General features: G+C 67.9%; 109 protein-coding genes and 1 pseudogene (2 of these 110 only partly in view). 35 read left to right on the forward strand and 75 right to left on the reverse strand.

All coding sequences use genetic code 11. The features are described 5' to 3' along the window. Window positions 1-2,246: the 3' portion of a prealbumin-like fold domain-containing protein gene (locus tag CLU95_RS24735; protein ID WP_143606060.1), read on the forward strand. The gene continues 4,981 nt to the left of window position 1, outside the view; the window shows 2,246 of its 7,227 coding nt (coding positions 4,982-7,227); its start codon lies beyond the left edge, outside the window; the stop codon is at window positions 2,244-2,246. Window positions 2,247-2,262: 16 nt separating this feature from the next. On the opposite strand, the gene CLU95_RS24740 is transcribed toward CLU95_RS24735, so the two are convergent. Then, window positions 2,263-3,045, reverse strand: a complete 783-nt coding sequence (locus CLU95_RS24740; protein ID WP_099796036.1) for an IclR family transcriptional regulator — start codon at window positions 3,043-3,045, stop codon at window positions 2,263-2,265. Between the two features lie 141 nt (window positions 3,046-3,186). On the opposite strand from CLU95_RS24740, the gene CLU95_RS24745 reads away from it, so the two are divergent. From CLU95_RS24745 to CLU95_RS24785, 9 genes are all read left to right on the forward strand, one after another. After that, window positions 3,187-4,194: a TRAP transporter substrate-binding protein gene (locus tag CLU95_RS24745; RefSeq protein WP_099796037.1), complete on the forward strand. Its 1,008-nt coding sequence runs from the start codon at window positions 3,187-3,189 to the stop codon at window positions 4,192-4,194. A 155-nt stretch (window positions 4,195-4,349) separates the two neighbouring features. Further along, a complete protein-coding gene (locus CLU95_RS24750) occupies window positions 4,350-5,411 on the forward strand; it encodes a ThuA domain-containing protein (protein ID WP_099796038.1) in 1,062 nt (353 codons plus the stop codon). A 91-nt stretch (window positions 5,412-5,502) separates the two neighbouring features. Further along, on the forward strand, window positions 5,503-7,728 hold the full coding sequence (locus tag CLU95_RS24755) for an outer membrane protein assembly factor BamB family protein (RefSeq protein ID WP_099796039.1): 2,226 nt from the start codon (window positions 5,503-5,505) through the stop codon (window positions 7,726-7,728). 36 nt (window positions 7,729-7,764) lie between these two features. Further along, window positions 7,765-7,839 (forward strand): pyrroloquinoline quinone precursor peptide PqqA, encoded by a 75-nt coding sequence (pqqA, locus tag CLU95_RS31380; protein ID WP_013539171.1) that lies wholly within the window; start codon window positions 7,765-7,767, stop codon window positions 7,837-7,839. A gap of 57 nt (window positions 7,840-7,896) precedes the next feature. Then, window positions 7,897-8,817, forward strand: a complete 921-nt coding sequence (pqqB, locus tag CLU95_RS24765; protein ID WP_099796040.1) for a pyrroloquinoline quinone biosynthesis protein PqqB — start codon at window positions 7,897-7,899, stop codon at window positions 8,815-8,817. Window positions 8,818-8,821: 4 nt separating this feature from the next. Continuing rightward, window positions 8,822-9,559, forward strand: a complete 738-nt coding sequence (pqqC, locus tag CLU95_RS24770; protein ID WP_099796041.1) for a pyrroloquinoline-quinone synthase PqqC — start codon at window positions 8,822-8,824, stop codon at window positions 9,557-9,559. Further along, a complete protein-coding gene (gene pqqD / locus CLU95_RS24775) occupies window positions 9,556-9,825 on the forward strand; it encodes a pyrroloquinoline quinone biosynthesis peptide chaperone PqqD (protein WP_099796042.1) in 270 nt (89 codons plus the stop codon). The genes pqqC and pqqD overlap by 4 nt, the downstream gene beginning before the upstream one ends. Then, on the forward strand, window positions 9,803-10,972 hold the full coding sequence (gene pqqE / locus CLU95_RS24780; protein WP_099796043.1) for a pyrroloquinoline quinone biosynthesis protein PqqE: 1,170 nt from the start codon (window positions 9,803-9,805) through the stop codon (window positions 10,970-10,972). The genes pqqD and pqqE overlap by 23 nt, the downstream gene beginning before the upstream one ends. Before the next feature lie 12 nt (window positions 10,973-10,984). After that, window positions 10,985-11,917 (forward strand): alpha/beta fold hydrolase, encoded by a 933-nt coding sequence (locus CLU95_RS24785; RefSeq protein WP_099796044.1) that lies wholly within the window; start codon window positions 10,985-10,987, stop codon window positions 11,915-11,917. Here CLU95_RS24785 and CLU95_RS24790 read toward each other — a convergent pair. From CLU95_RS24790 to CLU95_RS24810, 5 genes are read right to left on the reverse strand one after another with little or no spacing between them, the layout of a single operon-like run. Continuing rightward, entirely contained in the window at window positions 11,898-13,295 is a 1,398-nt protein-coding gene (locus tag CLU95_RS24790; RefSeq protein WP_257214722.1) for an ELWxxDGT repeat protein, read from the reverse strand. The two genes, CLU95_RS24785 and CLU95_RS24790, sit on opposite strands and share 20 nt — an antisense overlap. A 25-nt stretch (window positions 13,296-13,320) precedes the next feature. After that, window positions 13,321-14,601 carry a TRAP transporter large permease gene (locus CLU95_RS24795; RefSeq protein ID WP_099796046.1) on the reverse strand — a complete coding sequence of 427 codons (1,281 nt, stop codon included), beginning with the start codon at window positions 14,599-14,601 and terminating at the stop codon, window positions 13,321-13,323. Next, window positions 14,598-15,164, reverse strand: coding sequence for a TRAP transporter small permease (locus CLU95_RS24800; protein WP_099796047.1), 567 nt, complete (start codon window positions 15,162-15,164; stop codon window positions 14,598-14,600). Before CLU95_RS24800 ends, CLU95_RS24795 begins: the two co-directional genes overlap by 4 nt. After that, entirely contained in the window at window positions 15,161-15,622 is a 462-nt protein-coding gene (locus CLU95_RS24805) for a type II 3-dehydroquinate dehydratase (RefSeq protein ID WP_099796048.1), read from the reverse strand. Before CLU95_RS24805 ends, CLU95_RS24800 begins: the two co-directional genes overlap by 4 nt. 40 nt (window positions 15,623-15,662) lie before the next feature. Further along, window positions 15,663-16,646, reverse strand: a complete 984-nt coding sequence (locus CLU95_RS24810) for a TRAP transporter substrate-binding protein (RefSeq protein ID WP_099796049.1) — start codon at window positions 16,644-16,646, stop codon at window positions 15,663-15,665. 217 nt (window positions 16,647-16,863) lie between these two features. Here CLU95_RS24810 and CLU95_RS24815 point away from each other — a divergent pair, with 217 nt between their 5' ends. Both CLU95_RS24815 and CLU95_RS24820 read left to right on the forward strand, forming a co-directional pair. Continuing rightward, on the forward strand, window positions 16,864-17,646 hold the full coding sequence (locus tag CLU95_RS24815) for an IclR family transcriptional regulator (RefSeq protein WP_099796050.1): 783 nt from the start codon (window positions 16,864-16,866) through the stop codon (window positions 17,644-17,646). Window positions 17,647-17,691: 45 nt separating this feature from the next. Next, window positions 17,692-18,711 (forward strand): TRAP transporter substrate-binding protein, encoded by a 1,020-nt coding sequence (locus CLU95_RS24820; RefSeq protein WP_099796051.1) that lies wholly within the window; start codon window positions 17,692-17,694, stop codon window positions 18,709-18,711. A gap of 50 nt (window positions 18,712-18,761) precedes the next feature. Here the strand turns inward: CLU95_RS24820 and CLU95_RS24825 are convergent, their stop codons facing one another. From CLU95_RS24825 to CLU95_RS24840, 4 genes are read right to left on the reverse strand one after another with little or no spacing between them, the layout of a single operon-like run. Beyond that, window positions 18,762-19,868 carry an S-(hydroxymethyl)glutathione dehydrogenase/class III alcohol dehydrogenase gene (locus CLU95_RS24825; protein ID WP_099796052.1) on the reverse strand — a complete coding sequence of 369 codons (1,107 nt, stop codon included), beginning with the start codon at window positions 19,866-19,868 and terminating at the stop codon, window positions 18,762-18,764. 37 nt (window positions 19,869-19,905) lie between these two features. Continuing rightward, on the reverse strand, window positions 19,906-20,943 hold the full coding sequence (locus CLU95_RS24830; RefSeq protein WP_099796053.1) for a xylose isomerase: 1,038 nt from the start codon (window positions 20,941-20,943) through the stop codon (window positions 19,906-19,908). A gap of 10 nt (window positions 20,944-20,953) precedes the next feature. Beyond that, a complete protein-coding gene (locus CLU95_RS24835) occupies window positions 20,954-22,009 on the reverse strand; it encodes an aromatic ring-hydroxylating dioxygenase subunit alpha (protein WP_099796054.1) in 1,056 nt (351 codons plus the stop codon). Window positions 22,010-22,036: 27 nt separating this feature from the next. Then, window positions 22,037-23,005 (reverse strand): PDR/VanB family oxidoreductase, encoded by a 969-nt coding sequence (locus tag CLU95_RS24840; protein WP_099796055.1) that lies wholly within the window; start codon window positions 23,003-23,005, stop codon window positions 22,037-22,039. A 435-nt stretch (window positions 23,006-23,440) separates the two neighbouring features. Between CLU95_RS24840 and CLU95_RS24845 the strand changes: the two genes are divergently transcribed. The 4 genes from CLU95_RS24845 (at window position 23,441) to CLU95_RS24860 (ending at window position 27,694) form a co-directional block, all read left to right on the forward strand. Beyond that, on the forward strand, window positions 23,441-24,784 hold the full coding sequence (locus CLU95_RS24845; protein ID WP_099796056.1) for a nucleobase:cation symporter-2 family protein: 1,344 nt from the start codon (window positions 23,441-23,443) through the stop codon (window positions 24,782-24,784). A 26-nt stretch (window positions 24,785-24,810) separates the two neighbouring features. Beyond that, window positions 24,811-25,776, forward strand: a complete 966-nt coding sequence (locus tag CLU95_RS24850) for a LysR family transcriptional regulator (protein ID WP_099796057.1) — start codon at window positions 24,811-24,813, stop codon at window positions 25,774-25,776. Between the two features lie 193 nt (window positions 25,777-25,969). Then, complete coding sequence (gene gdhA, locus CLU95_RS24855) at window positions 25,970-27,313, forward strand: NADP-specific glutamate dehydrogenase (RefSeq protein ID WP_099796058.1); 1,344 nt, start codon at window positions 25,970-25,972, stop codon at window positions 27,311-27,313. Between the two features lie 33 nt (window positions 27,314-27,346). Then, window positions 27,347-27,694 carry a hypothetical protein gene (locus tag CLU95_RS24860; RefSeq protein ID WP_257214723.1) on the forward strand — a complete coding sequence of 116 codons (348 nt, stop codon included), beginning with the start codon at window positions 27,347-27,349 and terminating at the stop codon, window positions 27,692-27,694. Here the strand turns inward: CLU95_RS24860 and CLU95_RS24865 are convergent. From CLU95_RS24865 to CLU95_RS24880, 4 genes are all read right to left on the reverse strand, one after another. Next, on the reverse strand, window positions 27,681-27,920 hold the full coding sequence (locus tag CLU95_RS24865; protein WP_099796060.1) for a hypothetical protein: 240 nt from the start codon (window positions 27,918-27,920) through the stop codon (window positions 27,681-27,683). The two genes, CLU95_RS24860 and CLU95_RS24865, sit on opposite strands and share 14 nt — an antisense overlap. Window positions 27,921-28,084: 164 nt before the next feature. Then, a complete protein-coding gene (locus tag CLU95_RS24870) occupies window positions 28,085-29,212 on the reverse strand; it encodes a phosphatidate phosphatase App1 family protein (protein WP_099796061.1) in 1,128 nt (375 codons plus the stop codon). Next, window positions 29,209-29,727 (reverse strand): dihydrofolate reductase, encoded by a 519-nt coding sequence (locus CLU95_RS24875; protein ID WP_099796062.1) that lies wholly within the window; start codon window positions 29,725-29,727, stop codon window positions 29,209-29,211. Before CLU95_RS24875 ends, CLU95_RS24870 begins: the two co-directional genes overlap by 4 nt. A 5-nt stretch (window positions 29,728-29,732) precedes the next feature. Further along, a complete protein-coding gene (locus CLU95_RS24880; RefSeq protein WP_099796063.1) occupies window positions 29,733-30,572 on the reverse strand; it encodes a thymidylate synthase in 840 nt (279 codons plus the stop codon). Between the two features lie 36 nt (window positions 30,573-30,608). Here CLU95_RS24880 and nthA point away from each other — a divergent pair, with 36 nt between their 5' ends. Genes nthA through CLU95_RS24895 form a run of 3 tightly spaced genes read left to right on the forward strand, consistent with a single transcriptional unit; the run spans window position 30,609 to window position 32,283 of the window. Next, on the forward strand, window positions 30,609-31,247 hold the full coding sequence (gene nthA, locus CLU95_RS24885) for a nitrile hydratase subunit alpha (RefSeq protein ID WP_099796064.1): 639 nt from the start codon (window positions 30,609-30,611) through the stop codon (window positions 31,245-31,247). Continuing rightward, entirely contained in the window at window positions 31,244-31,909 is a 666-nt protein-coding gene (nthB, locus tag CLU95_RS24890; protein WP_099796065.1) for a nitrile hydratase subunit beta, read from the forward strand. The genes nthA and nthB overlap by 4 nt, the downstream gene beginning before the upstream one ends. Next, the gene (locus CLU95_RS24895) at window positions 31,906-32,283 is read left to right on the forward strand and encodes a nitrile hydratase accessory protein (protein WP_099796066.1); all 378 of its coding nucleotides are present in this window, start codon (window positions 31,906-31,908) and stop codon (window positions 32,281-32,283) included. Before nthB ends, CLU95_RS24895 begins: the two co-directional genes overlap by 4 nt. Before the next feature lie 139 nt (window positions 32,284-32,422). On the opposite strand, the gene CLU95_RS24900 is transcribed toward CLU95_RS24895, so the two are convergent. Beyond that, window positions 32,423-33,847, reverse strand: coding sequence for an FAD-binding oxidoreductase (locus CLU95_RS24900; protein ID WP_099796067.1), 1,425 nt, complete (start codon window positions 33,845-33,847; stop codon window positions 32,423-32,425). Continuing rightward, on the reverse strand, window positions 33,844-34,263 hold the full coding sequence (locus tag CLU95_RS24905) for a DUF2069 domain-containing protein (protein ID WP_099796068.1): 420 nt from the start codon (window positions 34,261-34,263) through the stop codon (window positions 33,844-33,846). Before CLU95_RS24905 ends, CLU95_RS24900 begins: the two co-directional genes overlap by 4 nt. Window positions 34,264-34,372: 109 nt before the next feature. Between CLU95_RS24905 and CLU95_RS24915 the strand changes: the two genes are divergently transcribed. Further along, window positions 34,373-35,584: a YihY family inner membrane protein gene (locus tag CLU95_RS24915; protein ID WP_099796069.1), complete on the forward strand. Its 1,212-nt coding sequence runs from the start codon at window positions 34,373-34,375 to the stop codon at window positions 35,582-35,584. 22 nt (window positions 35,585-35,606) lie between these two features. Here CLU95_RS24915 and CLU95_RS24920 read toward each other — a convergent pair whose 3' ends face one another. Beyond that, entirely contained in the window at window positions 35,607-35,957 is a 351-nt protein-coding gene (locus tag CLU95_RS24920; RefSeq protein WP_099796070.1) for an Mpo1-like protein, read from the reverse strand. A gap of 98 nt (window positions 35,958-36,055) precedes the next feature. On the opposite strand from CLU95_RS24920, the gene CLU95_RS24925 reads away from it, so the two are divergent. Both CLU95_RS24925 and CLU95_RS24930 read left to right on the forward strand, forming a co-directional pair. Continuing rightward, the gene (locus CLU95_RS24925; RefSeq protein WP_099796071.1) at window positions 36,056-36,439 is read left to right on the forward strand and encodes a thioredoxin family protein; all 384 of its coding nucleotides are present in this window, start codon (window positions 36,056-36,058) and stop codon (window positions 36,437-36,439) included. A 25-nt stretch (window positions 36,440-36,464) separates the two neighbouring features. After that, window positions 36,465-37,130 (forward strand): NAD-dependent epimerase/dehydratase family protein, encoded by a 666-nt coding sequence (locus tag CLU95_RS24930; RefSeq protein WP_099796072.1) that lies wholly within the window; start codon window positions 36,465-36,467, stop codon window positions 37,128-37,130. 25 nt (window positions 37,131-37,155) lie between these two features. Here CLU95_RS24930 and CLU95_RS24935 read toward each other — a convergent pair whose 3' ends face one another. Further along, complete coding sequence (locus CLU95_RS24935; RefSeq protein WP_099796073.1) at window positions 37,156-37,962, reverse strand: alpha/beta fold hydrolase; 807 nt, start codon at window positions 37,960-37,962, stop codon at window positions 37,156-37,158. A gap of 1 nt (window position 37,963) precedes the next feature. Then, on the reverse strand, window positions 37,964-39,274 hold the full coding sequence (locus CLU95_RS24940; RefSeq protein WP_099796074.1) for an O-acetylhomoserine aminocarboxypropyltransferase: 1,311 nt from the start codon (window positions 39,272-39,274) through the stop codon (window positions 37,964-37,966). Window positions 39,275-39,422: 148 nt separating this feature from the next. On the opposite strand from CLU95_RS24940, the gene CLU95_RS24945 reads away from it, so the two are divergent. Further along, window positions 39,423-39,881 (forward strand): CBS domain-containing protein, encoded by a 459-nt coding sequence (locus CLU95_RS24945; protein WP_099796075.1) that lies wholly within the window; start codon window positions 39,423-39,425, stop codon window positions 39,879-39,881. Between the two features lie 31 nt (window positions 39,882-39,912). Here the strand turns inward: CLU95_RS24945 and CLU95_RS24950 are convergent, their stop codons facing one another. Further along, window positions 39,913-40,893: a Bug family tripartite tricarboxylate transporter substrate binding protein gene (locus CLU95_RS24950; protein WP_099796076.1), complete on the reverse strand. Its 981-nt coding sequence runs from the start codon at window positions 40,891-40,893 to the stop codon at window positions 39,913-39,915. An 8-nt stretch (window positions 40,894-40,901) separates the two neighbouring features. Continuing rightward, entirely contained in the window at window positions 40,902-42,014 is a 1,113-nt protein-coding gene (locus tag CLU95_RS24955; protein WP_257214724.1) for an adenosine deaminase family protein, read from the reverse strand. 85 nt (window positions 42,015-42,099) lie between these two features. Here CLU95_RS24955 and CLU95_RS24960 point away from each other — a divergent pair, with 85 nt between their 5' ends. Then, window positions 42,100-43,002 carry a LysR family transcriptional regulator gene (locus tag CLU95_RS24960; RefSeq protein ID WP_099796078.1) on the forward strand — a complete coding sequence of 301 codons (903 nt, stop codon included), beginning with the start codon at window positions 42,100-42,102 and terminating at the stop codon, window positions 43,000-43,002. Here the strand turns inward: CLU95_RS24960 and CLU95_RS24965 are convergent. From CLU95_RS24965 to CLU95_RS24970, 3 genes are all read right to left on the reverse strand, one after another. Next, the gene (locus tag CLU95_RS24965; RefSeq protein WP_257214725.1) at window positions 42,999-43,697 is read right to left on the reverse strand and encodes a GNAT family N-acetyltransferase; all 699 of its coding nucleotides are present in this window, start codon (window positions 43,695-43,697) and stop codon (window positions 42,999-43,001) included. The genes CLU95_RS24960 and CLU95_RS24965 overlap by 4 nt on opposite strands. Before the next feature lie 211 nt (window positions 43,698-43,908). Continuing rightward, entirely contained in the window at window positions 43,909-44,034 is a 126-nt protein-coding gene (locus CLU95_RS31215) for a hypothetical protein (RefSeq protein WP_257214726.1), read from the reverse strand. 89 nt (window positions 44,035-44,123) lie between these two features. Then, window positions 44,124-45,344 (reverse strand): polyhydroxyalkanoate depolymerase, encoded by a 1,221-nt coding sequence (locus tag CLU95_RS24970; protein WP_099796079.1) that lies wholly within the window; start codon window positions 45,342-45,344, stop codon window positions 44,124-44,126. A 91-nt stretch (window positions 45,345-45,435) separates the two neighbouring features. On the opposite strand from CLU95_RS24970, the gene CLU95_RS24975 reads away from it, so the two are divergent. After that, window positions 45,436-46,092 (forward strand): glutathione S-transferase family protein, encoded by a 657-nt coding sequence (locus CLU95_RS24975; RefSeq protein ID WP_099796080.1) that lies wholly within the window; start codon window positions 45,436-45,438, stop codon window positions 46,090-46,092. A gap of 7 nt (window positions 46,093-46,099) precedes the next feature. On the opposite strand, the gene CLU95_RS24980 is transcribed toward CLU95_RS24975, so the two are convergent. After that, complete coding sequence (locus tag CLU95_RS24980; protein ID WP_099796081.1) at window positions 46,100-46,927, reverse strand: helix-turn-helix domain-containing protein; 828 nt, start codon at window positions 46,925-46,927, stop codon at window positions 46,100-46,102. Window positions 46,928-47,042: 115 nt separating this feature from the next. Between CLU95_RS24980 and CLU95_RS24985 the strand changes: the two genes are divergently transcribed. The 3 genes from CLU95_RS24985 (at window position 47,043) to CLU95_RS24995 (ending at window position 50,121) form a co-directional block, all read left to right on the forward strand. Beyond that, on the forward strand, window positions 47,043-48,026 hold the full coding sequence (locus CLU95_RS24985) for a Bug family tripartite tricarboxylate transporter substrate binding protein (RefSeq protein ID WP_099796082.1): 984 nt from the start codon (window positions 47,043-47,045) through the stop codon (window positions 48,024-48,026). A gap of 29 nt (window positions 48,027-48,055) precedes the next feature. Continuing rightward, complete coding sequence (locus CLU95_RS24990) at window positions 48,056-49,390, forward strand: aromatic ring-hydroxylating dioxygenase subunit alpha (RefSeq protein WP_099796083.1); 1,335 nt, start codon at window positions 48,056-48,058, stop codon at window positions 49,388-49,390. 83 nt (window positions 49,391-49,473) lie between these two features. Continuing rightward, on the forward strand, window positions 49,474-50,121 hold the full coding sequence (locus tag CLU95_RS24995) for a phosphoribosyltransferase (RefSeq protein WP_099796084.1): 648 nt from the start codon (window positions 49,474-49,476) through the stop codon (window positions 50,119-50,121). Here the strand turns inward: CLU95_RS24995 and CLU95_RS25000 are convergent. The 6 genes from CLU95_RS25000 to CLU95_RS25025 all read right to left on the reverse strand — a co-directional run bounded on the left by CLU95_RS25000 (window position 50,118) and on the right by CLU95_RS25025 (window position 54,222). After that, entirely contained in the window at window positions 50,118-50,465 is a 348-nt protein-coding gene (locus tag CLU95_RS25000; RefSeq protein WP_099796085.1) for a DOPA 4,5-dioxygenase family protein, read from the reverse strand. The genes CLU95_RS24995 and CLU95_RS25000 overlap by 4 nt on opposite strands. A gap of 7 nt (window positions 50,466-50,472) precedes the next feature. After that, entirely contained in the window at window positions 50,473-51,090 is a 618-nt protein-coding gene (locus CLU95_RS25005) for a DUF4166 domain-containing protein (protein WP_099796086.1), read from the reverse strand. Continuing rightward, entirely contained in the window at window positions 51,087-52,127 is a 1,041-nt protein-coding gene (locus tag CLU95_RS25010; RefSeq protein ID WP_099796087.1) for a polyketide cyclase, read from the reverse strand. The genes CLU95_RS25005 and CLU95_RS25010 overlap by 4 nt, the downstream gene beginning before the upstream one ends. A gap of 30 nt (window positions 52,128-52,157) precedes the next feature. After that, a complete protein-coding gene (locus CLU95_RS25015; RefSeq protein ID WP_099796088.1) occupies window positions 52,158-53,099 on the reverse strand; it encodes an SAM-dependent methyltransferase in 942 nt (313 codons plus the stop codon). A 29-nt stretch (window positions 53,100-53,128) separates the two neighbouring features. Continuing rightward, window positions 53,129-53,560 (reverse strand): thiol-disulfide oxidoreductase DCC family protein, encoded by a 432-nt coding sequence (locus CLU95_RS25020; protein ID WP_099796089.1) that lies wholly within the window; start codon window positions 53,558-53,560, stop codon window positions 53,129-53,131. A 68-nt stretch (window positions 53,561-53,628) separates the two neighbouring features. Then, window positions 53,629-54,222 carry a GbsR/MarR family transcriptional regulator gene (locus CLU95_RS25025; protein WP_099796090.1) on the reverse strand — a complete coding sequence of 198 codons (594 nt, stop codon included), beginning with the start codon at window positions 54,220-54,222 and terminating at the stop codon, window positions 53,629-53,631. Between the two features lie 134 nt (window positions 54,223-54,356). On the opposite strand from CLU95_RS25025, the gene CLU95_RS25030 reads away from it, so the two are divergent. Further along, window positions 54,357-55,451, forward strand: coding sequence for a PA0069 family radical SAM protein (locus CLU95_RS25030; RefSeq protein WP_099796091.1), 1,095 nt, complete (start codon window positions 54,357-54,359; stop codon window positions 55,449-55,451). A gap of 9 nt (window positions 55,452-55,460) precedes the next feature. On the opposite strand, the gene CLU95_RS25035 is transcribed toward CLU95_RS25030, so the two are convergent. From CLU95_RS25035 to CLU95_RS25055, 5 genes are all read right to left on the reverse strand, one after another. Continuing rightward, window positions 55,461-56,384, reverse strand: coding sequence for an alpha/beta fold hydrolase (locus CLU95_RS25035; protein ID WP_099796092.1), 924 nt, complete (start codon window positions 56,382-56,384; stop codon window positions 55,461-55,463). A 59-nt stretch (window positions 56,385-56,443) separates the two neighbouring features. Beyond that, window positions 56,444-57,949, reverse strand: a complete 1,506-nt coding sequence (locus CLU95_RS25040) for an efflux transporter outer membrane subunit (RefSeq protein ID WP_099796093.1) — start codon at window positions 57,947-57,949, stop codon at window positions 56,444-56,446. Next, the gene (locus CLU95_RS25045) at window positions 57,946-59,202 is read right to left on the reverse strand and encodes an efflux RND transporter periplasmic adaptor subunit (RefSeq protein ID WP_099796094.1); all 1,257 of its coding nucleotides are present in this window, start codon (window positions 59,200-59,202) and stop codon (window positions 57,946-57,948) included. The genes CLU95_RS25040 and CLU95_RS25045 overlap by 4 nt, the downstream gene beginning before the upstream one ends. Before the next feature lie 92 nt (window positions 59,203-59,294). Beyond that, window positions 59,295-62,504: an efflux RND transporter permease subunit gene (locus CLU95_RS25050; RefSeq protein WP_099796095.1), complete on the reverse strand. Its 3,210-nt coding sequence runs from the start codon at window positions 62,502-62,504 to the stop codon at window positions 59,295-59,297. A 200-nt stretch (window positions 62,505-62,704) separates the two neighbouring features. Beyond that, window positions 62,705-63,196: a MarR family winged helix-turn-helix transcriptional regulator gene (locus CLU95_RS25055; RefSeq protein WP_099796096.1), complete on the reverse strand. Its 492-nt coding sequence runs from the start codon at window positions 63,194-63,196 to the stop codon at window positions 62,705-62,707. Window positions 63,197-63,254: 58 nt separating this feature from the next. On the opposite strand from CLU95_RS25055, the gene CLU95_RS25060 reads away from it, so the two are divergent. Then, window positions 63,255-63,782, forward strand: coding sequence for a thioesterase family protein (locus tag CLU95_RS25060; RefSeq protein ID WP_099796097.1), 528 nt, complete (start codon window positions 63,255-63,257; stop codon window positions 63,780-63,782). Window positions 63,783-63,791: 9 nt separating this feature from the next. Here CLU95_RS25060 and CLU95_RS25065 read toward each other — a convergent pair whose 3' ends face one another. The 7 genes from CLU95_RS25065 to gnd all read right to left on the reverse strand — a co-directional run bounded on the left by CLU95_RS25065 (window position 63,792) and on the right by gnd (window position 75,574). Beyond that, window positions 63,792-64,361: a GNAT family N-acetyltransferase gene (locus CLU95_RS25065; protein WP_099796098.1), complete on the reverse strand. Its 570-nt coding sequence runs from the start codon at window positions 64,359-64,361 to the stop codon at window positions 63,792-63,794. A 68-nt stretch (window positions 64,362-64,429) separates the two neighbouring features. Next, window positions 64,430-65,236 carry a YfaP family protein gene (locus tag CLU95_RS25070; protein WP_099796099.1) on the reverse strand — a complete coding sequence of 269 codons (807 nt, stop codon included), beginning with the start codon at window positions 65,234-65,236 and terminating at the stop codon, window positions 64,430-64,432. Continuing rightward, window positions 65,233-66,951 carry a DUF2300 domain-containing protein gene (locus tag CLU95_RS25075; RefSeq protein ID WP_099796100.1) on the reverse strand — a complete coding sequence of 573 codons (1,719 nt, stop codon included), beginning with the start codon at window positions 66,949-66,951 and terminating at the stop codon, window positions 65,233-65,235. The genes CLU95_RS25070 and CLU95_RS25075 overlap by 4 nt, the downstream gene beginning before the upstream one ends. A gap of 22 nt (window positions 66,952-66,973) precedes the next feature. Next, window positions 66,974-71,686: an MG2 domain-containing protein gene (locus tag CLU95_RS25080; protein WP_218967444.1), complete on the reverse strand. Its 4,713-nt coding sequence runs from the start codon at window positions 71,684-71,686 to the stop codon at window positions 66,974-66,976. 2 nt (window positions 71,687-71,688) lie between these two features. After that, window positions 71,689-72,366, reverse strand: coding sequence for a DUF1175 family protein (locus tag CLU95_RS25085; protein ID WP_257214727.1), 678 nt, complete (start codon window positions 72,364-72,366; stop codon window positions 71,689-71,691). Next, the gene (locus CLU95_RS25090; protein ID WP_099796102.1) at window positions 72,363-74,012 is read right to left on the reverse strand and encodes a DUF2138 family protein; all 1,650 of its coding nucleotides are present in this window, start codon (window positions 74,010-74,012) and stop codon (window positions 72,363-72,365) included. Before CLU95_RS25090 ends, CLU95_RS25085 begins: the two co-directional genes overlap by 4 nt. Before the next feature lie 137 nt (window positions 74,013-74,149). After that, window positions 74,150-75,574 carry a decarboxylating NADP(+)-dependent phosphogluconate dehydrogenase gene (gnd, locus tag CLU95_RS25095; RefSeq protein ID WP_099797472.1) on the reverse strand — a complete coding sequence of 475 codons (1,425 nt, stop codon included), beginning with the start codon at window positions 75,572-75,574 and terminating at the stop codon, window positions 74,150-74,152. Window positions 75,575-75,719: 145 nt separating this feature from the next. Here gnd and CLU95_RS25100 point away from each other — a divergent pair, with 145 nt between their 5' ends. Beyond that, window positions 75,720-76,688, forward strand: a complete 969-nt coding sequence (locus tag CLU95_RS25100) for a helix-turn-helix domain-containing protein (RefSeq protein ID WP_099797473.1) — start codon at window positions 75,720-75,722, stop codon at window positions 76,686-76,688. A gap of 7 nt (window positions 76,689-76,695) precedes the next feature. Here CLU95_RS25100 and CLU95_RS25105 read toward each other — a convergent pair whose 3' ends face one another. The 6 genes from CLU95_RS25105 to CLU95_RS25130 are packed head-to-tail and all read right to left on the reverse strand — an operon-like array spanning window position 76,696 to window position 82,162. Continuing rightward, window positions 76,696-77,481 (reverse strand): SDR family oxidoreductase, encoded by a 786-nt coding sequence (locus CLU95_RS25105; protein ID WP_099796103.1) that lies wholly within the window; start codon window positions 77,479-77,481, stop codon window positions 76,696-76,698. After that, window positions 77,478-78,071 (reverse strand): cysteine hydrolase family protein, encoded by a 594-nt coding sequence (locus CLU95_RS25110; protein ID WP_099796104.1) that lies wholly within the window; start codon window positions 78,069-78,071, stop codon window positions 77,478-77,480. Before CLU95_RS25110 ends, CLU95_RS25105 begins: the two co-directional genes overlap by 4 nt. Further along, window positions 78,068-78,556: an aromatic-ring-hydroxylating dioxygenase subunit beta gene (locus tag CLU95_RS25115; RefSeq protein WP_099796105.1), complete on the reverse strand. Its 489-nt coding sequence runs from the start codon at window positions 78,554-78,556 to the stop codon at window positions 78,068-78,070. Before CLU95_RS25115 ends, CLU95_RS25110 begins: the two co-directional genes overlap by 4 nt. Then, window positions 78,553-79,908: an aromatic ring-hydroxylating dioxygenase subunit alpha gene (locus tag CLU95_RS25120; RefSeq protein ID WP_099796106.1), complete on the reverse strand. Its 1,356-nt coding sequence runs from the start codon at window positions 79,906-79,908 to the stop codon at window positions 78,553-78,555. The genes CLU95_RS25115 and CLU95_RS25120 overlap by 4 nt, the downstream gene beginning before the upstream one ends. 23 nt (window positions 79,909-79,931) lie before the next feature. Continuing rightward, window positions 79,932-80,903 carry a PDR/VanB family oxidoreductase gene (locus tag CLU95_RS25125; protein ID WP_099796107.1) on the reverse strand — a complete coding sequence of 324 codons (972 nt, stop codon included), beginning with the start codon at window positions 80,901-80,903 and terminating at the stop codon, window positions 79,932-79,934. Beyond that, a complete protein-coding gene (locus tag CLU95_RS25130) occupies window positions 80,900-82,162 on the reverse strand; it encodes a dienelactone hydrolase family protein (protein ID WP_099796108.1) in 1,263 nt (420 codons plus the stop codon). The genes CLU95_RS25125 and CLU95_RS25130 overlap by 4 nt, the downstream gene beginning before the upstream one ends. Before the next feature lie 188 nt (window positions 82,163-82,350). On the opposite strand from CLU95_RS25130, the gene CLU95_RS25135 reads away from it, so the two are divergent. After that, window positions 82,351-83,547, forward strand: a complete 1,197-nt coding sequence (locus CLU95_RS25135; protein ID WP_099796109.1) for an ABC transporter substrate-binding protein — start codon at window positions 82,351-82,353, stop codon at window positions 83,545-83,547. Window positions 83,548-83,554: 7 nt separating this feature from the next. Here the strand turns inward: CLU95_RS25135 and CLU95_RS25140 are convergent, their stop codons facing one another. From CLU95_RS25140 to CLU95_RS25160, 5 genes are all read right to left on the reverse strand, one after another. After that, entirely contained in the window at window positions 83,555-84,592 is a 1,038-nt protein-coding gene (locus tag CLU95_RS25140; RefSeq protein WP_099796110.1) for an AraC family transcriptional regulator, read from the reverse strand. 148 nt (window positions 84,593-84,740) lie between these two features. Further along, the gene (gene arsH, locus CLU95_RS25145; protein ID WP_099796111.1) at window positions 84,741-85,460 is read right to left on the reverse strand and encodes an arsenical resistance protein ArsH; all 720 of its coding nucleotides are present in this window, start codon (window positions 85,458-85,460) and stop codon (window positions 84,741-84,743) included. Beyond that, a complete protein-coding gene (arsC, locus tag CLU95_RS25150; RefSeq protein ID WP_099796112.1) occupies window positions 85,444-85,875 on the reverse strand; it encodes an arsenate reductase (glutaredoxin) in 432 nt (143 codons plus the stop codon). The genes arsH and arsC overlap by 17 nt, the downstream gene beginning before the upstream one ends. A 35-nt stretch (window positions 85,876-85,910) precedes the next feature. After that, entirely contained in the window at window positions 85,911-87,197 is a 1,287-nt protein-coding gene (locus tag CLU95_RS25155; protein WP_099796113.1) for an arsenic transporter, read from the reverse strand. Window positions 87,198-87,274: 77 nt separating this feature from the next. Beyond that, the gene (locus tag CLU95_RS25160; protein ID WP_099796114.1) at window positions 87,275-87,592 is read right to left on the reverse strand and encodes an ArsR/SmtB family transcription factor; all 318 of its coding nucleotides are present in this window, start codon (window positions 87,590-87,592) and stop codon (window positions 87,275-87,277) included. Between the two features lie 167 nt (window positions 87,593-87,759). On the opposite strand from CLU95_RS25160, the gene CLU95_RS25165 reads away from it, so the two are divergent. Further along, on the forward strand, window positions 87,760-88,488 hold the full coding sequence (locus tag CLU95_RS25165; protein ID WP_099796115.1) for an alpha/beta fold hydrolase: 729 nt from the start codon (window positions 87,760-87,762) through the stop codon (window positions 88,486-88,488). Window positions 88,489-88,498: 10 nt separating this feature from the next. Here the strand turns inward: CLU95_RS25165 and CLU95_RS25170 are convergent, their stop codons facing one another. Genes CLU95_RS25170 through CLU95_RS25215 form a run of 10 tightly spaced genes read right to left on the reverse strand, consistent with a single transcriptional unit; the run spans window position 88,499 to window position 95,661 of the window. Continuing rightward, window positions 88,499-89,128, reverse strand: coding sequence for a 3'-5' exonuclease (locus CLU95_RS25170; RefSeq protein ID WP_099796116.1), 630 nt, complete (start codon window positions 89,126-89,128; stop codon window positions 88,499-88,501). Then, window positions 89,125-89,517, reverse strand: a complete 393-nt coding sequence (locus CLU95_RS25175) for a TfoX/Sxy family protein (protein ID WP_099796117.1) — start codon at window positions 89,515-89,517, stop codon at window positions 89,125-89,127. The genes CLU95_RS25170 and CLU95_RS25175 overlap by 4 nt, the downstream gene beginning before the upstream one ends. Continuing rightward, complete coding sequence (locus CLU95_RS25180) at window positions 89,514-89,909, reverse strand: VOC family protein (RefSeq protein WP_257214728.1); 396 nt, start codon at window positions 89,907-89,909, stop codon at window positions 89,514-89,516. Before CLU95_RS25180 ends, CLU95_RS25175 begins: the two co-directional genes overlap by 4 nt. A gap of 27 nt (window positions 89,910-89,936) precedes the next feature. Beyond that, entirely contained in the window at window positions 89,937-90,431 is a 495-nt protein-coding gene (locus CLU95_RS25185; protein WP_257214729.1) for a GNAT family N-acetyltransferase, read from the reverse strand. A gap of 45 nt (window positions 90,432-90,476) precedes the next feature. Continuing rightward, window positions 90,477-91,361, reverse strand: coding sequence for an S-formylglutathione hydrolase (gene fghA / locus CLU95_RS25190; protein WP_099796119.1), 885 nt, complete (start codon window positions 91,359-91,361; stop codon window positions 90,477-90,479). After that, window positions 91,358-92,290: an alpha/beta fold hydrolase gene (locus CLU95_RS25195; RefSeq protein ID WP_099796120.1), complete on the reverse strand. Its 933-nt coding sequence runs from the start codon at window positions 92,288-92,290 to the stop codon at window positions 91,358-91,360. The genes fghA and CLU95_RS25195 overlap by 4 nt, the downstream gene beginning before the upstream one ends. Before the next feature lie 19 nt (window positions 92,291-92,309). After that, on the reverse strand, window positions 92,310-93,416 hold the full coding sequence (locus tag CLU95_RS25200; RefSeq protein WP_099796121.1) for an S-(hydroxymethyl)glutathione dehydrogenase/class III alcohol dehydrogenase: 1,107 nt from the start codon (window positions 93,414-93,416) through the stop codon (window positions 92,310-92,312). A 52-nt stretch (window positions 93,417-93,468) separates the two neighbouring features. Beyond that, complete coding sequence (locus tag CLU95_RS25205) at window positions 93,469-94,119, reverse strand: glutathione S-transferase family protein (protein ID WP_099796122.1); 651 nt, start codon at window positions 94,117-94,119, stop codon at window positions 93,469-93,471. After that, window positions 94,116-94,961, reverse strand: coding sequence for an aromatic ring-hydroxylating oxygenase subunit alpha (locus CLU95_RS25210; protein WP_099796123.1), 846 nt, complete (start codon window positions 94,959-94,961; stop codon window positions 94,116-94,118). Before CLU95_RS25210 ends, CLU95_RS25205 begins: the two co-directional genes overlap by 4 nt. 16 nt (window positions 94,962-94,977) lie before the next feature. Next, window positions 94,978-95,661: a Rieske (2Fe-2S) protein gene (locus CLU95_RS25215; protein WP_099796124.1), complete on the reverse strand. Its 684-nt coding sequence runs from the start codon at window positions 95,659-95,661 to the stop codon at window positions 94,978-94,980. 171 nt (window positions 95,662-95,832) lie between these two features. Between CLU95_RS25215 and CLU95_RS25220 the strand changes: the two genes are divergently transcribed. Continuing rightward, window positions 95,833-96,840: a LysR family transcriptional regulator gene (locus CLU95_RS25220; RefSeq protein WP_099796125.1), complete on the forward strand. Its 1,008-nt coding sequence runs from the start codon at window positions 95,833-95,835 to the stop codon at window positions 96,838-96,840. A 44-nt stretch (window positions 96,841-96,884) separates the two neighbouring features. Continuing rightward, window positions 96,885-97,325 (forward strand): type II 3-dehydroquinate dehydratase, encoded by a 441-nt coding sequence (gene aroQ / locus CLU95_RS25225; protein ID WP_099796126.1) that lies wholly within the window; start codon window positions 96,885-96,887, stop codon window positions 97,323-97,325. A 168-nt stretch (window positions 97,326-97,493) separates the two neighbouring features. Here aroQ and CLU95_RS25230 read toward each other — a convergent pair whose 3' ends face one another. The 11 genes and pseudogenes from CLU95_RS25230 to CLU95_RS25285 all read right to left on the reverse strand — a co-directional run. After that, complete coding sequence (locus tag CLU95_RS25230) at window positions 97,494-99,071, reverse strand: SpoVR family protein (RefSeq protein WP_257214730.1); 1,578 nt, start codon at window positions 99,069-99,071, stop codon at window positions 97,494-97,496. Next, window positions 99,068-100,360 carry a YeaH/YhbH family protein gene (locus CLU95_RS25235; RefSeq protein ID WP_099796127.1) on the reverse strand — a complete coding sequence of 431 codons (1,293 nt, stop codon included), beginning with the start codon at window positions 100,358-100,360 and terminating at the stop codon, window positions 99,068-99,070. The genes CLU95_RS25230 and CLU95_RS25235 overlap by 4 nt, the downstream gene beginning before the upstream one ends. Window positions 100,361-100,441: 81 nt before the next feature. After that, window positions 100,442-102,364, reverse strand: coding sequence for a PrkA family serine protein kinase (locus tag CLU95_RS25240; protein ID WP_099796128.1), 1,923 nt, complete (start codon window positions 102,362-102,364; stop codon window positions 100,442-100,444). 655 nt (window positions 102,365-103,019) lie between these two features. Next, window positions 103,020-104,159, reverse strand: coding sequence for a molecular chaperone DnaJ (dnaJ, locus tag CLU95_RS25245; RefSeq protein WP_095744576.1), 1,140 nt, complete (start codon window positions 104,157-104,159; stop codon window positions 103,020-103,022). A 100-nt stretch (window positions 104,160-104,259) separates the two neighbouring features. Then, window positions 104,260-106,200 (reverse strand): molecular chaperone DnaK, encoded by a 1,941-nt coding sequence (gene dnaK / locus CLU95_RS25250; protein ID WP_099796129.1) that lies wholly within the window; start codon window positions 106,198-106,200, stop codon window positions 104,260-104,262. A gap of 114 nt (window positions 106,201-106,314) precedes the next feature. Continuing rightward, window positions 106,315-106,887, reverse strand: a complete 573-nt coding sequence (grpE, locus tag CLU95_RS25255) for a nucleotide exchange factor GrpE (protein WP_099796130.1) — start codon at window positions 106,885-106,887, stop codon at window positions 106,315-106,317. A 228-nt stretch (window positions 106,888-107,115) separates the two neighbouring features. Continuing rightward, window positions 107,116-107,466, reverse strand: a complete 351-nt coding sequence (locus tag CLU95_RS25260; protein ID WP_099796131.1) for an FKBP-type peptidyl-prolyl cis-trans isomerase — start codon at window positions 107,464-107,466, stop codon at window positions 107,116-107,118. A 204-nt stretch (window positions 107,467-107,670) separates the two neighbouring features. Beyond that, window positions 107,671-107,973, reverse strand: a pseudogene (locus CLU95_RS25265) (winged helix-turn-helix transcriptional regulator); the annotation flags it as partial. 189 nt (window positions 107,974-108,162) lie between these two features. Continuing rightward, window positions 108,163-109,008 (reverse strand): archaetidylserine decarboxylase, encoded by an 846-nt coding sequence (asd, locus tag CLU95_RS25270; protein ID WP_099796132.1) that lies wholly within the window; start codon window positions 109,006-109,008, stop codon window positions 108,163-108,165. A 350-nt stretch (window positions 109,009-109,358) separates the two neighbouring features. After that, window positions 109,359-110,351 carry a Bug family tripartite tricarboxylate transporter substrate binding protein gene (locus tag CLU95_RS25280; protein WP_099796134.1) on the reverse strand — a complete coding sequence of 331 codons (993 nt, stop codon included), beginning with the start codon at window positions 110,349-110,351 and terminating at the stop codon, window positions 109,359-109,361. A 28-nt stretch (window positions 110,352-110,379) separates the two neighbouring features. Beyond that, window positions 110,380-110,930, reverse strand: partial view of a tripartite tricarboxylate transporter substrate binding protein gene (locus CLU95_RS25285; protein ID WP_099796135.1) — the 3' portion only. Its footprint extends 430 nt past the window's final position; only the last 551 of its 981 coding nucleotides appear in the window; its start codon lies beyond the right edge, outside the window; it ends in the stop codon at window positions 110,380-110,382.

Here is a 110,930-nt window from a genome sequence, read left to right on the forward strand (position 1 = left end):
CGCCCAAGACCGTCACCGTGCAGCTGCGCAAGGCCTGGAGCGCGGACAGCACGAGCGGCGATGTGGCCAGTATCGGCGCCACCTCGGGCGGCAGCAGCAACACGGTGTTGTTCACCGCGACCGCACCTACCGCCGGCAACAGCGGCACGGCGGTGTCGATGGTCGTCGGCGGCACGCTCACGCTGCCCGCGGAGACGATGACCACGGGCTCGCTCGCCAACTACGGCACCGTGCTCGCGTGTACCGCCGACGGCGGCGCGACGACCAACCCGCTGAGCGGCACCAACGGCCAGGTGAGCAACACGCTGGCGATCGCCGCCGCTGACGCCGGCAAGGCCATCGTGTGTACCTACACGAACGCGAAGAAGACCGTCACCCTGCAGGTGCGCAAGGCCTGGGGCGCGAACAGCGAGACGGGCAACGTTGCCAGCATCGGCGCGACCACGGGCGGTGCCAACAACACGGCCCTGTTCACCGCGACCGCGCCCACGGCCGGCAACAGCGGCACGGCGGTGATTGCAGCGGTCGGCAACACCATCACCTTCCCCGCGGAAACGATGCCCACGGGCACGCTGGCGAACTACACGACCGTGCTGTCGTGTACCGCCGACGGCGGCGCCACGGCCAACGCACTCAGCGGCACCAACGGACAGGCCGGCAACACGCTGGTGATCGGCGCGGGCGATGCCGGCAAGGCCATCGCCTGTACCTACAGCAACAACCGCCTGCCGACGGTGCAGATCCGCAAGCAGGCGCTGGGCGGCACGGGAACCTTCGCGTTCAGCGGCACCAACGGCTTCGGCGCGGACAGCATCAATGTCTCGGTGTCGGGCTCGACGGTGGTCGGCACCATCAAGACGCTGACCACGGCGAACACGCAGACGGTGCTGACCGAAGTCGCGGCCTCGATGCCCGGCGGCTTCGCGTTCTCGGGCGCGACCTGCACGGGCCTGGCGGGCGGGGCGAGCGCTGCGGTCGATCTGGTGGCGGGCACCGTCACGCTGCCTGCAGCCGGGCTGACGAACGGCACCGCCGTGGTCTGTACCTTCACCAACACGCTCGCGGCCATCGTGAGCGGTCGCGTGTTCCTGGACAACGGCATCGGCAGTGGCACGGCCAACGACGGCATCGTCAACGGTGGTGAAGGCCCGCTGTCGGGCGTGAGCGTGCGGCTGACCAACTGCGGCGCGACCGTGTACGCGAGCGCGCTCACTGACGCATCGGGCGGCTACAGCCTGAGCGTGCCGGCCGGCACGGCCACGGGCTCGGCGATGTGCGTGGAAGAGACCAACCCGGGCACGCGCGTGTCGACGGGCGCATCGGTGGGCAATGTTGCGTTGCCGTCAGGCTCGGCAGTCGCTGCAGCGGGTGGCACCTACACGTACACGCGCACCGGCACGCCCGACCGCATCGCCTTCAGCTGGAACGGCACGGGCCACAGCAACCTGAACTTCGGCGACGTCGACAACAGCGCCTTTGCCACCGACGGCGCCAAGACCGGCCTGCCGGGCAGCACCGTGACCTACGCCCACACCTTCACGGCCGGCACGGGAGGGCAGGTGCGCTTCAACGTCGCGAGCGAGACGGCCACGCCGCCGATCACCGGTTGGACGACGAAGGTCTTCGCGGACGTGGGGTGCACGGGCAGCCTGCAGCCCGGCGCCGCGCAGCTGTTCCCGCCGAGTGCGGCAGCCACGCCCGTGGTGTTCGCGGGCAAGGTCTGCGTGATCGTGCAGGAGTTCATTCCCGCCACGGCACCGCTGGGCTCGAGCAACAAGGCGACGATCCGCGCCGACTTCAGCTACACCAATGCGGCCCCGTCGCTCAGCGGCAGCTTCACGCTCGACGACCTCACGACGGTGTCGGGCGTGGCACTGGAGCTGAAGAAGGAAGTGCGCAACATCACGCAAAGCGGCACCTTCGGTGTGAACAACCAGGCCAAGTCGGGCGAGACGCTGGAGTACCGCATCACCTACACGAACAACGGTGACGCACCGATCCGCAGCATGGTCGTGAACGACATGACGCCGGGCTACACCACCTTCGTGAGCGCGACCACGGGCACCACGCCCGCGTCGCTCACGGGCTGCGTGAAGAACACGCCGGCGAATGCACCGCCGGCCGGCGCGGTGGCCTGCACCACGGTTCAGCCCGCAGGCGGCACGGGCGCGATCGACTGGCGCTTCACCGGCACGGTCGAGCCGGGCGGCACGGGCTTCGTGCTGTTCCAGGTGAAGGTCGACTGACGACCCGGCGGGGCGCTCAGGCCCTGCGCTTGAACAGCGCGGACGCGCCGCTGGCCCGCGCCACGTCGTCCGCCGCGGCCAGCAGCTGCGGGCCCAGTGCGAGCATGCGTTCTTCCGTGAGCCGCACCAGCGGCCCCGCGATGGTGATGACGCCGATCACGCCGCCGTGCGCACCGCGCACCGGCGCGGCCATGGCGGTCATGGCGGGGGAGAACACTTCGTTGATCATCGAGAAGCCGCGCTTGCGCGTGGCGCGCAGGAACACGAGCAGCGCCTTCATGGTGGTCGGCGCCTTGGGGCCGAAATCTTCCGGCTGGCCGAAGCCTTGCTTCGCGACGAGTTGCAGCGCCTGTTCGTCCGTCATGGTCGACAGCCACGCGTGGCCCGCGGAGCTGCACGAGAGGTTCACCGACAGGCCCATGTCCGGGTCGTAGCGCAGCCCGCGCGTGGCGCCTTGCGCCTTCGCGACGAAGGTGAGTTCGTCGCCGTCGACCACCGCCAGCCGCACCAGCTCGCCCGATGCGACCGCGAGCCGATCGAGCAGCGGCTGCGCCACATCGACGATGCCGCTGTTGCTCAAGAAGCTCAGGCCCAGCGACACCAGCTTGATGGTCAGCATGTAGTCGCCATGGCTCTGGTCTTGCCGCACATAGCCGCAACGCACCAGTTCACTCAGCAGGCGATGGGTGGCGCTCAAGGGCATTTCCAGCTCGGCAGACAGCGCGGAAAGCGCGCGGCCCTCGGGGTGGCCGGAGAGGTGTTCAAGCACCTTGAAGCTGCGTTCGAGTATGGCTGTCATGAGACGACTCTAGCATTTTGCCAAGTGTTTTCACTAGTAGAAAGATTTTCCACTAAATCGATAAGATCGCGCCGTCTGGGGTCGGAGGCGCTTCTTGGCGCCCCGGCATGGATCGCTCACATCGCAAGCTGGAGAACAACTTTGAGAACGCTTTACCGCTCGCTGGCCACCGCCGGCCTCGCCCTCGCCCTGGTCGTTCCTGCTGTTGCGCAAGCGCAGCAGGAGCGCGTGATCCGCTTCGGCCATCTGAACAACGCCGACCATCCCGTGAGCTTCGGCGTCAAGCGCTTTGCCGAGCTGCTCTCGGCCAAGAGCGGCGGCAAGATGAAGGTGCAGGAGTTCCCCGCTTCGCAACTGGGCAATGAGATGCAGCAGCAGTCGGCCCTGCAGGGCGGCGTGCAGCAGATGTCGGCGCCGGCCACCACGTCACTGGCAGGCATCGTCAAGGAGTTCGGCCTCGTCGACTTCCCCTTCTCGGTGAACAACTTCGCGCAGGCCGATGCACTGCTCGACGGCCCGCTCGGTCAGGCGCTGATCGCCAGGCTCCCGGAGAAGGGCCTCGTCGCCTTGGGCTACTGGGATCTGGGCTTTCGCAACGTCACCAACAGCAAGCGCCCCATCGCCAAGCCTGAAGACCTCGAAGGTTTGAAGATCCGCGTGATCCCCAACCCCGTGTTCCTGGAGACCTTCAAGGCCTTCAAGGCCAACCCGGTGCCGATGCCGTTCGCCGAGCTGTACGGTGCGCTCGAAGCCAAGGCAGTGGACGGTCAGGAGAACCCGTACGCGGTGATCCTGTCGAACAAGTTCTACGAAGTGCAGAAGTTCGTGAGTGCCACGAACCACGTGTACGCCGCCAACATCGTGCTGGTGAGCAAGAAGTTCTGGGACTCGCTCACGCCCGCCGAACAGAAGATGATGAACGACGCGGCCAACGAGGCACGCGGCTACCAGCGGCAAGTCAGCCGTGCGGCTGCGCAGAAGGCCGTGGGCGAACTGCAGGCCAAGGGCGCGCAGTTCAACGAACTCTCTGCTGCTGAGCAGAAGCGCATGCGCGACATCGCCAAGCCCGTCATCGACAAGTTCGCCGCCCAGTACGACCCCGCCATCGTCAAGCTCTACAACGACGAGCTCGTGCGCATCCGCAAGTAGCGCGCCCCCACGGCTGACGAGGAATTCCTTCTTCGTTCTCGCCGGCAATTTCCGTCACTCCCACGTCTGCGCCTGCCGCCACCCGCGGCGCAGCGACACGTGCTGGGCGCGTGCGCCCGTTCGATTCCGCCATTGACCACAAAGAGGAGACTCCGTTGACACATTCCAGATCCTTTCCCTTCGGACTTGCATCGGCCGCCGCGCTCGCGCTGGCATTGACTGCCTGCGGCGGAGGCGACGGCGGCGGAGGCGCGGCCTTGCCGTTCCTGCCCGTGGCGCCCGCGCCCGCTGCCTCGGCACCGCCGCCCGCACCGACCGACGAAGTGCCGCCGCCCACCGACCCGGTGGCCGAGGTCGACGACAGCTTCGACACGTACTACAACGTGTGCCGCGGCACCAACCCCAAGTGCTACAACGACTGGGGCGCCTTTGCCACCACGCCCGACCGCGTGCTGATCTACTCGCGCACCGCGGGCCCGCGCCATGCCGTGCTCGGCACGCCGATGGCGGCCGGCCTGAACCCCGCGATGAACCCCGACAACGTGATGCAGGCCGGCCTCGTGCGCATGCTGTCGGCCGAGGGCATCACGGTCGACTGGACCGAAGACGTGGCCATCCTCAGCGGCCGTATCAACAACTACAAGGCGATCATCTTCGCGAGCTCGAACCGCGACACCTTGTGGAACGGCGCCGTGAGCACCAGCCAGGACGCCGCGCGCACCGCGCTGCGCAACTACATGCGCCGCGGCGGCGGCTTCGTGGGCCTGCACAACGCCTTCGGTGCCGAATACAACTGGCCGTACTACGAAGGCCTGCTGGGCAACGCGAACTTCTACAACCACGGGCCGAACCGCGGGGGCGATGTCGAGATCGTCTCGGACGACCCCTCGACGAAGGACGTGCCCAAGCGCTTCTCGTTCCAGGACGAGTGGTACAACCTGATGCCCTTCCCGACGAAGGTGAAGTTCCTGGCCAAGGTCGACACCTCGACGCTGAAGCCGCTCACCTCCGCGCCGCATCCCGGCCACGCCGACTTCCATCCGGTCGCGTGGTGCCAGTACTACGACGGCGGCCGTGCCTGGCTCTCGACCCTCGGGCACAACGCGCACTCGTTCACCGCCGACCTGTCGGGCGTGGGCGCCATCGAGTTCCAGAAGCTCGTCGTGCAAGGCGTGAAGTCGGCGATGGGCCTGACACCTTTCTGCACCACTGAATAACCGCGACTCCGCGGGGCCAGTGCCGCGCCGTGTGCGCGCCACCGGTCGTTTCGAACACCCCTGTTCCAACGTTCACCGAGTAGAGACATCCATGAAGAAAAAATCATTGGTCACGCTGCTGATCTCGTGCGGCGTGCTCGCATCGCCGTTGCTGATCACCGCCTGCGGCGGCTCCAGCAGCGGTGGCGGCACACCTGTGCTGCCCGTGGCGCCAGCGCCCGCGCCGCCGCCGTCGGCCGACGCACCGCCACCCGCATCGCCACCCGCAGCCGTCGCACCTGCGTCCGATCTGTCGGACTGCTGCACCGCCGGCGACAAGGACTTCCCGAAGGTCGGCGGCAACCTGGGCAACCAGAACTATTCGAGCCTGCGCAAGATCAACAAGGGCCTCGTCACGCAACTCGGTGGCGCCTGGGTCAACCAGATCGAAGGCGGCATGACCACCGGCAACAACCAGAGCACCACCGTCGTCGTCGACGGCGTGCTCTACATCGAGTCGGCGCCCGGCAACGTGGTCGCGGTGGACGGCAAGACCGGCGTGACGAAGTGGAAGTGGACCACGCCCTACGGCGGCATCACCCGCCGCGGCGTGGCCGTCGCGAAAGACCTGGGCCTGGTGTTCACCGTCGCCACCGGCAACCGCCTCGTCGCGCTACGCACCGACACCGGCGCCGTCGAGTGGATCAAGCAGTACCCGACCAGCAGCACCGACCCCGACTACAAGGGCGCGCTGCAGAAGGTCGCGTTGGTCTATCACGACAAGCGCCTCTACCTGGGCACCAACGACGGCAACCGCGGCGCCGCGTTCTCGGCCGACGCGCTCACCGGCAAGGTGCTGACCACGTTCTGGGGCGTGCCCCGCGCGGGCGAGCTGGGCTACGACACCTGGGGCGGCGCGCCCGACGCGGCACGCACCGGTGCCACGCCGTGGATCCATCCCGCGGTCGATCCCGAGCTGGGCCTGGTGTACTGGACCTTCGGCAACGTGCGCGGCGGTTCGTCGCAAGACGGTTCCTCGCGCCCGGGCCAGAACCTGTTCGCCAATTCCATCGTCGCGCTCGACCTCAAGAGCGGCGAGTACAAGTGGCACTTCCAGTCGGTGCACCACGACATCTGGGACATGGACAACGTGATGTCGCCCGTGCTCGCCGACGTGAAGATCGACGGCAAGGACCGCAAGGTCGTCATCTACGGCAGCAAGACGGGCATGTACTACATCCTCGATCGCAAGGACGGCACTGCGCCGCTGGGCATCGACGAAGTGCCCGTGAAGCAGGATGCCCGCCAGGCCAGCTGGCCCACGCAGCCGCTGCCGCGCCAGGGCGCCTGGACCGAGACCTGCATCGTCGACCAGCCGCTGGGCACGGCCATTCCGGGCGACCCGAACCGCGCGGTGCCCAACTACACCAAGGGCTGCCTGTACGACGCGCACTGGGACGTGCCGATCCTGTCCATTCCGGGCCACGGCGGCGGTGCCAACTGGAACCACCAGTCGTTCAGCCAGCGCACGGGCCTGGTCTACACGGGCATGGGCTACGTGTCGGCGGCACACTCGCTCAGCGAGTCGAGCAACGGCCTGCGCCCGCCGGGCACCTACATGACCGGCGCGGTCGTGGCGGTCGATCCGAGCACCAACCTTGTCAAGTGGAAGAAGCCGCTGCCGTACTCGGTGGCGCACGGCAACGGCATCCTGAGCACGGCCTCCGACCTGTTGTTCATCGGGCAGCCCGACGGCAACCTGCTGGCGCTCGATGCGCAGGACGGCACCGAGCTGTGGCGCTTCCAGACCGGCGCGGCGATCAGCGCGAGCCCGGTCTCCTACGAGATCGACGGCGAGCAGTACATCGCGGTGTTCTCGGGCGGCACCAGCATTCCGTACGGCGACTCGGCACCGCGCGGCGACCGGCTGTGGGCCTTCAAGGTCGGCGGCGCGGTGACCGCGGCTGCCACGCCGACACCGCCCGTGGTGCGGCGGCCCGTGTCGGGCGCGGCGGTGGAGGGCGCGGCACTGCCGACGCCGAACACCGTGTTCCTGGCGCGCGTGCAAACGCCGACGAACGAGCCCGGCGCGACCGAGTCGACGGCCGTGAATGCGATGACGCCGACCTTCATGCGCGTGCCGGTGAACACCGTCGTGACCTTCACGAACCCGGCCACCAATGCCAACACGCATTGCGCCACGCAGTTCTTCGAAGGCCGCTTCAATCTGAGGCTGACCCCGGGCCAGTCGCAGACCCACACCTTTGACACGCCGGGCGAATACTTTTACAACGACTGCCATAGCCCGCGTCCGACGGGAAAGATCGTCGTTTATTGATATGTCCCTCAACCCCAACCCTGAAGGAGCAATGCGATGAAGTGGTGCAAGCCTGAGTTTGAAGAAATGCGTTTCGGTTTCGAAATCACGATGTACATTTCCGCGCGCTGAGCGCGGCCCCCACACGGCACCGGCCTCGCGCCGGTGCCGTTTTTTTGTTGGGCCCCCATGAAGATTCTGGTGCTGGGTTCGGGAGCGGGCGGTGGCTTCCCTCAATGGAATTGCAATTGCCGTCTGTGCGCCGGCCAGCGAAGCGGGCAGGTGCGGGCCACGCCCCGCACGCAGAGTTCGATCGCGGTGTCGGCCGACGGCGAACGCTGGATCTTGCTGAACGCTTCCCCCGACCTCGGCGCGCAACTGCGCGCCTCGCCGGCCCTGTGGCCGCGTCACGGACTGCGCCATTCGCCGATCGAGGCAGTGGTGCTGATGGACTCTCAAATCGACCACGTCGCAGGCCTGCTGAGCCTGCGTGAAGGGCAGCGGTTGCAGCTGTACTGCACGCCCGAGGCGCATGACGACCTCAGCGGCAGCCTGCCGCTGCTGCGCACGCTCGAGAGCTACTGCGGCGTGACCTGGCACCCGTTGTCGCTCGAGCGTGGCGGTGGTGCCTGGCATGACATCGCCGGCCTGCGGCTGCAGGCACTGCCGGTGCCCGGCAAGGCACCACCGTATTCGCCGCGCCGCCAGACCGAGGCGCGCAGCGAGAACGCCGCGGTGCTCATCGAAGACCCCGCCACCGGCAAGCGCGTGCTCTATGCGCCGGGCCTGGCACAGGTCGGCGAGGCCGAGCGCCGCAGCCTCGATGCCTGCGACTGCGTGCTCGTCGACGGCACCTTCTGGACCGAAGACGAGATGGTCGCGGCCGGCCTCGGCAAGAAGCACGCGGCCGACATGGGCCACCTGCCGCAATGCGACGGGCCGCATGGCCCCGGCATGCTGCAGGCGCTCGACGCTTGCGCTGCACAACGCAAGGTGCTCATCCACATCAACAACAGCAACCCCATCCTGGACGAAGACGGGCCGGAGCGCGCACAGCTCGTGCGCCGCGGCATCGAGGTCGCATTCGACGGCATGGCCCTGGAGATCTGAAAACGTGACAGCAGACAAACAAGACCCGTGGTCCCCGGAAGAGTTCGAAGCGAGGCTGCGCGCCATGGAGTCGCGCTACCACAGCCACCACCCGTTCAACCGGCGGCTCAATGCGGGCGAGCTGCAGCCCTTCCAGGTGCGCGGCTGGGTGGCAAACCGCTTCTACTACCAGTGCCGCATTCCGGTGAAGGACGCCGCCGTGCTGTCGAACTGCGACGACCGCGCGACGCGCCGGCGCTGGGTGGTGCGCATGCTCGACCACGACGGGCATGGCGACCATGAAGGCGCCAACGCGGGCGGCATCGAGATATGGACCCGGCTCGGCATTGCCACCGGCCTGGCGCGCGAGGTGCTCGAGTCGCATGCGCTCGTGGTGCCCGGCGTGCGCTTCGCGGTCGATGCGTATGTCAACTTCGCGCGCACGGCGCCGTGGCAGGAGGCGGTGATTTCGTCGCTCACCGAGATGTTCGCGCCGCGCATCCACAAGGACCGGCTTGCGGGATGGCCCACGCACTACCCGTGGATCGACACCTCGAGCCTGGACTACTTTCGCAGCCGTATTCCGCTGGCCGACCGGGACGTCGAGCACGGCCTCGAAGTGGCGATGCAGTGGTGCACCACGCGCGAGCGGCAGCAGCGTGCGCTGCACATCCTGGGCTTCAAGCTCGACATCCTCTGGGCCCTGCTCGACGCGATCGAGAAGGCTTATCCCGACGACCTTCCGAAAGAACAGCAGCCATGACCGCATGGACCGACGATGCCCAGCCGGCGCTCACCTCGATGTACCGCATGCAGTGGGAAGAGGCGCAGCAGTGCCACGTGCTGCTGTTCCCCGAGGGCATGATCAAGCTCAACGGGCCGGCGGCCGAGATCCTTCAGCGCTGCGACGGCAAGACCTCGGTGGCCGCGCTCGTGGCCGACCTGGAGCACACCTTCGGCGAGAGCGACCTGCACGCCGACGTGCTCGAATTTCTGGAGCAGGCCCATGGACGCCACTGGGTCCGCTGAGCCGCAAACCGGCGCCACGGCCAAGCCGCCGCTGTGGCTGCTGGCCGAGCTGACCTACCGCTGCCCGCTGCACTGCGCCTTCTGCTCCAACCCGGTCGACTACACGCGCTACCGCGAAGAGCTGGACACGGCCGAATGGATTCGCGTGTTCCGCGAAGCACGCGCGATGGGCGCGGTGCAGCTGGGCTTCTCGGGCGGCGAACCGCTGCTGCGCGACGACCTGCCCGAACTGGTCGCGGCGGCGCACGAGCTCGGCTTCTATACCAACCTGATCACCTCGGGCGTGGGCCTCACGCCGCAGCGTGCCGAGACGTTGAAGCGCGCGGGGCTGGACCACATCCAGCTGTCGTTCCAGGACTCGAGCCGCGAGCTCAACGACTTCCTCAGCTCCACGAAGACCTTCGACCTCAAGCAGCGCGTGGCCCGCACCATCAAGGACCTCGGCTACCCGATGGTGCTGAACTGCGTGATGCACCGCTACAACCTGCCGCACGTGGGCCGCATCATCGAGATGGCCGAGGCGATGGAGGCCGACTTTCTCGAACTCGCCAACGTGCAGTACTACGGCTGGGCCTGGCGCAACCGCGAGATGCTGATGCCCTCGCGCGACATGCTGGCCACGGCCGAGGCGGTGGTGGAAACCCATCGCCCGCGCCTGGACGGCCGCATGAAGATCCTCTGGGTGGTGCCCGACTACGCCGAGGGCAAGCCCAAGCCCTGCATGGCGGGGTGGGGCAGCGTGTTCCTCGTGGTCGCGCCCGACGGCGTGGCGCTGCCGTGCCACAGCGCGCGCATGCTGCCCGGGCTCGACTTTCCCAATGTGCGCGAGCACAGCGTCCGCAGCATCTGGCAGGAGAGCCCGGCCTTCGGCGCCTACCGTGGCACGGGCTGGATGAGCAGCACCTGCCAGAGCTGCGACGAGAAGGAGAAGGACCACGGCGGCTGCCGCTGCCAGGCCTTCCTGCTGGCGGGCGATGCGGCGGCCACGGACCCGGTGTGCCCGAAGAGCCCGCGGCATGACGAGGTCGAGGCGATGGTCAAGGCGGCGGGTGATCCGCGCGACCTCGGCACGCCGATCCGTTTCGTGCCGGGCGCGCGGCGTGCAGGCGACCTCGTCTTTCGCACCGACGCGAATGCATTGGGTTGAGAAGGTGCCCCGATGACGATCACCCATCGCCTGCCTCTGGACGGCGGGCATGTGATGCACGTCGAGGAGCACGGCAACCCGGCGGGCCTGCCCGTGGTGGTGCTGCATGGCGGACCGGGCTCGGGCTGCTCGCCGCTGTTGCGTCGGGACTTCGATCCGGCGCACTACCGCATCGTCTGCCCCGACCAGCGCGGTTCGGGCCTCAGCACACCCACAGGATCGATCGAACACAACACGCTCGCCGATCTGCTGGCCGACTTGCGTTGCCTGCGCGCGCACCTGCGCATCGACCGATGGCTGGTGGTGGGCGGCTCGTGGGGCGCCACGCTGGCGCTGATGCATGCGCTCGATGCACCCGAGGCCGTCGCGGGCCTGCTGCTGCGCAACGTGTTCCTCGCGCGCCAAAGCGATATCGATGCGCTCTTCGCCGGAGCCCTGCGGCACGACAGTCCCGCATGGCAAGAACTGTGGGACGAGGCCGAGCGCAGGCAATGCCCGGTGACGGTGCCGATCGCCGAGGTCTTCGCGCACGGCACCTGGGCGCGGCAGTGCGAGCTGACACGCTGCTGGTTCGATTGGGAACAGCGCCTCGCCACCGGCGGCGCTGCGCCGCCGATCGACGAAGCGATGCTGCCGCGGCTCGTGGCGCGGTACCGCGTGCAGAGCCACTACCTGCGGCATGGCTGTTGGCTCGGCGCACCCACGCTGCTGCAGCGCTGCGCCGCAATGCCTGTTGTGCCCACGCTGATCGTGCATGGCACGCAGGACGCGCTGTGTCCGCCCGAGGGCGCCCAGGCACTGGCGCAGGTGCTGGGCGCGCCGCTGCAGTGGGCGCAGGGCGCGGGCCACGACCCGACGCATCCGGCCATCGCCGCGGCCATGCAGCAGGCGCTGCGCGACTACGCGGCCACGCAGGCCTTCGGCGTCAGCGCAGCCGCGCCTTGAGCGGATCGCCGATCAGTGTCACCTTGCCGTCCTTGCGATAGGACCACAGCCGGTCGTTGCCATGGCCGTCGTCGGCCACGAAGAGCACCGCATCGCCGAGCGCACGAAAGCCCAGCGGCATGGCGTGGCGTTCGTCCGCGGCAAGGTCGGCCACGGCGCGCGTGCCGGCCGGTGTGCCGTCGCTGGTCCAGGGCTCGACACCCCGGCCACCGCCGCCGTTCGCCGCGAACCACAGGCGCGAACCGATGACGGCGAAGCGCGCCGGCGAGCCGTTCTCTGCGCCCGGTGCGATGTCCTTCACGCGCACCGTGCCCGCTGCTGTGCCGTCGCTGCGCCACAGCTCCGCGCCCGACACGCCGTCGGTCGCGGCGAAGTAGAGCTTGCCGCTCATCACGGCGATCGCGCTCGACACGGAGCCGCTCGGTCCCGGCCGGATGTCCTTCACCAGCGCCGTGCCCTTCGCGGTGCCGTCGGTCTTCCACAGCTCGATGCCGTGCACGCCGTCGTCGGCCGAGAAGTACAGCGTGCGGCCCAGCACCGCCAGGTGCGCCGGCCGTGAGGGCGCGGCGCCGGGGCGCAGGTCTTTCACCAGCTGCGTGCCGTGTTCGGTGCCGTCGCTCTTCCACAGCTCGGCGCCGTGCTCGCCGTCGTGCGCGGTGAAGTAGACGTCGTTGCCCACGGCCGTGAGGTTCTGGATGCCCGCGTCCTCGAGGCCCGGGCGGATGTCCTTCACCAGGCGCGTGTGCTCGGGCGTGCCGTCGGTCACCCAGAGCTCGTGGCCCTGCGTGCGCGTGGTCGCGGTGAAAAACAGGCGCGGGCCGGCGACGGTGAGCTGGCGGGTGAGGGCGCGCGGCCCGGCGTCGACGGCGGACACGCGCGTGGTGCCCTTCGCATCGCCCGTGGTCTTCCACACCTGGAAGCCGGTCTGGCCGTCGTCGGCCACGAAGTAGAGCGCGTCGCGGAACACCGTCAGCTCGTTGGGCATCGACCCTTCCTCGCCGGGGCGCAGGTCGATCACCTGCGCCGTGCCGGCGGCGGTGCCGTCGGTGCGCCACAGTTCCAGCCCGCTCGCGCCGTCGGTGGCCGTGGTGTAGACGTGGCCCTTGAACGCAACCTGACCGGCAGGGAACGACCCCCGAAAGCCGGGCCTTATGTCTTTCAACAAGGTCGTGCCGGCGTTGCTGCCGTCGGTGACCCACAGCTCCTGGCCGGTCGCGACATGGAAGGCGCTGAACACCATCTTGCCGCTGCCCAGCGGCGCGAGGCCGGAGGGCGCGATGAAGGCCAGCCGCTGGCGCTGCTCGGGCAGCACCTCGCGCTCGGGGTCTTGCGCAAGGTCTTGTGCAGCGGCAGGCAGGGCCGCGAGCAGGGCGAGCACGGCGAGGCAAAGGGTGCGCACCGGCTCAGCCCCCGAACCACCGCGCCGGCACGATCACCAGCTGCGGAAACGCCACCATCACGAACAGGATCGCGAACTCGGCCAGCATGAACGGCACCACGCCGCGCGTGACGTCGTCCATCGAGATCTTGCCGACGCCGGCCACCACGTTGAGCACCGTGCCCACCGGCGGCGTGACGAGGCCGATCGAGTTGTTGATGATGAACAGCACGCCGAAGTACACGGGGTCGATGCCGGCCGCCTTCACCACCGGCATGAGCACCGGCGTGAGGATAAGGATGGTCGGCGTCATGTCCATCGCCGTGCCCACCACCATCACGAGCACCATGATCGCGATCATGAGCAGCATCTGGTTGCCCATGAACGGCTCCAGCATGCCCACGATCTTCGAGGGCAGGTCGGCCACCGTGATGAGCCAGGCGCTCACCATGGCCGCGGCGATCAGGAACATCACGATGGCGCTGGTCTTGGCCGCATTCACGAAGATGGCGTACAGGTCGCGCCAGGTGATCTCGCGGTACACCACCGTCGACACGAAGAGCGCGTACACGGCGGCCACCACCGCGGCCTCGGTGGGCGTGAACACGCCCATGCGCAGGCCCACGAGAATGATCACCGGCAGCATCAGCGCCCACAGCGCGTTGCGGAAGGCGGCGGCAATTTCGGCCGACGACTTGCGCGGCGGCGGCACGATTTTTTCGCGCCGCACCAGCCAGGCCCAGGTGATCCACAGCGCGCCGCCGATCAGCAGGCCCGGCACGATGGCCGCGAGAAACAGCTTGGAGATCGACACGTTGGCCGCCACGCCGAAGATCACCAAGCCGATGCTCGGCGGGATCACGGGGCCGATCACGCCGGTGGCCGCAATGAGGCCGGCCGCGCGCGGCTTGTCGTGGCCCGCGCGCACCATCATCGGCAGCAGCAGCGCGGTGAGCGCGGCGGCGTCGGCCACGGCCGAACCCGAGAGCGCCGACAGCAGGCAGCCCGCCATGATGGTCACGTAGCCCAGGCCGCCCTTCACATGGCCGACGAGCGCGAGCGCGAAGTCGACGATGCGCTTGGACAGCCCGCCCACGTTCATGATCTCGCCCGCGAGCATGAAGAAGGGCACGGCCAGCAGCGGAAAGCTGTCGGCGCCGCCGATCACGTTCTGCGTGAGGATCTGCGCGTCGAACAGGTCGAGGTGCCACATCAGTGCGACACCGCTGGCCAGCAGCGAGAAGGCGATGGGAATGCCCATCGCCATGGCAAGCAACAGCGAGCCGACGAAAACAACGATGGTCATGGCCGTGCCCCCGGTTCCTTGGCGTCCTGCGAACCCAGGATCTGCTGCAGCTGCACCGCTTCTTCCGACTCCTGCACCATCACCAGCTCATGGTCGGCGATGCGGCCCGTGAGCAGGCGCAGCAGGTCGAGCGCCAGGATGAGTCCGGCCAGCACCGAGAACACGATGCCCGAGGCGTAGACGATGGCCATCGACGCGCCGGTGACGGGCGCCGTCACGTCCCAGTTGATGCGCGCCTGCGCGATGCTGCCCTGCAGCAGCAGCCAGACGATGTAGAGCATGACCACATGGCCGACGGCCAGGCAGATCTTCTTGCCGATGGGGGGCAGCTTCTGCACCACCATGTCGACACCCAGGTGGCCGTGCTCCTTCAGCGCCACCACGGCGCCCAGGAAGGTCATCCAGATGAAGAGCCAGCGCGAGATTTCCTCGGACACCGTGATGCCCGAGTTGAAACCGTAGCGCAGCACCACGTTGCCGAACACGAGCACGACCATGACCGCGAGCGCGGTCGCGATCAGCGCCTCGATGCCGGTGCAGCACCGGTCGAGCCAGCGGGTCATGCCGCGGCCTGTGCTTGCGCCTGCGCCTGGCGCTGCATGTCGACCAGCGCGCGCAACGCGGCCAGGTACGACAGCGGGCCCAGGCCCTGGACCGTGCCCTTCACCGCCGGCGAGATGATCGAATGCGCGCGCCATGCCTCGCGCGCGGCGATGTTGGACATGTGGACCTCGATGGTCGGGAACGGCATGGCCTTGATCGCGTCGTGCAGCGGCACGCCGTGCTGCGTGAGGCCGGCGGGGTTCACCAGTGCGCCTTGCGCATCGTCGATATGGGTGTGCAGGAAGTCGATCAGGTCGCCTTCGTGGTTCGACTGGATGGTTTCGAGCGTCACGCCGAGTTCGACGGCGAGCGCCTGCAGCTGCGCGTTGATTTCGGCGAGCGTGGTCTTGCCGTAGATGTGGGGTTCGCGGCGACCGAACAGGTTGAGGTTGGGGCCGTGGAGAACGAGGATCTTCATGGGGAGCTTCGGTGAGGGACTGACTGGCTTGCTGACTTGTTTACTTGCGGATGCGTGCGAGCTCGTCGTTGTAGAGCTTGACGATGGCGGGGTCGTACTGGGCGGCGAACTTGTCGATGACGGGCTTGGCGATCTCGCGCATGCGCTTCTGCTCGGGCGCACTGAGTTCGTTGAACTGCGCGCCCTTGGCCTGCAGGTCGCCCACGGCCTTCTGTGCGGCGGCGCGGCTCACCTGCCGCTGGTAACCGCGTGCCTCGTTGGCCGCGTCGTTCATCATCTTCTGCTCGGCCGGCGTGAGCGAGTCCCAGAACTTCTTGCTCACCAGCACGATGTTGGCTGCGTACACGTGGTTTGTGGCGCTGACGAACTTCTGCACTTCGTAGAACTTGTTCGACAGGATCACCGCATACGGGTTCTCCTGGCCATCGACCGCCTTGGCTTCGAGGGCACCGTACAGCTCGGCGAAAGGCATCGGCACCGGGTTGGCCTTGAAGGCCTTGAAGGTCTCCAGGAACACGGGGTTGGGGATCACGCGGATCTTCAAGCCTTCGAGGTCTTCAGGCTTGGTGATCGGGCGCTTGCTGTTGGTGACGTTGCGAAAGCCCAGATCCCAGTAGCCCAAGGCGACGAGGCCCTTCTCCGGGAGCTTGGCGATCAGCGCCTGGCCGAGTGGTCCATCGAGCAGTGCATCGGCCTGCGCGAAGTTGTTCACCGAGAAGGGAAAGTCGACCAGGCCGAACTCCTTGACGATGCCGGCGAGCGATGTGGTGGCCGGTGCCGACATCTGCTGCACGCCGCCCTGCAGGGCCGACTGCTGCTGCATCTCGTTGCCCAGCTGCGAAGCAGGGAACTCCTGCACCTTCATCTTGCCGCCGCTCTTGGCCGAGAGCAGCTCGGCAAAGCGCTTGACGCCGAAGCTCACGGGATGGTCGGCGTTGTTCAGGTGGCCGAAGCGGATCACGCGCTCCTGCTGCGCCCACGACGGGGCGGTGAGACCGGCGCACAGGCCGGCCACGGCAAGCATACGAAGAAGTTTCACGAAGGGTCCTCAGGCGGGAAGGAAGAAAAAGGGGAAGAAGGAGGGAACAGAGGGGAAGAAAAAATGCAGGACGGAGGCGATCGTATTTTTGTTGGAAAGAATTTCCATAATGGAAATCCCTTCCCCGAGTTCTGATACGCTGGCGACCCACGAGCGGCGGGCCTCATCGCCCGCGTTGACGAGACGACACCCGGAGGACGAAATGAGCGGAATACTGGAACGCAGCTTCAAGGTGCTGGAACATCTGGCGGAGCATCCCGAGGGGTGCGCGCTGTCGGCGTTGGCCAGCGAATTGCAGATTCCATTGAGTGCATCGCACCGATTGCTTGCGGAGCTCATCCGCTGCGGCTACGTGCGGCAAGAGGCGCGCGACGGCCACTACGTGCTGACCATCAAGCTGGTGTCGATCAGCCTGTCGTTCCTCAGCCGCTCGGGCATCGTCGACATCGCGCAGCCGTTGCTCGACCAGCTGGCCTCGACCTCGGGCGAGCTCGTGCGCCTGGCGGTGGTCGACGGTGAAGACCTGACCTTCGTCGCCAAGGCGCAGGGCGCCACGCACGGCCTGCGCTACGACCCCGACATGGGCTTGTCGGTGGCGCTCTCGTGCAGCGCGGCCGGGCACGCGTGGCTGTCCACCATGGGCGAAGACGACGCGATGGCGCTCGTCGCCAAGAAGGGGCTGGGCAAGCCCGAGGACTTCGGCCCCAAGGCACCGACCTCGCTCAAGGCCGTGATGGCTTTCGTGAAGGCGGCGCGCCAGCGCGGCTTCAGCATGATCAACGAGGTGTTCGCTCCCGCGATGACCGCCATGGCCGCGCCCGTGTTCGGCGCCGACGGCACGGCAATCGGGGTCGTCACCATCGCGGGCCCGTCGGTGCGGCTCACGCCGCAACGCATGGAAGCGCTCGGGCCGGCGCTGTGCCAGGCCGCCGAAGAGGTGGCGCGCGCCAGCGGGGCCTCGGCGTTGTTCAAGAAGAGGGCGTAGGCCCTGCCGGTTTCACCACCCCCAAAAAGAGAAGGAGACATCGCCATGAAGACGAAGCATTCGAAGCGCACCCTGTTGATGGCCGCCGTGGCGGCGGCCGTTGCGTTCGCCGCCCCCGGCGCGTTCGCGCAGCTCAAGGAGCGCACCATCAAGTTCGCGTTCCAGAACCAGGCCGGCCATCCGCAGGCGCAGGGCGCGCAGAAGTTCGCCGACCTCGTGGCCGCGAAGTCGGGCGGCAAGATCACCGTGAAGCTGTTCCCCGGCGGCACGCTCGGCGGCGACCTGCAGACCGTGTCGGCGCTGCAGGGCGGCACGGTGGAGATGACCGTGCTCAACGCCGGCATCCTGTCGGCGCAGGTGAAGGAGTTCGCGGCCTACGACTTCCCGTTCCTCTTCAACAGCGGCAAGGAAGCCGACGTGGTCACCGACGGGCCCTTCGGCCAGAAGATGATGGCCAAGCTGGAAGACAAGGCGCTGCACGGCCTGGGCTACTGGGACCTGGGCTTTCGCAACCTGACGAACAGCAAGCGCCCGATCGTCAAGGCCGACGACATCGCGGGCCTGAAGATCCGCGTGATCCAGTCGCCGATCTACATCGACATGTTCAGCGCGCTGGGCGCCAACGCCACGCCGCTGCCGTTCCCCGAGCTGTACCCGGCGCTCGACCAGAAGGCGGTCGACGGCCAGGAGAACCCGAACACGACCATCCTGTCGTCCAAGTTTGCGGAAGTGCAGAAGTACATCACCCAGACCCGCCACATCTACAACCCGCAGGCGCTGCTGATCAGCCGCAAGACCTGGGACGGCATGAGCGCCGACGAAAAGAAGATCGTCAACGAGGCCGCCGCCGAAGCGACCGTGTTCCAGCGCCAGGCCTCGCGCGGCGCCGCCGACAGCGCACTCGACGCGCTCAAGAAGGCCGGCATGACCGTCTCCGAGCTGCCGCCCGAAGAGATGGCGAAGCTGCGCGCCAAGGTGAAGCCGGTGATCGACAAGTACACGGCCTCGGTCGGCGAGGCCACCGTCAAGGAGCTGATGGCGGAGATCGAGAAGGCGCGCAAGTAGGCGCCGGGCGCGCAACGATTTTTCGTTGCGCGCGATGCCTTTGAACCGCGTCAGTACAGAACGACGCCGCGGATCGACTCGCCGCGCTTCATGAGGTCGAAGCCCTTGTTGATGTCTTCCAGCGGCATGGTGTGCGTGATCAGGTCGTCGATGTTGATCTTGCCTTCCATGTACCAGTCGACGATCTTCGGCACGTCGGTGCGACCGCGCGCGCCGCCGAAGGCCGAGCCTTCCCACTTGCGGCCCGTGACCAGCTGGAACGGGCGCGTGTTGATTTCGGCGCCGGCCTCGGCCACGCCGATGATGATGCTGCGGCCCCAGCCCTTGTGCGTGCATTCCAACGCCTGGCGCATCACCTGCGTGTTGCCGATGCACTCGAAGCTGTAGTCGGCGCCGCCGTCGGTCAGCTGCACGATCGCGTCGACGACGTTCTCGGTGGTCTTGGGGTTGATGAAGTGCGTCATGCCGAATTGGCGGGCCATGGCTTCGCGCTCGGGGTTCAGGTCGACGCCAATGATCTTGTCGGCGCCCACCATCTTGGCGCCCTGGATCACGTTCAGGCCGATGCCGCCCAGGCCGAACACCACGACGTTCGCGCCGGCTTCGACCTTGGCCGTGAAGAGCACCGCACCGATGCCGGTGGTGACGCCGCAGCCGATGTAGCAGACCTTGTCGAAGGGCGCGTCTTCGCGGATCTTGGCCAGCGAGATTTCGGGCGCGACCGTGTAGTTGCTGAAGGTGCTGGTGCCCATGTAGTGAAAGATGGGCTTGCCGTCGAGGCTGAAGCGCGAGGTGGCGTCGGGCATGAGGCCCTTGCCCTGGGTGCCGCGGATCAGCTGGCACAGGTTGGTCTTGCGGCTCAGGCAGAACTTGCACTGGCGGCATTCGGGCGTGTACAGCGGAATGACGTGGTCGCCCTTTTTCAGCGTGGTGACGCCGGGGCCGACGTCGACCACGATGCCCGCGCCTTCATGGCCCAGGATGGCGGGGAAGATGCCTTCGGGGTCGGCGCCCGAGAGCGTGTAGTAGTCGGTGTGGCAGATGCCGGTGGCCTTGATCTCGACCAGCACTTCACCGAACTTCGGGCCCTGGAGGTCCACGGTTTCGATGGTGAGGGGTTGGCCTGCTTGCCAGGCGACGGCGGCTTTGGTTTTCATGGATGTCGGAGAAGTGGGTGTTTCGAACGGGGGATGGTCAAGCTGCGCATGGCTCGGCGGTTGCTGCCGTGGCCTGCCGGTCGCGTCGATCGCGTTGGTCGCGCAGTTGCGCTTCCGTATCGCGAATCCAGTGGGCCAGGGCAACGCTGTGCTCGAACAATGAATAGCGTGCGCCATCGCCATAGTCGGGCAGATCGATGATCTCGGTCGTGACGTAGCGAAGCCGGCTGTCGGGGTTGTCGAGGTGCGCCGCCAGAACCTTGCGCACCACTTCCTTCGTGGGTTCGAGCTTGTAGGCGAACCATTCAGAGTGCCACTCACCGGGACGGGGGCGCATGAACGGGTATTGGCAAGCTCGCCCCATGCGCCCGTCGGGATGGGACGCCCAGAGGTTCCGCGGCCCGCCAGGCGCGACCGGGCGCACCGCGTGCCACAGCGTCATGTTTTCGGCGATCCAGAGGTCGACGATGTTGTCCGGCTCGAACGGATCGAGGATCAGCCGACCGGACTCGACATCGGCGCGAAGGTCGCACACGTCCTGTTCCTGCGGGCTCTCGAGCTTGATGAGCACATGGCTGTGGTCGAGCAGGAAGTTGAAGGGCATGCCCGCCTCGCGCACCTTCCGGGCCACGGCCAACACGCGCCGCACATCCTCCGACCACATGTAGATGTGGACCTCGAAGGTAATGTCGATTCCCGTGCGCTGGCCCGCTTCGTAGGCCAACCGGTAGAACGCGACGACTTCATCGTCGCTCAGCGGATGGCCGTCCGCATGCTGGTTGAACAGCATGATGTTGTGGCATTCGCCGCCGGAGTTTCTTGTCAGCTGAATGTTCTTGAGCAGCAGTGCTTCGTCGCGTCCGGCGGTGTAGGTCCACAGGCCGGTGAGCATGGGCAGGTCGTGCTTTTCCGAGGCGCGCAGGTACTCGGCTTCCTGGCCCGGCTGTGGCAGGCGGTCGAAAAAGTCGAACACCCCCGAATGCTTGACCATGCGGAACTGTTCGTCGATCGACGGCGGCGAGCCGGGCGCGTGCTGAGCGCCGCGGCCGTTGCATCCCAATAGCAGTCGTTTCATATTTTTTCTCCTAGGCGCGCTGCAGCACGATGGGTTCGCCGGGCAGCGTGGCGGTCTCCTCTCGGGCAAGGCGTTCGAGCGCGCGGCGCACGCGCACCGAGGCGTTGTCGATGGCCAGGCGCAGCGAGCCGCTCTGCAGGTCGCCGCTGTTGCGCTGGATGGCGCCGAGCAGCACGCGGTCCTCGTCGAAGGTGTCGATGTAGGCGCGCCGCAGATTGGCGGACACCTCTTCGTCGCCGCGGGCAAAGGTGCGCAACACGAACCAGAAGTAGTGCGTGGCGTCGGCCGACTCCGGGGTGAGCATGGCGTACGACAGCGTCCGGTACTGGCGATCGCGCGAGGCATCGTCGCGCGCGCTGCCGGCGTCCACCGCGCCCATGTCGACCAGCGAAATGTTGGGCAGGAAGAGCGAATAGAACTGCCAGCGGTCGACCAGGCCTGCAAAGTCGCCGTACTGCTGCATCACCGCCACCGGTTGCGAGTTCTCGATCCAGCGGCCGACGACGACGGTGTCGCCGTCCTGCTCGACAGCGAGGGGAACGTCGGCGGCGTCCACGCCGCCGATCGTCTTCTTATGGACGAAGCTCGTGTGTGCCGGATCGACCAGGTTGTCCAGAATGTTCTCGATGCTGGCCGGAAAGCGCGTGTACGGGCCCTCGATGCAGTCCCAGCCCACAGCGCCATGGTTCCTGCATTCGAACAGGCTGTCCGCGTCGGCTTTCGCGGCGTCGCCCGGCCAGAACCACACCAGCCCGTAGCGTTCGACACACGGGTAGGAGCGCACCTTGGCGGTGGGCGGAATGTTGGCCTGGCTCGGAATGCGCACGCACGTTCCCGCGCAGTCGAACTCGAGGCCGTGGTAGGGGCAGGCCAGGACGTCACCCTTCAGCTCCCCGAGCGACAAGGGGGCGCCCTTGTGCGGACAGCGGTCGAGCAGCATGGCCGGTGTGCCGTCTTCCGTGCGGAACAATACGGCGCTCTCGCCGAAGAAGCTCCTGGCAAGCAGGGTCCGGCCCACTTCATTGCTCCAGGCGGCGGCATACCAGCGATTCTTGATCCATTGCATCTGTGGTTTCTCCTGTGGTGTCAGTGGTCAGATGTCCAGCACGAGCCGCGCGCTCCGGGCGCGCGAAACGCAGATGCACATCGTCTTGTTGCCGGCCTTCTGTTCCGGCGTCAGCGCGTAGTCCAGGTGCTCGGGCACGCCGTCGAGCACCGGCACGGCGCACGCCCCGCATTCGCCGCGACGGCAATCGAAGAGCGGGTCCAGGCCTGCGGCAATGAGGGTGTCGAGAATGCTGGTGGACTGCCCCACCTGCAGCCTGCGGTGCGACCGGGCCAGCTCGACTTCGAAGGGCGCATCGTCCGCCTTTACCGCCGGCGCGCTGAACAGTTCGAAGTGCAGCTGGCTGCGTGGCCAGCCGAGCGCCTCGCCCGTTGCCAGGACCGCATCGATCATGGGTTGCGGGCCGCAGACGTAGACATGCACACCGGGATGGGGCTGGGCAAGGAGGGTGCCCAGCGGCATGCCTTGCGACGGGTCGCCACCGTCGAAGTACAGGTGGGCCCGGTCGTCGTACGCCGTGTGCAGCCATTGCGCATAGGCCATGTTTTCAGGCGTGCGGGCGACGTAGTGCAATTCGAACGACTGGCCTGCGTCAGCGAGCACTTGCGCCATCGCGATGATCGGCGTGATGCCGATGCCGCCGGCCAGCAGCAGGTGCTGCGTGGCATCTGCTGCCAGCGCGAAATCGTTCTTCGGTGCGCAGGCGCGAAGCACCGTGCCGACGCGGACTTCCTCGCACATGTAGGCAGAACCGCCCGCGCTGGCCTGGGCGCGCTGCACGGCAATCCGGTAGAAGCCGGTCTGCTCGGTGGCGTTGATCAACGAGTAGCAGCGTTCGATGGCGCCTTGCGGACCAGGCAGAGTGAAACGCAGGTGTGCGCCGGCGTCGAAGCGCGGTAGCGGCGCGCCGTCACGGCTGCGCAATTCCAGCTCGCGGATGTGCGGGGTCAGCGTGCGCGCCGCCGTCACCTGCAGCATCAATGCATCGTTGTCCATCGTGTCTCCTGTGCAGCTCGTGGGTCGAGCGTTGTTGCAGGCAACTCTAGCCAGCGAGCAGGACAGAAGCACCGGGGAACCTTCGATTCCGGGAACCGAGAAATCCGATAGTGCCGTGGCCGTGGCCGTGGCCTTGGCGCTGTCGATTCCGGGAATCGCAAAATCCGATAGTTCCCGGAAAATGGCAAGGGAACGGGTGCGACCGCGGACAGGAAATGCCGCGGAAACCCGCATGGATGCTAGTTTCCACACGGATTCGATGGTGTCGCAGGAGCAGCTCGAGGACGTGAATGCGGCGGGAAAATAGGGCCCGCCCATGGATTGCAAACTGCGTTTCGAGGAACGACGATGGCGGCGCCGAAGCGACACCGTCGCGACGGCCGACCGGGGACGCAGACTTTCCCGCCCAGCACAAGAACCTACGAGACGCCGATCATGAATCACCCGACCCGCAATGCCGTGCATCCTGTCGACGCATGGCTTCCTCCCGGCAAGAACCTGCTGCTCGCCTTGCAGCATCTGCTGGTGATGTACGCCGCCGCGGTATCCATCCCCATCGTGGTGGGCAACGCCATCGGGCTCGCGCACGATCAGATCGTGATGCTGATCAGTGCGGACCTGTTCGCCTGCGGCATTGCCACGCTGATCCAGACGGTCGGGTTCTGGAAGTTCGGCGTGCGCCTGCCGCTGATCCAGGGCTGCAGCTTCGTGGCCGTGACGCCCATGATCCTCATCGGCCAGGCGCACGGCATGCCGGCCGTCTATGGCGCGACGATTGCCGCCGGCATTTTCTGCATGCTCATTGCGCCGCTGTTCGGGAAGATCAAGCGCTTTTTCCCGCCCGTGGTGATGGGCACGACCATCTTGCTGATCGGCTTGTCGCTGATGCCGGTCGGCGTGCGCTGGGCCGCGGGCGGGGTGCCCAAGGCGGCCGACTACGGCTCGGTGGAGAACCTCACGCTGGCGGCGATCTCGCTGGGATCGGTGTTGCTGATCTACGGCTTCGGCCGGGGCCTGCTTCGCAACACCGCAGTCCTGGTGGGGCTGCTGGTGGGCACCGCCGTCGCCGCGCTGATGGGCCGCACCGATTTCTCCAAGGTGGCAACCGAGGGCTGGTTCGGCGTCGTCACGCCGTTCGCCTTCGGCATGCCTGTCTTCGATCCGCTGTCGATCCTGCTGATGTGCGTCGCGATGATGGTGATCATCACCGAGGTGACGGCGGACTTCTTTGCCGTCGGGGAAATGGTCGGCAAGGAAATCGGCGACCAGGAGATTGCCAATGGCCTGCGCGCCGACGGCCTGTCCACCGTGCTCGGCGGCGTTCTCAACACCTTCCCGTACTGCGCCTACAACGCCAACGTCGGGCTCGTTGCGATGTCCGGAGTGCGCAGTCGATGGGTGGTCGCGACGACGGGTGTCCTGCTACTGGTGCTGGGCATGTTCCCGAAGCTGGCCGCCGTGTTCGCCTCGATGCCGCTGGCCGTGCTCGGCGGTGCGGCCATCGTGATGTTCGCGATGATCGCCACCACCGGCATCCGGATTCTCGGCAAGGTGGACCTCAAGAACGGCAACAACGCGCTGGTGATCGCTGCCAGCCTTGGTGTCGGCATGATCACGGTGGCGGTGCCGGGCTTCTACGAGAAGCTCGACGGCACGATCAAGCTCTTCCTGCACAGCGGAATCACGACGGGCTGCGTCACCGCCATCGTGCTCAACGCGCTGTTCAATGGCAAGGCAAGAGGAGCCGACACAGCGGCGCAGCCTGCGCCCGTGGTGTAGTCTTGGCGCCCGTTGGAGGCGTGGCCATGAAAGTTCTGAGCGACCAGTTGGATGGGTTTCTTCTGCGCCTTCTGGTCGCGGTGGTCGAGGAAAAGAGCGTGTCGCGCGCCGCCCACCGGCTCAATCTGCCGCAGTCGACGGTCAGCGCCGGGTTGACGCGGCTGCGTGCCATATTCAACGACCCCTTGCTTGTGCGTGGCCGCAATTCCATGGTGCCCACCGACCGCATGGTGACGCTCTATGACCGGCTGCGCGGCCTGTCCGAAGAGATGGAGGCGCTCTGCGCCACGCGGTCCGAAACCGAACCCACTGAAATCACGCGCGAGTTCCACATCGGGGCCATGGACTATGTGAGTTCCCGCTTCATCCCCGACATCATCGCGCGCCTCCTTCGGGAAATGCCGCACGCGTCGATCCATATCCACCCGCTCCCGCTCGATGTCGACTATCAGGAAGACCTGGAGAACGGCGTGCTCGACCTGGTGATCGGCAACTCCGCCATGCCTGCGGAGAATCTTCACCTGTACCCGCTTTTCGAGGACGAAATCGTCTGCCTCGTGCGCCAGGGCCATCCCTTACTGCGCACCGGTGTCACGCAGGCGGCCTACCTGGAAGCGGACCATCTCGGCCTGATTCCGGTCAACGCGAACCAGCTGGGCGTGATCGACGCCTACCTGGCCCAGGTCGGGCTGCGCCGCCGGGTGAAGGTGGTGCTGCCTTACTTCAACAATGTGCCCAACCTGCTGGCGCAATCCGACCTGGTCTTCACCACCTGTCGGCGCTTTGCGCAAGCACACGCCGAGGGCTCACCGCTTCAGATCGTGGCTGCGCCGATCGACTTTCCGGCGATGCGTTTTCACCTCCTGTGGCACGAGCGGACGCATCGGTCCGTCGCATGCCGCCAGATGCGCGAGCTGGTCGCCGGGGCCATCGGTCGATCGACCGCGTCGCCCCCCGCCGGCGACGGCCCGTCTTCGGCTTCGACGCCTTGAATCCAGCGTTTCCTGGCCCGCTGCGACCGCGTGCCGCCCGACCCCCGCAATGTTTCAAGTTGGGGCGTCACCACACCAGGCACCCCAAACGACGCACCTTCTGAGGGCTTTTCGCCTCAATCTGGTTCTCCAATCCGGCAAAATGCAGGATTCGCATAAGGTTATGCACCGTTTTGGAAAACAGAGGATTGGAATGAAGCACGCATCCGCCGGGGGGTTCCTCGCACACGTCGCACAACGCAACCCCGGACAGCCCGAGTACCTGCAGGCCGTGACCGAGGTCATGGAAAGCCTCTGGCCGTACATCGAAAAGCACCCCAAGTACACGAGCCACAGCCTGCTGGAGCGGCTGGTCGAGCCCGAGCGTGTGATCATGTTCCGCATCTCCTGGGTGGACGACCACGGCGAGGTGCAGGTCAACCGCGGTTTCCGCATCCAGCACAGCCTGGCCATCGGCCCCTACAAGGGCGGCATGCGCTTCCACCCCTCGGTGAACCTGTCGATCCTGAAGTTCCTGGCCTTCGAGCAGACCTTCAAGAACGCGCTGACCACGCTGCCCATGGGCGGCGGCAAGGGCGGCGCCGACTTCGACCCCAAGGGCAAGAGCCAGGGCGAGGTGATGCGCTTCTGCCAGGCACTCGTGACCGAGCTGTTCCGCCACGTGGGCTCCGACACCGACGTGCCGGCCGGCGACGTGGGCGTGGGCGGGCGCGAGGTCGGCTTCATGGCCGGCATGGTCAAGAAGCTCACCAACCGCGCCGACTGCGTGTTCACCGGCAAGGGCCTGAGCTTCGGCGGTTCGCTGATCCGCCCTGAAGCCACCGGCTACGGCAACGTCTACTTCGCGCAGGAAATGCTCAAGCGCAAGGGCCGCAGCTTCGACGGCCTGCGCGTGAGCGTCTCGGGCGCGGGCAACGTGGCGCAGTACACCATCGAGAAGGCCATGGCGCTGGGCGCCAAGGTGGTCACCGTGTCCGACTCGAGCGGCACCGTGGTCGACGAGGAGGGCTTCACGCCCGAAAAACTCGCCGTGCTGATGGACGTGAAGAACCACCTCTACGGCCGCGTGAGCGACTACGCCGAGCGCACCGGCACCCGCTTTGTGGCCGGTGCGACGCCGTGGCACGTGCCGGTCGACGTGGCACTGCCCAGCGCCACGCAGAACGAGCTCAACGAGGAAGACGCGCGCACGCTGGTGAAGAACGGCGTGGTGTGCGTGGCCGAAGGCGCCAACATGCCCTCGACCATCGAGGCCGTGAAGGTGCTCGAAGGCCACGGCGTGCTGTATGCGCCGGGCAAGGCGAGCAACGCGGGTGGCGTGGCCACATCGGGCCTGGAGATGAGCCAGAACGCGGCGCGCCTGGTATGGACGCGCGATGAGGTCGATGCGCGCCTGCTGCAGATCATGCAAGGCATCCACGAGTCGTGCCTGCACTACGGTTCGCGCGCCGACGGCAGCGTGAGCTACGTGGACGGCGCGAACATCGCTGGCTTCGTGCGCGTGGCCGATGCGATGCTGGCGCAGGGCGTGGTCTGACGCCGCACCCCTGAAAGCGACCTCTCTTTGCGCGTGCCGCGTCGCAAGCTGCATCTCGCCTGGGCCCTGCTGGCGGCAGCGTTCGGCTCCGGCGTTCATGCGGCGGGCGGCACGTCTGCGCTGCCCTGGCACACGCGCGGCGAAGTGCTCGAATACCAGGCCTGCGGCTGTGCCGATGCGTGCTGGGTGGCGCAGGTGCGCAGCGTGCGAACGAAGGCGCTGAAGGCCCGGCTGCGTTGCGATTGCGAGCGTCTGTTCTACAGACCCGGTCCGCGGGAACCCGAGCGCGTGGTGTCGCAGCGTTGCGAGCCGAACGACAGCAGCGACAAGCCGCAGGCGATCAGCCAGACGCTGGAGCGCTTGCTCGTCACAGCTCGATGAACGAAGAGGTCGCCTTGTTCAGGGCCAGGCGGCCCTTCGCGGTGATCGATTCCACCTGGGCCAGCTGACGGATCGCGCGTTCGTCGGGCGTGCGCTCCGACGGCGGAATGAACGCAGTCACGAGGTCGGCGGCACGCAGCACGCGCAGCCTGTCGATGTCTGCGGGCGTGTGGAGGACGTATGGCAATTTCTGCTCGGCGATGGTCCGAAGAAATTCCATGGACATGGGTCGTCTCCTTGGGTTGAGGGAGGGCGGTTCGGACATTGTGCGCACAAACAATTAGCGCTGTCTAAACCCTGCGCCGGGCATGCCTTTGGTGCGTGTACCGAAGTGTTCTTTTTGCAAGCGCAAACGACTCCGGTGTGCCGCTTTGTTTCTGCGGTGTCCGCTTAGCGCGGGGCCGCGTGCATAGGCCACGCAGTGGTGTCGGGCCGCAGCAGGTGCCAGACCACCGGATCGATGCCGTCGAAAGTCGCACGGTAGCGATCGGACAGCCGGTTCTCGTCGGTCACGTCGCGAATCACGATGCCGTCGATGCGCTGCGGATGCGCGCGGAACACCTGCGCATAAATCTCCGGATCGGCCTCGCCCGAATCGCCCACGAGCACGAAGCGGCGCTGCGGAAATTCGGCCAACAGTCGCTCGATCACGCCGAGCTTGTGCGCGCGCGATTCCTCGCCACTGGGGATCAGCGTGCGCCAGGTCGTGCTCTCGCGCAGGTGCATGCTGCCGGCGGGAAAGTCGGCGTCGCGAATGAAGTCGGTGAGCGCGGGGTACAGCTGGATCGGGCTGCCCGAGAGGTAATGAAAGCGCGTGCCGGGCGCCTGCGCCAGCGCGCGGTAGTGCGCCGCCATGCCCGGCGTGGCCTCGAAGCGGCGCGCGAAGGTGTTCAGCAGCATCTCGCGCCGGTCGCGCACCTGCGTGCGCTTGATGGTGTCGTCGATGTCCGAGATGACCGACACGCCCTGCGCCGGCACGATCTGCGCACGGCCGCGAAAGCGCGGCAGCAGCTCGCCCGGGCCGGTCACGCCATGGAAGGGCAGCCACTCCTGCGACGACGGGATGTGCGAGGCCTCGACGACCGCGCGCAGGTTGCTGCGGCCGTCGGCACCCGTGGGCGGCATCGTGAGGCGCGTGGCCGAGCCGTCGAAGACGACGTCGATCACCTTGTCTTCTTCCGACTCGGCATGGAACAGCGCGGTGCGCTGGCTGAAGCGCAGCCGCGCGGCCGGCGAGAGCTTCTTCAGGCTCATGCCGAGGTAGCGCGCGAGCGCGGCGTCCAGGCCCCAGCGGTGTTCGCGCTCGAACACCCAGGCGTGCACATCGACCTCGATTCGGCCGTCGGCGGTGGGGCGCGCGGTGCCGGGCATGAAGAGTGCCTCTTCGTCGGCCTCGAGCGGCCCGGCGGCATGCAGGGCCTGCAGCGGCGCGAGGCCGGCGAGCAGGGCGGCACCGGCCAGCACGGTGCGCCGCGACAGTTGCGGCGAGGTACCGGGCGCGCGGTGCTTGGTCGTCATGCAGTGATGCGTTCGTAGGTCACGAAGCTGAAGGGCAGGCCGTCCTTGGCCGAGACGTGCGACTCACGCTGCGTCTCGTGCCACACGGCGGCATCGAGCACGGGCGCGTGCGCGTCGCCTTCGTAGTCGCGTGCGATCTCGGTGACCACGGCGCGCTGGGCCAGCGGCTCGGCTTCGGCGTAGATCTGTGCGCCGCCGATCACCCAGATGTCGGGCGCGTCCGACGGCGTGCACAGTGACAGCGCATCGGGCAGGCTGCCGACCGCTTGCGCGCCTTCGGCCTGCCAGTCGGTTTGTCGCGTGACCACGATGTTCCGGCGACCCGGCAGCGGGCGAAAGCGCGGTGGCAGGGAGTCCCAGGTCTTGCGACCCATGATCACGGGCGCGCCCGCGGTCTGCTGCTTGAAGTGCGCCATGTCCTCCGGCAGGTGCCAGGGAATGGTGTTGTTCACGCCGATCACGCCATTGGCGGCGCGAGCGAAGATGAGGTTGATGCGGGGCGTGGCGGCGCTCATCGCGTTCACACCGCCACCGGCGCCTTGATCGGATCGCCGTGCTTGTAGTCGAGCACCTCGAAGTCTTCGTACTGGTAGTCGAAGATCGAATCGGGCTTGCGCTTGATGTGCAGCGTGGGGTAGGGGTACGGGTCGCGGCTGAGCTGCAGCTTCACCTGTTCGGCGTGGTTGCTGTAGATGTGGCAGTCGCCGCCGGTCCAGATGAAGTCGCCCACGTCGAGGTCGCACTGCTGCGCGACCATGTGCGTGAGCAGCGCGTAGCTGGCGATGTTGAAGGGCACGCCCAGGAAGATGTCGGCGCTGCGCTGGTAGAGCTGGCAGCTGAGCTTGCCGCGCTCGCCTTCGGCCTGCGGCGGCGCCACGTAGAACTGGAAGAAGGCATGGCAGGGCATGAGCGCCATCTTCGACAGCTCGGCCACGTTCCAGGCGCTCACAATGATGCGGCGCGAGTCGGGGTTGGTCTTCAGGGTTTTGATGACGTCGGAGATCTGGTCGATGTGGCCGCCGTCGGGCGTGGGCCAGCTGCGCCACTGCACGCCGTACACCGGGCCCAGGTCGCCGTCTTCGCGCGCCCATTCGTCCCAGATGCTGACGCCGCGTTCCTTGAGCCAGTTGTTGTTGCTCGAGCCGGTCAGGAACCACAGCAGTTCCTGGATGATGGACTTCAGGTGCACCTTCTTCGTGGTCACCAGCGGAAAGCCCTCGTTCAGGTCGAAGCGCATCTGGTGGCCGAACACGCTCTTGGTGCCCGTGCCAGTGCGGTCGCTCTTGAACACGCCGTGCGTATCGACATGGCGCATGAAGTCTTCGTACTGGGAGCGGATGGGGCGGGTGGACGAGGTCATTTTGGGAATTTTACGGGGCGGCGCTAGGATCGGCCGATGACCGGCCATGACCACTCCCACGACCATTCCCATGACCACAGCGAACTCGGCGAGATGGACCTGCGCGTGCGCGCCCTCGAAAGCGTGCTCACCCAAAAGGGCTACATCGACCCCGCCGCGCTCGACGCGCTGATCGACACCTACCAGACCCGCATCGGCCCGCGCAACGGCGCACGGGTGGTGGCGCGGGCGTGGGTCGACCAGACCTTCCATGAATGGCTGATGGCCGATGCCACCGCGGCGATCGCCTCGCTCGGCTACACGGGCCGCCAGGGCGAGCACATGGTGGCCGTGGCCAACACCGACGACCAGCACCACATGGTCGTCTGCACGCTGTGCAGCTGCTACCCCTGGCCGGTGCTCGGCCTGCCGCCCACCTGGTACAAGAGCGCGCCGTACCGCTCGCGCGCCGTGAAAGACCCGCGCGGCGTGCTGGCCGACTTCGGCACCACCTTGCCCCAGAACACCCGCATCCGCGTCTGGGACTCGACCGCCGAGGTGCGCTACCTCGTGATCCCGCAGCGCCCCGTCGGCACCGAGGGCTGGAGCGAGGAGGAACTCGCAGCGCTGGTCTCGCGCGATTCGATGATCGGTACGCGCGTGGTCGAGGCGCCTTCAGCAAGGAGTGCTGCATGACCTACACGACCCACGCCGACCTCGGCGGGCAACCCGGCTTCGGCCCGGTCACGCCCGAACCCGAAGGCGAGCTGTTCCATGGCGCGTGGGAGCCGCGCGCGCTGGCGCTCACGCTCGCGATGGGCGCGACCGGCTCCTGGAACATCGATGCGAGCCGTGCCGCGCGCGAGACGCTGCCGAACTACCGCGACCTGAGCTACTACCAGATCTGGCTCGGCGCGCTGGAGCAGCTGATGTTGCAGCGCGGCCAGGTCTTCGCGGACGAGATTGCATCCGGCGAGATGCGCCACCCGGCCGCACCGGTCGCCCGCGTGCTGCAGGCCGCGAACGTGCCTGCCGTGCTCGCCAAGGGCTCGGGCACCGAACGCCCCGCATCGGCGCCCGCGCGCTTCGCGGTCGGCCAGGCCGTGCGCATGCACCTCGGCCGCGTCGACCACCACACGCGCCTGCCGGGCTATGTGCAGGGCAAACGCGGCACGATCGAACACATCCACGGCGCGCACGTGTTCGCGGATGCGAATGCGCAGGGCCTGGGCGAGCAGCCGCAATGGCTCTACACCGTGGTCTTCGACGAGGCCGAGCTGTGGGGCGACGACGTGCCGCGCCAGAACCTCGCGGTGTCGGTCGATGCGTGGGAAAGCTACCTGGAGCCCGCGGCATGAAGGCGAACGACATGCCGCCACTCGCACTCGCCCCGGGCATGCCGCGCGACGCCGACGGGCCGGTGTTCAGGGAGCCGTGGGAGGCGCAGGCCTTCGCGATGACGCTGGCGCTGCACGAGCGCGGGCTGTTCAGCTGGGTCGAATGGGCCGAGGCGCTGGCCACCCAGATCACCGCCGCGCAAGCCGCGGGCGATCCGGACACGGGCGACACCTACTACCGCCACTGGCTCGCCGCGCTCGAAGGCCTCGTGGCAAGCAAGGGCGCAAGTTCCGGTGATGAGCTGGCCCGTTACCGCCACGCCTGGGACCACGCGGCGGAGCGCACGCCGCATGGGCAGCCGATCGAGTTGCGCGGTGAAGACTTTTCCGGCTGAGTGTCTTGTCTTGCTCCTTCCCCCGCTGGGGGAAGGTTGGGATGGGGGCTGCCCCCGCATTTGGCGTGGTGCCCCATCGAAGGCCGCGTGCCCCCACCCCGGCCCTCCCCGGGAGGGGAGGGAGAAATGCCCGGGGGCCTCAGACGCGGATCACGCGGCCCGGGTTGAGGATGTTCTTCGGATCAAGCCCGCGCTTGATCGCCCGCATCATTTCCAGCGCCACCGGCGACTTGTGCTTCTCGAGCTTGTCGACCTTGAGCGAACCCACGCCATGCTCGGCCGAGAACGAGCCACCGAACTGTTCGACTGCGTCGTAGACCAGCGTGTTGATGCGCTCTTCCTCGTTCTTCAAAAACGCCTTGGTGTCGATGTTCTCGGGCGCCTGCACGTTGTAGTGCAGGTTGCCGTCGCCCAGGTGGCCGAAGTTCACCAGCCGCACGCCGGCGATCTCGCGTTTCAGCAGCGCGTCGGTGGCTTCCACGAAGGCCGGGATGCGCGACACCGGGATCGAGATGTCGTGCTTGATGTTCAACCCTTCCTCGGCCTGCGCGAGCGGAATGTTCTCGCGGATGTGCCAGAGCTGGTGCGCCTGCGTGAGGTTTTCGGCCACCACCGCGTCGCTCACGCAGCCGTCTTCGAAGGCAGTTTCGAGCAGCGCTTCGAAGCGCGCGCGGGCGTGGTCTTCGGACTCGCTGTCGGAGTTCTCGAGCAGCACGCAGTAGGGCACGGCCTCGTCATGGATGAAGGGCACGCGCAGCTGCGGCATGTGCTTGTCGACCAGGCTCAGCGCAAACTTGCCCATCACCTCGAAGCCGGTCAGGCCCGAGCCCAGGTGCTTGTGCGCCAGGCCCAGCAGCGTGACCGCGTGGTCGAGCGAAGGCACGGCCGTCCAGGCCGTGAGTTGCGCGGCGGGCAGCGGGTACAGCTTCATGGTCGCGGCGGTGATGACGCCCAGCGTGCCTTCGCTTCCCACGATCAGGTCGCGCAGGTCGTAGCCCGTGTTGTCCTTGCGCAGGCCGCTCGTGCCTTCCCAGATCTCGCCCTGCGGCGTGACCACTTCGAGGCCCAGGCACAGGTCGCGCGTGTTGCCGTAGCGCACGACCTGCGTGCCGCCCGCGTTGGTGGCCAGGTTGCCGCCGATGGTGCAACTGCCCTCGGCCGCGAGGCTCAGCGGGAACAGGTAGCCGGCTTTCTCGGCCGTCTCTTGCAGCGTCTGCAGGATGCAGCCGGCCTCGACGGTCATCGTGAGGTTGGCGGCGTCGATGTTGCGGATCGCGTTCAGGCGTTGCAGGCTCAGCACCACCTGCGTGCCGCTGTCGTCGGGAATGGAACCGACCGCCAGGCCGGTGTTGCCACCCTGCGGAATGACGGCCGTGCCGGCCGCGGCGCAGGCCTTGACCACGTCGGCCACCTGCTGCGCATTGGCCGGGCGCACCACGGCGAGCGATTTGCCGCGCGCGCGCTTGCGCCAGTCCTGTTCGTAGGCGGTGAGGTCGCCCTCGTTCAGCACATGCGAGGCGCCGACGATGGCGCGCAGTTGGTCGATGAGAGAGGAAGTGGTCATTGGGCGGAAGCCTCCAGGGGACGGGCAGCGGCAGCAGCGGCCTTGGCGTGACGCAGGCGAAGGCGCACATGCCACGCGCAGGCTGCGAAGAGCACGAGGCACAGCAGCACCTCGATGAGCGCAAGGATTTGCCCCACGCCGTTGGTATCGCTCCAGGCGCGCACCACGCCTTCGGTGAAGTAGAGCCAGATCATCAGGCTGACCCAGCGGTAGGTGTACATGCGGTTCTTGTAGAGCCCTGCGAGCGGAATGACCAGCGGCAGCACCTTGAGCGCAAGCAGCGAGCCGCCCGGGCGCAGCGGCGCCAGCCACAGCTCCCAGGCCAGGCCCAGCACGATCAGGCCGACGAGGCTGCCCACGGCAAACCAACGGGTGGCGCGGACGGAAGAGGGAGGAAGCGGCTGATTGGCATTCATGAGCGGGATACCGCGGAACCGGCTTTGCCGGGCCGCTGGTATCGCCCCCGGTGAGGGGGTTGGCGCAGCGACACGAAGTGCGCGGAGGCTGGGGGAGAGTTCAACTCCTATGATACCGGCCATGAATCGTCGGCAGCTTTGGAGGGATCTTTCGCGCTTTCCTTGGCGCAACACCGCAGCAGTGCTGGGCGAGCGTTTCCGCGAAGACCGCCTCGGCCTCACAGCGAGCAGCCTGACCTTCACCACCACCATCGCCATGGTGCCGTTCTTCACCGTGGCGCTCGCGCTGTTCACCGTGTTCCCGATGTTCGCCACCATGCAGGGCCGCCTGCAGCGCTGGCTGATCGAGAGCCTGATTCCCGACAACATCGCGCGCCAGGTGCTGGGCTACCTGAACCAGTTCGCGAGCAAGGCCGGCGGCCTGGGCATCGCGGGCCTGGTGGTGCTGCTGATCACTGCCATTGCGCTGATCCTCACCGTCGACAAGACGCTCAACAACATCTGGCGCGTGCGCACGCCGCGGCCGTTGGCGCAGCGGGTGCTGATCTACTGGGCCACCATCACGCTGGGGCCGCTGATCCTTGCGGTGAGCCTGTCGACCACCTCGTATGTGTTCACCGCCTCGCGCGGCGTGGTGGGCGTGAGCATCGTGAAGCTGGTCTTCGACACCTTCGAATTCGTGCTGCTCGCGGCCGGCATGGCCGCGCTGTACCACTACGTGCCGAACACCACGGTGCGCTGGTCGCACGCCTGGGCCGGCGGCCTCTTCGTGGCGGCCGCCATCGAGATCGCCAAGCGCGTGCTCGGCTACTACCTGAGCCTGGTGCCGACCTACTCGGTGCTGTACGGCGCCTTTGCCACCTTTCCGATCCTGCTGGTGTGGATCTACGTGGCGTGGGTGATCGTGCTGCTGGGCGCCGTCATCGCGGCCTACCTGCCGAGCCTGCTGGTGGGCGTGGCGCGCCGGGGCGGTGCGGCGGGCTGGCCGATGCAGCTCGCGATGGAAGTGCTGCAGCATCTGGCGCGCGCGCAGGCCACGCCGGCCAAGGGCATGGGTGCGAGCGAGCTGCTGACGCGCATGCGGGTCGACGGGCTGCAGCTGGTGCCGGTGATCGACACGCTGGTGCGGCTCGACTGGATCGCGCCGCTGGCCGAGGAGCCCGCCAACCAGGACCCGCGCTACGTGCTGCTGGCCGACCCGTCGACGCCCATCGAGCCGCTGCTGCGCGAGCTGCTGATGCCGCGCGCCGAACCGTTGGAAGACCTGTGGCAGAAGGGCCCGCTGCACACGCTGCGGCTGGGCGACGTGCTATTGATCTAGGAGCATTCTGGCGTTCGGGCCGTCAGATCTTGACCCGGCCCGCCCAGATGTCGCGGTACATCGTCCAGTCACCCATGAAGGAATACAGCGGGCGCTTGAACGAGGCCGGCTTGTTCTTCTCGAAGCCGAAATGCCCGACCCAGGCGAAGCCGTAGCCCGCCACCAGCCCGGCCAGCAGCCACCATGGGTTCATCGTGACCACCAGGGCCACGAGGCAGAGCAGCGAAATCGTCGAGCCCGCGAAATGCAGCCGCCGGCAGGTGACGTTGGCGTGCTCGGTCAGATAGAAGGGATAGAACTGCGCAAAGCTCGTGAAGCGGCGCGGATCGACCGGAGCCGGGGTGGCCGACGCGGCAGGGGTGGAGGTGTTCATCGTGGGTCTCCTGCGCCCCGCAGGGGCTTTGTTGATAATAGCCACGAGCCTGCGGACGCACCACCCGGGTTCGCCATCCCACCTTCACCGTATCCACTTTGAGCGCTGTTCCCGCCGTCCCCGCCGCTTCTTCTGCCGATGCCAACGCGCCGTGGGTCGTCTGCCTGTGCGCCGAATGGTGCGGCACCTGCCGCGACTACCGGCCGCTGCTGGTCGGGCTGGCAAAGGCGCACCCGCAGTTCCGCTTCGCCTGGGTCGACATCGAAGACCACGCCGAGATCGCCGACGCCTTCGACGTCGAGACCTTTCCGACCTTGCTGGTGGCGGGCGCCGACGGCACGCGCTTTCTGGGTCCGCTGCTGCCGCACATCGAGACGCTGTCGCGCCTGCTCGGCGCGCTGCAGCCGCCGCAACCTTCCAGCCTCGACGTCGACCTGCTGCTGGCCGTGCTCGAGAAAAAGCCCGCGGTCTTCGCGGTCTGACTGACCCCTTCGGAGCCTCCCTCCCATGAACATCCTGATCTTTGGCGCCACCGGCATGGTGGGGCAGGGCGTGCTGCGCGAGTGCCTGCTGGCGCCCGATGTGGAACGTGTGGTGGCCGTGGGGCGCAGCGCCACCGGGCAGCAGCATCCCAAGCTGCAGGACCTGGTGCACAAAGACATGTACGACTACCGCGCCATCGAGTCGCAGCTGACGGGCTTCGATGCCTGCTTCTTCTGCCTGGGCGTGTCGTCGGTCGGCATGAAGGAGCCCGAGTACAAGCACATCACCTACGACCTGACGATCGCGGCGGCCACCGTGCTGGCGCGGCTCAATCCGGGCATGACCTTCACCTACGTGACGGGCGCGGGCACCGACAGCAGCGAGCGCGGTGAACGCATGTGGGCGCGTGTGAAGGGCGCGACCGAGAACGCGCTGATGCGCCTGCCGTTCCGCGCGTCCTACATGTTCCGGCCCGGCATGATCCAGCCGCTGCACGGCGTGCGCTCGAAGACGCCGCTGTACGACGCCGCGATCGTCGTGCTCAAGCCCGTGCTCGGGCTGGCCCACCGCTGGTGGCCCGACCGCGTGACCACCACCGAGAAGGTGGGCCGCGCGATGCTCACGGTGGCGCGCCAGGGCGCGCGCAAGGTGCTGCTCGACCCGGCGGACATCAACGCGCTGGGCAGTTAAGCCGCCCAGCGCTCTTCGCAGTTCTTCAGCCCGCGACGAAGTCGCGCAGCGCGAACAGCACCTCGTCCGGCGCCTCGCTCATCAGCGCATGGCCAGCGTGCACCGTCACTACCTTGGCATTGCGCGCCTTGCTCACCAACGCCTTGGTGGCGCGTGGTGGCGTCATCTGGTCGGCGTCGCCGAGCAGGAACAGCACGGGGCACTGCACCTTCTCCATCGCCGCTTCGCCGTTCGCGTAGTCGTTGCAGGCCTTGAAGCCGATGTGGAACACATTGGCCTCGCGGTTGCTCGCGAGCACGCGGCGCATGAGCGCGCGCGAGCTGCCGTACAGCCACGTGCCCGGGCCGAGCGACGACGGCGGCGGCGCCAGCAGCGAGTGCGAAAAGGTGTTGACCATCGCGATGGCGCGCTGCGGATCGCTCACCGAGCTTTCGAGCAGCGCGGGCGACACCACCATCGGGTAGGCCGTGCCGACCATCGCAAGCTGCGTGATGCGCTCGGGCGCGCGCGCTGCGGTTTCGAGCGCGATCAGCGAGCCGAAGCTGTGGCCGATGAGTGCGGCCTTCTGCACGCCCGCTGCGTCGAGCAGCGCAATGACGAACTGCGCCGCGTCTTCCACGCTGGCCGGCGGCGCGCCGGCGCTCTTGCAGTGGCCCGGCAGGTCGACCGCCAGCACGTTCCAGCCGTGGTTGGCGAACCAGCGGCTTTGCAGAATCCACACGCTGTGGTCGTTGAGCACGCCGTGGATGAACACCACCGTGGGCTTGGCCGCATCGAAGGGCTTGCCGGCGGTGTAGCAGTAGGTGCTGTGGCCGTTGACGGTGTAGTGCATGTCAGGCACCCGCCTTTTCCGCGGCCTTCAGCGCGCGCTTGAGGTCGTCGATCAGGTCGGCCGGGTCTTCCAGGCCGATCGACAGGCGGATCGTGCCCTGCGAAATGCCCGCGCCCGCCAGTGCCTCGTCGGTCATGCGGAAGTGCGTGGTGCTCGCCGGGTGAATCACCAGGCTGCGGCAGTCGCCCACGTTGGCCAGGTGGCTGAACAGCTTGAGCGCCTCGATGAAGGCCTTGCCCTGCGCGCGGCTGCCCTTGATGTCGAAGCTGAACACCGCGCCGGCGCCGCGCGCGCCGTGGCGCAGCAGCTTCTGCGCGAGCGCATGGCTCGGGTGCGACTCGATCAGCGGGTGGCCCACGCGCGACACGAACGGGTGCGTGGACAGGAACTCGACCACCTTCTGCGTGTTGTCGATGTGGCGCTCCATGCGCAGCGGCAGCGTCTCGATGCCCTGCAATATCAGCCACGCCGTGTGCGGGCTCATCGAGGCGCCGAAGTCGCGCAGGCCTTCGCGGCGCGCGCGCAGCAGGAAGGCGCCGACGGTGCTTTCCTCACTGAACACCATGTTGTGGAAGCCGTCGTAGGCCTGCGTGAGCTCGGCGAACTTGCCCGACTTTTCCCAATCGAAGCTGCCGCCGTCGACCACCACACCACCAATGACGGTGCCGTGGCCCGACAGGAACTTGGTGGCCGAGTGGTAGACCAAGTCGGCGCCCCAGTCGAAGGGCTTGATGAGGTAGGGCGAGGTGAGCGTGGAGTCGACCAGCAGCGGCACGCCGGCTTCGTGGGCGATGTCGCTCACGGCGGGAATGTCGAGCACATCGAGGCCCGGATTGCCCACGGTTTCCCCGAAGAAGAGCTTGGTCTCGGGCCGCACCGCGGCGCGCCAGCCGTCGAGGTCGCCGGGCTTCACGAAGGTGGTGTCGATGCCGAAGCGGCGCATCGTGTAATGCAGCAGGTTCTGCGAGCCACCGTACAGCGCCGTGCTCGCGACGATGTGCGAGCCCGCGCCCATCAGCGTGGCCACCGACAGGTGCAACGCCGCCTGGCCGCTGGCCGTGGCAATGGCGCCGATGCCGCCTTCGAGCGCCGACACGCGCTGCTCCAGCACCGCGTTGGTCGGGTTGCTGATGCGCGAATACACGTGGCCCGCGCGCTCCAGGTTGAAGAGCGCGGCGGCGTGGTCGCTGGATTCGAAGACGAAGGAGGTCGTCAGGTGGATGGGAACGGCCCGCGCACCGGTGGTGGGGTCGGGGGCGGCGCCGGCGTGCAGCGCGAGGGTGTCGAAACCGGGGTCGGAATAACCGGGCATGAAGGCCTTTCTGTTGTCTCTTCGCAATGCCCCGTGACGCGTGCAATGCATGCACAGGCGACAGGGGCGTTCGGGTCGGCGTCGATTGTGGGCTATATTCAAATTGGCACGACGCCGAGAACGACGAATCCCCGAGAGGAGCACCACCATGAAAGTCAGCGACATTCTTCGCGTCAAGGGCAACACGCTCTTCACCATCACGCCCGACGACCCGCTGGCGGAAGCCGCCCAGACCATGGCGGACAAGGACATCGGTTCGCTGGTGGTCATGGAGCACGGCGACCTGGTCGGCATGCTCACGTTCCGTGAAGTGATCATGGCCGTCGTCAAAAACGGCGGCCAGGTCGGGACCACGCTGGTGCGCAAGGCCATGGACGACGCGCCGGTCACCTGCACCCTCGAAACCGACCTCGACGAAATCCGCCGCATCATGCTGGAACGCCACGCGCGCTACATGCCCGTGATGGACAAGCGCATGCTCATGGGCGTGATCAGCTTCTACGACGTGGCCAAGGCCGTGGTCGACGCGCAGAACTTCGAGAACAAGATGCTCAAGGCGTACATCCGCGACTGGCCGGAAGACGAGAGCAACGAGAAGGCGGGCTGAGCCTTTCAGCCAGCCACCGGCCGACTGACCGCTACTCTCGGATGTTGGCGGTCTGCACGATCTTTTGATTGCGTGCGTACTCGGCATGCACAAATTTCCCGAACGCCTCCGGCGTTCCGCTGCCCGGCAATGCGCCTTGCTCCGCCAGCTTGGCGCGCACGCCTTCCTCCTGCAGCACCGCATTCAGTTCCTGGTTGAGCCGCGCCACCACGGCCGGCGGCGTTTTCGCGGGCGCGAAGATGCCGGTCCAGCTCACCATGTCGTAGCCCTTCAGGCCGGGCATCTCGTTGAAGGTGGGCACCTGCGACAGCGCCGGCAGACGCTGGCTGCCGGTGATGCCCAAAGCCTTCAGTCGCTTGCCGTTCACATGCGGAATGGCGCTGGTGCTCACCAGCATCGCAAGGTCGACCTGGTCGCCGATCACGTCGGTGGCGATCTGCGCACCGCCGCGGTAGGGCACGTGCGTCACGAAGATGCCGCTGCGCTCCTTGAGCAGTTCCATCGCCAGTTGCAGCACGGTGCCCACGCCCGAGGTGGCGTAGTTGTAGTGGCCGGGCTGGGCCTTCGCGAGCTTCACGAAGTCGGCGTAGCTGCGCACGTCGAGGCCGGGGCGCGCCACCAGCACCATCGGCGCGGTGTTGAGCAGGCCGACGGGCGCCAGGTCTTTGAGCGGATCGAAGCGGAAGGCCGAGGGGTTGACCAGCCGGCCGATGGCGATGGCGCTGTCGGGGCCGACCACCAGCGTGTAGCCGTCGGGCGCCGCGCTCACGGCCTTGGCCACGCCGATGGCGCCACCCGCGCCGCTCACGTTGTCGATCACGACCGACTGCTTGAGCCGCTCGCCCAGGCGCTGCGCGATGAGACGGGCGTTGACGTCCACGCTGCCGCCGGCGGTGAAGGGCACGATCAGCGTGACGGGCTTGGCGGCGGGCCAGGCCGGCTGGGCGAAGGCACCCGTGGGCAGGGCGGTACAGAGTGCAGCGGCAAGGATCAGGCGGCGGTTCGTGGTCATGGCGGGGTTCATCCGGGGAAGGGTGTGGCGGAAGGCGTGGGTTCGGAGGGCAGGCGGGCGCGCAGCGCGTCGAAGGCGGTGCTCCATTCGGTGCGCCACTGGCGGCGCTGCGTGTCGTCGATCCACGCGCCGTCCAGGCCGTTGTGCATGAAGCCGCGCAGGTCGTCCAGGCCGAAACCGAAGTCGCGCACCATCATCAGCCAGGCGCCCGTGGGCGTGACCTGGTGCAGCGTCGGGTCGTCGGTGTTCGGGTGGATGCGCAGGCCCAGGCCGGGCATGCGGCGGATGGGGTGGTCAATGGCCCAACGTTCGGGCGGCAGCGTGCGCAGGTAGTAGGAGTTGGTCGGCACGACCGTGAAGATCACCCCGCGGTCTGCACATTCACGCGCAAAGTCGGGCTGGTCGACCACCGTGTAGCCGTGGTCGATGCGGTCGACCTGCAGCAGCTCGAGCGCGGTGCGCACATGGGTCCAGGGCATGCCGAACTCGCCGGCGTGCGCGGTGGTCTTCAGGCCGGCTTTTTTCGCATCGGCATACGCCCGCGCGAACAGCTCGGGCGGCCGGTCGTTTTCGCGGTAGTCGATGCCGATGCCGATCACTTCGTCGCAGCGGTGGGCCTTGACCCACTCGACCATCTCCACGGCCGCCTCGGCGCTGGCCTCGCGGTCGATGGCGGCGATGAGCCGTCCGGTGATGCCGAACTCTTGCTGTGCATCCTGGATCGCGCGGACGATGGCGCCCTGCGCGAGCGGGTACGCAATGCCCGAGCCGTGCACCGTGCCGGTCGGGTTCCAGAAGAACTCCGCGTAGCGCACCTGGTGCGAGGCTGCGTCCTGCAGGTATTCGAGGGTGAGCTGGTACAGGTCGCCGGCGCTGCGCACCAGCTGGGCGTCGAGCGCGCGCAGCACGCGCAGCACGCCCACGGGCTTTTCGCCGCGCGTGTAGAAGCCGTCGATTTCCGCGTCGGCCAGCGGTGCGCCGGCGCGCTGGTTGAGCTGGCGGAAGGTGGCGTGGCGCACGGTGCCGAAGAGGTGGCAGTGCAGCTCCACCTTGGGAATCTCGCGCAGCATCGCTTCGAGCGCGAAAGGAGCTGGCGTGGACGTGGGCGCGGCAAGGGTCATGCGGCGCAGTCTAGGCAGTGCGTACTCATAAGGAAAATTTTGAATTTCTATAATTTGATTCATTGAATCGATAACCAGGACGCCCATGGCCGCCTTGCCCCTGCGTGCACTCACGCTGCGCCAGCTGCAGTGTTTCTCGGTGCTGGTCGAGGAAGGGCACTTCGGCCGCGCCGCGCGCCGGCTCGCCATCACGCAGCCCGCGCTGAGCAACGCGATCAAGCAGATGGAAAAGCTGCTCGGCGCCGAGCTGCTGACCCGCTCCACCCACCGGCTCGAACTCACGCCCGTCGGCGCCGAGGTGCTGGCGCGCACCGACTTTCTTGTCCACACCTTCGAGGTGGCGCTGCGCGACATCGAAAGCACGGTGCAGCGCGGCCGGGCTTATGTGCGCGTGGGCGTGATCCCCTCGGCCAGCGCGCGCGTCGCGGCGGCGGCGGCCGACTTCCTGCAGCAGCGCGGCGAGGTCGAACTGGCCTGGCGCGACGCGCCGTCCACGGTGCTGCTGGCCGAGCTGCGCAGCGGCCAGCTCGACATGGCCGTGGCCGCGATCACCGAGCCGCCGGGCGGGCTGGCATGCATCGACCTGTTCCGCGACCCGCTGGTGCTGGTGGTGCGGCGCGACCACGCGCTGGCGGCGGCCGGCGAAGCGCGCTGGGAGGCCATCGGCAGCGAGCGCCTCGTGCTGTTCGAAAGCGGCAGCATGCCGGCGCTGGGCGATCCGGCGCGCGCGCAGTTTGCGCAGGGCGCGCAGCCGTACCGCGTGAGCTATTCCGAAACGCTCTATGCGCTGGTGCGCAGCGGGCAGGCGCTGGGGCTGATGCCGCAGCTGTACACCTCGTCGCTGCGCGACCCCGAGCTGGCCGTGGTGCCACTGTCGGCGCCGCGCATCGAGCGGCGCGTGGTGCTGGCCTACCTGCCGGGGCCGATGCGCAATGTGGCGGCGCAGGAGCTCATCGGTTTTTTGCGCGAGCGGTTGCCGCAGGCTTAGGCGGGTTCCAACATCGCCATGCGCGTTTCGCTACTGAAACGCTCCAGCGTCCAGCCGTCGCCGAGCATGAACATGCGCGTGTGCAGCTGCGACAGCGTGTCGCCGTCCACCTCGTCGCCGAGATAACTCAGGCGTTTTTCGCGCAGGTCGACAAAGCCCGTCGTGTGGTCGCGCCCCAGGCGCAGCCACAGCGCATGCGCGCCCGGCGACTGGCGCGCGCCGCTCATCAGGCACATGCCGCTGCCGAGCGCCCAGCGGTACACGGCCGTGGCCAGCCCGCGCCGCTGGTAGGCGGGGTCGTACTGCGAATGCGGCGCGCGGAGGTGGCGGTCGGCGCGACGGTCGAGTTCGATGAGGCGGTTGAACACGGTGTAGCCGACCAGCCGCTGGTGGCGCACGTCCTCGATGTACACGTAGGTCTCGCCATCGGCCTCGCGAAAGCGCGCGCGCAGGTCGGGGTCGTCCAGGCGCAGCGCGGGCAGGTCCTGCACGCGGTCGCCCATGGCGCGCATGCGCTCGTACACGGGCGTCAGCGGCTCGCTCGGGCGACCCTTCTTCGGATCGACGTCGATGCGCAGTTCGGCCGGCCGCAGGAAGCGGCGGCGCAGCGCGTCGAACGACAGCCACGCGGGCCAGGGCGGCAGGGCAGGCGAAGGCGAAAACGGGACGGAAGGGGAGCAGGCAAGAGCCACCACGGGGAAATCCTCACAACGAACACGACGACGAAGCGGACGAGGCTCTTCCGCGCGGCACAGGGCCGAAGGCGGAAAGAAGGTCGGACGCTGGGGAAGTGGTGCGTTGCCCGGGCCGATCGATCAAGCGATCGGGGCCAGGGCGCGCGACCGCGCGGGGCAGGTGCCCGACGGTCGATGTGCGCTGAAGAAAAAAGGAGGCTGACCGCCGGGCTCAGGGATGTGCGAGGGTCTGCTGCGACCTCGCCGTCATTGCAGCGGGCGCGCGCACGCGCGCATCGCCCGGGGCCGCGCAGGCCGCCGTGCGATCGAAACCGGCAATGAAAACCATGACGTTCATAGGGTCGATTGTAGGAGGCCGGGGGCGTTCGGGCAACCAAAGCCCCCGCGGTCTCTGCCAGATTGGGTTGCGCGGCTGCCGCGTAGTGCTCAGTGAAGCTCGTCAGCCGCGTGGATCGTCTCGCGCACGCGCGGGTAGATCTGCGTGTTCCATTTGCTGCCGCTGAACACGCCGTAGTGCCCGACGCCGGCCTGCAGGTGGTGCGTCTTGAGGTACGGGCGGATGCCGCTGCACAGGTCTTGCGCGGCCACGGTCTGGCCGACCGCGCAGATGTCGTCGCGCTCGCCTTCCACCGTGAGCAGCGCGGTGCGGCGGATGGCTGCGGGGTTCACGGTGCGGCCGGCCACGGTGAGCACGCCGCGCGGCAGGTCGTAGGTCTGGAACACGCGCTCGACGGTCTCCAGGTAGAACTCGGCCGGCAGGTCGTTCACTGCCAGGTACTCGTCGTAGAAGTCGGCGATGGTGCGGGCCTTGTCGAGCTCGCCTTCGACGAGCAGGCGCTCCATGTCCTCGAACTGCTTCTTGTGGCGCTCGGGGTTCATGCTCATGAAGGCCGTGAGCTGCAGAAAGCCCGGGTACACGCGCCGCATCGCGCCCGCATGCGGCCACGGCACATGGCTGATGAGGTTGCGGCGAAACCACTCGATGGGCTTGCTGGTCGCGAGCACGTTCACGCCGGTTGGGTTGATGCGGCAATCGACCGGGCCCGCCATCAGCGTGAGGCTGCGCGGCGTGGCCGGATGGTCGTCTTCCGCCATGAGCGCGGTCGCGGCCAGTGCGGCCACGCAGGGCTGGCACACGGCGACCATGTGCGCGCCCGGGCCCATGGCTTCGACGAAGCGGACCAGCTGCAGCGTGTAGTCGTCGAGTCCGAAGCCGCCGTGCCACAGCGGCACGTCGCGCGCGTTGTGCCAGTCGGTCAGGTACACGTCGTGGTCGCGCAGCAGGGTGCGCACGGTTTCGCGCAGGAGCGTCGCGAAATGGCCCGACAGTGGTGCGACCAGCAGCACGCGCGGGTGCACCGCTTCGGTGTGCGCCTTGCGAAAGTGCAGCAAGGTGCCGAAAGGCGAGACCAGTGCGACCTCTTCGTGCACGGGCACGTCGGTGCCGTCGACCATGACCGAGTCGATGCCGTAGTCGGGCCGCGTGTGGGTGAGCCGCATGCGCGAGAAGACCTCGCAGCGCGCGGCCATGCGCCGCAGCGCGGTGCGATCCGTGCCGTCCTGCCAGAGTGCGCGGCCCAGGTACTGCGCGGTGAGTCGCCATGGCGAGAGCAGGTCGGCCTGGTTCTGGTAAGCGCGGTACAGCATGCATCGGTTGCAGGCAAGTTGTGGGCCAACACGCACGGCATCTCATGGCACGGCGCTTGCACACACCCCGCATCGTCCAAGGAGTGTCGCGATGGCCAAACCCGTTCTCACGATCAGCAGCAAGAACTACGGCGCGTGGTCGCTGCGCGGCTGGCTGGTGTGCAGGCTCGCGGGGCTGGACTTCAGCGAGAAGGTCATCCCGCCCGACGATCCGGCCATGAAGGCCGAGATGCTGTTGCTGTCGTCGTCGATGCTGGTGCCCTCGCTGCAGCACGGCGGCATCAAGGTGTGGGACACGCTGGCCATCGGCGAATACCTGAACGAGATCAAGCCCAAGGTCGGCCTGCTGCCTGCCGACGCCGCGGCACGCGCGCACTGCCGCGCCATCTGCGGCGAGATGCACTCGGGCTTCGCCTCGATGCGCGGCGCGCTGCCGATGAACATCAAGGCCCGCTTCAAGAACTTCAAGGTGTGGTCGCGCGCGCAGGGCGACATCGACCGCATCGTCGCCATCTGGCGCGAGTGCCTCAAGGCCTACGGCGGCCCCTTCCTGTTCGGCAAGCAGCCCGGCATGGCCGACGCGATGTACGCGCCCGTGGTCACGCGCTTCCTGAGCTACGACGTGGCGCTCGACAGCACCTGCGCCGCCTACTGCAAGCGCGTGATGGAGCTGCCCGCCATGAAGGAATGGGTGGCCGCCGCGCTGCAGGAGCCCGACGAGATCGACGAGCTCGACGCCGAGTTCTGACGCTTGTTCAGGGGCTCGCGGGCGGCAGGCCGAGGCCTTCTTGTCGCAGCCGGCGCTCGATGCTCTGCGCCGCCTGCTGCAGGTCGCCCAGGTGCGCCGTCACGATCTCGCGCTCGCTCTTCACCGTCGGCAGCCACGCGCAGCTGAGGCACCCCACCACCTGCTCGCCCAGCCGCACCGGCACCGACACCGCACCGAAGCGGTCGGGCGAATCGAGGCTGGTGGACGTGGGGTCGCGCGCCGCGTAGCCCTGGTCGCGTGCGTGCGCCACCATGCGGCGGATGCTGTCGGGGCGCCTCGCGCCGCGGTCGAAATCGTTCGGTGAGCGCGCCAGTGCGGCGAGGATTTCTCGCCGCTCCTCTTCGGGGCAGAACGCAAGGTAGCAACGCCCGAGCGACGACAACAGCATCGGCGGGCGAAAGCCCAGCGCGCGGTAGTTCACGGCGAGGCCGTTGCGCGGCCGGTCGGTGTCGAGGATCAGCATGGCCGTGCCGTCGCGCACGCCGAGGTCGATCGGCCACGGCACCAGCCGCTGCAGCGTGGCACGCGGTGATGCGGCCAACGCTGTGAGGCGCGTGCGCCACGCCGCTGCGGCGCCTGACTGGCCGGTGGCCGAAGTGGGCACGTAGCGTTTTTCCAGCTCGTTGCGCTCCACCCAGCCGGCCTGCTGCAGCGTCTTCAGGATGCGCAGCAGCGTGGCCTTTGACATGCCGGTCTGCCGGTGCAGCTCCTGCAGCGTGACGGCCGACGAACGCTGGATCGCCAGCATCACGTCGAGCCCGCGGCGCAGTGCGTCGATCGACTTCACGCTCTGCGCGCCGGTGGTGTCTGACATGCCGCCTCCGAAGAAAAAAGGTTCACTGAGTGAAACTATATCTTCTGGCAGCGCGGCGGCATTCCTACAGTCCGATGACACCCAACGTCGTCCCACCGAGAAGGAAAACAACATCATGTTTCACCAACGAAACGCGCTCCTTGCCGCTGCAGGAGCCATTCTTTTGCTGTGTGTCGCCACGGCGTCCCTGGCGCAGTCGTGGCCGACGAAGCCGATCACCATCGTCGTCGCCTACCCGGCCGGCGGCGACACCGACGCCATCGCGCGTGCCTACGCCGAGAAGCTCGCGCAGCGCGTCGGGCAGCCGGTGCTCGTCGACAACCGCCCCGGCGCGAGCGGCATGATCGGCAACGCCTGGGTCGCGAAGGCACCGGCCGACGGCTACACGCTGCTCTTCACGCCCAGCACCTTCCCCATCGCGCAGCACGTGCTGAAGGCCGGCCCCGGCGTGGCGCACGACGTGGTGAAAGACTTCACCCCCATCGTGAAGACCGGCAACATCCCGGTGCTGATGGTCACGGCGCCCACGAGCGGCATCCAGAACGTGGCGCAGCTCGTGGCCGGCGCCAAGGCCGGCAAGGCCTTCACCTACGGCACGCCGGGCACGGGCTCGCCGATGCACATCGCGGGCGAGCTCTTCAACAAGGACGCAGGCATTGCCATCGCGCATGCGCCGTACCGCGGCGTGGCGCCGGTGGTCAACGACACGTTGGGCGGCCACGTGAGCGTGGGCTGGATCACGCCCGGCGCGGTGGCGGCCCACATTGCCGCCGGCAAGCTGGTGCCGCTGGCCGTGGCCGAGCGCCAGCGCACGAAGCTCATGCCCCACGTGCCCACCTTCCTGGAGCTGGGCTACCGCGACATGGACGTGAGCGCCTGGATGGGCCTGCTCGGGCCGAAGGCCCTGCCGGCCGAGGTCGTGCAGACGCTCAACCGCCACTTCAACGAGATCCTGAAGATGCCCGACGTGCAGGCCCGCATGGCCGCGCTGGGCATCGAGCCCGTGGGCGGCGCACCGGCCGTGCTGGCACAGCAGATCAGCGACGACGACCAGCGCTTCGGCAAGCTGGTGCGCGAGTTCGGCATCCGCGCCGATTGACGACAAGCAGACAGACAAGGAGACGATGCATGTTGAGCGAAGAAAAGAACCGCCTGCTGACCGAAGTGGGTCCGGGCAAGCCCATGGGCGACTACCTGCGCCGCTACTGGCACCCGATCGCCGGTGCCAGCGAGTTCGACGACAAGGCCGTGAAGCCGCTGCGCATCCTCGGCGAAGACCTGGTGCTCTACAAGGACCTGAGCGGCAACTACGGCCTCGTCGATCGGCGCTGCCCGCACCGCAACGCCGACATGTCGTACGGCTACGTGGAGAAATGCGGCCTGCGCTGCAGCTACCACGGCTGGCAGTACGACACGAGCGGCCAGTGCATCCACCAGCCCTTTGAAGAAACGCTGGACCCCGACGCGCGCATGCGCAAGAACACGAAGATCAAGGCCTACCCTGTGCAGGAAAAGGCCGGCCTGCTGTGGGCCTACATGGGCCCGCAGCCCGCGCCGCTGCTGCCCGACTGGGAACTCTTCAACTGCAGGAACGGTTTCGCGCAGGCCGTGTTCGCCGAGATTCCCTGCAACTGGTTCCAGTGCCAGGAAAACTCCATCGACCCCGTGCACTTCGAGTGGACGCACAACAACTGGACCACGCGCCTGCAGGGCGACGAAGGCCCCTACGTGCCCACGCACCTGAAGCTGGCCTTCGAAGAGTTCGAGCACGGCTTTGTCTACAAGCGCCTGCGCGGCGGCGAGCGCGAAGACAACGTGATGTGGACCACGGGCCGCGTCACGCTGTGGCCCAACGGGTTCTTTCTCGGGCACCACTTCGAATGGCGCGTGCCCATCGACGACCACCACACGCTGAGCGTGCTGTGGGTGCTCAGCCGCGTGCCCACCGAGCAGGAGCCGTATGTGCAGGAACGCATTCCCTCGTGGTACGGCCCCATCAAAGATTCGATCACGGGCCGCTGGATCACCAGCCATGTCGCCAACCAGGACTTCGTCGTGTGGGTGGGGCAGGGCACCGTGACCGACCGCACGCGCGAGAAGCTGGGCCAGAGCGACAAGGGCATCGTGATGATGCGCCGGCGTTTTTTTGAAGAGCTCGAGTCGATGCAGTCCGACCCGTCGCACGAGCCCAAGGGCCTGATCCGCGACCCCGAGAAGAACCACGACGTGTGCCTGCCGTCGGCCTGCCGCGACGAGATGCTGCACGGCCTGCCGCGCGAGGAACTGGCGGCGCATCCGCTGCTGGGGCCGTACCTGAAGGACTTCTTCGGGCAGGCCGGGCAGCCTGACGATGTGCGTGCGGCCTACGAGAAGGCCATCGGCCAGAAGGTCGAGGGCGCGAGTTTCTTCAAGGTACACGGGGGCGCGTCGGACGCCGAGGTGGAAACGCAAGAAGCTGCGTAACGCACGCTGTGATCCGGGTCTTTGCGCCGGGGCTCGCGGTGTTGCGCACAGCGTGTGAACATCCCTTGTCGGGAGCACACGCCGTGAAGTTTCGTGATCGCGCACAGGCCGGCCGCCAGCTCGCTGCGTTGCTGCAGCGGCGCGGCGGTTTTCCGGACGCCGTGGTGCTGGCGCTGCCGCGCGGCGGCGTGCCGGTGGCCTTCGAGGTGGCGTGCGCGCTGCGCTTGCCGCTCGACGTGCTGGTGGTCCGCAAGCTCGGCCTGCCTGAACAACCCGAGTACGCCTTCGGCGCGCTCGCGGGCGATGGCGTGCCCGAGATCGACGCGCACCTGGTGCGCACGCTGGACCTGCGGCCGTCGGAGATCGACGCCGTGGTCCGCGCCGAACGCGCCGAGCTGGCGCGCCGCACGCAGGTCTACCGAGGTGCTCGCCCGGCGTGCGATGTGCAAGGCCGCACGGTGCTCGTGATCGACGACGGGCTTGCCACCGGCGCCACGATGCGCGCGGCCGTTCGCGGGCTGCGGCGGCAGGGCGCCGGCACCATCGTCGCCGCCGTGCCTGTGGGCTCGCCCGAGGCCTGCGAGGTCTTGCAGCGCGAAGCCGACGATGTGCTGTGCGTGCGCTGTCCCACGGTGTTTCGGGCGGTCGGCGCCTGGTACGGCGACTTCTCGCAGACGACGGATGAAGAGGTGTGCGCGCTGCTGGCGCAAGCGCGCAGCGAAGCGCTCTAGCGCCGGAACATCCGCAGGTCGAGCGCGCTTTCTTCGCCCAGCCACATCGCATGCGTCGTGTGGTCCGCGAAGTCGTCGCCGGTCACGCCGTGCACGAAGATGTCGAGGCCGTTGCGGTTGGCGTCGAGCCAGCCGATGACCTCGTCGAACTCGGCGGCGTCGAAGGCCAACTGACAGCTCCAGTGCGGGTGCGGGCCGACGAGGCGTTCGTGCACGCGGCCCACCACCACCATCAGCTCGTGGCCCGCCCGCTCGCAGAGGGCGCGCGCCTGCGCCACCGTATCGGGTGCGAAGTAGATGTGGGCGTGGTACTGGGCGTAGAGGTTTTCGGGGCGGCGCGGCATGGTGGGCTCATTGTGAACCGAGGCGGAAGCGGCCGCTGTAGCGAAACACGTCGCCGAACCAGCGGTGGCGCAGCAGCATCTTCATGGTGAAGTGGTCGGGGTCGGACGGGTCGGGCCGTTCCTCGACATAGGCGGTGCCGAGAAAGAGGCCCAGCGGCAGCGGAATGCGCAGCCCCGCGATGCGCCAGATGTAGCCCCTGTCGCGGAACACCACCGCGCCGTCTTCCGCGCTCACCGCCAGGCGCATGCCGATGCCGAAGCGCACGTATTCGATCACCTCGCTACCTTGCCTCGCGTCGTGTTCCATGTGCGAACGGAAATGGAAGGGCGGCCTGCCCGGGAAGTGGAAGACGCGGTCCCAGTAGAGGCGGGCGTTGTCGGGGTGGCAGCGGTAGTGCACCTCGATCGGCACGTGGGTACCCTGGTGCGGCACCAGCGCGCCGAACAGCCGGCCGAAGGGCATCAGCAACGCGGCCCACGGGGCGTGCCAGACCTCGCTCATGGCGCCGCGCACGCACACGTAGTCGTCGGAGAACGGCGCCATCGTGTAGTGGCGGCGGATGACGTCGCCGAGCTGGTTCCATGCGGGGCCGAGCGCCTGCTGGAAGACGGGGGGCGCGCTCATCCTGCCACCGCCACGGTGGCTTCACTGCGCGCCTTGTAGAAGCGCAGGATGTTCTCGGAAGCGTCGCCAAGCAGGAACTGCATGACCGGGTCCGCATACCAGTTGAAGCGCGTGCTCAGCCGCCACGACACCGCGACGCGCAGCTCGGTGCCACCGTCGCGCGGGGTCAGCGTGTAGGTGGCGTCGCGCAGGTCGAAGTACTGGCCGCCGATCATCACGTGGTCGTCGAGCGCGCCGGCAGGGAAGGACTCGGGCGTGAAGCGGAAGCGCCACTTCAGCAGGCGGTTGGGTTGCCACTCGGTGACGACCTCTTCGAAGTGCACGTTCTTCTGCCACCGCACCTGGCGCACGCGGCCCGCGGGCGTGTCGACGGTCACGCCCGACACCGGCATCGGCACGCCGGCGCGGTAGGCCCACGCGTCGCCGACTTCGCTGGGGCGGATGTCGCGCGCGGCGTTGAGTTCGTGCCACACGCGTTCGGCCGGCGCGGCAATGAAGAGCGTGCGCGAGGTGTTCGAGAACTGGTCCGGGTTGGGCCATTGCGGCTCGATGCCGCCGAGCAGCAGCGGCACCAGGGCGAAGCTGTACAGCGCGGGCTTGGGCCAGTTGGTGATCCGGCACACGATGCCCATGGCCAGCCCGCCGACGCTGCCCATCACCGCGAACAGCGGCACGATGAAGGCGGCGCAGATGATGCCCTCGATGAACACCATCAGCGTGCCGCCGACGAACAGCGCGGTGGCCACCCACGGCGCCCAGAGGTAGTAGCCCCAGCTGCGCCGCTCGATGCGCTCGGCCATGTACACCGTGACCGCGCCGCACGCCGCGGGCGCGAGATAGACGAAGGAGCCCAGCATGGCCGAGAAGGGCTCGCCGGGCCCGCCGCCGAAGACGATGCGCAGCACGAACGCGATCGCCGCGCCGGCGAACATGGGCCAGAACCAGCCGAAGGGCATGCCGCGCACGGGCTTCTTGGCCGGCACTTCGTCGTTAGGGGCCAGATCGGCGAGCTTGCTTTCTTCGGGATCGGTGCGCATGGAAACCTCTTCTCCTTTTCTTGTGGGGGCTCAGTCGGCGCGGCGTCGGGCCGTCACCATGGCGTAGTCGAAGTCGCGCCAGAACATGCCCAGCGCGAGCGCGCAGTAGCTGGCCACGATGTGCTTGCGGCGCCAGGGGCTGAGCTTGCCGCGCGCCTTCCAGAGTTCGGCCAGCGTGAAGCGCGTGGCCAGCACCGGGATGTGCAGCGCGCTGGGCGCCACGCGCCAGCGCAGCGACGTCACTTCGATGTCGTCGAAGCCCTGCGCGCGCAGCTCGGCCGTGAAGTCTTCGCGCACGGCCAGCGTGGGCACGGCCCAGCTGTCGGCCCACAGGCGGTGCAGCCAGCCCGCGAGGCGGCCGGGCTCGCGGCGCAGCAGGAAGCCGTCGACCACCACCAGCCGCGCGCCGGGCTTGAGCAGCCGCGCAGCCTCGCGCACGAAGTCGGCCTTGGCGGTGCCCTCGGCGTAGCAGGCGCTTTCGAGCGCCCAGGCGCCATCGGCCTGGGCGGCGGGCAGGCCGGTGCGGGTGTAGTCGGCTTCGACGTGCGCGACGCGGTCGGCCACGCCGGCCCGCGCGTCGAGCCGCGCGGCGATGCCGTTCTGCACCGGCACGTTGGTCACGGTGACCGCATGCAGCGCAGGGTCGTCACCGACCAGCGTGCGCGAGGTGGCGCCAGCGCCGCAGCCGAGGTCGAGCACGCAGCGCGGGCCGGTGGTCGCCGTGTCGAGCTGCAGCGCGCGCCCGACGGTGCGGTTCATCTCGATCAGCATGCCTTCGCGCCGCAGCGGGTTCAGGCCCAGGCGCCAGAAGCCGAAGTGCATGTTGTAGCTGGGGCTCCAGGCGCGGTAGTCGTCGGCGACCTCGGTGAAATAGTCCTGCGTGTCCTCGCGGCTCACCTGGCCCTCGACCGCAGGCGGCGTGGGCCGCGCGGTGCCGGGCAGGCGGAAGTCGGGCTGGAAGACGTCGGGCATCGAAACTCCTTCAGGCGATGTGAGTTTTTTCAGAGCTTGCAATGGTCGTCGGCGCAGGTGGCTGGCGCGATCGCACCGTGCCCCGCGAGCCGCAGCACCAGCCAGCGCGGCAGCCGGTAGCGGTTGCGGGCCAGCACCGCGTAGGCGCGGTTGGCCAGTCGGCCGATCACCGGCAGGTCGAGCACCGCGCCGCCCGCCGGCAGGCCCACCGCGGCGCGGCAGGCGCGGATGGCGTCGACGCCCACGCGCAGTTGGCTAGCGGCATCGACCGCGTGCAGCGAACGCATCAGCGCCTCGCGCGGTGCCGGGCCGTCCGCGAAACCGGCGGGTGAGCAGTCGACCAGGCGCAGCCGGCCGGCGCTGTCGCGCGCCTGCATGGCGCCCATTTCGGCCGTGCACAGCGGGCAGGTGGCGTCGAAATAGACGGTGAGCGGGTAGATGGCGGGGGCGAAGCGGGTCATGGCGTTCTTGGTTCTCGATATTTCAGTCAAAACAGAAATAAGAAGGCAAAAAAAGGACGCGGCCTTTCTCAGATCATCGGCAGGCTGGCGTGGTGCGCGTCGGGGTCGTCGCCCTTGTCTGCGGGAGGTGGCGGCGTGGTGTCGCCGCGCACGAACTTCTGCACGCTGGCGCCGAGCGTGAGCACCTTGTCGAGCGTGCCGGGCGACAGCCGCAGCATTTCGTCGGCCCAGGTGGCGAGCTTGTCCATGAGTTCCATGGTGGAACGGATGCGGTCTTGCGCGTCGGCCGGCTCCTTCTGGAAGTCGGGGCTGGACACCAGTTCGCGCAGCACGCGCACGGTGGGGTCGAACTCGCGTTCCTTGCGCTCGCGCACGACGGTGCGGAACAGCTCCCACACGTCGACGCTGGTCTCGAAGTAGTCGCGCCGATCGCCCAGCGTGTGGGTGACGCGCACGAGGTTCCAGGCCTGCAGTTCCTTCAGGCTGTTGCTGATGTTGGAGCGGGCGACACCGAGCGTGTCGCACAGCTCTTCGGCGTGCATCGGCTTGCCGTGCGCGAACAGCAGGGCGTGGATCTGCGAGACCGTGCGGTTCACGCCCCACATGGAGCCCATCTCGCCCCAGTGCAGGACGAACTTGCGTTGAATGTCGGTGAGTTCCATGGCGCCGAGTTTAGGATTTCCTAAATTTCTGTCAAGACAGAAACAAAAAATTCTGCAGCACCGGGTCAAAAGTGAAATACTGTATGAATAAACAGTTATTCACCTTGTTTCCTGTTTCCTTCCAAGGACCCGCCATGCCCGCCGCCCAGGTTCCCATCCACATCATCAAGGGTCGTGGCGCGGCCACGCGGCTCGCGCACCGGTTCTCCAAAGACGAACGCAACGCCTTCGACGACGGCTGGGGCACGCTGGAAGAAGGCGAGGCCGAAGCCGCCGAACTGCTGCCGCTGGCCACCGAGGTGCGCTTCGAAGACGTGAAGTCGGTGCTCAGCAGCAACGAGTCGCCCGACATTCCGTTCGACCGTTCGCTCAACCCGTACCGCGGCTGCGAGCACGGCTGCATCTACTGCTTTGCGCGGCCCACGCACAGCTACCTGAACCTCTCGCCCGGCCTCGACTTCGAGACCAAGCTCATCGCCAAGCGCAACCTCGTCGAGGTGCTGCGCGCCGAACTCGGCCGCAAGAGCTACCGCCCCAGCAACCTCGCCATCGGCACCGCCACCGACTGCTACCAGCCCATCGAGCGCGAGCTGCGGCTCACGCGCGGCGTGATCGAGCTGCTGAGCGAGGTGCGGCATCCGTTCGCGCTCATCACCAAGTCGAGCGCCGTGGAGCGCGACCTCGACCTGATCGCGCCGATGGCGGCCGACCGGCTCGCGGCCGTGTACGTCACGATCACCACGCTCGACGGCGAACTGGCGCGCAAGCTCGAGCCGCGCGCCGCGGCGCCGCACCGGCGGCTGCGCACCATCCGCACCCTGGCCGACGCCGGCGTGCCGGTGGGCGTGAGCGTGGCGCCGCAGATTCCGTTCATCACCGAAGACATGGAGCAGGTGCTCGAGGCCGCCTGGGAGGCCGGCGCGCGCAGCGCCTTCTACACCGTGGTGCGTCTGCCGTGGGAGGTGGCGCCGCTGTTCAAGGAATGGCTCGAGCTGCACTACCCGCAGCGCGCCGAGCGCGTGATGGCGCGCATCCATGAGATGCGCGGCGGCAAGGACTACGACGCCGACTTCGCCACGCGCATGAAGGGCTCGGGCCTGTGGGCCGACCTGATCCACCAGCGCTTCCAGAAGGCGACGAACCGGCTGGGCTTCAACCGCGAGCGGATTGCGCTGGACACCAGCGCGTTCCGGCCGCCTGGCGCTGCGGGGCAGGGCAGCCTGTTCTAGGTCCTGTACCTAGTTCTTGCGCAGGAACTCGCCCACCAGCTGCGTGGTGGCCTGCGGGTTCTCTTCCATGATCCAGTGGCCCGAGCCGGGCACGATGCCTTCGGTCACGTCGCTGGCGGCGAAGCGCATGACCACCGCCATCGTCGGGCCGAACGACTTTTCTCCGCCCACCGCCAGCACCGGCATCTCCAGCTTGCCCTGCGCCAGGAAGGCCTTGTTGTCGATGGCGTCCTGGTCGAAGGCCGCGAACTGCGAGAAGCCCGCATGCATGTTGCCGGGCCGCGCGTACAGGCGCGCGTAGTGCCGGCGCGCGGCTTCGCTGAAGCGGGCCGGCGTGGCCGAGAACTCGTTCCAGAAGCGATCGAGGTAGATGCGCTCGCGCCCGGCCACCAGCCGCTCCATGTCGGGGCCGCCGAAGCGGAAGTGCCACAGCAGCGGGTTCTTCAGAATCTCTTCCCAGGGGCCCACGCCCGGCACCGGCGCGTCGATGAGCACGAAGCGCGTCACGCGGTCGCGGTGCTGCGCCGCAAAAGCGTAGCCGACCATGTTGCCGATGTCGTGCGTCACCAGCTGGGTCTTCGTGATGCCGAGCTTGTCGAGCAGCTGCGCCACGTCCTGCCCCTGGGCCTTCTTGTCGAAGCCCGTGGTGGCGCGTGCCGACAGGCCCATGCCGCGCAGGTCGGGCACCACCACCGTGTGGTCGCGCGCGAGCACGTTGGCCATGGGGGCCCACATGTCGCCGGTTTCGCCGTAGCCGTGCAGCAGCGTGACGGCGGGGCCGGTGCCGCCCACGCGCACATGCAGCGTGGTGCCGTTGACGGCGATCTCGCGGGTCTTGAAGGCGGGAGAGAAGGCCGGCATGCCGCCGGTCTGTGCGAGGGCGGAGGTCGCGAGAAACGCGACCGCCAGGAATCCGAGCATCCGTTTGAACATCGTCGCGTCCTTCGAAAAAGAGGCAGCGTCCGTACGACGCGGGGGAGGGCGGCGCGATGCTACGGGCTTTTGGCCAGGCCGGCCATCCCCTGAAAACGGCAACCTGCGGCTACATCGCTCGCGCTGTCCGCACGGCCCGCCTCGCACCAGTCGCCGCCCAGCGCCTTCACCAGGAACACCGACGTCAAGAGCCGCTGCCCCTGCAACTGCGCGGCCTGCCGCTCCACCGTCAGCAGCGACTGCTGCGCGGTGATCACGTCCAGGTAGGTCGAGGCGCCGCCCTCGTAGCGGCTGGTCGCCATGTCGAGCACGCGCCTCGCCGCGGTCACGGCTGACTGCGCCTGCGTGGTCGCGCTGTCGAGTGCCGACAGGCCGGTGATGCCGTCTTCCACTTCCTGCATCGCCGTGAGCACGGTGCGGCGGTAGCTGCCCACGGTGGCGTCGTAGCCCGCCTTGGCAAAGTCGACATTGGCGCGGATGCGCCCGCCGTCGAACAGCACCTGCGTGGCCGACACGCCCACCGACCACAGCAGGCTGGGGCCGTTGAACAGCGATTCGATCAGGCGGCTGTCCACGCCCACGGTCGGCGAGATGAGGAAGCTCGGATAGAAGGCCGCGGTGGCCACGCCGATCTGTGCGTTGGCCGCGGCCATGGCGCGTTCGGCCGAAGCCACGTCGGGCCGGCGCTGCAGGATGTCCGAGGGCACGCCCAGCGGCACCGCCGGCGGCCTGATCTCGCGCAGGTCGACCGGCAGCGCGAAGCTCGGCGCGGGCGTGCCGGTGAGCGTGGCCAGTGCGTGCTCGTACTGCGCACGCTGCTTCTTCAGCACGTCGACCTGCGTGCGCGTGGTTTCGAGCAGCGCCTGCTGCTGCGCCACATCGAGGCCCGACACCGCGCCCAGGTCGTGGCGCGCCGTGACCAGTTCCAGCGCGCGGCGCTGCAGGCCGATGGAGCGCGACAGCACGTCGAGCTCGATGTCGGTCGAGCGCAGGTTGAAGTAGTTGTTGGCCACGTCGGCGCCCAGCAGCAGCCGCGTGGTCGCCAGGTCGGCGGCCGACTGTTCGGCGGAGGCGCTGGCGCCTTCGACGCTGCGCTGCACGCGGCCCGCCAGGTCGAGTTCGTAGCTCGCGTTCAGCGACACGGCGAAGTCGTTCTGTACCGTCGTCGAGTTGGCGACGCTGTAGTTGGTGAGCGGCCGGTTGGCGGAAATCTTCAGGCGCGAGGCGCGCGTGCCCAGACCCAGCTGCGGGTACTGGCTGGCCGAACTGGCCGCCAGCGTGGCGCGCGCCTGCGCCAGCCGCGCCTGGGCAATGGCCAATGTCGGGCTGCCGGCCAGCGCTTGTGCCTGCAGCGTGTCGAGCGTGGCGTCGTTGAAGCGCTTCCACCACGGGCCCTTGTCGGCGGCATCGGCGGGCGTGGCGGGGCGCCAGGGTTCCTCGAGCTTCCAGCTGACGGGCAGCGGCGTGTCGGGCGTCTGGTAGTCGGGGCCGACGGCGCAGCCCGCGGCCAGCAGAAGGACGACGGCGGCGACCGTGGTGGTCGCAAGCGGCGCGCGCAGTCTCACGCCGGGTCCTTCTTCGGTGCGGCGGCCTTGGCATCGGCGGGCGGCGCCTCGGGCGCCACCGCCACCACATCGCCTTCGGCCAGCGAGTCCGACGGGTTCAGCACCATGCGGTCGGTGCCTTCGAGCCCGTCGATCACCTCGACGTTCTCGCCGTAGTTGCGCCCCAGCGTCACGGCGCGCAGATGGATGCGGCCCTGCGCATCGACCACCGCGATGCGCGTGCCTTCGGCGCGGAACAGCAGCGCGTTCGACGGCACGGTGAGCGTGCGGCTGGCGGCCAGCGGCAGCGACACCTGCACGTAGGCGCCGGGCAGCAGCGCGCCGTCCTTGTTGGGCAGCGACACCTCGACCTGCATCATCCGCGTGGTCGTGTCGATGGCGCCCGCCGTGCGCGCCACTTCGCCCTTGAAGGTCTGGCCGCGCAGCTCGGCCTGCGTGACGACCACGGGCTGGCCCGCCTTCACGAGCTGGGCATAGGCCTGCGGCACGTTGATGTACACGCGCAGCGGGTCGGTCTGCGCCAGCATGAACAGCGCACGCCCGGCGCCGCCGCCCGAACCCGCATCGATGAGGTCGCCCGTGTCGACGTTGCGCCGCGTGATCACGCCCGCGAACGGCGCCACCACGCGCTTGAAGCCTTCGGTCTGCTTCAGGCGCTGCACGTTGGCATCGGCCGCCGCCACGTTCGACGTGGCCTGTGCCACGGCGCTGCGGCGTTCGTCCAGGTCCTGTTGCGACACCACGTCTTTCTTGCGCAGCGCTTCCCAGCGCTCGGCGGTGCTTTGCGCCAGCGCCAGGCCCGAGGCAGCCTGCGCGCGCGCGGCCACGGCCTGCGACAGCTGCTGGTCGATCTCGGGCGTCTCGATCTCGGCAAGCAGCTCGCCCTTCTCGACGCGGCTGCCGATGTCCTTGGTCCAGCGCTTGAGGTAGCCGCTGGCGCGCGCGGCAATGGGCGACTGCACGAAGCCCTGCAGCGTGCCGGGCAGCGACAGCGTCTGGCCGGCCGTGGGCGTGCGGGGCAGGGCGGTCTGCACGTACTGCTTCGCGCGCTCGGCCGTGCCGGCTTCGAGCGCCCGCGCATTGGCCATGCGCACGAACACCGTGCGCGCCGCGCCCAGCGCCAACAGCACCAGGACGATCAGCACCAGCCAGCGCGTGCGCCGCACGATCTGCCGGCGGCGCAGCAATTCGCCGTCGCCTTCTTCAGCCGCGATGGGGTGGATGGCCAATGCCGAGTGGCGTTGCTCCGTCATGACCAGCTCGGCGCCGGGCCGCTCCCAAGGCGAGCTGCGGCCCCCCTGGGGGGCAGCGAATACACGAAGTGAATGAGCGTGGGGGTCAAGTCCTAGTTCTCCTGGGGCGCGATGCCCGCTGGCGGTTGTTGCTGTGCTTCGCGTGCTGCACGGCGACGCGCCATCCGACTGTGCACCCCCGCATACACGGCGGGCACGAAAAACAAGGTCGACACCGTGGCGAAGATCAGGCCGCCGATGACGGCGCGGCCCAGCGGCGCGTTCTGCTCGGCGCCTTCGCCGATGCCCAGCGCCATCGGGATCATGCCGATGACCATCGCCAGCGCCGTCATCAGCACGGGGCGGATGCGGGTGGCGCCGGCTTCGAGCGCGGCCGACAGCGGCGGAATGCCCGCAGCCAGCCGCTCGCGCGCGAACGACACCAGCAGGATGGAGTTGGCCGTGGCCACGCCCATGGTCATGATCGCGCCCGTGAGCGCCGGCACGCTCAGCGTGGTGCCGGTGATGAACAGCATCCACGCAATGCCCGCCAGCGCGGCCGGCAGGGCCGTGATGATGATGGCCGCGTCGAGCCACGACTGGAAGGTGACCACGATCAGCAGGTACACCAGCACGATCGCCATCGCCAGCCCCACGCCCAGGCCGATGAACGACGACTGCATGGTCTGCACCTGCCCGCGAATTTCCACGCGGCTGCCGCGCGAGAGCTTCGGGCGCATCTCGTCGACCAGCTTCTGCACCTTCGACGCCACGCTGGCCAGGTCGGTGCCCTGCACGCTCACGTACACGTCGATCACCGGTGCGATGTTGTAGCGCGACATCACGGCCGGCTGGCGCGCCGTCTGCGCTTCGACCAGGTTGCCCAGCAATTGCTGCGAGCCCCCGGCGCTGCCGGCGCCAGATGCGCCCACGGGAATGTTGAGCAGCGCATCGAGCGAATCGACCGTGTACTGCGGCGACTGCACCGCGATGCTGTAGACCACGCCGTTGGCCGGGTTGAGCCAGAAGGCCGGCGCCGTCTGCGAGCTGCCCGACAGCGCGATGAGCACGTTCTGCCCCACGTTCGAGGCCGTCAGGCCGTACTGCTGCAGCCGCGTGCGATCCATCTGCAGGCTCAGCGCGGGGCCGTCCAGGCGCTGGTGCACGTGAGCGTCGACCGCGCCCGGAATCTGGCGGATCGCCTTGGTCAGTTCGGCCGCGCGCGCGGCGTTGCCGGCCAGGTCGTTGCCGCTGAACTGCACGTCGATGGCCGCAGGCAGGCCGAAGTTCAAAATCTGCGTGACGATGTCCGCCGGCTGGAAGAAGAACTCGATGCCCGGAAAGCGCTTGGGCAGCTCGGCCCGCAGGCGCGACACATGCTCTTCGGTCGGCCGGTGGCCGTCCTTCAGCGACAGCAGCAACTCGCCGTCGAAGGTGCCGATGGTGCCGGCGTTGCTGTACGACAGGTTGATGCCGCTGTTGGGCACGCCCAGGTTGTCCAGAATGGTTTCGAGCTGGTCCGGAGGCACCAGTTCGCGAATGGCAGCCTCCACCTTGTCGGTGAGGCGCGCGGTTTCCTCGATGCGCGTGCCGGTGGGCGCGCGCAGGTGCAGGCGGATCTGCCCCGCATCGACCGTGGGGAAGAAGTCGCGGCCCAGCACGGGGTACAGCAGGCACGACAGCAGGCAAAAGCCCAGGAACAGGCCGATGAAGCCGGCACGCTTCGACAACACCGCCGACAGCACCAGCGTGTAGGCGCGGCGCACGCGCTCGAAGCGGCGGTCGAAGGCGCGGTACACGCGCTGCAGGGCACTGGGCTTCGCGCCTGCGGCCGGCGCGTGCTCGCCGTGCGAGCCGCCCATGAGCAGCATCACCAGCGTGGGCACCAGCGTGCGCGACAGCAGGTACGAGGCCAGCATCGCGAACACGACGGCCTCGGCCAGCGGCACGAACAGGAAGCGCGCCACGCCCGAGAGAAAGAACATCGGCACGAACACGATGCAGATGCACAGCGTCGAGACAAAAGCCGCCGAGCCGATCTCGCCCGCGCCGACCTCGATGGCCTCCTTGAGCGGCGTGCCCATGTGCAGGTGCCGTTCGATGTTCTCGATGGTCACGATCGCTTGGTCCACCAATATGCCGACCGAGAGCGCGAGCCCGCCCAGGGTCATGAGGTTGAGCGTTTCGCCCAGTGCATACAGCGCCAGGACCGACGCCAGGATCGACAGCGGAATCGTCAGCGCAATGATCAGCGTGCTGCGCCAGTTGCCCAGGAACAGCAGCACCATCGCGGCCGTGAGCGCGGCGGCCAGGATGGCTTCGAACACCACGCCTTTCACGGCGGCCTTCACGAACACCGACTGGTCGAACAGCGGCGTGATCTTGATGTCTTCGGGCATCGTCTGCGCGGCAATCGGCAGCATGGCGCGGATGTTCGAGACGATGTCCAGCGTGGACGCACCGCCGTTCTTCAGCACCGACAGCAGCACGCCGCGCACGCCGTCCTGGCGCACCACGTTGGTCTGCGGCGAGAAGCCGTCGCGCACGTAGGCCACGTCGCGCAGGTAGGTGGTGGCACCGTTCACCGTGCGGATCGGCAGGTCGTTCAGGCCCGCGATGGCGTCGGGCGAGCCGTTCATGCGCACGTTGTATTCGGTGCTGCCGAACTTGGCCGTGCCCGAGGGAAGAATCAGGTTCTGCGTGTTCACCGCGTTCACCACGTCGGCCGGCGAGAGGCCGCGCGCCTGCAGCGCCTGGGTGTCGAGGTCGACCGAAATCAGCCGGTTCTTGCCGCCGTAAGGAAACGGAATGGCTGCGCCCGGCACCGTGATGAGCTGCGGGCGCAGCTGGTTGACGGTGGCGTCGAACAGCGAGTTTTCAGAGCGCGTGGGGCTCGAAAGCGCCAGCTGGATCACCGGCACGCTGGAGGCCGAATACTTGATGACCAGCGGCGGCGTGATGCCCGGCGGCAGCTGCCGCACCTGCGCCTGCATCGAGGCCACCACCTGCGAAATGGCCATCTCGATGTTGGCCGTGGGCTGGAAGAACACCTTGATGATCGCCACGCCCGCCAGCGACTGCGACTCGATGTGCTCGATGTCGCTCACCGTGGTGGTCAGCCCGCGCTCCACCTGGCCCGAGATGCGTTGGCCCATTTCCTGGGCCGGCAGGCCGCTGTAGTTCCAGATGACGCTGACCACCGGAATGTTGATTTCCGGAAAGATGTCGGTCGCCATGCGCGCCAGCACAAAGGGCGTGGCCAGCACGATCAGCATCGCCATGACGATGAAGGTGTACGGACGACGCAACGCAAGCTGGACCATGGCGCGGGCTCTCTGCTTCCGACGAAAAAAGGTTTTGCATCATAAGGAAGTAGATTTAAGTTTGCGCGCGCCGGTGAATGGGGTGTGGTGCTTTACCAAAAGGCCGCATCGGGCCGGGATTCGGCGGGGGTGCTGTCGGTCGATGCGACGGCGCCGCTGGGGCAACTGGTCGCGCAGGTGAGGGCGTGGCTGCCAGTCGGCTAGGCCTTGCCTGACCGCAGCGCCTCGAGCACCATGGACACGCGGTTCATCGTGTCGGCCACCGTTTCCAGTTCGTCCTCGGTGGCTGGCGCGGCCATGGCGGTGACGAGTTCGGCCTGCACCGCCAGGCACTTCTGCGCCATGGCCGTGCCGTCCTCGGTGAGCGTCAGGCGCCGCACGCGCGCATCGGCCCCGTCGCTGTCGCGCCGCACCCAGCCCTTGCCCTCCATCTGCTTGAGCAGCATGCTCACGCCGCTCTTGGCGACGAAGCAGCGTGCCGCGAGCATCTGCTGCGTGATGCCCGGCGTGGTCGCAATGGTGGCCAGTACCTCGTGCTCGCCCACGCGCAGCCCGATGGCGGCGAGCCGCGCACCCATCACCGCATCGCAGAGGTTGTAGGCCCGCACCACCGCCAGCCATGCGAGCGTGCCGTGCGGCGAGGAGGGGGCTCGGTCGGATTTGCGGGGCTTGGGGGTCTTTGCGGTGGGCATTGGATATGGTTCAGTGTTGAACTATACTGTTCATGATTGAACCAATTCTAGTGCCGCCATGAACCTCTACCTCCGTCTGCTGATGACCCTGTTGCGTGCCTGGCGCGCACCGCGCCTGGCACCCGGCAATGCGCTGGAGCGGCAACTGCGCGTGCTGCCCAATGACCTGGACATCAACGGCCACATGAACAATGGCCGCTACCTGACGATCATCGATCTGATGCTGGTCGAATACTTCGTGCGCACCGGTTTCGCCGCGACCATGCTGCGCCAGGGCTGGCGGCCGATGTCGGGCGGCTCGCTCATCAGCTACCGGCGCGGCCTGAACCCTTTCGACACGTACACGCTGCGCTTCCGGCTCGACGCCACCGACCAACACTGGAACTACATGCGCTTCGAGTTCGTCAAGGGCGACAAGGTCTGCGCCGCCGGCTACATGAAGGGCGCGGCCGTGGGGCGCGGCGGACTGGTGACCAATCTCGAGTCCTATGCCGCGATGGGGCTCGTGCCGCCAGCGCATGAACTGCCGCCGCCGGTGCGCGACTGGATCGCGGCCGAGCAGGGCGTGATGAGCGCTGCCTGGTAAGGCTGCTGCCTAGGGTGCGGGCGCGGGCGCATCGAGCGCCAGCCTCAACCGCGTGACGTTGGGATTGCCCGGATCGCGCTGCAGCGTGAACCCCAGCTTGCGCGCCAGCGCCAGCATGCCGACGTTGTCGTAGAGCGTGATGTCCGCCAGCTGCTTCACGCCGGCTGCGGTGGCCGCATCGATCAGCTTGCGCATGAGCTTCAGGGCGAGTCCGTGGTGCTGCCACGCATCGGCGATCACGATGGCGAACTCGGCGATGTGCGCCGTCTCCGGCGTGTCCCCGCGCACGTAGCGCACCACGCCCATCTGCTGCTCGGCGCCGTCGACTGCAGCGGTTGCGATGAGCGCGAGCTCGCGGTCGTAGTCGATGTGGGTCATGCGCCAGAGCTCGTCGGACTGGGGCTTGCGTGGCGACAGCAGCCGGTGGTAGCCCGTTTCGTTCGACAGGCTCGCCACGAAGGCCGTGTGCATTTCAAGATCGTCCGCGCGGATCGGCCGGATGCGCAAGCGCGTGCCGTCGGCGAGTTGCCAGTCTTCGACAAGATGGCCGGGGTAGTCGTGGGGCGCTTGCGTTGCCATGGGTGGGTTTTGCCACGCGCCCCATGGCAGGTCAACGAGACATGCCCTGCTCCTGCCTCTTCTTCACTTCAGGGCACCAGGAACGAATGCACCAGCGTCAGCTCGCCGGGCTTGCGCAGCGGCACGCGAAACACCTGCTGCTTTTCCTTGGGCGTGCCCTCGTCCTGCAGGATCGCCACCTGCGCGGTCGTGATGGCGTCGCGCTGCTCGCCCGCGCCGAAGTAGTTCACGAACACGTGGTACGCCCCTTGCACCGGGCTGGGCGTGGCGAAGATCTCGGGGCCGAAGCCGGTCGTCACGTCCACGTCGAGTGCGCCGCCGTTGGGGGCCACGCGCGCGCCGTAGAACACGTGCTGGCCGTCGGGCGAGACCACGTGCAGGTCGAGGTCGGTGCTGTCGCTGTCCCAGCTCAGCACGATGCGCAGCTTCACGGGCACGCGGCTGGCCTGCGTCTCGTAGAACTGGGAGCGCGCCACCTCGCCGTTGGGCGAGCGCACTTCCACGCCGTGGCTGCCGCTGCCGAACGACCAGGGCCGCGCAAAGTTGCCCTTCTCGTCGGTCAGCAGCGGAATGGCGATGCCGTCCACGATGAGGCGCGCAGGCGTGCGCGGGGCGGTGTCCTTCGCGTCCTTTGATTTGGGCGTGGCCGCGATGCGGCCGCGGATCAGCGAGGCCTCGGAGCGTCCGTTGGCGTTCACGCTGCTGGCCGGGTAGTGCACTTCCTGCACGAAGTCCTGCTGCCGGGCCGGGGCGTTGCGCCAGCCGCCGCGCGGGGTGTCGAGCGTGGTCTGGGCGTGCGCTGCGACGCCGGCAAGGCAAGAGAGCAGGCCGATGGCCGCGAAGGCGGCGCGGTGCGCCAGAAAAGAGTGGTTCATGAGTCTGCCAGTTGCTGCGCAAGCCGTTCGATGAAGGTTTCGTCCTGCCCGTGGGGATGGTCGCGGAACGCGAGGTGCAGGTATTCGTGGATGAGCGCGACGCGGCCTTCGCGGCTGTGCCACTCGCGCACCCGGATCACCAGCCGTCGCTGGTCGGAATGGGGCACGCCCATGGCGAGCTGGCACACGCGCAGCGTGTCGTCCACGGGCTGGAAGCCGGCCTCGGCGCGCAGCACGCGGCGCCAGCGCTGCTGGCGTTCGGCCAGCCATTGCTGCGCCTGTGGCAGGGGCGTGCAATCGGCCTCGGCCCGGAACGACGCCAGGCTGCCGCGCGGGTACGCCGTGCGCAGGATGGCCGCAAAGGGCTGCCCCTGGCGCCCCGCAGCGACCGCGGCCTGCCACGACATCACGCCGGGCGAGGCCTGGTCGCCGTGGTAGCGCACCGCCTGCCCGTCGACCACGAGGCCCTCGGTGAACGCGGCCACGGCGCGCGCCGATGCGCTCGGCGGGTTGGGGCTCACGCGCTGCGTGCGGCTGTCGTCGGCGATCTGGCGGCAGCCGCCGGTCTCGGTGGCGTTCTGCAGCACGTAGGTGCGCGCTGCAATGGCCAGGGCGCGGGCGGCTTCGGTTTCGCGTGCATCGCCTTCGCGATCGAGCACGCGCGCCACGTAGTCTTCGAGCGGCAGGCGCGCGGCGATGCGCGGGCCGTCCGCGCCGTAGCGCAGCACCTGGGCGGGCACGGCTTCCATCACCAGCTGCGAACCGTTCTGGAACGCGATGCGGTAGCGCCCGCGCAACGGGCCGGCCGGTGCGGCGGTGGTGTTGCCCGGCACGGCGCGCTGCACGATGGTGATCGGGTAGCGCTGGAAGAAGTCGACGGCGATGCAGGGCTGCGCGCTGACGGCCACGCCGTCCGGCACGGGCGCTGCCAGGCCATGGGCGGCCCACTGTGCGGCCATCCATGTCGCGTCGGCGCGCAGCGCGCTGCGGCTGGTGCCGGCATCGCCGAACCAGAACGGCGTGCCGTCGGCCAGCCAGCCGGCGGCGCCGCCGACGGGCTGCGTGCCTTCGCGCCATGACCAGGTCTTCAGGCGCGGCCCGCCGCCCAGCGCGGCGAGCACGTCGTCGTCGCGCACCGTGACGGGCTGCAGGGCCTGGCGCGCGGCCGTGCGCGCGGAGGCGGGCACCTGCCGCAGCGCGGCCAGCAACTCGGACACGGGCACCCGCGTGTCAGGCTGCATCGCGTCCAGGCGCAGCAGCCAGGCGGGGGCGTCGTGGTCACGCCAGAAGCGCGTCCAGTCGGCGGCACGGATGCCGAGGCGCGCGGGTTCGAAGTAGGGGCCGCAGGATTGGGCCAGCGCCTGTGCGCGGCCGATGCTGGCACCGGGGTCGCAGCAGTATTCGTCGTCGGTGCGGCGCTGCGCGCTGGCACAGCGGTAGGTCGGCTCCTGCGTGGCGTTGACGCTCAGGTAGCTGTAGACGAAGAGCTTCCACACGCTGCCCAGCGGTGCCTGCAAGGCATCCGATGCGGGAAGGCGCGTGGTGCCTTGTGGCGTGCGTTCGACCGCGACCATGCCTTCGTCGGTGAGCCAGGCCAGGCGCGGTTGAACTTTGGTGGGTGCCGCTGCGAGAGCGGGCAGGGCCAGCGCGACGGCAAGCGCGACCGCGCCGGCGCCCGAGGCTGCCAGTCGCGAGAACACCCGTGCCGCTTTCATGAAGGCCTTGTCGTCCGCGTCTTCAGCGCACTTCGACGCCGGCCCAGCGGCCGTCGCCTTCGAAGGCCTTGGCTTCGGGCTCGTACATGCGGAACAGGCGCGCCGGCGGCAGCTTGAAGGTGCCGCGCTGCGAGAAGCGGACCAGGTGGCGCACGGTCAGCGGCGTGCCTGCCACCAGCGTGTCCAGCGGCACGGCGTAGCCCTGCGCGGTGGCCTGGCTCTGTGCGCGCTCCATCGGCTGCAGCTTGCCGGCACTGTCGGCCATGTCGATGCCCCAGGTGCTTTCTTCCACCGCCGCGCCCGGCGGCAGCGCGGCCTCCACGAGGCTCCAGCGCAGGGCCTTCGGGGCCGTGACGGTGAGCTGGTCGAGGTAGAGCGCGTTGGTGTCCAGCGGCGTGCCGGGTTTCACGGCTTCGAGCTTCACCGTGATGCGGCCGTCGCTGACCACGGGGACCGGCGCCGGTGCAGGCTGGCCCGGCGCGGCCGCGGCCGGCGGCTCCGGTGCGGGACGCGGCTGGGTGACCACGCGCCACAGCGTGCGCTCGACCTTCGCGTCGAGCGCGGGCGCCTGCGCCTCGTTGCTCTCGTAGCTCACGAAGGCCCAGGCCGCCTTCTGCCCGGCAGGCAGCTCCAGCGTGGCCGGTGCGGCGGCGCCGGGGGGCAGGCGCCAGCTCGTGCCGGTGCCGTCGGTGGCGCGCACCCAGGGCGCGCCGAGGGACGGCGCCGCGTCCGTGCCGGCGGCGAGCCGGCTGCCGCCGAGCGCGCGGTGCAGCCACAGCAACGTCTGCGCACGGTCGATGGAAGGCGTGTCGGCGCGGATCTGGCCCAGCACCGCCGCGGCCTTGTCGGCGCTCGCGCGTTGCGTGGCCATCAGCAGCGCCTGCACCAGCGGTGCGTCGACGCCGGCCAGGCGCGCGGCGGCTTCGTCGGCGGCGGCGCGCGCCTTGGCGCTGGCGACCGTCGGGCCGGCGGTCTGCACGGCCAGCACGAGCGCCATGTCGCGGGTGTCCGGGGCGTTGGGAAGCGTGGCGTCCACCATCGCGAGGCTGCCGCGGCGTTGTGCCAGTTGCGTGGCATCGCTGGCCGGCTGGGCGGCCAGTTGGTCGGCGAGGCCGCCGGCCATCGAGCCCACGGGCAGGCCCATCTCCTGCATCCACGACAGCGCCAGCGCGCGCTGCAGCGGCGGCAGCTTCTGGCCGTCCTTGGCGTAGACGTCGAGCAGTCGCTGCCAGTTCGAGGCCGGCAGCGTCACGCGCAGCGCCTGGGTGGCGCGCCAGTCGGCGTAGTAGGCGTAGGCAGTCAGGAAGGCATCGTTGGGCATGCCGCGTCCCCACCATCCGAACTGCGCCTGCGGGCCGGCCATCTGCGCGATCGAGAGCCGCGCCGTGGCCAGGCGCTGCATCAGCGCCGGCGCCATCGGCTGCTGCGCCGCCGACAGCGATTGCAGCGCGAGCGACAGCGGGAGCATGCGGCTGGCGGTCTGCTCCACGCTGCCGCGCGGGGTGTCGATGAGGGCGTCGATCTGCTGGCTGAAGGCGCCGGCCGCGGCGTCCTGCGCGAGCGAAACGCGCACGCGCGATGCGTCGGCGGGCAAGGCCAGCGGGGCACTGCCTGCCGCGAGGTCGAGTGCCTTGTCGCGCGGCGCGCGCCAGGCCACCGGGAGGCGGCGCACGGGCACGTCGAGCGTGTCGACCACGCGGGCGTCCTGGCGCAGCGTGACGCTGACCGCGCCCGACTTGTCTGCGTCGCCCGCAGCGAGCGGCAGGGCGATGAAGTTGACGCCGGGGCGCACCGTGACGGTGTCCTTGCGCTCCACGCCCGCGCCGCTGGCGCTCCATTCGACCTTGGCTTCGCGCCCGGTCTGGTTGAACAGGGCCAGCGAGGCCTGCGCCTTGTCGCCCTGGCGCTGCCAGTCGGGGCTGGTCCACTTGGCGTAGAAGGCCTTGTCGGAGCGCACCCAGCCCACCTGCTGGCCCACCGCGCCGCCGGCGCTCATGGCGCGGCCGGTGATGCGCCAGCGCGTGAGCGAGTCGGGCATGGTGAAGCTGAAGCGCGTGTGGCCGGAGGCGTCGGTCGCCAGCCGCGGCTCCCAGGCGGCGGTGTCGATGTTGTCGCGGCGCGGCCGCTCCAGCACCTTCACCGCGCGGTCGTTGACCTGGCGCGCGCCCGGCAGCGTGCCCAGCTTGCTGGTCGCGAGGTCGTAGCCGATGAAGGACAGGCTGGCGCTGGTGCGCACGTTGTTGCGGCGCGGGTGATAGAAGAAGTCGCCGATGGCCGGCGCGATCTCGGGCTGCAGCACGTAGATCATTTCGTCGACCACGCCCACGGCGAGGTCGGTGGCCACGGGCTTGCCCGCCAGCGTGGCACTCACGTCGATGGTGACGGTGTCGCCGGGCGCATACACCGCCTTGTCGGGCGTGAAGGCCAGCGCGATGCGCTCCTGCTCGACCCTGACTCCCTGGTTCTGGAACACGTAGTCGCCGTTCTTCACGTAGGCCACCGACAGTGTCATGTTGGGGCTCATGACGTCGCGCACGGGCAGCGTGAACTTCCACTGCGTGGGGGCGATGCGCTCGCTTTTGATCCAGTCGGTGTTCCTGCCCATCAGCGCGGTGGCTTCGACGCGGTCGCGCTCCAGCGTGAGCAGGGCGTTGTCCACCGGCTCGGGAAAGCTCACCAGCACCTGGGCCGTGTCGCCCGCGCGGTAGCTCGTGCGGTCGAGCACCATGCCGACGCTGCCGGCGGGCGCCTTCACGCCGTCGCCGCTCACCCAGTGGCTGGCGGCGCCGACGATGCGGCCCTTGTCGTCCAGCAGCGAGAGCGTGTAGCTGCCCGGCGTCGGGAAGCTGACCGACAGCGTGTCGCCGGTTGGCATGGGGCCCGACTGCTTGGTGCGGTCTTCCAGGCGCACCCATTGCCAGGTGGCGGGGCGCGCTGGCGTGGCGGGTGTATCGGCTGCCGCCGTGGCGCCGGCGCGCTGGCTGGCCGCGAGCTTGAAGCCCACCGCTTGTCCCGGCTGCGAGAACTGGCGGTCGGCCGCGAGGCGGAACGAGGCCGCGCCGCGCTCCACCAGAATCTCGCGCGAGGTGCGCACGCGGTAGGCCGCGCCGTCGGTGGCCAACGCCGTGAGCAGGTAGCGGCTGGGCTCGGTGGCCGCGGGCAGCGAGAACTTCGCGATGCCGTCGCCGTCGGTCTCCAGCTCGGCCTGCTGCAGCTTCACCGGGAACTGGCCGGCGTAGTCGAGTTCGCCGTTCACCATGGCCAGCTTCTGCGAGCGCGCCGTGAGGCTCACGCGTGCACGCGCCACCGGCTTGCCGTCGGGGTAGTTCAGCTGCAGCTTGCCGCCGACGGCCTCGCCGGTCTTGAAGTCGGCCTTCTCGGGCAGCAGCACGATGTCGAAATGCGGCTTCTGGTAGTCGGCCACGCGGAAGGCGGCGGTGTAGGTGTCGCCGCCCATGGCCAGGCGCAGCTCGTAGCCGCCGGCCACGGCGTTGTCGGGCAACGCAAAGCGCGCGTCCGCGCCCTTGGCGCCCGAGAAGGCGAGCTTCTGCGCATGCACCACCTGGCCGGCGGGGTCGAGCACGGCGAGCGCCAGGTCGGCGTCTTTCAGGGCGACGGATTCGCGCGCGCTGCGAAACTCGCGCCCGCTCACTTTCACGTTCACCGAGTCGCCCGGGCGGTACAGCGGGCGGTCGGTCACGGTGTAGACCTTGGCGTTGTAGATCTCGCTGTCGTAGTAGAAGTTTTCGGAAATGAAGACGCCGCCTGCGGGGTCCTGGCCGAACACGTAGGTCTGCTCGGGCGATTGGCGCTCGAGCTTCACCAGGCCCTGGGCATCGGCCTCGCCGCTCTTGAGCACGCCGACGCCGTCGGTCCAGACCACTTTGGTGCCGGGCACCGGCGCGCCGGCTGCGCGCTGCGCCGCCCACACCAGCATCTGGTCGCCCGAGACCTTGGTGATGGCCACGGTGTCCGACACGAACAGCAGCGTGGTCGCGCGGAACTGGCCGCTGATGGCTTCCACCAGGTACAGCCCCGGCGTGCGCTTGCCCACCGGCACGAACACGTTGCCTTGCGAGGCGTTGATGAATTCGCTGCTGGAGCCTTCCAGCTTCACGCCCTTGGGCAGGCCGATCGGCTGCGCCTTGTGCACCGGGTAGCGAAAGCGCTCCACCACCGGCAGGCCCGGGATCGGGCGGAACTGCCGGGGCTCCTCGAAGACCGAGGGCTGCTTGAGCCTGGCGGGCGTCTTCAGTTCGGGCGCCTGCTGCGTCACGGCGCGGCGCGCGTTGGCCGAGAACATCTGCTGCCAGGCCAGGCGCGCCTTGACGACCCAGCTGTCCCACAGGTGGGTGAGCGTGTTGGCCAGGCCTTCGTCGGCGGCACGCGCACCCACCTGCACGCGGTGCAGGTTCTTCTGCTTCTGCAGGAAGGCGAGGGCGTCGGGAATCCTGTAGACCAGCACGTCCACGCCGCCCACCTGTTCCAGCGCCGAGGGCTGGTTCACTTCCAGGCGGACACGGGCCGTCTGGTCGCTGGCGAAGGTGGCGTCGGAGAGCAGGAAGAAGGGCTCGCCGGTGTAGGCCGAGCGGCTGTTCTCCAGCGGCTGGGGTTGGGGCTCGTCCGCTGCGTTCGTCGTCAGCGGCTGCATCGCCGTGAACGCGGTGGCCGCCGCGAGTGCCAGTGGAACAAGACGCCGCCACAAGGGCCACGGGGACGGGACAGGTGTGTGCATGGTCATCGTGCGAGAAAGGCGAGCCGGTAGACACCGGCGAAATTGGGGTTGTCGTCGGTGGGGCGCCAGCGCGTGTCGCTCCAGCCGAGCAGCTGGGTGGCGCGCACGGCGCGCAGGCCGTTGTCGCCGGGCAGCACGCGGCCCGTGTGATAGGCGATGTAGTTGCCCATCCACACCATGAGGTGCTGCTCGTCGCCCTGGTCGTAGAACAGCATGTCGCCCAAGAGCGCCTGCTGCAGCTGGCGCGTGACGAAGCGCGTGTTCTCCTGCACCAGCTCGAGTGCACCGACGTAGGCGTCGCGCGTGCCGTCGGCGCGCCGCCAGGTGTTGCGCAGCGGCGCCGCGGCGGCCGGGTCGATGTCGGGCGGCAGGCGGCGCGCGAGCAAACCGTTGGCGCGGCGCCAGGCCACGTCGTGTTCGCGCAGCGACTCGGCCACCGAGAAGCGCACCAGCCCCGCGCAGTCGCGGTGCGTCCAGCGCGGCGTGGGGCCGCGCTCGATCTGTTCGTGGATCAGCAGCGTCATCCAGTCGCGAAAGTGTGCGGACTGTTCACGGTTCAGCGCGGGTGTATCGGCTGCCAGGGTGGGCAGCGCCGGCATCGCGGACGCCAGCGCCAGCGCAGCGCCCCGGCCGAGCGCCGTCCGGCGATCGATGCCGGCGGTGATGGCGCGGCGCGTCACTTGGACTGCGGCGCCGCCGACATCGCCTGCCACTCGACCGGCACCCAGCCGTTGCTGTCGCCCGCGCCTTGCGCCACGGCCCGTGCCGGTGGCAGCTTGCGCAGCGCATTCAGGCGCGGCACCAGGTGCTGCTGGGCCGCCTGGCGAAGAATTTCCTGATCGGCAGGCAGCACGGCCATGGCCTCGCGCTGCAACAGGTCGGCGATCTGCGTGGGCGCGCCGACCACCAGCGTGGTGCCGCCGGCCGGCGGCAGCGTGTCGGCCACGCCCGGGTAGCGCTTGGCCTGGGTGTTCAGCGCCAGCTCGACCAGCTTGTCGTCGGGCGAGAACGCGACCCATCGGCCTTGCCGGGCCAGGGTGGGCCGGTAGGCCTTGTCGTCGCCGTCGGCATACGGCCCCCAGGGGCCGGTCACCTGGCTTTGCCACTGGCCGACGCCGGGTTTCGCCGCCGGGTCGGTGCGCGTGGCGTCGGTCGAGATCAGCCAGTCCGCCAGGCCGGCGAGCGTGGCATCGGTCTCGGGGCCGGCCGATGCCTTCATCTGCGCGACGAACAGCGGCGTGTGCAGCTGCGAGCGGGCGTACCAGCAGACGGCGGCGGGGCCGTCGAACTGCGCGGCCAGGGCCTTCATCGCCTCGGCGTTCGGCGCCGCCGGGGCGTCTTTCATCAGCGCGTCCATCTGCGCCCATTCGACCGGCAGCATGGCGCAGGCCGCGGGGTTGGCCGGCAGGGCGGACCACAGTTCGCGGTCGCCCGGTGCGGCGGGCAGGGTGCCGGCCGCCTTCACGCGCACGGCCGTGCGCAGCGCGGCGCCGTGGGGTGCGACGTCGAAGCGAACGGCCTGCACGCCCGGAAAGAAGTGCTGGTAGCCGAAGGACAGCAGCCGCGCATCGGCCACGATCGCCGAGCTGCCCGGCGCGGCGGCGCCTTCTTCACCGAGCCCGAAGCCGCGGCGCCAGGCCGATTGCGAACGGGTGTCGCCCGACAGCAGGCCCTCGACCACCTCCAGGGCCGGTCCGCTGGCCTGGCTTTCGTTGTTGAACAGCAGGCCCGGGTCGCTCAGCACCACCACGCGGTTGCCCTGCGACAGCAGCACCAGCGTGCGACGCGGCGACAGCACCAGCGCGTAGGCATTCACGTCATTTCCGTTGGCGCGCAGCGTGCCGATGATGCTCAGCTGCGAGTCCTTGGCGGCGATGCCCGCCAGGCCCTGCAGGGCGGTGGCCACTGCGCCGCGGGTCATGGTCAGCGCCCAGTAGCGCGGGGCGCCCTTGGCATCGGGCCACCAGGCCATTTCGGCCGGCTCGTCCAGGGCCGCGGCCAGTAGCTGGTCGGTCCAGGTGGTGTCGCGCTCGTACGCGATGCGCTTGATCGCGCCGCGCAGGCTCAGCCGGTCTTCCTGGTTTTCGTAATAGAAGGCGAAATCTTCGGTGAGCACGTCGCGCACCACCGGTGCCTGCACGATGTCGCGCGGCAGGCGCGAGAGCGCGGGGGTGGCGATGTAGGCATACGGTGCCGACAGGTCCACGTTGAGGGCGTTGATGTCGCCGTCGAAGTGCGAGCGCCGCATCTTGACGAAGGCCACGCCGGCACCCACCAGCACGATCGCCGCGACGCCCGCGACCATCCATTTTTTTCTTGTGTCCATGAATCCCTACCCTGCATGAAGGCAGCGCCACCCCCCGGCGGCGCATGGCCTTGATTCTGGCAGGGTCCATGGGGGCGTCCCATGAAGTCTCGGTGAAGTCGCTGTGAAGCGATGCCACCGCGCTCGCCGGCGCGCGTTCAGTCGATGACTTCGGGCCAGTCGGTGTGGAAGAACCGGCCTTCGGGCTTGTCCACGCGCTCGTACGTGTGCGCCCCGAAGAAGTCGCGCTGCGCCTGCAGCAGGTTCGCGCTCAGGCGTGCCGTGCGGTAGCTGTCGTAGTAGGCCAGCGACGCGCTGAAGGCCGGCACCGGGATGCCGTTGCTGACCGCCAGCGCCACCACCTCGCGCCAGTTCTGCTGCGTGCGGTTCAGCAGGTCCTGGAAGAACGGGTCGAGCATCAGGTTGCCCAGCGCCGGGTCGGTGCGGAAGGCGTCGGTGATGCGGTTCAGGAAGCGCGCGCGGATGATGCAGCCGCCGCGCCAGATCGACGCGATGCCTGCCAGGTCGAGCTTCCAGCCTTTCTTCTCGCCCATCGTCTGGATGAGGTCGAAGCCCTGCGTGTAGCTGATGACCTTCGAGGCATAGAGCGCGTCGTGCACCTTGGCCACCAGCGCCTGCTTCTCCAGCGACAGCGCGGGCACCGGCCCGTGCAGCAGCTGACTGGCCGCCACGCGCGCCTTCTTCTGCGACGACAGCACGCGCGCTTCGACCGCGGCGTTGATGGTGCTGATGACCACCGCGTTCTCGGCCGCGTTCAGCAGCGTCCACTGGCCCGTGCCTTTCTGGCCGGCCTTGTCGAGGATGAGGTCGACCACCGGCTGGCCCGTTTCCGGGTCTTTCTGTTCGAGCGCCTTGGCGGTGATCTGGATCAGGTAGCTCTGCAGCTCGCCGTCGTTCCATTCGTTGAAGATCGCGGCCATCTCGTCGGTCGTGAAGCCGGCCGCCTTGAACAGGCTGTAGGCCTCGCAGATCAGCTGCATGTCGCCGTACTCGATGCCGTTGTGCACCATCTTCACGTAGTGGCCCGCGCCGCCCGGGCCAATGTGAATGACGCAGGGCTCGCCGTCCACCTTGGCTGCGATGCTCTCGAAGATCGGCTTCATCACCTCCCAGGTCGAGAGCGGGCCGCCCGGCATGATCGATGGCCCCTTGCGCGCGCCTTCCTCGCCGCCCGACACGCCCGCGCCGATGAAGCGCAGGCCCTTGCTGCTCAGATAGGCGTCGCGGCGCTCGGTGTCGGTGTAGAGGCTGTTGCCGCCGTCGATGACGATGTCGTCTTTGTCGAGCAGGGGGATCAGCTGTTCGATCACCTGGTCGACCGGCGCGCCGGCCTTCACCATGATCTGGATCTTGCGGGGCTTGGCCAGGCTTTGAACGAATTCCTCGAGCGTCTTGGCGCCCACGAGCTTCTTGCCGGGATTGGCGGCAATGAAGGTCTCGGTGGTGGCCTCGGTGCGGTTGTAGACGCTGACCTGGAAGCCGCGGCTTTCCACGTTCAGCACCAGGTTCTGTCCCATCACGGCCAGGCCGATCAATCCGAAATCGCTTTGCTGCTTGCTCATGTGTGCGGGCCCTTCGTGCATGTGCAGTTGAAAAAGTAGCCGGTCATTGTGCCGGGCACCCGCGCGGCGCGGCGTCGGAGGGCGTCTATACCCGCTTGGCAAACGGGCCCGGGCTGGCTATGTTGGCGGGATGACCTCCGCCGCCATGTCCGCAACCCCTGCAGCGATCCACACCTGGTCGACCGACGCGGTGCCGCCACCGCAGCGGCTGGACTACTGGATCGGCGCAGTCTGCGAAGGCTTTCTCGAGATGGACGTGACCAGCCCGCAGGCCGGTGGCTTCGGCGCCTCGCTCGAGTCCGCGCCGCTCGGGCCGCTGCACGTGAACCGGGTGCGCGGCAGCGCGCAGGACGTGTACCGCACCCGTCGTGCCATCGCCCACAGCCGCCAGAACTACTACTACCTGCTGTGCAAGGCCGACTCGCCCTGGGTCGCGGTGCAGGAGGAGCGCTCGGCGCGCCTGCTGCCCGGCGACGCGGTGCTGGTCGATTCGCGGCGCTGCTACGCCTTTCACCTGCAGCAGTCGGCCGACACCGTGTCGATCGAGCTGCCGACCGCCTGGGTCGAGTCGTGGCTGCCCGATGCCGGCGACCATGTCGCGCGCCGCATCGACGGGCACAGCGGCTGGGGCGCGGCGCTCAGCGGCTTTGCCCGGGCGCTGTCGCCCGAAGTGGCCAGCCGGCCGCCGCTGCCGGTGGCGCTGCTGGCCGACCAGCTCGGCGGGCTGCTGGCCTTGGCACTCGGTCCCGGCGTGGCGGTGCCCGACGCGTGTGGCCGCGCCGCCTGGCGTCAGCGCGTGCTCGACGCCACGCGCGAGCGCCATGCCGAACCGGGCCTCACAGCGGGAGCCGTCGCACAAGGGCTCGGCATTTCGGAGCGCAGCCTGCACCGCTGCCTCGCGGAAGGGGGCGAGGGCGCGACGACGTTCGCCAACGCGCTGGCCGCCTGCCGCATGCAGGTGGCGCAGCGCATGCTGGCCGACGCGCGCTTCGACCGCCTGAGCGTGGCGCAGATCGGCCTGCGCGTCGGGCTGGCGGACGCCTCGCACTTCGTGCGCCTGTGCCGCCGCCATCTGGGCGGCACGCCGGGCGCGCTGCGGCAGTCGCGCGGCTGAACGGCGGCTACGCCTCGAACCAGTCCCGCGCCGAGCGCCCCTGGTCCGGCCCCAGCATCGAGAAGCCGCCATCGACCGGGATGTCCGCACCGGTCACGAAGCGCGCCGCGTCCGAGCACAGGAACAGCACCACCTGCGCCACGTCGTCGCCGTCTCCCACGCGGCCCAGCGGGTGCATCGGTGCGCCGACGCGGTCGGCCCGTGCACGGTCGCCGTTCGCCATGCGCGACAGCGCGTCCGACCAGGTCCAGCCCGGCGACACCGAGTTCACGCGCACGCCCCGCGGCGCGAGCGTGGCGGCCTGGTTGCGCGTGAGCTGCAGGATGGCGGCCTTGGCCGCGGGGTACAGCGCCCGGCCCGCCGCGCCGAACTTGCCGCCGACGCTGCCCATGTTCACGATGGCGCCGCCGTGCGCGGCCAGCGCGTCGGCGGTCTTCTGCACCAGCATCGCGCCCGAGACCAGGTTGACGTTCAGCGCGCCCAGCCACTCGGCGCGCGCGGAATCCAGGCCCGCATCGCCGTAGACCACCGCGTTGTTGATGAGGAAGTCGATGCGGCCTTCGGTGCGCAGCGTGCCGGCCACGAGCGCGTCGAGCGCGTCGTCCGAAGCGATGTCGCAGGCGACGAAGCGGCAGCCTGCGCCCAAATCAGCCGCCAGTGCGGCGCCGCGCGCCGTGTCGATATCGACCGCCACCACGCGCGCGCCGGCCTGCACGAAGGCGCGCACGATGGCGCTGCCCAGCAGCGCGGCGGCGCCCGTCACGACGGCGACCTTGCCTTGCAGCGTCGTCATGGCCGGCCTCCCATTTGCGCGACCGCATCGTCCACGCGCACCACGTCCGCGAGCATCGCCAGGGTTTCCAGGCTGGCTGCCTGCAGGTGCGCGTGCGCGGTGCTGCAGGCGTCGGCGACCACGGCCACGTCGTAGCCCAGGTCGCTCGCATGGCGCGCGCCGTGCTCGACGACGTGGTTGGTCGCGATGCCGGCCACGTACAGGCGGCTGGCACCGGTGGCACGCACTACTTCTTCGAGCCCGCTGGCCCAGAAGGGGTTGTTGCGCTTGTGGGTGACGACGGCCTCGCCCGGCCGCGGCGCGAGTTCGTCGTAGAACCCGGCGCCCCAGCTGCCTTCCTGCACCGCGCCGCTCTCGGCCACGCGCCGGAACAGCGTGCAGTTGCGCAGGCAGTCCGAGTAGTCCGGCGCGAAGGCGATGCGCACGAAGATCACCGGCACGCCGTTCGCGCGCGCACCGGCGATGAGCCGTGCGGCCGAGGCGATGAGGCGCGGGCGCGCGGGATCGTCGGCGGCCACGCCCACGCGCACCTTGCCGTCGACGTGCAGCACGTCGTTCTGGTAGTGCATCGCCAGCAGCGCGGCCTTCACAGGAACACCTGCAGGGCTTCGTGCGGCGCGTCGCAGTTGACGAGGTCGATGCGCTTGGTCTGGATGCGCCAGCCGTCGTCGGCGCGGCGCAGCGTGTGCAGCACGCTGCCGCCGAAGGTGCGCTGTTCGGTCTTGCGCCACTCCAGCAGCAGGAAGGTCGAGCGCACGGTGCAGGTGGCGTCGTCGTCGCGCGATTCGAGCGCGATGTTGCCCAGCACGTGCACGGTGCGCGTGGGCGGCTGCTGCGAATAGGCGCGGGCCTGCTCGAGCCGCCGCGCGCGCATCGAGCGCAGCAGGGCGTCCTCGCAGAACAGCGAGGCGTGGTTGAGGTGGTCGACCTGGCCGTGCACCAGCGGCACCCAGTACAGGCCGTCGGGCGTGAAGAGCTTCTGCCATTCGTCCCAGCGGTGCTCGTCGAGCAGGCGTGCCTCGTGGTGCAGGAACTGCGTGAGGTCCTGCTGTTCGTTCCAGTCGCGGAAGTTCATTCGGCACTCCCGGTCTGTGTGCTCGTGTCGACACCCATGTACCCGGCCCACGCCGCGAACATGTTGCGCGAGGGCATCTCGCTGTTGCCGTTGGACGCGCGTCCGCCCGGCAGCGGCTGGTCGCGCCCCGCCGCGCGGTGCATGCTGACCCAGTCGCCGCCGTCGGAGCCCAGGCCTTCCTGCACGCGGTTGTAGGCCTCCAGGTCGTCGGACATCACGTTCGACGAGGGCGCGTTGACGATGTTGGTGTACTTGAGCGTGCGCTGGAAGGTGGCCTCGGGCGCGCCCTTCAGCCGGAAGCTGAAGATCTCGACCAGCGTGCGGTCCACCGACAGCGGCCGGATCACGCGGATCTGCTGGAATGAGGTGTGCGGCGAACAGCTCGGGTACACGATGGTGTTGTGCCGGTTCACGCGCAGGATCTCGTCGGTGCGCTCGGCGCCCTTCGCAGCTTCGAGCGAGGCCACGTAGGCCAGGCTCACCGGATCGGTCGGCGGCACGAAGATGCCTTCCATGAAGCCGTGGCCGTGGTCGTAGCCCTTGAGCTCCAGCTTTTCCCAGAACTCCAGCGGCTCGCCGTTGCCGTCGACGATCACCACCTCGAAGGGCTTGGGCGTGCCGGCCGGCATGGACTCGTGCTCTTCCTTGGCCGCGCGCCACGACGACTCGTGCGTGGCCACGGCGTGGATGGTGTCGTGCAGGTTCTCGAAAAAGATCTTCCAGTTGTTGCGCTGGACCACGCGTTGCACGCCGCCGGCCACCTCGACTTCGCCCTCGGGCGCGCGGTCGCAGAAGTTGTCGAGTGACGTGGCCACGCCGCCCAGGAATTCCTTCAACTCAGGTCCGTCTTCCGACAGGCTGGCGAACACGAAGCCGCGGTGCGTGGCCACGCGCGCCACCTTGCGCACGCCGTACTGCGGGTCTTTCAAATCGAGCGCGGTGCATTCGTAGCCGCTGCGCAGCGGCACCGACAGCAGGCTGCCGTCGCACTTGAAGGTCCAGCCGTGGTACAGGCAGCGCAGGAACTTGCCGGCGCTGCCGCTGCCGTCGGGCACGAGCTTGGCGCCCTTGTGCGGGCAGCGGTTGAACATCACATGCACCTGGCCGTCGGTGTGCCGCACCATCACCACGGGCTCGCGGCCCAGGCGGGTGGTGAAGTAGTCGCCGGGCTTGGGCACCTGGCTTTCGTGGCCGATGTAGATCCAGGCCTGGCCGAACACGCGGTCCATCTCCAGCTCGAAGATGGCGGGGTCGGTGTAGACGCGCTTGTGCACGCGGTCGGGCTGCACGAGCGACTGGATGTCGATCGGGTTTGTCGCCGCGATGGGGATGATGGGGATCACGGAATTCATCGGGTGGGTCTCCTGAAACGTCATCAGATGTCGAGCACCAGGTGCGGCGTCTTCGCGCGCGACACGCAGGTGCACAGGGTCTTGCCGTCCGCCTTCTCGCGCGGACTGAGGTTGTGGTCGCGGTGATCGGGCACGCCCTCGACCACGTCCACCACGCACACGCCGCAGTCGCCCTGGCGGCAGTCGTACAGCGGGTCCAGGCCCGCGGCGATGAGCACGTCGAGCAGGCTCTGGCGCGGCGCCACGGTCAGCGTCTTGCCCGAGCGCAGCGTGCGCACCTCGAAAGGCGCATCGCCCGCCTGCTCGATGGCGCCGGCGAAGAGCTCGAAGTGCACGTGGTCGTCGGGCCAGCCGAGCGCGCGGGCGGTGTCGATCACGGCCTGCACCATGCCGCGCGGACCGCACACATGCAGGTGGCGGCCGGGCACGGGCGACGCCAGCAGCGCGCGCAGGTCAATACCGCGTGCCGGGTCGCCGCCGTCGTGCACCACGGTGCCGCCGAGCGCGCGCACCTCGTGCAGGAAGGCCGTGGCGTCCTCGCTGCGCGTGGCATAGACGAACTCGAAAGGGCGCGCTTCGGCTGCGAGCGATCGCGCCATGCACAGCAGCGGCGTGATGCCGATGCCGCCCGCAAGGAGCAGCGGCGGCGCGCTGCCCGCGTGCAGCGCGAAGTCGTCGCGCGGCGCGTGCGCGGTCAGCGTGGCGCCGGGTTGCAGCGCGTGCATCCAGGCCGAACCGCCTGCGCCGTGGGGCTCGCACAGCACCGCGATCTCGCAGCGGTCCGAGCCGTCGTGCGGCCTGGCGAGCGAGTAGGCGCGCTGGCCCGCGTGGCCGTTGGCCTGCACCACCTGCACGCCCAGGTGCGCGCCCGGCGTGAATAGCGGCAGGGGCGCGCCGTTCGCCGAGCGCAGCACGAAGGCCTTGATGGCTGGCGTGAGCGGCGTGACCGCGTCCACGACCAGCGCCAGCATGTCGGTGTCGGAAGTGCTGCTCATCCCAAGGGCAGCGCCGGGTCGGCGATGGTGAGGCCGGTCGATTTTTCCCAGCGCGGCATCAGCGTGTTCGACGGCTGTGTTTCGTCGACCAGCTTGCGCGCCGTCTCGGCGCCGGCCACGGGCAGGCCCTTCGGATCGAGCAGCCCGATCTGCACCAGCACGCTGGCCTGGTCCCAGTAGATGTGCTCGTGGTACAGCTTGTCGCCGCGGAACTTCACGATGGCCACGAGCGGAATCTCCACCGGCTTGCCGGTGGGCGCGATGCCCGGCAGCAGCCAGTCGATCTCGACCGTGTGGGTGAAGCTGAACAGCATCTCGTCCACGATCTGCGTCGCGCCCACCGTGCGCGAGATGGGCGTGAGCCGCGTGTCGGGCGGCGTGCTCGGAATGAAGTGGTGTTTGTAGAAGCGCGACAGCTCCTTGGCGCCCACGCCGCCGGTCATGGTCGGGATGTGGTTCACGTAGGGCTCGCTCACCATCGTGGCCATGGTGGCGACCACGTCGCGCGTGGCGAATTCGTACTCGCAGTGCTTGTCCCACAGCGCCGAGAGGTCGTACACCGGGCCGATCGCTTCCTTGAACAGCGCCATCGAGCGCTGGTGCGCCATGAGCGTGGAGGGCTTGTGGAAATGGTCGCCGCCGGTGCGCGCAAAGGCATGGTCGACGCCGGGGTACACGTACATCTGCGCATCGGGCCTGCCGGCGAAGGCTTCGAGCACCTGGGCGCGGGCCTCGGGCGGGCAGAACTGGTCGAGTTCCGCAAAGTGCAGGGCGATCGGGCATTCGATTTTCGGCACGAGGTCGAGCGCGCCCTCGATGCCCACGCCGTAGTAACCCACGGCCGCGTCCACGCCCGAGTGCGCGGCGGCCAGGTAGGCCAGCTTGCCGCCGAGGCAGAAGCCCAGCGCGCCGACCTTGCCGGTGCAGGCCGGGTGCGCGCGCAGCGCCTTCACGCTCGCCGTGACGTCGGCCACGCCGGCGTCGATGTCGAACTTCTGGAAGAAGCCGAAGGCGCGCTGCCAGTCTTCGGGCGAGTAGCCCAGATCGACACCGGGTTCCATGCGCCAGAACAGGTCGGGTGCGAGCACCACGTAGCCCTCTTCGGCGTAGAGGTCGGCCACCTCGCGCACGTAGTCGTTGATGCCGAAGATCTCCTGGCACAGCACGATGCCGGGGCCGCGCCCCGAGGCCGGCAGGGCCAGGTAGCCGCGAAAGGTCTGGGTGCCGTCGCCGGTGGGAATGTCGATGGTGTCGCTCATCGGTTCGTCTCTCGAAGTGGTGGGGTCGGCGGCGATTCTGGGGAGCGCGCTGGCCTGTTGTCTGTCCATTTCGTGCAGCGGTTGGCGCCGCACGAAACGGATAGCGGGACGCCGCCGCCGCACAGAGACTGCGCCCTGCATTTGCTGCAGCCCCCACGTTCAACGAACTCACCCCGAGGAGATCTTTCATGTCGCAGGCCACGCCCCGATCCGTCTTGTGCGCGCTCACCGTCCTGGTGGGCGCGCTGGCTTCACCCGCGCAGGCGCAGACCGCGCAGACCGTGAAAGTCGGCCTGGCGATGGACCTGTCCGGCCCCTTCGCCGTCGGCGGTGCCGAGGCCAAGGCCGGCTTCGCGGTCGCGATGAAGCAGCTGGGAGGCAAGCTCGGCGGCGTGCCGGTGGAGTTCGTCGAAGCCGACACGGCAGGCAACCCCGAGATGGCGCGCCAGGTGGTCGAGCGCATGCTGCTGCGCGACAAGATCGACCTGTTCACCGGGCCGGTCGGCTCGTCGGTTGCGCTGGCCGTGGGCCCGCCGCTCTTCGCGGCCAAGGTGCCTTATCTGTCGAGCAACACCGGCCCGAGCGACTACTCGGGTGCGCGCTGCAACCCGTACTTCTTCGGCGCCTCGTACCCGAATGACGCGTACTACGAGTCGGCCGGCAAGTTCGCCTCGGACAAGGGCTTCAAGAAGGTCGCGATGATCGCGCCCAGCTACCCGGGCGGCAAGGACGCCATCAACGGCTTCAAGCACACCTTCAAGGGGGGCGTGGGCGACGAGCTGTACACCAAGCTCGGGCAGCTCGACTACTCCGCCGAGCTGGCGCAGATTCGCGCGTCGAAGCCCGATGCGCTGTACTTCTTTTTACCCGGTGCGATGGGCGTGAGCTTCATCAAGCAGTTCGTCGGCGCGGGGCTGTCGAAAGACGTGGCGCTCATCTCCACCGCGTTCTCGGCCGACGAAGACATGATCCCCGCCGTCGGCGAGCCGATGCTCGGCCTGTTCAACACGGCGCACTGGTCGTTCGACCTCGACAACGCCGCCAACCAGCGCTTCGTGACGGCGTTCCGCCAGCAGAACAACGGACGCAACCCGTCGTTCTATGCCGGCCAGGCCTACGACGTGCTGATGGCAATGGACGCGGCCGTGCGCGACGTCGGCGGCAAGGTGGCCGACAAGCCCGCGCTGCTCAAGGCGATCAAGGCGGCGAACTACAAGTCGGTGCGCGGCGACTTCCGCTATGGGTCGAACAACTTCCCGATCCAGAACTACTACCTGCGCGTGATCGCCAAGGACGCGAGCGGACGCATCGCCAACAAGGTGATCGGCACCGTGCTGGAGCGCTACCAGGACCGCACGGCGGTGCAGTGCGCGATGAAGTCCTGATGGGGCTTCAGTGCCGCGCGGCCGGGAGCCGTTCGGTCGTGCTGGAAGGTTCACGCGAGGTGTCGCGCGGCAGCTGCCCGAAGCGCTCGCGGTAGCAGGCGGCAAAGCGGCTCAGGTGCGAGAAGCCGCAGTTCAGCGCCACCTCGGTGACGCTGGCGCCGTCGTGCCGCGTCAGCAGTGCGTGCGCGGCATCGAGCCGCATGTTGCGCAGCACCTCGCCGGGCGAGAGGTCGCGGTGGCGCCTGAAGAGCAGGGCGAGGCCGCGGCGCGTGACGCCTGCGGCCTGCGCCACGTCTTCGAGCGACAGCAGCGCGTCGAGCCGCTCGCGCATGAACTCTTCGGCGCGTCGCAGCTGCCGCAGGCTGGTTTCCTCGGTGCCGCGCTGCGCGTCGGTATGCCGCTGCAGCACCGAGTTCGGTCGGTGGCACAGCAGGTAGAGCATGAGGTTGTCTTCGCAGTGCGCGAGCCAGCGCGGGTCGTAGCGCTCGAACTCGTTCGCTGGCAGCAGCGAAGCCAGGCTCGCGACCATGCGGCACCACTGCGTGCCCGCCGCGTCGTCCAGGCGCAAGGGCATGTCGAAATCGATCTCGCCCACGGTGTCGCCACCGCGCAGCGCGAAGGCATGGCGCGCCACCTCCTGCAGGCGGCTGAGTTCGATCTTCAGCATCAGCTGTTCGCAGTCGGCATGCCAGCGCAGGCGCACCGGCTTGTGGGCCGAAATGATGGCGCCTTGCCCGGGGTGGATCTGCAGCGTCTGCCCGCCGGTGTGGATGTCGGCATGGCCGCGCAAGGGCATCTGCACCAGCACGAAGTTGCCGAGCGCGTCGGGCTCGATGTCGACGTCGCAGCCGTAGCGCAGGATGCACAGCGACAGTGCGCTCATCTCGGCGCGGCAGAAGATGGCATCGACATCGCCCGCGCCCCACGCGCTGCGGTGCGGCTTCAGTTCGCGCGCCACGTGCGCGTCGGTCTCTTCGGCCTCGCGCGAACGGAAGACCTCGCGCCTGTACAGCGGGGACAGTTGCTGACTCGACCATGCGTCCATGGACACTCCTGCGGGGCCAAAGTGGGGGAAAGCGACGGAAACGGACGCTTTTTTCTACGCTGGAATCTACGTCGGTGTGCCACGCGCCGCCATGGGAATTGCCCGGGCAACGGGCGTCCCCGTTGCAAGAAGCTTGCCCGGCCTGTGTCTAAATGCTGCGCAGGTTGACGCGCTTCGACAGCGCCTCGGCGCTTTCGCGCCGCTCGCTGTAGCGGTCGACCAGGTGGTCCGCGCAGTCGCGCGTGAGCAGCGTGAACTTCACCAGCTCTTCCATCACGTCGACCACGCGCTCGTAGTAGGGCGAGGGCTTCATGCGGCCTGCGTCGTCGAATTCGAGAAAGGCCTTGGCCACCGACGACTGGTTGGGGATGGTGATCATGCGCATCCAGCGGCCCAGCACGCGCAGCTGGTTCACCGCGTTGAACGACTGCGAGCCGCCCGACACTTCCATCACCGCGAGCGTCTTGCCCTGCGTGGGCCGCACGGAGCCGACGGCCAGCGGAATCCAGTCGATCTGCGCCTTCATGATCCCGGTCATGGCGCCGTGGCGTTCGGGCGAAGTCCACACCATGCCCTCGGCCCACTGCGCGAGATCGCGCAGCTCCTGCACCTTCGGATGGTCTTCGGGTTCGCCGTCGGGCAGCGGCAGGCCGCGCGGGTCGTAGATGCGGGGCTCGGCGCCCATCGCGCGCAGCAGGCGCGCGGCTTCTTCGGTCAGCAGGCGGCTGTAGGAGCGCTCGCGCAGCGATCCGTAGAGCAGCAGGATGCGTGGCGCATGCGTGGCGCGTGCGGTGGGAAGCAGCTCCTGCAGGCTGGGGATGCGGAACGCGCCGGCGTCGAGTTGGGGGAGATCAGGGCTTGGCGACACGCTGGCCTTTCGCGTCGATCACGGCTTCGCCGTCTTCTTTGGAGAAGGCGCCTTGCTGCGGCTTCGGCAGGATGTCGAGCACAGCCTCGGATGGCCGGCACAGGCGCGTGCCCAGCGGCGTGACGACGATGGGGCGGTTGATGAGGATCGGGTGCTGCTGCATGAAGTCGATGAGCTGTTCGTCGCTCCACGTCGGATCGCCAAGGCCGAGTTCGTCGTACGGCGTGCCTTTCTGGCGCAGCACCTCGCGCACGGGCACGCCCATGGCTGTGATCAGCTGTGTGAGCGTGGCGCGGTCGGGCGGAGTCTTCAGGTACTCGATGACCGTGGGCTCGTCGCCCGTGTTGCGGATCAGTGCGAGCACGTTGCGCGACGTGCCGCAGGCGGGGTTGTGATAGATCGTGATGTCGCTCATGGGAATCTCGGTGGACGAAAGAAATATGAAATGGGTCAGCCGACGCTGAGGCGCAACGCGAGCGCGGCCAGCGTGACGGCCAGCACGGGAAGCGTCATCGCGATGCCGACCTTGAAGTAGTAGCCCCAGGCGATGGTCGTACCCTTTTTCTCGAGCACGTGCAGCCACAGCAGCGTGGCCAGGCTGCCGATCGGCGTGATCTTCGGGCCCAGATCGCAGCCGATGACGTTGGCGTAGATCATGGCTTCCTTCACGAGGCCCGTGGCACCCGACGCGTCGATGGAGAGCGCGCCCACCAGCACGGTCGGCATGTTGTTCATGACCGATGAGAGTCCTGCGGCCAGGAAGCCGGTGCCGATGGCGGCACCCCACACACCGCCTTGCGCGAACACGTCGAGCAGCGATGAGATCTGGCCCGTCAGCCCGGCGTTGCGCAGCCCGTAGACCACGAGGTACATGCCCAACGAGAAGACGACGATCTGCCAGGGCGCGCCATGCAGTACCTTGCGCGTGCTGATGACGTGTCCGCGCGCAGCCACGGCCAGAAGAAGGGCGGCGCCCACGGCCGCCACGGCACTGACCGGCACGCCCAGCGGCTCCAGCCCGAAGAAGCCCACGAGCAGCAGCGCGAGCACGACCCAGCCGGCGCGGAAGGTGTCGCGGTCGCGGATGGCATCGGCGGGGCTCTTGAGGCGGGCCATGTCGTAGCGCGCGGGAATGTCGCGCCGGAAGCACCACAGCAGCACGCCCAGGCTCGCGAGCACGGCCACAAGGTTCACGGGCACCATCACCGAGGCATACGCGTTGAAGCCGATGCCGAAGAAGTCGGCCGACACGATGTTCACGAGGTTCGACACGATCAGCGGCAGGCTGGCCGTGTCGGCAATGAAGCCCGCCGCCATGACGAACGCCAGGGTGGTCGCCGGCGTGAAGCCGAGCGCAACGAGCATGGCCATCACGATGGGCGTGAGGATCAGTGCCGCACCGTCGTTCGCAAAGAGGGCCGACACCGCGGCGCCCAGCAGCACGATGAAGGCGAACAGCCGTCGTCCGTTGCCACGCCCCCAGCGGGCCACATGCAGGGCAGCCCACTCGAAGAAGCCGGCTTCGTCGAGCAGCAGGCTGATGATGATGACGGCGATGAAGGTGGCGGTGGCGTTCCAGACGATGGCCCAGACGACGGGGATGTCGGCGAGCTGCACCACGCCGAAGATCAATGCGACGGCTGCGCCCAGCGAGGCGCTCCAGCCGATGCCCAGGCCGCGGGGCTGCCAGATGACGAGCACAAGGGTGCAGGCGAAGATGAGGAGGGCTGTGGTCATGTCAGTTCTTGTTGTTGTTCAGGGCGTGTGCGCACCGGAGCGCACGCACACTGCGTGCAACAGCCCAAGCTTTCATGTCAGCAGTCGCAGGTGGTTGCGGGAAGACAGGCCTCCCCCTGGCAGCAGTTCTCGGTGAGGTAGCCGAGCAGGCCGTTCATCCGGTCGAACGACGCGCGGTAGATGAGGTTGCGCCCTTGGCGCTCCTGCGAGACCAGGCTCGCGTTCACCAGCTCCTTGAGGTGGAAGGACAAGCCCGTGGCCGACACCGCCAGTGCTTCAGTGAGCGCACCCGGCGTGAGCCCGTCAGGCCCCGCCACCACCAAGGCACGAAACACCCGCAAGCGCACGGGTTGCGCGAGTGCGCCCAAGGCGCGGACCACATCGTTTTCTTCCATAGTTCAAGTATCTTTGAATTATTGAATCGAGGCAACCCACGACACCCAAAGACCGGTGGCGCGAATCGGCCATCAGGTTGGCAGGCAGCGGCCACCCGCGATGCACCGTTTTTTCTACAGTCGCCTCGGTCTATCACCCAACGACGCATCCAACGAAGGAGACACCCATGTCCGACACCTATGTTCTGGTTCACGGCGCCTGGCACACCGGCGCTGAAATGGAGGCCGTGGCCGACGGCCTGCGCGCGGCCGGCCACACCGTGCATTGCCCCACCGTGGCAGGCAACAACCCCGGCGACAGCCGCGCGAACACCGGGCTGGACGACGCCATCGCGTCGGTGGTCCGCTACATCGAGGGCAAAGACCTCACGCAGGTGCGGCTCGTGGGCCACAGCTACGGCGGCATGGTGATCTCGGGCGTGGCCGATCGCATCGCGGCGCGGCTGCGGCGGCTGGTCTACATCAACGCGTTCGTGCCGCTCGATGGCGAGGCGCTCAACGACATGGTGCCGCCGCACTACGTGAGCATGTTCGACGCGGTGGCCGCGGCCAACGGCAATGCCGTGACGCTGCCGTTCGAGATCTGGCGCGAGGCCTTCATCAACGACGCCGACCTGGCGCTGGCGCAGTCGGCCTATGACCAGCTCAACCCGCACCCCTACCGCACGTTCACCGACAAGATCCAGTTGAAGCAGCCGCTGGCGGCGCTGGCGCTGGGCAAGTCGTACGTCAATTGCCAGCAGGACACGGCGCTGCCGCACAGCCTGCCGTGGCATCCGCGGCTGTCGGAGCGGCTCGGGTTGTTCCGGCTCGTGGAGTGCCCGGGCAGCCACGAGATGTTCTTCTCGAACCCGCAGCGGCTGGCGCAGGCGATCCTCGAAGCGGGGCGCGACTGAGGGCGGAGGTTCAGTCGTTCGGAAAGAGCGCGTCGAACACGCGCAGCGACGCATAGGCGTCGTTGGCCGCATAGCGGATCTGCGATTCGCTGAGCTGCTTGTGCGCCCAGTTCGACGTGGTCGCCTTGCGTGACTTGGCGAAGCGCTGGTTGAACATCAGCGCCACCGCCGTCTTCACGCCGACCGAGCGGCGGTAGCCGCGCCGGCGGAACTCGTCGTCGATGTCGAACACGGCCTGCGGTGCAATGGCCAGGCGCATGCGGATCATCGACAGGTCGCTCGAGAGGCCGAAGCCGACCTTGCGCAGCTCGGTGGACGCGAGCAGGCCCGCGACCACGGGGTTGCATTCGTTGCGGTGCAGCTGGAACAGCCAGGCCGTGTCGCGCGTGGCGAACTGCACCACGTGCGGGCCGGTCGACACTTCGTTCTTTGCGAAGGTGGGGCGCGATTCGGTGTCGAAGCCCGCCACCCCGGCGGTGAGCAATTCGTCTGCGGCGCGCTCGGCTTCGGCCAGCGAGGCGACGACCACGATGTCTTTCAGGTCGAGGCTGTCGAACGGATCGAGCAGCGCGATCTGTTCGCGCTCGGGAAGCGGAGGGAGCCGGTGGCTGGGGTTGCTGTTGTTGTTCTGTTCGTTCACCGGGTCTTTGCTTTCGCGGCCTTGGGGGGTGTCTTGGGTGGGGGCTTGGGCTTCTTCTGCTTCGGCGGCTGGCCTGAGCGCAGCGCGGCTTCGTAGGCAAGGCGGCCCCAGCGGGCGGCTTCCTCGCGGTCTTCGAACAGGTCGGCCGGCGCCAGCCGGTACGACATCGGCATCTCCTTGCCCGCGCGCACGTAGGTGAAGGGCGGCAGGTTGAGCGCATCGAAGTGCGCGGCGCTGCCGGCATCGGACTTGAGGTACAGCGTGTCCTTGGCGACGAGCGCGATCATGCGGCCCTCGTGCCACACGCCGTGGCCGCCGAACATGCGGCGGGTTTCGATGCGGCCGAGGCGTTCGAAGGTCTCGTGCAGGCTCTGGACAAAAACGCTCATGAGGTGATCTCGATGCGGTTGCCGTCCGGGTCTAGCACCACGCTCTCGTAGTAGCCGTCGCCGGTGCGGCGCGGGCCGTCGAGCAGCGGGTAGCCGTCGGCCTTCAGCCGCTGCGTGAGCGCATCGACCTCGGCGTCGGAGCCGACCGAGATCGCGAGGTGCGTCCAGCCCATGCGCTGCGCGCCGGGCTCAGCGACGACGGGCGACTGGGTGCTCGTGGTCATGGCCTCGATGCGCGCGCCGTCGCCCAGGCTCAGGAAGCACGAGGCGAAGCCCTTGGTCGGGTTGACATACCCGGCGCCGGCGGTGGCGCCGAAGTACTCGACGTAGAAGCGCTTGCAGCGTTCGAGGTCGGTGGTCCAGAGGGCGATGTGATCGATGCGGATGCGCATGGGGAAAGAAGAAAGGAGAGGGCAGTGTCAGCCCGTGCGCCAGGGCGTGCGGGCAGGCGACCAATGGTAGGCGATGCGTTCGCGCCCGCTGCCCGGGTGCCGGTCGACCACGCCGCGCACGAGGCCGTAGCGTTCGTAGAAGCGCTGCGCCTCGGTGTTGCTGACGGCCACGTGCAGCCGCCAGCCGTGCGGCATGCGCACGCAGGCTTCGTCGAGCAGCGCTTTGCCCAGGCCCTGGCTGCGCAGGTGCGGTTCGACGAACAGCTGGGCCACGTACTCGCGCGCCGTGAGCAGCACCATGAAGGCCAGCACCTGGCCGTCGCGCTCGGCCAGCACCACGTCGGCGGGCGGGATGAATTCGGTCTGCACGCGGCGCAGCCAGTGGGCGATGGGCTCGACGTGGACGGCGCCCCGGTTGGCCGACACCCAGGCGCGGCGCCAGATGCCGGCGAGCACCATGTTCTCTTCGGCGCCGCCATCGCGCGAGCGCAACTCGAAGGCGGGAATCTGGGCGGCAGACATGCGGACCATGATAGCCACGCCGGGTGCGAGCTGCACCCTTTGTGGTCAGCCGCTCAGCGTCTGCGCGTGGTGCGCGATGTGGTCGGCCATGAAGCTCTGGATGAAGTAGTAGCCGTGGTCGTAGCCCGCATGGCGGCGCAGCGTGAGCGGCTGGCCGGCGGCGAAGCAGGCGGCCTCGAAGACCTCGGGGTGCAGCTGCTCGGCGAGGAATTTGTCGGCCAGGCCCTGGTCGATGAGGATGCCCTGCGGATAAGGCGCCACGGTCTGCGATTGCATCAGCGCGCTGGCGTCGTGCGCGAGCCACTGCGCGCGGTCGTCACCGGGCTCGCCCAGGTAGCCGGCGAAAGCCTTCTGGCCCCACGGGCACTGGGTGGGCGCGCAGATCGGTGCGAAGGCCGAGAGCGACAGGAAGCGCCCCGGGTGCCGCAGCGCCAGCGTGAGCGCGCCGTGGCCGCCCATCGAGTGGCCGAAGATGCCCAGGCGCTGGCCGTCGATGGGCAGGTGCCTGGCCACGAGCGGCAGCAGCTCGTGGACGATCCAGCTTTCCATGCGCCAGTGCGTAGCCCAGGGCTCGGCGGTGGCGTCGAGATAGAAGCCGGCGCCGATGCCGAAGTCCCAGCTGTCTTTCGCGCCCGGCAGGCCTTCGGGTCCGGCGCCGCGCGGGCTGGTGTCGGGTGCGATGAGCGCCAGGCCCAGGCTCGCGGCCATGCGTTGCGCGCCGGCCTTCACCGCGAAGGTTTCCTCGTTGCAGGTCAGGCCCGCGAGGTAGAGCAGGGCGGGCACGGGCTTGCCTGCGGCCGCGGCCTGCGGCGGCAGGTAGACCGAGAAGCGCATCGGCAGGCCGATTTCGTGCGAGCGGTGCTCGAAGAAGCGCTGCACGCCGCCGAAGGCGTGGTGTTCGGAAAGGAGTGTTGGGGTGGTGTCGGTCATGAAGAAGAGGTCGTCTGGCTGCGCATCAGCGCGGGCACGAGTTCAAGCACGGCGTCCGCGAAGGTGCGCGGTGCTTCCTGCGGCAGGTTGTGGCCCGCGCCGGGCACGAGGCGGTGCGAACGCGGCCCACTGAAGCGGTGCGCGTGGGCCGAGGCATCGGCGGGCGGTCGCACGCCGTCGTCGATGCCGTCGAAGGTGATGGCGGGCACGGTGATCGTCGGCTGCGCGGCAAGGCGCCGTTCGATGTCGGCATACGCCGGGTCGCCGGGCACGAGGCCGAAGCGGTGGCGGTACGAATGGATCACCACGTCGACGAAGTCGGGGTGGTCGAAGGCGGCGGCGCTGCGTGCGAAGGTGGCGTCGTCGAATTGCCAGGTCGGCGACCACAACTGCCACAGCAGCTTCGTGAGGGCCTTGCGGTCCTTGGCCAAGCCGGCGCGGCCGCGTTCGCTGTGGAAGTAGTACTGGTACCAGAGGCTGTGCTCGTTGGCGGCCGTATCCGGCTCCATCGCCGTGGCGATGTTCTGGATGTTGTAGCTGTTGAGCGAAACCAGCCCCGCGCAGCGCTCGGGCCACAGCGCCGCGACCACGCAGGCGGCGCGGCCGCCCCAGTCGTAGCCGGCGAGCACGGCGCGCTCGATCTTCAGCGCGTCGAGCAGCGCGAGCAGGTCGGCGCCGAACGCCGCCTGTTCGCCCGAGCGCGGCGTGGCGTCGCTCAGGAAGCGCGTGCCGCCGTAGCCGCGCATGTACGGCACGACGACGCGGCAGCCTTGCGCGGCCAGCATCGGCGCGACTTCGGCGTACGTGTGGATGTCGTACGGAAAGCCGTGCATCAGCAGCACGGGTGGGCCGTCGGCGGGGCCCGCTTCGTAGTAGGCGATCTCGAGGACGCCCGCTTCTATCTTGCGCAGAGGTTCCATGCGGTTCATGGCGGGCGCCTCCTCGGGCTCAGTACAGAACGACGCCGCGGATCGACTCGCCGCGCTTCATGAGGTCGAAGCCCTTGTTGATGTCTTCCAGCGGCATGGTGTGCGTGATCAGGTCGTCGATGTTGATCTTGCCTTCCATGTACCAGTCGACGATCTTCGGCACGTCGGTGCGACCGCGCGCGCCGCCGAAGGCCGAGCCTTCCCACTTGCGGCCCGTGACCAGCTGGAACGGACGCGTGCTGATCTCGGCGCCGGCCTCGGCCACGCCGATGATGATGCTGCGGCCCCAGCCCTTGTGCGTGCACTCGAGCGCCTGGCGCATCACCTGCGTGTTGCCGATGCACTCGAAGCTGTAGTCGGCGCCGCCGTCGGTCAGCTGCACGATGGCGTCGACCACGTTCTCGGTGGTCTTGGGGTTGATGAAGTGCGTCATGCCGAACTGGCGGGCCATGGCTTCGCGCTCGGGGTTCAGGTCGACGCCGATGATCTTGTCGGCGCCCACCATCTTGGCGCCCTGGATCACGTTCAGGCCGATGCCGCCGAGGCCGAACACCACGACGTTCGCGCCGGCTTCGACCTTGGCCGTGAAGAGCACCGCACCGATGCCGGTGGTGACGCCGCAGCCGATGTAGCAGACCTTGTCGAAGGGGGCGTCTTCGCGGATCTTGGCCAGCGAGATTTCGGGCGCAACCGTGTAGTTGCTGAAGGTACTCGTGCCCATGTAGTGAAAGATGGGCTTGCCGTCGAGGCTGAAGCGCGAGGTGGCGTCGGGCATGAGGCCCTTGCCCTGGGTGCCGCGGATCAGCTGGCACAGGTTGGTCTTGCGGCTCAGGCAGAACTTGCACTGGCGGCATTCGGGCGTGTACAGCGGAATGACGTGGTCGCCCTTCTTCAGCGTGGTGACGCCGGGGCCGACGTCGACCACGATGCCCGCGCCTTCATGGCCCAGGATGGCGGGGAAGATGCCTTCGGGGTCGGCGCCCGAGAGCGTGTAGTAGTCGGTGTGGCAGATGCCGGTGGCCTTGATCTCGACCAGCACTTCACCGAACTTGGGGCCCTGGAGGTCCACGGTTTCGATGGTGAGGGGTTGGCCTGCTTGCCAGGCGACGGCGGCTTTGGTTTTCATGGGATTCGGTTCTTCAGAGAGCGGAAGGGGACAAGGATACTCAGGCGAGCCTTCAGGCGGGGCCAGCGGGGAAGATACCCGACATGCCCACAAAACCGGGCAGGTGACGGAAATCCCAGACCCAGCGGCGCAGCGCGGGAAACTCGTCGAGCGAGAGGCCGCCTTCACCCGCCAGCGCCACGTACGGAAAGCAGGCGAGGTCGGCGATGGTCGGCTCGGGCGCGGCCACGAGCCAGCGCAGGCCGGTGGCGGCGTGCTGCTCGGCAAGGTGGTCGTCGAGCACGCGGAAGGCCGCGCGCGCGCCGCGCCGGCAGGCGTCGATGTCCAGGTGCGTGTAGCCCAGCGCGTCGTGCAGCCGGGCGGCCGAGGCGGTGCGCGTGATCTCGTCGGCCATGGCGAGCCACATCGCGACCTGGCCGCGCAGTTGGGGGTCGGCGGGATACCAGTGCTGCCGCGCGTCGTCGTAGCGGCTTGCGAGGTAGACGAGGATGGCCTGCGCGTCGCGCAGCACGAAGCCTTCGTCGTCGATCACCGGGAGCTGACCCAGCGGGTTGATCTGTTCAAGGAATCTGGCGGACTTGTGTTCGCGACCGGGATGGAAGTCGACCGGCACGCTCGCGTGGTCCACGCCGAGCCACAGCAGCATCTGCCGCACCTTGAAGCAGTTGCCCGAGAGCGGGTAGTCGTAGAGCCTGACGGTCATGCGGCGGCCCTCGCAGTGCCGAAGCGCATGCCGCGCTCGCGCAGCCAGCGGCGGTAGGTGACGGAGGTGGTGTCGCCGCGCGTGGGCGTCTCGGCGCGGCCTTCGAGCGGCATGCGCTTGAAGGCGTGGTTCTCCAGGATCGGTTTGTCCTGCCCGAAGATCGTGTGCTGGAAGGCGATGAGCTCGGCGTCGGTCGACACGTCGTCGAAGTAGGCCAGCAGCGTGTGGGCGATGACGTGCTCGTCGTCCACGGGCTGCAGGAAGAGGCCGATGGCGTCGAGCTTGTCGGGCCGGTGGCTCGACTTGTAGAGCATGGCCGAGAAGGGCTGCATCACGCGGTACTTGTAGAACACCTCGCTGCCCGTGTCGTGGGCGGCCGAGGCGCGAGGCTGCCAGAAGCGGCAGTCGGTGGCCCAGATCTCGTCGGTGGCTGCATCGACCTCGACGTTGTACTTGGCGACTTCGGTGTGCGGCACCTTGCCGAGGTAGTCGGGGTGCACGAAAGGGAAGTGGGCCATGTCCAGGAAGTTCTCGATCACGCGCAGGCCCGACACGGCCACGCCGAGCCCACCGCAATCGACGAGGCGGCGGCCGGGCTCTTCGTACTCGGGGAAGGCGAACAGCGCGCGCGCGGGGCGGCCGCTGGGGCAGACCCAGAGGAAGCCGTAGCGCGACTGCACGGTCAGCGCGTCGTTGCCGAGAAGGGCGTGCGGCGTGCCGTCGGCATCGGTGTGCAGGTGCAGGGTTGCACCGAGCAGCCGCGTCGTGCGGGGCAAGCCGCTGGTGGGGCCGACGACGAGCCAGTCGTCGAGCATGTTGGGATCGTCGGTGACGAAGGGCATGTTTTCTTTCTTCTTTTCAGTGCGATGAAGTGGCTTCGATGTCGCTGCGCAGTTGGCGCGCCGCGCGGTGCACACGGGCCATCGCGTCGGAGCCGGGGGCAGCGTCGGTCCACAGGTGCAGGAAGCTCAGCTGCGGCTGGGCGTCGAGCAGCAGCGCGGCGACGGGCGATTCGCCCAGCGTGCCTTGCCATGCATCGGGCGTTCCTGCCGATGCGAAGCCATGCTGCGCCAGCGCGTCGTGTGCCTCGGATGCGGCCACGCGCAGCGTAAGCGTGCGGGCGAGGTGCCAGCCCGCGGGAACGACATCGGCCAGTTCGGCCGGCGCCGGCGGGCCGTCGGCCGCAAGGCGCACCCACAGCATGCCCGCCGCATCCGCCGTGGCGAAGACCTTCGCGCAGACATTGCGCGGTGCCTGCATGGCCGGGTGCGCGGGGATGCGCACGCACGCGCCGCTGCCGGCCTCGTACTGCCAGCCGTGGTACGCGCAGGCCAGGCGGTCGCCGCCGGTCACCTGGCCGAGCGTGAAGCGCACGCTGCGGTGGGGGCAGCGGTTCTCCCAGGCTTGCGGCGTGCCATCGGCCGCGCGCCACAGCGCGAGCTCCTGGCCTTGCGCGAAGCCGGCGACGATGTTGGCGCCGGCGCGCACTTCGGCGGAGGGAGCGACGGGGTGCCAGGCCTGTGATGCGGCAGAGGGATTCATGGGTCTTGTTCGTGGGGTCGGCGGAAAAGGGCGCCGCAAATCGGCATAGCATCGGCCATGCCCTTGTCGGCGGTGCCGCCTACCGTAGCGTGTCCGCCGCACCGATGAAAGCCCCATGCCAAGACGCTCCTTTTCATTCCTGCAACGACGACTCCCACGGCGGTGGCATTCATGAGCGCAGGGCGCATCGACCTCGCGCTGGTCGAGGCCTTCGTGCTCGTGATGAAGAGCGGCAGCCTCACCAAGGCCGAGAGCCTGTCGGGCGTCTCGAAGGCAACGCTGAGCCGGCAGCTCACGCGGCTGGAGGAACTGCTGGGCGCCCAGCTGCTGCTGCGCAGCTCGCGCCGCATCGCGCCCACGGAGGCCGGGCGTGCGTTCTTCGCACGCTGCGAGGGGCTGCTCGGCGAAGTGAGCGGCCGGCTGGAAACGGCGCGCACCGAGGTGCAGGAGCTCACGGGCGGGGTGTCGGGCCGGCTCACGCTGCTGTCCGACACGCAGTTCAGCACCTCCTTCGTCTGCCATGTGGTGCAGATCTTTCTCGAATCGCACCCGAACGTGCGCTGCCAGCTCGACGTGGCGAACGGCTTGCAGGCCCCGCAGATCGGCGAGGTCGATTGCTATGTCGGCTCGGCACCGCCCGACCTGCCGGACCTGGTCGCCAAGCTGCTGGGCCGGCTGGCCTACGGCCTGTACGCCAGCCCGCAGTACCTGGCGCGGCACGGCACGCCGCAGACGCCCGAGGCGCTGGCGCAGCACCGGATGATCGCGATGCGCGAGCCGTCGGGCCCGCCGTCGCCGCTGCGGCTGGTATCGCAGCAGGCCTCGGGCCGCCATGTGGTGCGCACGGAGCCGGCCTTCGAGACCAACGACCACTGGGTGATGAAGACTTTCTGCATCGACGGCCTGGGCATTGCGCCGCTGCCGGTGTTCTTTGCCGGCCCCGAGGTGGCGCAGGGCGTGCTGGTGCCGGTGCTGCCGCAGTGGCCGCCGGAGGCGCGGCGGCTGTACTGTGCCTACCAGCGGCAGCGCTACATGGGGCAGAAGCTGCGCGCGTTCGTCGACCTCATGGCGCGCTGCGTGGCGGACATCGGCTCGTACAACCACTACGTGGGGTCGACCGCGGCGGTGTCCTCGTCAGCCTCTTCGGCGCGCCGGGCGCGGTCTGCAGCGCGACCATAATCGGCCTTCTTCCTGCATCCGTCTGCTTCTTTCACCGATCCATCATGAAGAAAATCCTCGTTCTCAATGGCCCCAACCTCAACCTGCTCGGCACGCGCGAGCCCGAACAGTACGGTCGCGACACACTCGCCGACGTCGAACGCCTGTGCAAGGACACGGGCGCAAAACTCGGCGTGGAGATCGAATGCCGCCAGTCGAACCACGAAGGCGTGCTGATCGACTGGGTCCAGGAGGCGGGCCGCGAAGTGGCCGCCGGCAACATGCTGGGCGTGGTGATGAACCCGGGCGCCTACACCCACACGTCGATTGCGCTGCACGACGCCATCAAGGGGGCGAGCGTGCCGCTGATCGAGCTGCACATCTCGAACGTGCATGCGCGTGAGGAGTTTCGCCACCACTCGTACATCTCGCCTGCGGCGCGGGGGATCATCGTGGGGCTGGGGGTGAAAGGGTACACGCTGGCGATTGCTGCGCTGGTTCCTTGAGGTTGTCTTCGGGGCGGCGTGCGCAGGACACCGGGTACTTCCCTCCGCGAATGTCCCCCGGCCTGCGGCCTCCTCCTTGATTTCGCTGCGGGAAGCACCCAGTGCCCTGCGCACGAGGGCACGCTTCGGGTGAACGGCTGATCGACAGCCGCCCCGTATCGCAGCGTCTCAGTAGGTCTGCTTCGGCGCTGCAGCCTTCCAGCTGCGGCTGACCCGGCCTGCGCTGTCGACGCTTTCCAGGTGCACGTCGAAGCCCCAGAGCCTTGCGACGTGCTTCAGCACTTCTTCGGCGTTGTCGTTCAGCGGCAGGTTGTTGCGCTGCGTGTGGCGCAGCGTGAGCGAGCGGTCGCCGCGCGTGGCCACGCTCCAGACCTGGATGTCGGGCTCGCGGTTGCCGATGTCGTACTGGCGTGACAGCGATTCGCGCAGCGCCTGGTAGCCGCTGTCGTCGTGGATGGCCGACACCTCGAGTTCCGATTCGCTCTGGAAATCGCGGATCGAGAACAGGCGGAAATCGCGCATCGTCTTCGGGCTCAGGAACTGGCCGACGAAGCTTTCGTCCTTGAAGTTGCGCATCGCGTAGTCGAGGGTCTTGACCCAGTCGGTGCCCGCGAAGTCGGGGAACCAGCGGCGGTCTTCTTCGGTCGGCTTTTCGCAGACGCGGCGCAGGTCGGTGAACATCTTGAAGCCCAGCGCATACGGGTTGATGCCGCTGTAGGCGCGGTGGCCCACGGGCGGCTGGAACACCACGCTGGTGTGCGAGCTGAGCCATTCCATCATGAAGCCGTCGTCCAGCTGGCCGCGGTCGTACATGGTGTTGAGCAGCGTGTAGTGCCAGAAGGTGGCCCAGCCTTCGTTCATGACCTGGGTCTGGCGCTGCGGGTAGAAGTACTGCGCGATCTTGCGCACGATGCGCACCACCTCGCGCTGCCACGGCTCGAGCAGGGCGGCGTTCTTCTCGACGAAATAGAGCAGGTTCTCCTGCGGCTCCGACGGAAAGCGGCGTGCGGATTCCGACTCGGCCGTCTGCTCGCTCTTGCGCGGCAGCGTGCGCCATAGGTCGTTCACCTGCTGCTGCATGTGGCGCTCGCGCTCGGTGCGCTGCGCGCTTTCTTGGGCCAGCGAGCGCTTCTGCGGGCGGCGGTAGCGGTCGACGCCGTAGTTCATCAGCGCGTGGCAGGAGTCGAGCAGGTCTTCCACGGCATCGAGGCCGTGGCGCTCTTCGCATTCGGCAATGTAGTGCCGCGCGTAGACGAGGTAGTCGATGATCGACGACGCATCGGTCCACATGCGGAACAGGTAGTTGCCCTTGAAGAAGCTGTTGTGCCCGTAGGCCGCATGGGCGATCACCAGGGCCTGCATGGCCATGGTGTTTTCTTCCATGAGGTAGGCAATGCACGGATCGGAGTTGATGACGATCTCGTAGGCCAGCCCCATGTGGCCGCGCTTGTAGTTCTTCTCGGTAGAGATGAACTGCTTGCCGTACGACCAGTGCCTGTAGATCATGGGCATGCCCACGCTGGCGTAGGCGTCCATCATCTGCTCGGCCGTGATCACCTCGAGCTGGTTCGGGTAGGTGTCCAGGCCGAAGCTCCTGGCCGTCTTGGCGATCTCGGTGTGGTACGTCTCGATGAGCTCGAAGGTCCAGTCGGACGGGCTGGGCAGGCGCTCCAGGCGGGAGGTGGGGAGGTCGGTGCTGCGCGGCAGGACGGGGGCACCGGGAGGGCGTTCGGTGGTGGTGATCATGCGGGCACCCCTTCCTTCTTGAACAGGTCGCGGAACACCGGGTAGATGTCTTGTGCGTCCGACACCTTGCGCATGGCGAAGTTGGGCGCCACGCCTTCGAGTTGCTGGTACTCCTGCCACAGGTTCTGTTCGGTCTCGGCCACCTGCACGTAGGCGTAGTAGCGCACCACGGGCAGGATGTTGTCGACCAGCAGTTCGCGGCAGCGTCCGCTGTCCTGGTGCCAGTTGTCGCCGTCGCTGGCCTGGGCGCCGTACACGTTCCATTCGCCGCTGGCGTAGCGGGCCTTGACGATCTCGTCCATGAGCACCAGCGCGCTCGACACCACGGTGCCGCCGGTTTCGGTGGCGTGGAAGAACTCTTCCTCGGTCACCTCTTGCGCCTGCGTGTGGTGGCGCAAAAACACGAGGTCGATGCGTTCGTAGTGCCGCGTGAGAAACAGGTACAGCAGCATGAAGAAGCGCTTGGCCATGTCCTTGCGCGCCTCGTCCATCGAGCCCGACACGTCCATGAGGCAGAACATCACGGCTTTGGCGCTGGGCACGGGCGTCTTCACGCGGTTGCGGTAGCGCAGGTCGATCGGGTCGATGTAGGGCACGTGCCGCATGGTGCGGCGCAGTTCGGCGATGAGGTCCTCCGTCTCGCGGATTTCCTTCTGGATCAGCGCGGTCTCGGCCTGCGGATGCGCTTTCAGGACCAGGAGGTGCGCCTCCAGGCGCTTGAGCTCCTTGCGCGGTTCGCCGCCGAGCGCAATGCGCCGCGCGAGTGCGCCCCGCATCGAGCGCACCACGTGCAGGTTGTTGGGCGAGCCGTCGCTGGTGAAGCCGGCGCGGTGGCTCTTCCACTCGGGCACTTCGGCGATCTGGGTGCGGATGAGGTGCGGCAGCGCGAGGTCGTCGAAGAAGACGCGCATGAACTCCTCGCGCGTGAGGCGGAAAACGAAGTCGTCCTCGCCTTCGCCGCTGTCGCTGGCCTCGCCGCTGCCCGAGCCCCCGCCACCCTGGCCCTCGGGGCGCGCGATGCGGTCGCCCTTGAGGTATTCCTGGTTGCCGGGGTGCACATACTCGCGGTCGCCGCCGCGCGCATGGCCGAACACCGGTTCGGAGACATCGTGGCGCGGCAGGGTCACGTCTTCGCCTTGCTCCAGTTCGCGGATGTTGCGCCCGCTGACCGCGCGCCGCACCGCCTCCTGGATCTGCCCCTTGTAGCGCCGAAGAAAGCGCTCGCGGTTGCCGATGGACTTGTTCTTGCCCGAGAGCCGACGGTCGATGATCTGCTGCAGGATGGCCACGATGTTTTCAAAGCTCCTTGCAAAACGGTGGGCGGTGCACTGGTTAGGTCCGTTGCACGCGCCCGTTGTTCCCGCTGTCCGCTATGAACTCTTGCGCACGCGCAGGTACCACTCGCAGAGCAGTCGCACCTGCTTGGCCGTGTAGCCCTTCTCGACCATGCGGGTCACGAAGTCTTCGTGCTTCTTCTGCTCGTCGGCGCTGCTCTTGGTGTTGAAACTGATCACCGGCAGCAGCTCTTCGGTGTTGGAGAACATCTTCTTCTCGATCACCGCGCGCAGCTTTTCGTAGCTGGTCCACGCCGGGTTGCGCCCCGCGTTGCCGGCCCGTGCGCGCAGCACGAAGTTGACGATCTCGTTGCGGAAGTCCTTCGGGTTGCCGATGCCGGCGGGCCGCTCGATCTTCTCGAGTTCGCCGTTGAGCGAGGCCCGGTCGAACACTTCGCCGGTGTCCACGTCGCGGAACTCCTGGTCCTGGATCCAGTAGTCGGCGTAGGTCACGTAGCGGTCGAAGATGTTCTGGCCGTACTCGCTGTAGCTCTCCAGGTAGGCAGTCTGGATTTCCTTGCCGATGAACTCGGCATAGCGCGGCGCCAGCAGCTCCTTGATGTAGCTGATGTACTTCTGCTCGGTTTCCGGCGGAAACTGCTCGCGCTCGATCTGCTGCTCGAGCACATACATCAGGTGCACCGGGTTGGCGGCCACCTCGGTGCTGTCGAAGTTGAACACCTTGGAGATGATCTTGAAGGCGAAGCGCGTCGACACACCGCTCATGCCCTCGTCGACGCCTGCGTAGTCGCGGTACTCCTGGATCGACTTGGCCTTGGGATCGGTGTCCTTCAGGTTCTCGCCGTCGTAGACCTGCATCTTGCTGAAGGTGCTGGAGTTCTCGGGCTCCTTCAGGCGCGTGAGCACCGACAGTTGCGCCATCATGCGCAAGGTGCCGGGCGCGCACGGGGCCTTGGCCAGCGAGGAGTTGCGCACGAGCTTCTCGTAGATCTTGATCTCTTCGGAGGCACGCAGGCAGTACGGCACCTTGACGATGTAGATCCGGTCGAGGAAAGCCTCGTTGTTCTTGTTGTTGCGGAACGCCTTCCACTCGCTCTCGTTGCTGTGGGCCAGCACGATGCCGTCGAAGGGAATGGCGCCGAAGCCTTCGGTGCCCTTGAAGTTGCTTTCCTGCGTGGCCGTGAGCAGCGGGTGCAGCACCTTGATGGGCGCCTTGAACATTTCCACGAACTCGAGCAGGCCCTGGTTGGCCAGGCACAGGCCGCCGGAGTAGGCGTAGGCGTCCGGGTCGTCCTGGGCGTAGGTTTCGAGCTTGCGGATGTCGACCTTGCCGACCAGCGAAGAGATGTCCTGGTTGTTCTCGTCGCCCGGTTCGGTCTTGGCGACCGCGATCTGGCGCAGCACCGAGGGGTAGCGCTTGACCACCTTGAACTGGCGGATGTCGCCGCCGTACTCCTCGAGCCGCTTCACGGCCCAGGGCGACAGGATGCGGTTCAGGTAGCGCACGGGGATGCCGAACTCTTTTTCGAGGATCTCGCCGTCTTCGAGGGTGTCGAACAGCCCCAGGGGCGATTCGTTCACCGGGGAGCCGTGGATCGCATAGAAGGGCACGTGCTCCATGAGCTGCTTCAGGCGCTCGGCGATCGAACTCTTGCCGCCGCCGACGGGGCCCAGCAGGTAAAGGATTTGCTTCTTTTCTTCCAGGCCCTGCGCGGCGTGGCGGAAATAGGACACCACCTGCTCGATGGCATCTTCCATGCCATAGAACTCCTTGAACGCCGGATAGATCTTGATGACCTTGTTCGCGAAGATCCGCGAAAGACGGGGGTCATTGCGGGTATCTACCAGTTCCGGCTCGCCAATGGCCTGAAGCATTCGTTCGGAGGCCGTTGCATATGCCGTCGGATCGCGTTTGCAGATATCCAGATAATCCTGCAGCGAGAGAACTTCCTCGCGGGTGCGTTCGTAGCGGGCTGCAAAGTTGCTGATCACGTCCATGGTCGCGCCTCCTTAGGTCGGCGGGGCTTTTGACCCCGATGCCTACAGCCAGAGACTGCGTCGCTCCTCTTGGAAGAGGGGCCCCGCCCATGGCCGTATGCCGTGGAAAACTCCCTTACACACTATCTACACAATCGGTTCAATCAGCATAAAGCAAAGAAAGAACCAGGCAAATGTTTTATTTATTCTGAACCCCTCTGCCGAGTAAAGTTCCTCGGAAAACAAGGAACTTCTATTCGCGTTTCTGCTAAATTGAAAAGCTCGCCCTCGCGTAATTGTCCCCGGATGAAATGACTATGCCGAATGGCTATCGTCCTCATTGCAATTCTCCGGCGAACAGGTTTCCTAATTGAACCCGGGTTCAATAAAGCCGATGCCTTTCATCAATAACGCACGACCTGTCGTTTGGTTTATTGCATATCCAAAAAAAGATTAAAGCAATCCCCGCGCCACTTCCGCGGCGGGTGGCTGGCGCATGCAAACGTGGGAAGACAACGCGGGCGCCGGTCGGCGGTGTTCCGCAACGGTGCGGGGAGCACCGTTCGCGTGCCTGGCGCGCCGCCGGAGGGCGGAGGCGGCCGAAAGAGGGCACGCAGCGGGCCGACAGGGCGTCGGCCCGGCGCTGACGAGCGTCGTCAGCGCGTCAGCAGCAACATCAGCTGAAGAATTCCTTGGCCTTGTCGAACCAGCCCTTGTCGGTCGGGCTGTGCTTCTCGCCGCCCTTCTTGAGCGATTCGTCGAGTTCCTTGAGCAGCTTGCGCTGGTGCTCGGTGAGCTTCACCGGCGTTTCCACGCGCACGTGGCAGTACAGGTCGCCCGGATAGCTCGAACGCACGCCCTTGATGCCCTTGCCGCGCAGGCGGAACTGCTTGCCGCTCTGGGTGCCGTCGGGAATGTCGATGGCGGCCGCGCCCTTGAGCGTCGGCACGTTGATCTCGCCGCCGAGCGCCGCGGTGGTGACGCTCACGGGCACGACGCAGTGCAGGTCGTCGCCGTCGCGCTCGAACAGGTCGTGCTTCTTGAGGCGGATCTCGATGTACAGGTCGCCGGGCGGCCCGCCGTTGGTGCCGGGCTCGCCGTTGCCGGTGCTGCGGATGCGCATGCCGTCGTCGATGCCGGCCGGAATCTTCACCTCGAGCGTCTTGTTGTTCTTGATCTTGCCCTGGCCGTGGCACACGGTGCACGGGTCGGGAACGATCTTGCCGCTGCCGTGGCAGGTCGGGCAGGTCTGCTGCACGCTGAAGAAGCCCTGGCGCATCTGCACGGCGCCCGCGCCGTGGCAGGTGGTGCAGGTGATGGGCTTGGTGCCGGGCTTGGCGCCGGAGCCGTGGCAGGTGCCGCAGTCGTCCCAGCTCGGGATGCGGATCTGGGCGTCCTTGCCTTCAGCCGCTTCCTCGAGCGTGACCTCCATGGCGTAGCTCAGGTCGCTGCCGCGGAACACCTGGCGTCCGCTGCTGGTGCGGCCACGGCCGCCACCGCCGAACACGTCGCCGAAGATGTCGCCGAAGGCTTCCGCGAAGCCGCCGAAGCCTTCCGCGCCCGGACCGCCGCGCATGTTGGGGTCGACGCCGGCGTGGCCGTACTGGTCGTAGGCGGCGCGCTTCTGGCCGTCCGACAGCATCTCGTAGGCTTCCTTCACCTCCTTGAACTTGGCCTCGGCGTCCTTGCTGGTGTCGCCGTGGTTGCGGTCGGGGTGGTGCTTCATCGCAAGCTTGCGATAAGCCTTCTTGATTTCGTCCTCGTTGGCGTTCTTGGGAACGCCGAGGGTTTCGTAGTAGTCGCGTTTGGTGGCCATGGCAGCAGATTCGGTCGGGCGGCGGGAACTCGGGGAACTGGAAGCGAGAAAGGCTGGAGCACCTGTTCAGGTGTTCCAGCCTTGCATGAAGGGCAGGGGATCAGCCCTTCTTCACTTCCTTGACTTCGGCGTCGACCACGTTGTCGTCAGCCTGGGCATGCGCCGCAGCTTCCGCGCCTGCCGGGCCGGTGGCTGCCGAGGCGCTGGCCGCGGCGGCCTGCGATTCGGCATACATCTTCTCGCCGAGCTTCTGGCTCGCGGTCATCAGCGTGTTGGTCTTTTCCTCGATCACGGCCTTGTCTTCACCCTTGAGGGCTTCTTCGACGTCCTTGATCGCGGCTTCGATCGCATCCTTCTCGGCGGCTTCGAGGCTGGCCCCGTGCTCGCCGAGCGACTTCTTCACGCTGTGCACCATGGCTTCGCCCTGGTTGCGGGCCTGCACGAGTTCGAGCTTCTTCTTGTCGTCTTCGGCGTTGAGCTCGGCGTCCTTCACCATCTTCTGGATCTCGTCTTCGCTCAAGCCCGAGTTCGCCTTGATGGTGATCTTGTTTTCCTTGCCGGTGCCCTTGTCCTTGGCGCCGACGTGCAGGATGCCGTTGGCGTCGATGTCGAAGCTCACCTCGATCTGCGGCGTGCCGCGCGATGCCGGCGGAATGCCCTCGAGGTTGAACTCGCCCAGGGCCTTGTTGCCCGAAGCGATTTCGCGCTCGCCCTGGAACACCTTGATCGTCACGGCCGGCTGGTTGTCCTCGGCGGTCGAGAAGGTCTGTGCGAACTTCGTCGGGATCGTGGTGTTCTTCGTGATCATCTTGGTCATCACGCCACCCATGGTCTCGATGCCCAGCGACAGCGGGGTCACGTCGAGCAGCAGCACGTCCTTGCGGTCACCCGAGAGCACCTGGCCCTGGATGGCGGCGCCGACAGCCACGGCTTCGTCGGGGTTCACGTCCTTGCGCGGCTCCTTGCCGAAGAAGGCCTTCACCTTTTCCTGCACCTTGGGCATGCGGGTCATGCCGCCGACCAGGATCACGTCGTTGATGTCGTTCACGCTGATGCCGGCGTCCTTGATGGCCAGGCGGCAAGGCGCAATGGTGCGCTCGACCAGCTCGTCGACCAGGCTTTCCAGCTTGGCGCGGGTGAGCTTGATGTTCAGGTGCTTCGGACCCGACGCGTCGGCCGTGATGTACGGCAGGTTGATGTCGGTCTGCGCGCTGTTCGACAGCTCGATCTTGGCCTTTTCAGCGGCTTCCTTCAGGCGTTGCAGGGCGAGCACGTCCTTGCCCAGGTCGACGCCTTGTTCCTTTTTGAACTCGCCGATGATGTAGTCGATGATGCGCTGGTCGAAGTCTTCGCCGCCCAGGAAGGTATCGCCGTTGGTCGACAGCACTTCGAACTGCTTCTCGCCGTCGACGTCCGCGATTTCGATGATCGACACGTCGAAGGTGCCGCCACCCAGGTCATACACGGCGATCTTGCGGTCGGCCTTGTCCTGCTTGTCCAGGCCGAAGGCCAGGGCTGCAGCGGTGGGTTCGTTGATGATGCGCTTGACGTCCAGGCCCGCGATGCGGCCGGCGTCCTTGGTGGCTTGGCGCTGTGCGTCGTTGAAGTACGCCGGCACCGTGATCACGGCTTCGGTGATGGTTTCGCCGAGGTAGTCTTCGGCGGTCTTCTTCATCTTGCGCAGGATGTCGGCGCTGACCTGCTGCGGGGCCATCTTCTTGCCGCGCACTTCCACCCATGCGTCGCCGTTGTCGGCCTTGGCGATGGTGTAGGGCATCAGGTCGATGTCCTTCTGGACTTCCTTTTCCTCGAACTTGCGGCCGATCAGACGCTTGATCGCGTACAGCGTGTTCTTGGGGTTGGTGACGGCCTGGCGCTTGGCCGAGGCACCGACCAAGACTTCACCGTCTTCCTGGTACGCGACGATCGACGGCGTGGTGCGGGCACCTTCCGAGTTCTCGATCACACGCGTGGTGTTGCCTTCCATGATCGACACGCACGAGTTGGTGGTGCCGAGGTCGATGCCGATGATCTTTGCCATGTTCTTACTCCTGAAATTCGGAAAAATATGTTGTTATGAACTTGTGGATAACCCGGCGTGATTCAAGGGATGACGCGGGGATTTCCTGTGGGAATCTTGTGGGCCGATGCCGTCTTACTTGGGCGCGGCCACGGTGACCAGCGCCGGGCGCAGCACGCGCTCGTTGATGGTGTAGCCCTTCTGCAGGACGCTCACCACGGTGTTGGCGTCCTGGTCGGCGGGCACCATCGAGATGGCTTGGTGCAGGTGCGGGTCGAACTTGTCGCCGGCGGCGGGGGCCACTTCGATCACCTTGTTGCGTTCGAGCGCGCTCTTGAGCTGGCGCAGCGTGGCTTCGGCGCCTTCGCGGATTTGCTCGGGCGTGGCGTCCTTGATGGCGAGGCCGGCTTCGAGGCTGTCGGTCACCGGCAGCAGGCTCTCGGCAAAGGCCTCGACCGCGAACTTGCGGGCCTTGGTGATCTCGTCGTCGGCGCGGCGGCGGGCGTTCTGCACGTCGGCTTGCGCGCGCAGGTACTGGTCGGCCAGTTCGACGTTCTTGGCCTGCAGGGCAGTCAGCTCGCCTTGTGCCACGGCCAGGGCGTCGAGCGCCTCGGCTTCGTTGGCGGCGTGCGCGGCCTCCAGTTCTTCGGGACTGGGCTCGCCTTGCAGCATTTGAGAATTCTGTGCGGATTGTTGCGGGTCAGACATTTTTCAAAGAACCGGCGTGCGCCGGAAAACAAACACAGCCAGCCACTTGGGGCTGCTCTAGGGCTTTTCAAGCGTAAAAATGCGGCCAAAAGGGCCGCAATACGGGTCGCGAAGTGGTTTTCGCGAGAGACATCGCGGAACCGGCTTCGCCGGGCCGCTGGTGTCGCCCCCGGTAGGAGGGTGGCGCAGCGGACACGAAGTGCCGCGCAGCCTGGGGGCGAGCCTAATTCAGTGTGCGTCGAGGAGCTCGACGTCGAACTTCAGGGTGGCGTTCGGGGGGATCACGCCGCCGGCGCCGCGGGCACCGTAGCCCAGTGCGGCCGGGATGACCAGCGTGCGCTTGCCGCCGATCTTCATGCCGGCGACGCCTTCGTCCCAGCCCTTGATGACCTGGCCGGCGCCCAGCGAGAACGCGAAGGGGTCGTTGCGGTCGCGGCTGGAGTCGAACTTGGCGCCTTGCACGCCGTCGTTGAAGAGCCAGCCGGTGTAGTGCACATGCACGTGGTGGCCGGCCTTGGCTTCAGCGCCGGTGCCGACTTCGGTGTCTTCGTATTGCAGGCCGGAGGGGGTGGTAGGCATGGGAAACGCTCCTTGCGTCGATGAAATGGGAGAGGAATCGGAGCCGCGGAGTTTACCGAGGCTCGGAGCGCCCCCGCTTCAGCCCTGGCTGTCGGAGCCGGACGGCGTCGTTGCGGGAGGTGTCGAGTCGGGTGCGGAAGGCGCGGGTGTCACAGGTGTGGACGCCTCGGCAGAGGCCGGCTGGGCGGCGGCCGGCCCGGCGGCCTTCTTGCTCTGCCCCAGCTGCCACTTGGCGGCGAAGGCCTGCAGGTCGGACAGGCGCTTGAGCAGGTCTTGCCCGCTGAGCGTGAGGCAGTAGCCGTCGCTGCCGTGGCTCACGACGCCGGCTTCGCGCAACTCTTTGATGCGGGTGTTGAGGGTGTTGGGAGTGATGCCGCCGACGCTGTCCTGCAGCAGCCGGAAGGTCTGGGCGTGGCCGTCGCGCAGGGCCCACAGCACACGCAGCGCATAGCGGGCTTCGAGCAGGGCGAGCAACTGGCTGATGGCTGCGTTTTCCTTGGTACTCATCGACATCATCTCCTCGAAGCTGGGCGGACCGTCGGCCGGGGGCTGGCCGGGGCGGCGCACTCTTGTTTGTGATTGGTCGTCATGGACCGTCTGACTGGCCGACGACTATAGCGCGAAGGATCAGGATGCTACTGGTTTTATAGCTGTGCAGGCATGCAGCATGCGGGTTTCGAGACAAAGCTTCACAAATCAAGCGTAGTTGGCCATGGCTTCGCCCAGGCGGATCGCGCGGGTGGGCGACCAGTCCGGGTTGAAGGCCAGCACGGGCGCCGGGAACAGCATGACGACGGTCGAGCCGAGCAAGAACCGGCCCATCTCGTCGCCCTTGCGGATGTCGATCTGCTGGTCGTTGTAGTGCCACTCGCGCAGCTCGCCCACGCGCGGCGGGTTGACCACGCCGTGCCACACGGTGGCCATGCTGCCGACGATGGTGGCGCCCACCAGCACGAGCACGAAGGGGCCGTTGGCCGATTCGAAGACGCACACCACGCGTTCGTTGCGTGCAAACAGGCCAGGCACGCCGCGCGCGGTGGTCGGGTTGACCGAGAACAGGTCGCCGGGCACATGGATCATGCGCACCAGCCGCCCGTCGCAGGGCATGTGGATGCGGTGGTAGTCCTTGGGGCTGAGGTACAGCGTGGCAAAGCTGCCGTGCGCGAACTTGGCGGCCAGCGCCGCGTCGCCGCCGACCAGCGCGGTGGTCGTGTAGTTGTGGCCCTTGGCCTGGAAGATCTGGTCGCCCTCGATGGCGCCGAACTGGCTGATGGCGCCATCCACGGGGCAGACGAGGTCGGCCTGTGCGAGCGGGCGCATGCCTGGCTTGAGGGCGCGCGTGAAGAACTGGTTGAAGCTCTTGTAGTGATGGATGTCAGACTCGAGCGCTTCGCCCATGTCGACGCCGTACTTGGCAACGAAGCGGCGAATGATCCAGGTGGTGACCGCGCCTCGTTCCTTGCCTGCGACCCAGCCGGCGAAATTGGTCAGGGCCTGCTTGGGGAACAGGTATTGGGGCAGAACTGCGGAGCGATCGGACACGTTGTGAAAGGCCTGGAATGCGGAATCGGACGGGCATTCTATAAAGCGCTTCTCCTTGGGGGCGTAGGAAGCTTCCCTTGGTTGGGTGCTTGTTCTTTACCTGTGTGGGGTGCGCGCCCGGTGGGCGGCGCGGCGCGGGCGGCCCCACTGTGCCGGCCGCTGCGCGGCTGCCCTGCGGTGCTCGCGTTTCGCGGGGTCTCGCAGAACTCGCTGCGCTCAAACAGCTGCGAGCCCTGATCCGCGAAACGCTGCGCGCCTCGGCGGCACAGAGGGGCCGCCCGCACCACACCGCCCACCGGGCGCTTGTGGGGGTGTGGAGGCTGTCGGGCGCCGCTGCCGAGGGAGTTGGGTCAGTCGGCCTTGATGCCTGCTGCCTTGATCACCTGCGCCCACTTCTCCACTTCCGTCTTCTGGAAGGCGGCGATCTGCGCGGTCGTCATATCGGCGGGCTCCATGCCGAAGCCCTTGAGCTTGTCCTGCATCTCTTGTGTCGCGAGGATCTTGCGTATCTCGGTGTGCAGGCGCTCGACCACGGGGGCGGGCGCGCCGGCGGGCACGAAGATCGCCTGCCACGACACCACCTCGAAGTCCTGCAGGCCGGGCACGCCCGACTCGGCGACCGTGGGCACGTCGGGCATCGAGGCCAGGCGCTTGGCCGAGGTGACGGCAATGGCGCGCAGCTTGCCGCTCTGGATGTGCGGGCCCGCCACCACGGTGGTGTCGAACATCATGTCGACCTGGCCGCCGATCACGTCCTGGATCGCCGGGCCGCTGCCCTTGTACGGGATGTGCGTGAACTTCACGCCCGACTTGTAGCCCAGCAGTTCCAGCGCCAGGTGCTGCGAGGTGCCCGTGCCCGCCGAGGCCGACGAGAGGCCGCCGGCCTTGGCCTTGCTCGCGGCGATCACGTCCTTCAGCGTCTTGTAGGGGCTGGCCTGGTTCACCACCAGCACCACGGGGTTGGTGCCGATGAGCGTCACGGGCGCGAACGACTTCTGCGGGTCGTAGCCGAGCTTGGGGTACAGGCTCACGTTGATGGCGTGCGAGCTGATCGTGCCGCCCACCAGCGTGAAGCCGTCGGGTGCGGCGCGCGCGCCGATCTCCGAGCCCACGCTGCCGCCGGCACCGCCCTTGTTGTCGATGATCACGCTCGTGCCCAGCGCGGTGCCGAGCTTCTGCCCGATGAGGCGGCCCAGCACGTCGGTGGTGCCCCCCGCGGGGAAGGGCACGAGGTAGGTGATCGCCTTGCCCGTGGGCCAGGTGGTGCCGCCCTGCGCGAAGGCGGGCAGGGCCGCGGCGAGCGAAACGGCGAGGGCGGATTGGATGAGTGTGCGGCGTTGCATGGCGATGTCTCCTTGTCTTCTCTCGTGTTCAGGGCTTGATGTTCAGCTTGGTGATCAGCGCCTTGAAGTAGGCGTTGTCCTTGGCCAGCGTGTCCTTGAACGCGGCGCCGTCGGTGTAGACGTAGCCCAGGTTCTGCTTGTCCATCACCTCATGCATCAGCGGCTCGGCGGCGGTCTTGGCGGTGATCTCGCGCAGCTTGGCCATCACTTCGGGTGGCGTGTTCTTCGGTGCGCCCAGCCCGCGCCACGTGCCGATCGACAGGTCGATGCCGCGCTCCTTCGCGGTCGGCACTTTCTCGAAGCCCTTCACGCGCTTGTCGGCCATCACCATCAGCACCTTGAGCTTGCCGCCCTGCACGTGCGTCGTGACTTCGGCGGGGCTCACGGCCACGGCCTCGATGTGGCCGCCCAGCAGCGCCAGCACGGCGGGTGCGGCGCCCTGGAACGGGATGTGGCCGAACCTGGTGCCGGTCTTGTCTTCGAGCGCGGCGGCAGCCAGGTGCCAGATCGAGCCGTTGCCCGAGTTGCCCACGCGGATGCCCTCGGGCGACTTCTTTGCGGCGGCCAGGAACTCTTCGA

The organism is Variovorax sp. 54 (assembly GCF_002754375.1).
Taxonomy (GTDB): Bacteria; Pseudomonadota; Gammaproteobacteria; order Burkholderiales; family Burkholderiaceae_C; genus Variovorax.

Bases quoted from the DNA above. Each gene is read 5' to 3' on its own strand.
- arsC (WP_099796112.1), bottom strand. From the start codon at position 85,875: ATGAGCGACATCACGATCTATCACAACCCCGCCTGCGGCACGTCGCGC.
- CLU95_RS24915 (WP_099796069.1), top strand. From the start codon at position 34,373: ATGATACCGGCCATGAATCGTCGGCAGCTTTGGAGGGATCTTTCGCGC.
- CLU95_RS25230 (WP_257214730.1), bottom strand. From the start codon at position 99,071: ATGATCACCACCACCGAACGCCCTCCCGGTGCCCCCGTCCTGCCGCGC.
- CLU95_RS25180 (WP_257214728.1), bottom strand. From the start codon at position 89,909: ATGCGCATCCGCATCGATCACATCGCCCTCTGGACCACCGACCTCGAA.
- pqqB (WP_099796040.1), top strand. From the start codon at position 7,897: ATGAAGATTCTGGTGCTGGGTTCGGGAGCGGGCGGTGGCTTCCCTCAA.
- CLU95_RS25035 (WP_099796092.1), bottom strand. From the start codon at position 56,384: ATGTTCAAACGGATGCTCGGATTCCTGGCGGTCGCGTTTCTCGCGACC.
- CLU95_RS25160 (WP_099796114.1), bottom strand. From the start codon at position 87,592: ATGGAAGAAAACGATGTGGTCCGCGCCTTGGGCGCACTCGCGCAACCC.
- CLU95_RS24940 (WP_099796074.1), bottom strand. From the start codon at position 39,274: ATGCCCGGTTATTCCGACCCCGGTTTCGACACCCTCGCGCTGCACGCC.
- CLU95_RS31215 (WP_257214726.1), bottom strand. From the start codon at position 44,034: ATGAACGTCATGGTTTTCATTGCCGGTTTCGATCGCACGGCGGCCTGC.
- CLU95_RS25155 (WP_099796113.1), bottom strand. From the start codon at position 87,197: ATGACCACAGCCCTCCTCATCTTCGCCTGCACCCTTGTGCTCGTCATC.
- grpE (WP_099796130.1), bottom strand. From the start codon at position 106,887: ATGTCTGACCCGCAACAATCCGCACAGAATTCTCAAATGCTGCAAGGC.
- pqqE (WP_099796043.1), top strand. From the start codon at position 9,803: ATGGACGCCACTGGGTCCGCTGAGCCGCAAACCGGCGCCACGGCCAAG.
- dnaK (WP_099796129.1), bottom strand. From the start codon at position 106,200: ATGGCAAAGATCATCGGCATCGACCTCGGCACCACCAACTCGTGCGTG.
- CLU95_RS25220 (WP_099796125.1), top strand. From the start codon at position 95,833: ATGAGCGCAGGGCGCATCGACCTCGCGCTGGTCGAGGCCTTCGTGCTC.
- CLU95_RS25125 (WP_099796107.1), bottom strand. From the start codon at position 80,903: ATGAGCAGCACTTCCGACACCGACATGCTGGCGCTGGTCGTGGACGCG.
- CLU95_RS24875 (WP_099796062.1), bottom strand. From the start codon at position 29,727: ATGAGCGCCGCCACGCCCCGCATCAACCTCATCTTCGCTCGCGCCGCC.
- CLU95_RS24945 (WP_099796075.1), top strand. From the start codon at position 39,423: ATGAAAGTCAGCGACATTCTTCGCGTCAAGGGCAACACGCTCTTCACC.
- CLU95_RS25200 (WP_099796121.1), bottom strand. From the start codon at position 93,416: ATGAAAACCAAAGCCGCCGTCGCCTGGCAAGCAGGCCAACCCCTCACC.
- CLU95_RS25025 (WP_099796090.1), bottom strand. From the start codon at position 54,222: ATGGAACTCACCGACATTCAACGCAAGTTCGTCCTGCACTGGGGCGAG.
- CLU95_RS25080 (WP_218967444.1), bottom strand. From the start codon at position 71,686: ATGCACACACCTGTCCCGTCCCCGTGGCCCTTGTGGCGGCGTCTTGTT.
- CLU95_RS25100 (WP_099797473.1), top strand. From the start codon at position 75,720: ATGTCCGCAACCCCTGCAGCGATCCACACCTGGTCGACCGACGCGGTG.
- CLU95_RS24805 (WP_099796048.1), bottom strand. From the start codon at position 15,622: ATGAAGATCCTCGTTCTCCACGGCCCCAACCTCAACCTGTTCGGTCGC.
- CLU95_RS25050 (WP_099796095.1), bottom strand. From the start codon at position 62,504: ATGGTCCAGCTTGCGTTGCGTCGTCCGTACACCTTCATCGTCATGGCG.
- CLU95_RS25065 (WP_099796098.1), bottom strand. From the start codon at position 64,361: ATGGCAACGCAAGCGCCCCACGACTACCCCGGCCATCTTGTCGAAGAC.
- CLU95_RS24930 (WP_099796072.1), top strand. From the start codon at position 36,465: ATGAACATCCTGATCTTTGGCGCCACCGGCATGGTGGGGCAGGGCGTG.
- CLU95_RS25165 (WP_099796115.1), top strand. From the start codon at position 87,760: ATGTCCGACACCTATGTTCTGGTTCACGGCGCCTGGCACACCGGCGCT.
- CLU95_RS24840 (WP_099796055.1), bottom strand. From the start codon at position 23,005: ATGGACAACGATGCATTGATGCTGCAGGTGACGGCGGCGCGCACGCTG.
- CLU95_RS25195 (WP_099796120.1), bottom strand. From the start codon at position 92,290: ATGAACCGCATGGAACCTCTGCGCAAGATAGAAGCGGGCGTCCTCGAG.
- CLU95_RS25070 (WP_099796099.1), bottom strand. From the start codon at position 65,236: ATGAACCACTCTTTTCTGGCGCACCGCGCCGCCTTCGCGGCCATCGGC.
- CLU95_RS25130 (WP_099796108.1), bottom strand. From the start codon at position 82,162: ATGAGCGACACCATCGACATTCCCACCGGCGACGGCACCCAGACCTTT.
- CLU95_RS25175 (WP_099796117.1), bottom strand. From the start codon at position 89,517: ATGAGCGTTTTTGTCCAGAGCCTGCACGAGACCTTCGAACGCCTCGGC.
- CLU95_RS24795 (WP_099796046.1), bottom strand. From the start codon at position 14,601: ATGACCATCGTTGTTTTCGTCGGCTCGCTGTTGCTTGCCATGGCGATG.
- CLU95_RS25015 (WP_099796088.1), bottom strand. From the start codon at position 53,099: ATGCCCGACGTCTTCCAGCCCGACTTCCGCCTGCCCGGCACCGCGCGG.
- CLU95_RS25010 (WP_099796087.1), bottom strand. From the start codon at position 52,127: ATGCGCACCGATCCCGAAGAAAGCAAGCTCGCCGATCTGGCCCCTAAC.
- CLU95_RS25120 (WP_099796106.1), bottom strand. From the start codon at position 79,908: ATGAATTCCGTGATCCCCATCATCCCCATCGCGGCGACAAACCCGATC.
- CLU95_RS24815 (WP_099796050.1), top strand. From the start codon at position 16,864: ATGAGCGGAATACTGGAACGCAGCTTCAAGGTGCTGGAACATCTGGCG.
- CLU95_RS24900 (WP_099796067.1), bottom strand. From the start codon at position 33,847: ATGACCACTTCCTCTCTCATCGACCAACTGCGCGCCATCGTCGGCGCC.
- CLU95_RS24785 (WP_099796044.1), top strand. From the start codon at position 10,985: ATGACGATCACCCATCGCCTGCCTCTGGACGGCGGGCATGTGATGCAC.
- CLU95_RS24985 (WP_099796082.1), top strand. From the start codon at position 47,043: ATGTTTCACCAACGAAACGCGCTCCTTGCCGCTGCAGGAGCCATTCTT.
- CLU95_RS24835 (WP_099796054.1), bottom strand. From the start codon at position 22,009: ATGCAATGGATCAAGAATCGCTGGTATGCCGCCGCCTGGAGCAATGAA.
- CLU95_RS25135 (WP_099796109.1), top strand. From the start codon at position 82,351: ATGTCGCAGGCCACGCCCCGATCCGTCTTGTGCGCGCTCACCGTCCTG.
- CLU95_RS25280 (WP_099796134.1), bottom strand. From the start codon at position 110,351: ATGCAACGCCGCACACTCATCCAATCCGCCCTCGCCGTTTCGCTCGCC.
- CLU95_RS24920 (WP_099796070.1), bottom strand. From the start codon at position 35,957: ATGAACACCTCCACCCCTGCCGCGTCGGCCACCCCGGCTCCGGTCGAT.
- gnd (WP_099797472.1), bottom strand. From the start codon at position 75,574: ATGAGCAAGCAGCAAAGCGATTTCGGATTGATCGGCCTGGCCGTGATG.
- CLU95_RS24935 (WP_099796073.1), bottom strand. From the start codon at position 37,962: ATGCACTACACCGTCAACGGCCACAGCACCTACTGCTACACCGCCGGC.
- nthA (WP_099796064.1), top strand. From the start codon at position 30,609: ATGACCGGCCATGACCACTCCCACGACCATTCCCATGACCACAGCGAA.
- CLU95_RS24950 (WP_099796076.1), bottom strand. From the start codon at position 40,893: ATGACCACGAACCGCCGCCTGATCCTTGCCGCTGCACTCTGTACCGCC.
- CLU95_RS25240 (WP_099796128.1), bottom strand. From the start codon at position 102,364: ATGGACGTGATCAGCAACTTTGCAGCCCGCTACGAACGCACCCGCGAG.
- CLU95_RS25060 (WP_099796097.1), top strand. From the start codon at position 63,255: ATGAACCTCTACCTCCGTCTGCTGATGACCCTGTTGCGTGCCTGGCGC.
- CLU95_RS24755 (WP_099796039.1), top strand. From the start codon at position 5,503: ATGAAGAAAAAATCATTGGTCACGCTGCTGATCTCGTGCGGCGTGCTC.
- gdhA (WP_099796058.1), top strand. From the start codon at position 25,970: ATGAAGCACGCATCCGCCGGGGGGTTCCTCGCACACGTCGCACAACGC.
- CLU95_RS24955 (WP_257214724.1), bottom strand. From the start codon at position 42,014: ATGACCCTTGCCGCGCCCACGTCCACGCCAGCTCCTTTCGCGCTCGAA.
- CLU95_RS24810 (WP_099796049.1), bottom strand. From the start codon at position 16,646: ATGCTTGCCGTGGCCGGCCTGTGCGCCGGTCTCACCGCCCCGTCGTGG.
- CLU95_RS24980 (WP_099796081.1), bottom strand. From the start codon at position 46,927: ATGTCAGACACCACCGGCGCGCAGAGCGTGAAGTCGATCGACGCACTG.
- CLU95_RS24880 (WP_099796063.1), bottom strand. From the start codon at position 30,572: ATGACCTCGTCCACCCGCCCCATCCGCTCCCAGTACGAAGACTTCATG.
- pqqD (WP_099796042.1), top strand. From the start codon at position 9,556: ATGACCGCATGGACCGACGATGCCCAGCCGGCGCTCACCTCGATGTAC.
- CLU95_RS24820 (WP_099796051.1), top strand. From the start codon at position 17,692: ATGAAGACGAAGCATTCGAAGCGCACCCTGTTGATGGCCGCCGTGGCG.
- CLU95_RS25210 (WP_099796123.1), bottom strand. From the start codon at position 94,961: ATGCCCTTCGTCACCGACGATCCCAACATGCTCGACGACTGGCTCGTC.
- CLU95_RS25140 (WP_099796110.1), bottom strand. From the start codon at position 84,592: ATGGACGCATGGTCGAGTCAGCAACTGTCCCCGCTGTACAGGCGCGAG.
- CLU95_RS25045 (WP_099796094.1), bottom strand. From the start codon at position 59,202: ATGACGGAGCAACGCCACTCGGCATTGGCCATCCACCCCATCGCGGCT.
- CLU95_RS24850 (WP_099796057.1), top strand. From the start codon at position 24,811: ATGAAAGTTCTGAGCGACCAGTTGGATGGGTTTCTTCTGCGCCTTCTG.
- CLU95_RS25260 (WP_099796131.1), bottom strand. From the start codon at position 107,466: ATGCCTACCACCCCCTCCGGCCTGCAATACGAAGACACCGAAGTCGGC.
- CLU95_RS25215 (WP_099796124.1), bottom strand. From the start codon at position 95,661: ATGAATCCCTCTGCCGCATCACAGGCCTGGCACCCCGTCGCTCCCTCC.
- CLU95_RS25090 (WP_099796102.1), bottom strand. From the start codon at position 74,012: ATGGACACAAGAAAAAAATGGATGGTCGCGGGCGTCGCGGCGATCGTG.
- CLU95_RS24845 (WP_099796056.1), top strand. From the start codon at position 23,441: ATGAATCACCCGACCCGCAATGCCGTGCATCCTGTCGACGCATGGCTT.
- CLU95_RS24895 (WP_099796066.1), top strand. From the start codon at position 31,906: ATGAAGGCGAACGACATGCCGCCACTCGCACTCGCCCCGGGCATGCCG.
- fghA (WP_099796119.1), bottom strand. From the start codon at position 91,361: ATGACCGACACCACCCCAACACTCCTTTCCGAACACCACGCCTTCGGC.
- CLU95_RS24870 (WP_099796061.1), bottom strand. From the start codon at position 29,212: ATGACGACCAAGCACCGCGCGCCCGGTACCTCGCCGCAACTGTCGCGG.
- CLU95_RS24975 (WP_099796080.1), top strand. From the start codon at position 45,436: ATGGCCAAACCCGTTCTCACGATCAGCAGCAAGAACTACGGCGCGTGG.
- aroQ (WP_099796126.1), top strand. From the start codon at position 96,885: ATGAAGAAAATCCTCGTTCTCAATGGCCCCAACCTCAACCTGCTCGGC.
- CLU95_RS24970 (WP_099796079.1), bottom strand. From the start codon at position 45,344: ATGCTGTACCGCGCTTACCAGAACCAGGCCGACCTGCTCTCGCCATGG.
- CLU95_RS24800 (WP_099796047.1), bottom strand. From the start codon at position 15,164: ATGACCCGCTGGCTCGACCGGTGCTGCACCGGCATCGAGGCGCTGATC.
- CLU95_RS25075 (WP_099796100.1), bottom strand. From the start codon at position 66,951: ATGAAAGCGGCACGGGTGTTCTCGCGACTGGCAGCCTCGGGCGCCGGC.
- CLU95_RS25055 (WP_099796096.1), bottom strand. From the start codon at position 63,196: ATGCCCACCGCAAAGACCCCCAAGCCCCGCAAATCCGACCGAGCCCCC.
- CLU95_RS25030 (WP_099796091.1), top strand. From the start codon at position 54,357: ATGCCCGCCGCCCAGGTTCCCATCCACATCATCAAGGGTCGTGGCGCG.
- CLU95_RS25185 (WP_257214729.1), bottom strand. From the start codon at position 90,431: ATGTCTGCCGCCCAGATTCCCGCCTTCGAGTTGCGCTCGCGCGATGGC.
- dnaJ (WP_095744576.1), bottom strand. From the start codon at position 104,159: ATGGCCACCAAACGCGACTACTACGAAACCCTCGGCGTTCCCAAGAAC.
- CLU95_RS24905 (WP_099796068.1), bottom strand. From the start codon at position 34,263: ATGAATGCCAATCAGCCGCTTCCTCCCTCTTCCGTCCGCGCCACCCGT.
- CLU95_RS25020 (WP_099796089.1), bottom strand. From the start codon at position 53,560: ATGACCCGCTTCGCCCCCGCCATCTACCCGCTCACCGTCTATTTCGAC.
- CLU95_RS24990 (WP_099796083.1), top strand. From the start codon at position 48,056: ATGTTGAGCGAAGAAAAGAACCGCCTGCTGACCGAAGTGGGTCCGGGC.
- nthB (WP_099796065.1), top strand. From the start codon at position 31,244: ATGACCTACACGACCCACGCCGACCTCGGCGGGCAACCCGGCTTCGGC.
- CLU95_RS25000 (WP_099796085.1), bottom strand. From the start codon at position 50,465: ATGCCGCGCCGCCCCGAAAACCTCTACGCCCAGTACCACGCCCACATC.
- CLU95_RS24740 (WP_099796036.1), bottom strand. From the start codon at position 3,045: ATGACAGCCATACTCGAACGCAGCTTCAAGGTGCTTGAACACCTCTCC.
- CLU95_RS24825 (WP_099796052.1), bottom strand. From the start codon at position 19,868: ATGAAAACCAAAGCCGCCGTCGCCTGGCAAGCAGGCCAACCCCTCACC.
- CLU95_RS24830 (WP_099796053.1), bottom strand. From the start codon at position 20,943: ATGAAACGACTGCTATTGGGATGCAACGGCCGCGGCGCTCAGCACGCG.
- CLU95_RS25205 (WP_099796122.1), bottom strand. From the start codon at position 94,119: ATGACCGTCAGGCTCTACGACTACCCGCTCTCGGGCAACTGCTTCAAG.
- CLU95_RS24960 (WP_099796078.1), top strand. From the start codon at position 42,100: ATGGCCGCCTTGCCCCTGCGTGCACTCACGCTGCGCCAGCTGCAGTGT.
- CLU95_RS24865 (WP_099796060.1), bottom strand. From the start codon at position 27,920: ATGTCCATGGAATTTCTTCGGACCATCGCCGAGCAGAAATTGCCATAC.
- CLU95_RS25005 (WP_099796086.1), bottom strand. From the start codon at position 51,090: ATGAGCGCGCCCCCCGTCTTCCAGCAGGCGCTCGGCCCCGCATGGAAC.
- CLU95_RS25115 (WP_099796105.1), bottom strand. From the start codon at position 78,556: ATGAACTTCCGCGACTGGAACGAACAGCAGGACCTCACGCAGTTCCTG.
- CLU95_RS25105 (WP_099796103.1), bottom strand. From the start codon at position 77,481: ATGACGACGCTGCAAGGCAAGGTCGCCGTCGTGACGGGCGCCGCCGCG.